We start from the raw sequence: 115343 nt of genomic DNA, 5'->3' as shown, positions 1-115343 counted from the left end.
CGCGTCCACCCGGCCCAGTGCCAGCGCGCACAGCTGCCCGAACTCCCCGGCGTTGGCGCTCACCCCGCGGTACAGGTCGCCGTTGAGGTAGAGCCCGGAGCCGACACCGGTACCGAGGTAGAGGTAGGCGAAGTCACGCGCCCGGCGGTCCCGGCCGATCCACCGCTCCCCCGCGGCCGCCGCCAGCGAGTCCTTCTCGATGATGACGGGGCACGGGAAGTGGTCCTTCAGGAGGTACAGCAGCGGCAGGTCGTCCCAGGCGGACAGCAGCGGCGGGGCGAGCACGGTGCCGGAGGCGATGTCCACGGGCCCCGGCACGGCCACACCGATGCCGAGGAAACCGTCCTCGCGGACCGTGCCGCGCGCCTTCTCCAGCGCCTCCCTGGCGAGGGCCACCGCCTGCCCGACGAACTCGCCGGGCTCGATACCGGCGCCCACCGGCCGGGTGCACGTGCAGATCAGGGAGCCGTCCAGGTCGATGACGACGGCCGTGAGCACCTCCGGGTCGATGTGCAGGCCGAGCGCGTGGGCCGCGCTGCCGCACAGCCGCACCGGGGTGCGGGGCTTGCCGGAGGTGGCGCGGCGCTGTGCGTCCGCCACGAGGATGCCCCGGTCCAGCAGCGAACGGGCGATCCTGGAGACGGACTGCTGGGTGAGCCCGGTGCGGTGCGCGATCTCGCCGCGGGTGATGCTGCCGGACAGCCGTACCGTCTCGATCACCACGCACTCGTTGAACGAGCCCAGGTCGATCTGGTTGACGCCGCTGAAGGACCCCTGGGGCCCGGCGTCCTGCCCGTCGCGGGCCGCCCGCAGGTGCTCGGCGACGTTCTCCCGCAGCCAGCACACCGGCGCGTACGGGCCCCCGGTGCGCACCGCGCCGTGCCGCTCCAGAGCACTGATCAGGTCGAGGTAGACCCGCCGGGAGGACTCGGGGTGGCTGGTGCTGTCCAGGGCGATCATGGCGTGCAGGAAGCCGCGCCAGGTGGAGCGGGCGGGCAGCTGGTGGAACGTCACCCGGCCCGCGGGACCGGAGGCGAGCGGGCGCGGGGCGAGCGGGTCGGCGGGCCCGGGCGGTGCAGCGGCGGGCCCGGACGGTGCAGCGGCGGGCCCGGACGGTTCCGCGGCGCACGCGTGCCGGGCCGCGGCGGACGCGGGCCGTGTCGCCTCCGCCTCCTGGCGCGGGCGGTCGCCGGGGTCCTGCGCGGTGTCCCAGAGGGTCACGGCGTGCAGGGCGATGTCGGGGTGGTGCTCGGCGGCCGCGGCCAGGTACCGGGTGAGCTCCGGCGCCCCGGCGGCCCCGGTGGCGGTGCGGGGCACGGCGGCGCCACGCACCGCGTCGAGGGCGCGGTCGAGACCGGCGAGCACGTCCTCGCCGATCACGGAGGCGGCCGGGCCGGGCCCGGGTGACCCGGGCCGGGTCCCGGTGAGCAGCACGGCCCGCTCCTGGTCGGCGTAGAGGCCCATCACCCAGACGTCGGCGCCGGGCAGCGGCGGCCTGGTCGGGACGTGGGGCGTGGGCGACTGGTCGGGGGCGAGCCGCCAGCGGCGCCGGATCGCGGCCACCGTCGCGTGCGAGAGGCCTACCTCGCGGGCGATGGCCCGGCTGGCCCCGCCGCCGCCGGGCGCGAGGAGGGTCCGGGTGACGACCTCGGCCTCGTCGACGGTCACGGGGCGCCCGGTGCGCGGCCGCTGCCGCAGCCCGGCGAGGCCCGCGCGCTGCCAGCGGTGCCGCCAGGTGCCGACGGTCTGCCGGGACACCCCGAGGCGGCGCGATATCTCGGCGTCCCGCAGCCCCTGGGCGGCGAGCAGGACGACCCGTGCCCGGGTGGTCATGGGGCCGTCCTGTTCCGCCCAGCGGCGGAGCTGGGCATGGGTCTCGGGCGGCAGGCCGCCGCCCGGCTGGGCGTCAGGCACCGTGCTCCTCCGGCAGGTCGGACGGGGCTGGGCCGCGCACCAGGCGCAGGGTGAGGACCTGGAACGGCCGCAGGGTGAGCCGCACCCCGCCGCCCTTGAGCGGGTGCTCGGCGCGCCGCTCCTCCAGCAGGTCGGTCTCGTGGCACGGGTGGCGGCGCAGCCGACGCCGAGCCGGACGGCGGCCCGGCCGCCGCGCGACTCGTAGAGGCGGACGACGACGTCGCCGCTGCGGTCGTCGGCGAGCTTGACCGTCTCGACGACGTCGGGGTTGTCGACGGTGACCAGCGGGGGCCCCGGCGGTTCGGCGGGGCCGGGGCGCAGCGGGTGGCACAGGGCGTAGCCGGCGTCGCGGGCGTCGCCGACGTCCGCGGCGGGCACCAGGGCGTGCCGGAAGAACTGGGGGCCGCGGTCGGCGTGCGGGTCGGGGCTGCCGGGGCCGCGCAGCAGCGCGGTGCGCAGCACGGTGGTGGTGCCGCCGTCCGCGCGGGTGTGCCGGCCGACGCCGTGGCCGTGCACGGTGTCGGTGGCGAGGGCCACGCCCCAGCCGTGTTCGCCGACGTGGATCCAGCGGTGCGCGACCGCCTCGTCCGGGGCCGGGTCCCCGTCGGCGTCGCTGTGCGTGGGGCGGGTGACGTGGCCGAACTGCACACCGGCGCGGCTGTGTTCGGCGTGCACGTCCAGCGGCCAGGCGCAGGTGAGGACGGTGTCCCGCTCGCGCCAGTCGACCTCGGTGCCCACGCTCAGGGCGCGGCTGCCCGCGGTGAGGGTGAGGTCCTGCACGACGGTGGACCGCCCGGTGCCGCGCCTCACCCGCACCGCCGCGAGCAGCGGGCCGTGGGCGCGGACGGTGACGTGGTCCGCCCGGTCCAGGTCGCGGCCGGTGCCGGTGCGGAGGTCCAGGTCGCGGGTGCCGGCGCGGCCGGGGCCCGCGCGGTGCAGCCGGAGGAGGTTGCCCGTGGCGCCGGGGGCGATGGCGTCGCGTCCGGTGGCGAGGTCGAGCAGGGAGCGCACCAGGCCGTCGGGGCCGATGTGCACCCGTATCAGGGCGTTGTCGAGCAGGTGGCCGCCGTCGGCGGTGGGGCGCACCGCGACGGGGGCGGTGTCCCCGAGGGGGATGCCGGCGGGGCCCGTGCCGAGCGCGGGCGCCTCGGCGAGGACGGCGACACGCCCGTCGGGCAGGAGCTGCGCGGTGTCCGGGACGGGCCCGGGGGCGCGGTCCAGCACGACGACCTCGCGGCGCGGGATGGGGGCGGGGTTGAGCACGGTGCCGCCGTCCGGCTCGCCCACGGCGCGCCTGACGAGCCGTTCGAGCCTGCGTTGCGCCAGGCGGTGCGCGGCCTCCGCGTCGGCGTGCGCCCAGGCGATGCCGGCGCCGGAGAGGATGTCGTCGCTCTGCTGGAGGAGCACCTGTTTCCAGAGCGCGTCGAGTTCGTCATAGGGGTAGCGGACGCCGGTGCGCACCGCGGCGGTGGCGGACCACAGCTCCGCCTCGTGCAGCAGGGCCTCGCTGAGCCGGTTGGCGCGCTTGGTGCGCGCCTGGCCGGTGTAGCCGCCGCGGTGCGGTGCCAGGTCGAGCGCGCCGCGCCGGACGGGGGCGTCGGGGTGTTCGTCCCGGGCGGCGCGGAAGAACGCCGCCGGATGCTGCATCGTCACCCGCGGGGCGCCGTCCAGGTCGGCGAGGCGGCGGGCGCGCTCCAGCAGGGCGCGGTCGGACCCGATGCCGGGGCGGCCGGCGGGCAGCAGGGAGCGGGTGACGGGGCGCCGGCCGGCGAGGGCGGCGAAGGCCGCGGCGGTGCCGGCGCCGGTGCCGGTACCGATCCCCGTGCCGGCGCCTGTGCTGGTCCAGGTGTCGGCGCTGGTCCAGGTGTCCGTGCCCTCGCCGGTCCAGGTGCCGGTACCCGTCCGGGTGCCGGTGAGCGCGCCGCCCTCCGGTGTGCCGGCTGCGAGGTAGGTGAAGAGGGTGGTCCCGTCGATGCCCTCCCAGCGGAAGGTGTGGTGCGGCGGGGCGTGCACACGGCCCGGCGCCGGGCGGCGGGACAGCAGCCAGTGGGCGCCGGCGAGGCGGGCGAGCTGCGGCAGGGCCGGGGAGGCGCCCATGGCCTCGGGCAGCCAGACGCCGTCGCTGTCGGTCCCCAGCTCGTCGCGGAGGAACCGGCGGCCGTGCACGAACTGCCGCACCAGCGACTCGCCCCCGGCCAGCTCGGTGTCGGCCGCCACCCACATACCGCCCACGGGCACCCAGGTGCCGTCCGCGACGGCCTTGCGGATGCGCTCGAAGACATGCGGCTGGTGCTCCTTCATCCAGGCGTGCCGCTGGGCCCCGGGGGCCGCCACGACCAGCTCCGGGTACTCCTCGGTGAGGGCGGCCAGGGTGCTGAGGGCGCAGGCCGTGGCGCGGACGGCCTCGTGCACCGGGCGCAGCGCCCGGCCGGCGGGCGCATGGCCGACCACGGCGAGGGTGGGTGCCGAGTCGTGGGCGCGGCGGGCCAGGGCGGGCGCGAGCAGCGCGTGTGCCGCCGCGGCGGTGCGGGCGACGGCGGCCGGGTCGACGGCGTCCACCGCGCTCTGCAGGGCGTGGCACAGCTCCTCCCGGCGGGGTTGGCCGGGGGGCAGGGCACGCAGCAGATCGAGCAGTGTCTCCATGTCGTGCAGCAGCCGCCACACGTCCTCGTCGCGTACCACGAGGTCGGCGGCGCGCAGCCGGTACAGCGGATCCTCCCCCGCGGTCACCGGGTTGCCGTACCCGAGGCCCGTGCCGGCGCCGGGGTCGATGGGCGGGTCGGCCGCGGCCTCGATCAGCAGCCGCACCTGCTCCCCGCCCCGGGCCCGGAGCCGGACCGGCACGGGGCCGGCTCCGGGATGCAGGCCCTGCAGGGGCGTGCCGTGCGCGTCGTGCACGAGACCGGCCGGTCCGCCGGGGCCGGCGGGCGCGCCTCCGAGGTCGACCAGGGCGTCCACGCGGCGGCCCGCCCAGCGCTCGGGCACGGTGGCCAGGACGCGGAACCAGGTGGTGGACCAGGGCCTGCCCCATGGGTCGCCGACCGCGAAGGGGGTGTACACGGCGCGCAGGGCGATGCCGACGGGGACCGGCTCCCCGGGGATGTGCCAGGCGCTGACGTCCATGGGCGTCCGCTGCGGATGGAGCGCGGGCCGCAGCCGTTCGGCGAGGAATGCGGTGACGCGTTCCTCGCCGGACCCTCTCCGGTCATGCATCGGAAAGCCCTCCCTGTCCAGCCGGTCACGGACATGTAAAACCAAGTGTGTTATCAAGTCAACGCCCTCGGCGCTCTCCTTCTTCTTGCTGGTTGCCAGCGGCATCCGATGAATCGTCACCCGAATTGAAGACCGCACTCTGCCGAATTCGTAAACTAATCGGGGTGACAATTCCGGGACAGCGGAAGGCGGCAGGAAGGCCCTCTCCTTCCTGCCGCCTCGATTCCCCTTGCGGGGGCTTTTCCGGCGCCGCGGCTACGGCGCCGCCGCGGCGTCAGGCACGGGTGCGGGGCGCTCACAGGTGCTGCCGACCGGCAGGGCGGTGCCCTGGTGCGCCGAGTCCAGCAGGGTGAGCATCACATCGAGCACGTGCCCGGCGAGTTCGGCGGAGGCGCGGTGCGGACGGCCCTCGGCGAGCGCGGCGGCCAGGTCGGCGAGTCCGGTGCCCCGGCCGCCACCCGGGTAGCCGGCCGAGACGGGCAGCGGCTGCCAGGCCCCGTCCCGGTGGATCTCCACGGGGCCGTCGAAGCGGTTGGGGTCGGGCACCGAGAGGGAGGCCTCGGTGCCGTGCACCTCGATCCGGGGCAGCCGTGCGGCACGGATGTCGAAGCTCATCACGAGGGTGGACAACACACCGCCCGCATGCTCCAGGACCCCGGTGACATGGGTGTCGACCTCGACGGGGAAGACCTCGCCGGCACGCGGGCCGCTGCCGATCACCCGCTGCGCGCGCGGCCGGGACGCGGCGCCGGTGACGCGGACCACCGGGCCGAGCAGGTGCACCAGCGCGGAGAGGTAGTAGGGCCCCATGTCCAGCAGCGGGCCGCCGCCGGGCCGGTAGTAGAACTCGGGGTCAGGGTGCCAGGCCTCGTGGCCGGGCGTCGTCATGAACGCGGTGGCGGCGACCGGGGTTCCGATGAGCCCGTCGTCGACGGCCTTGCGCGCGGTCTGGATGCCGGTGCCGAGGACGGTGTCCGGGGCGCAGCCGACCCGCAGCCCGCCGGCGCGCGCGGCGGCCAGCACGGACTCGGCCTCCTCGCGGTTCGCGGCCAGCGGCTTCTCGCCGTAGACGTGCTTGCCCGCGGAAAGCGCGACGAGGGCGACGCCGGCGTGCGCGGCGGGGACGGTCAGGTTGAGCACGGCGTCCACGTCGTCGCGGCCGGCGAGGTCGACGACGGAGCCGGCGACCGCGACCTCGCCGCCGGCCTTCAGGGCGGCCTGCTTGGCGCGGTCGAGGTCCAGGTCGGTGACGGCGGTCACGCGGACCTCGTCCAGCCGGGCCAGGGTGTCCAGGTAGGCGCCGCTGATCTTGCCCGCGCCGACCATGCCGATCCGCAGCGGCTTCACCGGCTCGCCCACAGCAGTCCCCTCTCGGTCAGTGCCCGTACCTCGGGCACGTCGAAGTCGTCCGGCTTGTGTCCGATGGTGCTGACGAAGACCCGGCCCGCGCCCCAGCTCCGGGTCCACACGGCCGGCATCACGGTGGCCCGCTCGCGCAGGTCGTCGGCCTCGAACGTGGTGGTGGCCAGCACGTCGACGAGCGGGTCGGTGGCCACCCAGTACTGCTCGGTGTGCACCCGGAAGTCGCGGAGGCCGGCGACGACGGGATGGTCGGGCCGCTCGGGGGCGATGTGCACCTCGTGGTCGAGGAACCCGGGCGGGTGCATGAGGAACTGCCCGCCGGTGAGCAGCTGGTACCGCAGGTCGCCGCGGAAGGCGTCGACGATGCCGCCGTGCCAGCCGGCCAGGCCGGTGCCCGCGCGGACCGCGGCGGCGAGGCCGGCGCTCTGTTCCGCGCTGATGGTGCCCATGGTCCAGCACTGCACGACGAGGTCGGTGGCGGCCAGCAGGTCCGCGTCCTCGTAGACGGCGAGCGAGTCGGAGACGTCGACGGTGAAGCCCTGGTCCTCGAGGAACGGCACGAAGAGGTCGGTGATCGTCACGGGCTGGTGGCCTTCCCAGCCACCGCGGACGACGAGTGCCCGTCGGGTGTCGGTCGTCACGGTCGTTGCACACTCCCATCGGTGTTGCGCAGCAGGGCCCAGCGGTCGTGTTCGAGCGGCTCGGGCACGGGGTGGCGGCGGGCGGCGGCCTCGTCGAAGTCGACGCCGTGGCCGGGGCTCTCGTGCGGGAGAAGGGTGCCGCCCCGGGGCACGATCGTGCCGGGGAAGACGTCGTGGACGGCAGGTCTGAAGGTCGCGGCCTCCTGGACGCCGAAGGCGTGGCTGCTGATGTCGAGCGCCAGGGTGGCGGCCTGGGCGACCGGGCTGACGTCAGCGGGCCCGTGCGGGGCCAGCCGGACGCCGCGCAGCTCGCAGACGGCGGCGATCTTGCGGGCCGGGGTGAGGCCGCCGAGGGTGGGGCGCGGATCCGGGCGAAGTCGATGGCGGGTCCTGCCAGCAGCGGCAGGAACTGCGCGGTGTCGTGGAAGAGCTCCCCCACCGCGAGCGGCACCGGGGAGACGGCGTGCAGCCGTGCGAAGTGCCCGGCGTCCTCGGGCGCGAGCAGGTCCTCCACAAAGTAGAGGCCCACGTCGGCGACCCGGCGCAGGAACTCGCGGGCCTGGCGGGGGTCGAGCCGCTCGTGCACGTCGTGCAGCAGCTCGACGTCGTCGCCGACCAGTTCGCGCACCCGTGCCAGCACCGCGGGGACGGTGCGCAGGTAGCCGGCGGAGTCCCAGGGCACCCTGCGGGCGCGGACGGCGGCCGGGTCCACGACGGCAGCACGGCTGCCGTAGGTGTCGGCGCCGGGCACCGCGGCCTGGACGCGGACGTGACCGAAGCCGCGCTCACGGGCCGCCGCGACCCCCTCGGCGATCTCCTGGGCGTCGGAGCCGTCCACATGGGTGTACGCGGCGGCTCCGGTGCGCACCCGGCCGCCGAACAGCGCGTACAGCGGCGCGCCGAGCCGCTTGGCCTTGAGGTCCCACAGGGCTACGTCGACCCCGCCGAGGGCGTTGCCGGTGACGGAGCCGCCGCGCCAGTAGGCGCTGTTGAGGAGGAGGCGGTGGATGTCCTCGATGTCGTCGGGGTCGCGGCCCCTGAGCATCGGGGCCACGTAGTCGTCGAGGACGGAGCGGACGGCGAGGGTGCGCTGCGGGTCGCTGGCGCAGCCGAGGCCGTAGAGGCCGGGATCGTTGGTCTCGATGCGGACGACGAGGTGGGGGCAGCCGTGCGGGGCTGTCAGGAAGGTGCGAACGGCCGTGATGCGGATCGTCGAGCCGCGCTCCTCGACCCAGGGGGCCGGGGCGAGGAGCTCGGTGCGGGCATCAGGCTGAGCCATGCGAACCCCCGCATGCAGTTATAAGAATGACGTCCTTCAATCCGAACGCAACCTCCCTATTTTGTCAACGCACCTGCCAAAAGACACCGGAATGACCGGAGCCCTCGACGGCGCGGCCCGGGGGCGGCCACGGCCCTTCTTCCGATGCCCCGCCACGCACCTGCTCAGTGCCGCCCGATGCGCTTGAGCAGCGCCCGCAGCGAGTGCGCCGCCTCGGTGACCGCGACCGCCACCTCCGCCACGCGTGCGTCGTCCATCCGGCTCCTGGGCGCGGAGCAGCTCAGCGCGTCGCCGCCGGACCGGGTCGTCCCGAGGGGCACGGCCACGCACCGGATGTCCACCGAGTTCTCGCCGTCGTCCAGGGCCCAGCCGCGCAGCCGGGCCTCCGCGAGCTGCCGGAGCAGTTCGTCGGGGTCGGTGACGGTGTCGGGGGTGAGCCGCTCCAGGGGCCAGCTCAGCCGGCGCTGCACCTCTGCGGCGTCGTACTGGGAGAGCACCGCCTTGCCGAGGGCGGTGGCGTGCGCGGGCAGCCGGCGGCCGACCGCCGAGTACATCCGCAGCGCGTGCCGCGACTCGCGCTTGGCCAGGTAGACCACGTCCGTGCCGTCCAGCCTGCCCAGGTGCACGGCCTCACCCGTCTCCTCGGCCAGCAGGTCGAGCACCGGTCCCGCGAGGCTCGCGACATCGTCCCCCTCCAGGTAGGCGGTGCCGGTGAGCAGGGCCTTCAGGCCGAGGCTGTACCGGGTGCCGGAGGGGTCGACGTCCACCCAGCGCCTCGCCTCCATGGTGCGCAGGATCGCGTGCAGGCTGCTCTTCGGCACGGACATCGCGCTCGCCATCTCGGCGAGCGACAGGCGGGCGCCGTCCTGCCCCAGCAGCTCGAGCACCTCGAGCACCCGGGCCGCCGACTTGACCTCGTCGGCCTTGCGCCCGCGCGCTTCCGCTGTCACCGCATCCACTGATCCTCCGCTCCCCGGACCGGCACCCGACGGACTGTGTACGCACCTGGTGCGCCGCGCCGCTCCGTCGCGGCGCGCATCTTGACGCTATATCACGGCCAGCCTAGGTTCAGTCACTCCAACGCCATTCGGTCTTCTGAACGGTTGATCCCTGAGGTAGGACCCATGCGTATACCTGTGTCCGGAAAGGCCCGTTGTGCGGCCGCCCTGCTGGCCGCGGCGCTCTCCCTGACGTCGCTCTCGGCGTGCGGGGGCTCGTCAGGCTCGGGCGACGCCAAGGCGCTTGAGATGTGGACGTTCAAGCAGTCCCATGTGGCGGCGCTGCGGAACGCCGCCGAGGAGTTCAGGAAGCAGACCGGCATCTCGGTCCACGTCGAGGCCTACACACCGGACGACGCGTACACCACCAAGGTGCAGAGCGCGGCCAAGACCCATGACCTGCCGGACGTGCTGGAGACCCACTCGGACGGCGAGGACATCTCGCTCGGCGCGGCCGGCATCGCCGCCGATCTCAAGGGGCAGGTCCCCGCCTCCTGGAACGACCGCTTCCAGAAGGCCGTACGGATCTCGGGCACCGTCACCGACCAGAGGGTCCGCGAGTCCAGACCGCAGGACTCCAAGATGCACGGCGTCCAGAAGGGCCAGCGCTTCAGCGTGCCGTTCACGGCGGGCACGTTCGGCATCGTCTACGCCAACAAGCGGATCCTGGCGGACGCCGGCATCACCAAGGCACCGGCGACCTGGGAGGAGTTCCTCGCCGACCTCGAGAAGACCCATGCGAAGGACCCCGCCGGGGGAGGGCGTCAGCCTGGGCCTGAAGGTGAAGGCGACCGGCCTCACCTGGGTCCTCCAGCCGCTCGCCTTCGCCCAGCTCGGCAAGGAGAGGTACGAGGCGCTGTTCGGCCGGGACGCCTCGGAGAACTTCGCCTCTCCCGACGGCACCAAGGTGCTGGCCATGTACGACGAGCTGACGCCGTACTGGATGCCGGGCACCCAGTCGCTCACCATCGACGAGGCCGACCAGGCCTTCGCCCAGGGCAGGTCCGCGTTCGACGTGGGCGGCACGTTCACCCTCGCCTTCCTCCAGCAGAACGGGATGAAGGCCGACGATGTGCTGGCCTTCGGGCTGCCCGCGCCCCGGGACGGCGCTGTTCCGCACCGGGCGCTCGGACCTCTGGCGCTGACCGGGCTCACCCTGACGTCCACCAGCGCCCAGCCGGAGAACGCCAGGAAGTGGATGGAGTTCCTGTCCGGCCGGAAGGTGGCCGCGCGGTTCGCCAGGGACTCCGCGGACCTGCCCGCGACCGAGCTGGGCGCCGAGGGCGTGAAGGTGCTCGGGCCCACGCTCGATGATCGACAGCTTCGGCGGCGCGCCCGGCGAGACCTACGACCCGAGCCTCAACGACTTCCGGCCGCCGGGCTACGACCAGGACCCGGTGGGTGAGGTGCTGGCCGACCTGACCCCGCTCAGGAAGTCGACGCCCGCGCAGACCGGGCAGGACATGCGCAAGCTGATCGACTCGTACTGGGCGGAGTCCGAGTGACCGCCGCGCCCCGGCCCGGCGCCCCGGGCCCGCCCACGGCCGGCTCCCCGGTCGCGGCCCGCCCTGGGCCGCCGGGCCCGCCCGGGCCGGGCGGCGGCCCGGCGGCGGACGGCGGTCCGGCGGCGGACGGCGGTCCGGCGGCGGACGGCGGTCCCGGTGCGCGCGGCAGCCGGCTGCGCGAGGCCCTGACCGGCTATGCCTTCGTCGCCCCGGCCGTGGTGCTGTTGCGTGCTGGGCCTGTACACGGTGGGCTACGGCTTCACGCTGAGCTTCGCGCGGTGGAACGGCTTCACCCCGCACTGGACCTGGGTCGGGCTCGGCAACTACGCCGACGTCCTCTGGCAGGACCCGCGCTACGCGCCCCGGGTGCGCCATGCCGCGCTCAACACACTCTGGGTGATGATCGGCGTGCCGCTGCTGACCGTCGTCGTGTCGTTCCCGCTGGCCGTGCTGCTGGACCAGGCCCGGCGGATGCAGGCCTTCCTCCGCTCGGTGTACTTCCTGCCGTATGTCACCAGCGGCATCGCGGTGTTCTTCGCCTGGACGTACATCCTCCGGCCGGACGGCGCCGTCAACGCCCTCCTCGGGCAGCTCGGCCTGGGCTCGCTCCGGCAGCCGCAGGGCTGGCTGGGCAACCCGGACACCGCGCTGCCCACCGTGATCGTGGTGACGGTGTGGGGCGCGGTGCCGGTGGCGATGCTGCTGTACCTCACCGGGTTGCAGGGCATCGACCGGAGCCTGCTGGAGGCGGCCCAGCTCGACGGCGCCGGCTGGTGGCGCTCGACGGCCTCCGTGGTGTGGCCGCTGGTCCGCCCCATCACGTCCATCGTGGTGCTGCTCAACCTCCGCGAGAGCCTCCAGGGCTTCCAGACGTTCCTGGTGATGACGGACGGCGGCCCCGGCGACCACACCAACGTGCTCGGCCTCGAGGCGTACCGGCTGGCGTTCCTGAAGGAGCTGGCGCCGACCCTGGGCCTGGCGAGCGCGCTCGGCTGGCTGATGTTCGCCGCCGCGCTGATCCTGGCACTGATCAATCTGCGAGCCCTGCGGAGCAAGACATGACGATGTTCTCCCCGGCCCCCGCCGCCGCGCGTGCCCGGTCCGCGGGCGGCGCGGACCGGACCCGCCGGCTGCTCGCGCGCCTCGTCGTGGGCGTACCGCTGGCCCTGTACGGGCTCATCAGCGTCTATCCGTTCCTCTGGATGGTGTCCGCCGCCTTCAAGGACCAGTACGAGGTGGTGCGCGGCGGGCACCTCGTCCCGCGGCACCCCACCTGGGACACCCTGGTCGGCACCTGGAACCGGCTGCACTTCTTCGACTACTTCCTCAACAGCGTCCAGGTGACGGTGTTCACCGCCGTACTCACCCTCGTCGTCTACGCGGCGGCGGGGTACGCGTTCGCGGTGCTGCGCTTCCCGGGGCGCACCGCGCTGTCCCGGCTGTTCGTGTCGCTGCTGTTCGTGCCCGGCATCATGGTGATGCTGCCGATCGTGCTGCTGGAGAACAAGATGGGCATCCTCGGGACCCACCTCGGGCTGGTGCTCTCGTTCGTCAACGGCACCGCGCCGCTGTCGGTGCTCCTGATGACCGGCGCTTTCACGGCCGTCCCCCAGGAGCTGCGGGACTCCGCCCGGGTGGACGGCGCCGGGGAGCTGCGCATCTTCACCCGGGTGTACCTGCCGCTGGCCCGGCCCGCGCTCATCACGGTGGCGCTGCTCACGGCCATCCCCACCTGGAACGAGTACCTGCTGACCCGGGTGTCGCTGAACGACCCGTCCACCTACACCCTGCCGCTCGGCCTGCAGACGCTGGCCGCGGAGAGCGTGCCGCACTACAACAATCTGATGGCGGGCGCGCTGATCGTGGTGATCCCGGTGATCCTGCTCTTCGTGAGCCTCCAGCGGTACTTCGTGGGGGGCCTGGTCGGGGCGGTGAAGGGCTGATGCGGATCCTGGTCACCGGCGCCGCGGGGCACATCGGAGGGCACGTCCTGGACGAGCTGCTGGCCGCGGGGCACTCCGTGATCGCAACTGACCGGGTGCCCCTGGACGACCCGCGCCCCGAGCGGGTGCACACCGGCGACCTCCAGGACCGGGCGCTGGTGCGCAAGGCGATGGACGGCGCCGAGGCCATGGTGCACCTCGGTGCCATCCCGCACCCGGACCCGGAGGACCCCAGCGCTCTGTTCGCCCACAACTGCCTCACCACGCATCGGGTGTTCGAGGAGGCGGGGCGGGCCGGGGTGCGGCGGGTGGCGGCGGCCTCCAGCCTGTCGGCGGTCGGCCTCGCCTGGTCGCCGGTGCCGGTCTCACCGCTGTACGTGCCGCTCGACGAGGAGCATCCGACGCTGGTGCGGGACTCCTACGGGCTGTCGAAGCTGGTCCTGGAGGAGGTGGCGCGCACCGCGCACCGGCAGTGGGGGACGGACATCGTGTGCATGCGTTTCCCGTTCACCGGCAGCGGTGAGCGGCTGGCGCGGCAGCTCGCCGCGGTGGCGGCCGACCCGGGCGCACACCGGCACGACCTGTGGGCGTGGCTGGACACCAGGGACGCGGCGGCCGCGCTGCGCCGGGCCGTGGAGGCGGATGTGCGTGGCTGCCATGTGGTCAACGTGGCCGCCCCCGACACCTCGTCACCGCGTACGTCGGCGGAGCTGATGGACACCTATCACCCGGGCGTGCCGGCCTTCCTGCCGCTCGCGGACCACACCTCGCTGTACGACACGAGCGCGTGCGCGCGGCTGCTGGGCTTCGTGCCCCGGCACACCTGGTGGCGGACGGCGGACCGGGGAGGCGCGGACGGCGCCCCCTGACAGCCTGCGAAGGCGGCCCACGGCGAGCCCGAGCGCGCCCAGCGTGTCGAAGCGGGCCCGGCGGGGTGAATCGGATTTCACCAGTGTAGGTGAAATCCGATTCACCTCATGCCGCCCACGTCACGGCCGGACGCCTCCGGGACGCCCCCTGGGGTCAGGCGGCCCCGCCGCCGGTGATGACGGCATCGATCCGGGCCAGCTCGTCCTGACCGAACTCCAGGGTGTTCACCGCGGCGACGCTGTCCTCCAGCTGGGCGACGCTGCTGGCTCCGATGACGGCGGACGTCACGTTGCGCAGCACCCATGCGAGGGCCAGCTGCGCCAGGGTCTGGCCGCGGCCCTCGGCGATCTCCTGGAGCGCCCTGAGCGTGCCGAGGAGTTCCTCGGTCAGCTTCTCCTCGGTGAGGAAGGGGCTGTCGCCGGCGGCCCGGGAACCGGCCGGAACGCCGTTCAGGTAGCGGTTGGTGAGCAGGCCCTGCTCCAGCGGCGAGTAGGCGATGGAGCCGACGCCCAGCTCGTCGAGCGTCTGCAGCAGCCCGTCCTCGACCCAGCGGTCGAGCATGGAGTAACGCGGCTGGTGGATCAGCAGCGGGGTGCCCAGCTCGCCGAGGATGCGGGCCGCCTCGCGGGTCTGCTCGGGCGAGTAGTTCGAGACGCCCACATACAGCGCCTTGCCCTGCTGCACCGCCGAGTGCAGCGCCCCCATGGTCTCCTCGAGCGGAGTGTCGGGGTCGAAGCGGTGCGAGTAGAACAGGTCGACGTACTCCAGGCCCATCCTCTCCAGGCTCTGGTCGAGCGATGCCAGCAGGGACTTCCTGGACCCCCACTCACCGTAGGGGCCCGGCCACATCAGATAGCCGGCCTTGGTGGAGATGAACAGCTCGTCGCGGTACCGCCCGAGGTCGCTGCCGAGGACCCGCCCGAGGACCTGCTCGGCGGCGCCGGGCGGCGGGCCGTAGTTGTTGGCGAGGTCGAAGTGGGTGATCCCGAGGTCGAACGCACGGCAGAGGATGTCCCGCTGGGTCTGCGCCGGGCGATCGGGACCGAAGTTGTGCCACAGGCCGAGCGACAGCGCCGGCAGCCGGACGCCGCTGCTCCCGCTGCGGCGGTAGGGCATGTCTGCGTAGCGGTCGGGGTGTGCGGTGTACACATGCACTCCTGCTGGGATGAACGAGCCGGGACGAACGGAACCGGCTGGATGAACCGACTGGACGAACGGGGCTGAACCGGGGCGGACCAGGGGACCCGGACGATCCTTCCCCCGATCCCCCCAGCGGTCCAACAGGAGAATCCGATGGGATTGAGCGGATACGCTGCTGAATCATGGAACTACGCCATCTTCAGCACTTCGTGGCCGTCGCCGAGGACCAGCACTTCACCCGGGCGGCGGAGCGCCTGATGGTCTCGCAGTCCGGACTCTCCGCGTCCATCCGGGCCCTGGAGCGGGAGCTGGGGGCGCCGCTGTTCGTACGCACCACCCGCCATGTGACGCTCACGGAGGCGGGCCGGGCGCTGCTCGGCGAGGCGGAGCGGGTGCTGGCCGGGGTCCGGGCGGCCCAGGAGGCGGTGGCGGCGGTCCAGGGCGTGCTGCGCGGGCGGCTGGCGCTCGGCACCGAGCAGTGCATCGCGGGGGTGCGCGTGCCCCGGCTGCTGGCGGCGTTCCGGGAGCGGCATCCCGAGGTGGAGATCCGGTTGCGGCAGGCCGGCTCGGGGCTGCTGGTCGAGGAGGTCGCCGCGGGCCGCCTCGACCTGGCCTTCGCGGTCACCTCCGGTGAGCTGACGGGGCCGGTGCGGGCGGTCCCGCTGACCAGGGAGCCGATGGTGCTGCTCTGCCACCCGGCGCACCGCCTGGCCGCCCACCGCACCGAGGTCGCCGACCTGGGCAAACTGGACCAGGAGGCGTTCGTGGACTTCCACCCGGACTGGGGGCCGCGCAGGACCACCGACGCCGCGTTCGCCGCGGCCCGGGTGCAGCGCACGGTGACACTGGAGGTCAACGACGTGCACGGCCTGCTGGAGCTCGTCCAGGAGGGCCTCGGCATCGCCGTGGTGCCCCGGCACTTCTCCCGCAAGCCGCAGGCGGCGGGGCTGGCCGCGGTACCCCTCGGCATGGCCGCCGGGATCCACTACGAGACGGTCGCCGTGCTCCCCCAGGAGGCCGCCACGAGCCCGGCGGCCCGGGTGCTGATGTCCCTCCTGGATCCCACGGCCTGACACAACCGCGCTGCGGCCGGGCGGCACGGGCCCGGCCGGCTCGGGCTGAGTGCCGATCCGGCCGGGAGAGAGCGGCCGGGCGGTGCCACCCCCTCTTCCACGCGCAACGAAAATGCATACATAGCGGACATATCCTTGGGTTTTGGATAGCGGATATTCCGAATGTCAGGGGTCCGTCATGGAGGGTCTTGTTGTCGCTATCGTCGTGGTGGTCTGCCTGGCGCTGATCTGCCTGGCCTCCTGCGCCCGGGTCGTCAAGCAGTACGAGCGCGGGGTGGTCTTCCGGCTCGGCCGGCTGCACGGCGACGTGCGGAGCCCGGGCCTGACCGTGCTCTTCCCGGCGCTCGACCGGCTGCACAAGGTGAACATGCAGATCGTCACGCTGCCGGTGCCCGCCCAGGAGGGCATCACCCGGGACAACGTCACCGTGCGGGTGGACGCGGTGGTCTACTTCAAGGTCGTCGACGCGGCCAATGCGCTGGTGCGCGTGGAGGACTACCGTTTCGCGGTCTCGCAGATGGCGCAGACGTCCCTGCGCTCGATCATCGGCAAGAGCGACCTGGACGACCTGCTCTCCAACCGCGAGAAGCTCAACCAGGGCCTGGAGCTGATGATCGACAGCCCGGCCGTCGGCTGGGGCGTGCAGGTCGACCGGGTGGAGATCAAGGACGTCTCGCTGCCGGAGACGATGAAGCGGTCGATGGCGCGGCAGGCGGAGGCGGACCGGGAGCGGCGGGCCCGGATCATCAACGCCGACGCCGAGCTGCAGGCCTCCAGGAAGCTGGCCGAGGCGGCCCGCGAGATGTCGCGGCAGCCCGCCGCGCTCCAGCTGAGGCTGCTGCAGACCATGGTGGCGGTCGCCGCGGAGAAGAACTCCACCCTGGTGCTGCCGTTCCCCGTGGAGCTGCTGCGGTTCCTGGACCGCGCCCAGCGTGAGCCCGTCGGGCCCGACGGCGACGAGGGGAGCCCGCTCCCCGGGCCCGACCGGGTCGGGGAGGGCGCCGTCCCGGGCCCCGAGGGCTTCCTCGATCTGGGCCCCGACCCGGCGGCGGCCGCGGGCGCGGCGACGGCCGACGAGGAGGCGGCCGGGTACGCGGCGGCCGGGACGGATCAGGCGGCGGACGGGACGGACACGGCGGCGGCCGGGACCGATACGGACGCGACGGACGAGGCGGCGGACGGCGGCCCGGCGGAGGGTAGCGGCCCGGCGGACCGCGACGGTCCGGCGGATCCGGGATCCCGGCCGGCGCCGCCCCCGCCCCCGCCTCCCGTCGACTAGGCACGCACGTCGCGGCACGGTGCGCGCACGTCACGGCACGGTGCACGTGCATCACGGCACGGTGCACGTGCGTCATGGCGCGGCGCACTCCGCCTCGGGGTGGGGTGCACTCGCCTCGGGGTGGGGTGCACCCGCGTCGGGGTGGGGTGCACCCGCGTCGGGGCGTGGGCAGCCGCACCTGCCCCTGGGGGCATACCCCCAGAAGAAGATGGAGGTCAGCCTCGTTACGCCGCACTCGCCGGCTCCCTAGCGTGAGAGCACATGAGCACGCACCGGCGTGCCGGGGAGTGGTGATGATCGAGGTCAGGAATCTCACGAAGAGGTACGGGTCCACCGTCGCCGTGGACGGGCTGGGCTTCGAGGTGCGGCCCGGCCGTGTGACCGGCTTCCTCGGGCCGAACGGCTCTGGCAAGTCCACCACCATGCGCATGATCATGGGGTTGGACGCGCCCGACACCGGCGAGGCCCGCATCGGCGGGCGCGCGTACCGCGACCTCGCGTGGCCGCTGCGCGAGGTGGGGGCGCTGCTGGAGGCCCGCACGTTCCATCCGGGCCGCAGCGCCCACCACCATCTGGCGGCGCTGGCCGCGGCCGGCGGCATACCGTCCCGCAGGGTCGACGAGGTGCTGCGGACGGTCGGGCTGAGCACGGTGGCGCGCCGGCGGGCCCGGACGTTCTCGCTCGGCATGGCCCAGCGGCTGGGCATCGCCGCGGCACTCCTCGGTGATCCGCCCGTGCTGCTGTTCGACGAGCCGGTGAACGGCCTCGACCCGGAGGGCGTGCGCTGGATCAGGAACCTGATGACGTCCCTGGCCGCCGAGGGCCGGGCCGTCCTGCTCTCCAGCCATCTGATCAGCGAGATGGCGCTCACCGCCGACCACTTGGTGGTGATCGGGCGGGGGCGGCTGCTCGCCGACACCTCGGTGCGGGAGCTGACGCGGGGCGGCGGCTCGCTGGAGGAGGCCTTTTTCCGGCTCACCGGCGACAGCGCCGAGTACCACGGCTCCGCGCCGGCCGCGGCCCCGGCGCCGGTTCCCGGCCTCCCGGGCCCGGCCCCGGCTTCCGGTGTCCCGGAATCGGCCCCGGTCGGCGTCCCCGACCCGGGCCCGGCTCCGGCGGACGGCACGCCCGCCCCGTGCTGGGCCGCGCTTCCGGCGAACGCCACGCCCGCGCCGCACCACCCCGCCCCTGCACGGGGCCGGCACCCGGATCAGAGCACGCCCCGCCGGGGCACCCCCCAGCACGAGGAGCAGCAGTCATGACCTCATCGGCGTCCCCCGCACCGGGGCCGACCTCCGTGACCGGCCCCTCCCCCGCGGTCCCTCCGCCGTCCGCCGCCCGCCCCGCCTGCGGGTACGGCCTGCGGCACGCGGCCCGGATGGAGTGGATCAAGCTGCGCACCCTGCGATCCACGCTCTGGGCGCTGCTGCTGACGGCCGTGGCCATGGTCGGCATCGGCGTGATCACCATGGCGAACACCCGGCCGCCCAGCCCGGACAAGGCCGCCGCCTTCGACCCCACCAACAACGTCATGGCCGGGGTGGCCGTCGGCCAGCTGGTGATCGGCGTCATAGGTGTACTGCTCGTCACGGGCGAGTACGCCTCCGGGTCCATCAGGTCCACGCTCGCGGCCGTCCCCCGGCGGCGGCTGGTCCTCACGGCGAAGGCCGGCGTGTTCGGGGCGCTGGCGCTCGGCGTCGGCGAGGCCGTCGCCCTCCTCACCTTCTTCGCCGGCCGGGCCGCACTCCACCCCGGCGTGCCGCGCCCGGCGCTGGACCAGCCCGGGGTGCTGCGGGCCGTGCTGCTCTCCGGCGCCTATCTCGCGCTGGTCGGACTCATGGGCGTCGGCATCGGCGCCGCCACCCGGCACACCGCGAGCGCCATCGGGGTACTGGTGGCCGTCATCTTCGTGCTCCCGGTGATCGTCGCGGGGCTGACCGGCGTCCGGATAGCGAAGTACTTCCCCACCATGATCGCGGGGAACTCCCTGGCGGTGTCCAGGCCGATGCCGGACATGCTCTCACCCTGGACCGGGTTCGCCGTGCTGTGCCTCTACGCGGCGCTGGTGCTGGGGATCGGTGGCTCGGTGCTGGCCCGGCGGGATGCCTGAGCGAGCCGCGGAACAGCACCCTGCGCCCATGACGGACCGGTACCCTGCGCCCATGCACGACTCCGGCGAGGCGCCCGCACCGGCGGCCGGGTCCCCCGCCCCCCGGACGGGACGGACACCCGCGACGGGACGGGGGCCGGGGCGGGACGGGGGCCCGGGGCGGCCCACGGGACCGGACCGAGCCGCCGCCCCGGACCCGGCCGCCGCCCTCAACCGAGCCGACGGCCCGGAGCGAGCCGGTGGCCCCGGCGGGGGCGAGGGCCCTGGGACCGGTGGACGCCCTGCCACCGCCGACCGCGTCTCCGGCCGGCTCCGCACGGTGCTGACCGCTCCGTGCACCGCGCGCGCATGGGCCGAGGCCGGGTACTGCCTGGCCGCCCTCCCGCTGGGCCTGACCGGGTTCGTGCTCGTCGTCGTGCTGCTCTGCCTGGGCTCGGGGCTGTTGATCTCGCTCATCGGCGGCATCCTGGGGGCGCTGTTCCTGGTGCTGGCGCTCGCCCTGGGGCGTGCGCTGGGCGGGGCGCACCGGGGCCTCGCACGGTGGCTGCTGGGCGAGCACATCCCCGCGCCCGCCGCACCGGCCCCGGCCCGGGGCCTCTTCGCGCGGCTCGACACCCGGCTGCGGGACGCCGCCTCCTGGCGGTGCGCAGGCTATGTGCTGGTGAAGCTGCCGGTGTCGGTGTTCGGCTGCTACGCCGTGCTGTGGTGGGTCACGGGACTGATCAACCTGAGCACGCCGCTGCGCTGGAGCCTGCTCGGGCAGTACCCCGCCCATGGCGGGGAGCGCGGGGCGCCGACGCTGACGCCGCTGCCGTTCGGCGGCTCACCCAGGTTCCACACGTTCTGGGGCACGGTGCTCGCCGCCGCCATCGGTCTCCTCACTCTGCTGGTCGCGCCCTGGCTGACCCGTGCGGTGGTGCATGTCGACCGCCGTCTGATGCGGGAGTTGCTCGGGCCCGGTGTGCTTGCCGCGCGGGTGCGGGACCTGGAGGAGACACGCGCGCTCGCCGTGGACGACGCGGCCGCGCTGCTGCGCCGGGTGGAGCGTGATCTGCACGACGGCGCACAGGTCAGGCTGGTGGCGCTGGCGATGAGCCTGGACATGATCAGAGAGGGCCTCGGCACGGAGGGGGAGGGCACCGAGCGGGACCGGCTGCGCCGTCTGGTCGAGACCGCCCACCACAACGCCACCGAGGCCATCGGCGAGCTGCGCGACCTGGCCCGTGGCATCCATCCGCCGGTACTCGACGACGGCCTGCCGGACGCGCTGGCCACCCTCGCGGCGCGCAGCACGGTGCCGGTGGAGCTGTCGGTGGACGTGCCGAGGCGGCCCACGGCCGCGATCGAGACCATCGCGTACTTCTGCGCGGCCGAGTTGCTGACGAACGTCATCAAGCACAGCGGTGCCCGGTGGGCCGCCGTCCGCGCCGCCGAGCGGGACGGCATGCTGCGCCTCACCGTCACCGACGACGGCCGCGGCGGCGCGGACGTCGGCCTGGGCAGCGGCCTCACCGGCCTCCAGCAGCGGGTGCGGCCGGTGGACGGCACCCTGCACATCGAGAGCCCGCCCGGCGGCCCCACGGTGGTCACCGTCGAGCTTCCACTGCGCGCATGAGAGCATGCCGGCCATGCGCGTGGTGATCGCCGAGGACGCGGCCGTGCTGCGGGAGCTGCTGGCCCAGATGCTGAGCGAGCGCGGCCACGAGGTGTGCGCCGTGGTGGGGGACGCCGACGCCCTGCGCACCGCGGTCGCCGAGCACCGTCCCGACGTCACCGTCGTCGACATCCGGATGCCGCCCACCCACACCGACGAGGGCCTGCGCGCCGCCATCGACCTCCGCAGGCTCCACCCGGGCACCGGTGTGCTGCTCTTCTCGCAGTACGTGGAGACCCGGTACGCGACGCGGCTGCTCGCGTCCGGCTCGGCGGGGGTGGGCTACCTGCTCAAGGACCGGGTCGCCAACGTCGCGGAGTTCGTGGACGCACTTATCCGGGTCGGCGGGGGCGGTACCGCGCTCGACCCCGAGGTGGTCACACAGCTCGCCGCGGGCCGGCACACCGACGAGCTGGCCGCGCTCACCCAGCGGGAGCGCGAGGTGCTGTCGTTGATGGCCGAGGGCCGCTCCAACACCGCGATCGCGGCCGCTCTGACGGTCTCGCCGGGCACCGTGGAGAAGCATGTGGCGGCGATCTTCGGCAAGCTCGGGCTGCCGCCCTCCGAGGACCACAACCGCCGGGTGCTCGCGGTCATCCGCCACCTGCAACGCTGAGGAGCCGGCGACCGGGTCCGGCCGGCGACCGGGCACGGACCCGCGGCGACCCGCGGCACTTCCCAGGGCTCCCGGAGCTTTCCCGGAGCCCCCCGGGCCCCGGGGGCCCCGGGGGCCGGGCGGGCGACATCGCCGCCCGCCGGTGTCGCCCGGCCCCGCTCAGTCCGCCGGCGGAGGCGGCGGTGCCGGGGCCCCGGGGGGCGGTGCCACCTTCACCCGTCCCACCGTGCCGGGCGCCGGGCGCGGCGCGGGCACCGCGGCCGCCGCGGGGGCGGCCGGCGGCAGCAGCGCGTCCCGGCGCGCGCCCGGGTCCCAGCCGGTGAGCACCGCCCTCTTCTGCACCACGATCGCGGCGGCCAGCACCACGGCACCGATCAGCAGCATCAACAGCGCGCCGCCCGTCCGCCCGGCCTTGGCGGCGTTGCCGACGACGGCGCCGAACCAGCCGAAGTCGGCGTCGCCGAACGTGGTGTTCTCCCTGCCGAAGGCGCCGAGCACCTTCAACAGCAGGGCGGGCAGGAAGGTGATCAGCACACCGTTGACGAAGGAGCCCACGACGGCGCCGCGGCGGCCGCCGGTCGCGTTGCCGTAGACGCCCGCGGCGCCCCCGGTGAAGAAGTGCGGCACGAGCCCGGGCAGCACGAGCGCGAGACCGAAGGCCGGATGGAAGATCCAGCCCAGCAGGCCCAGGCTGATCAGCCCGCCGGCGAAGCTGGCGACGAAGCCGATGAGCACGGCGTTCTGGGCGTACGGGAAGACGATGGGCGCGTCGAGCGCGGGGACCGCCCCCGGCACCAGCCGCTCCGCGATGCCCTGGAAGGCCGGCACCAGCTCGCCGAGGATGGTGCGCACCCCGAAGAGGATCACCGCGACCGCGACGCCGAACTCCAGCCCCTGCATGACGGCCTGCATCACATAGTTGCCGAGCCCGTGGGCCGCCGACCCGCCGCCGGCCGCGAATGCCCGATACGCCTCGCCCCTGCCCACCTTGCCCAGGAAGACCAGCGCCATGATCACGTACAACAGCACCATCGACAGGGCGGTGGCGACCATCGAGTCACGCAGGAAGCGCAGCCCCTCGGGGAGCTTCATGTCCTCGGTGCTGCGGCTGCGGCCGCCCACCAGCCGCCCGGTGGCCCCGGCGGCGATGTAGCCGGCACTGCCGAAGTGGCCGATGGCGATGGTGCCGTTGCCGGTCACCCGCTTGGTCCAGGGGTGCGCGAAGGCCGGCATCGCCACCAGCATGATGCCGAGCAGCACGCCCCCGACGACCACCACCAGCCAGGACGGCTGTCCCGCGCTGGCCAGCACCATCGTCAGCAGGGTCGCCATGAACAGCATGTGATGGCCCGTCAGGAAGACATAGCGCAGCGGGGTGAACCGGGCCAGCAGCAGGCTGACGGCGAAGCCGAGGATCATCAGCCAGGCCACCCGGGAGCCGTACTGCTGCTGAGCGATGCCCACGATGGCCTCGTTGGTGGGGATGACGCCGTGCGCACCGGTGGCGCCCTGGATCATCTCGCCCAGCGGCCCCAGTGAGCCGGTGACCAGGGTCGCCCCGGCGTTGATCAGCAGAAAGCCGAGGGTGGCCTTGATGGCGCCCCCGGCGACCTGCCCCACGGGCCGGCCCAGCGCCAGCAGGCCCGCAGCGGTGATCAGGCCCACCAGGTACGGGGGCTGGCTGAGGATCTCGTCGACGAGGAATGTGGCGGTGGTGACAAGCCAGGCCATGGCGGCTGGGCCCCCTCAGACGTCGTAGGTGTCCCGCAGGACGCGGTCGGCCTCGGTGGTGCTGGTGAAGTCCGTGACGACCTGCACGGGGACACCGACGTCGCCGAGAGTCCGCGCTATCTCCCCCGAGGTGAGGATCGCGACGGCCTCCGCGGCCTTGCCCCGGGCCGAGACGGTGTCGGTGGCCTCCACGGTGACGTACCGCGACCAGCCCCAGCGGTCGAGCACCCGCTCGACGGTGTTCTTGAGGAACAGGCTGGTGCCGAGGCCGTTGCCGCAGACGGTGAGGATCTTGTGCGGGGCCGCGCCGGCTTCCGCCCCGGCGGGCCGGGGCCCCTCGCTCGCGGCGCGGGCTGCCGCCGTGGCGGGCCGGACCGGTGCCGAGGCGCCGCTCGCCGCGCCGAGCACGGCCAGCAGTGCCTGAGGCGTCGTCACATCGTGGAGCGCCTGGGCGAGTCCGGGGTCGGCGAGCAGCCGGGCCAGGGCGGCCATCGCGGCGGTGTGCGCACCGGCGTCCTGAGCGGCGAGCGCCACCACGAGTTCCACCGGGTCGTTGCTCTCGTGGCCGAACTCGACGGGTTCGGCGAGCCGCAGCCAGGACATGCCTGTCCTCAGCACGGCGGGCGAGGGTCTGGCGTGGGCGAAGGCGAAGCCGGGCGCGACCACGATGTAGGGCCCGTTCTCCGTGACGTTGCGGATCATCTCGGCCGTGTACGCGTCGGTGCAGACGCCGGCCGCGACCATCAGGCCCCCGGCGGCGGTGATCGCCTCCCGCCAGTCGGCCACCCGGCCGTCCAGCCGGACGGCCTCGGCCGCAAGCAGCTCAGTCAGCTCAGCCATGCGGGGGATGATCGCACGACCGGGTGCCCGGGGCCCAGGTGAAGGTCCGTGCGATGTACCGCACAGGTCGAAGTCGGTTGCCCGGGCAGCGGCCGGGCATGATGGTGGGCCGACGGCGGTGGCACGGCGGACGACCGGAAGGGGTGTGCGGGTGAGTGACCTGTTGGGGGTGGCCGTGCTCGGCGCGGGCCACATGGGCGCGGACCATGTGCGGCGCGTCGACCAGGCGATCAGCGGGGCCCGGATCGTGGCGGTCGCCGATCCGGACACCGGGCGCGCCGAGGCGGCGACGGCGGGCATCGAGGGCGTGTCCCTGCACTCGGAACCGCTTGCGGCGCTCGCCGCGCCGGGCGTCGACGCGGTACTGATCGCCTCCCCGGCCCCGGACCACGAGGAGGCGCTGCTCGCCGCGTTCGGGCGCGGCCTGCCGGTGCTCTGTGAGAAGCCGATGACCCCCGACTCGGCGGGGGCGCTGCGGGTGATGGAGGCGGAGGGCAAGGCCGGCCGCCGGCTGGTGCAGGTCGGCTTCATGCGGCGCTACGACGCGGAGTACCTGCGTCTGAAGGACCTGCTCGACTCCGGGCGCCTGGGCCGGCCGCTGATGCTGCACTGCACGCACCGCAACGTGTCGTCACCGGCGGGCTTCACCAGCGCCATGATGATCAACAGCTCGGTCTCGCACGAGATCGACGCCGGCCGCTGGCTGCTGGCGCAGGAGATCACCGCGGTGTCCGTGCTGCGGCCGCGGCCTTCGGCGGGTGCTCCCGAGGGCCTGTTCGATCCGCAGCTGGTGCTCTTCGAGACGTCCGGCGGCGCGGTCATGGACGTGGAGATCTTCGTCAACTGCGGCTTCGGCTACCAGGTCCGCTGCGAGGCCGTCTGCGAGTCGGGCAGCGCCCGCATCGGCGAGGGCCACACCATGGTGGTGGAGACGGCCGGCAGCGCGCGCGAGGAGGTGCCGCAGGACTACCTGGTCCGCTTCGCCGACGCCTACGACCGCGAGGTGCAGGCGTGGGTGGACGCGACACGCCGGGGACTCGTGACCGGGCCCAGCGCCTGGGACGGCTATGCGTCGGCCGCGGTGGCGGAGGCCGGCGAACGCGCCCTGGCGACCGGTACGCGGGTCACCGTCGACCTGGCCGAGCGCCCGCCGCTGTACGGCTGACGCGTTCGGCACCGGGTGCGGGTGCCGTGGCACCCGCGAGGCCGTCCCGTCCCGTGCTCGGCGCGGGCTCCTCACCCCGGTCCCAGGAGTTCGGCGAGTCCGCGGTCCACCTCGGCGGCGACGTCCTCCCTGCCGGCGGGCACCGCCTCCTCGGTGCGCACCAGGAAGCGGCGCAGCGCCGCCTCGTCGAACTCCACGAGGGCGGTGCCGTCGGGCGCGTCGAACTCGATGACGGTGCGTTCCGGTCCACCGGGCCAGATGTGCACGTCTCCGCGTCCCGCCGGCTTCGACAGCCCCTGCTCCAGCAGGTCGCGGGCGAACGTCCAGGTGACCGGGGCCTCATCGAGGGTCGCCTCCGAGGGGAAGCCGAGGTGGACGGCGAGCGGGTCGGCGACCTCGTACCGCAGGGTCACGGGTACGGACCGCCGGCGCCGTGTGGCGATCAGGCGGGCGTCGGCGGACTGCTGCACGGTGCCGGGCATCTTCGGTCTCCCCTTCCGGTTTCCAGTACGTGCCCGTGCGGGTGCGTCTCTTCTTGGACACGGCGGCGAGGGCAGGTGTCACGCGCCGCGGGCGGGAAATTCCGCTACCGCGCCGGTCCCGGTGGTGGTCGCTCCTGCGATGGGGTCGTTCCCGGGGCCGTCTCTGCGACGTGGTCGTATCGGCGATGTGGTCGTGGGGAAGGTGGTCGTCCCTAGGGGTCGTTCCTGGGGGCGTCCCAGGGGGCCCAGGAGGTCGTCCCTGCGACAGGACCGTTTCCCCCTTGTCCGGGTGGACGTCTCGTTGCGTGGTCCACAGGCCAGAGAAGGACGGTGGCATATGCCAGAAGCACCATCTAGGCGGATTGTGCCAAATCCCTTACCGTGCGTCCCCGGCTGTGCGAAGGTCGTGTCCGGTCCTTCCCACACCGCTGGTGGGTGTCGGCCGCTGTCCATGGCCGGACGCCGACACCCGGATGGTCGCGGAGGAAGGGCGAGCCCGTGCCCGCCGTTCCGGCCGGGTGCCCGTCCCCCACCGGGGCGGCACCGTCCGGTGCGGGTACACCGCACGCGCCCGGTGCGCCCGGCGAGCGAGACCCGTGACTCGCTCGGGGCGCCCGGCCCGCGCGGTGTGCGTGCGCGGGCTCGCGAATGCGCCGCAGGGGGCCGCGCCACCGCCGCGGTCCGGCCTCCTGTGGCGGCGCCCGGCGTACGGCCCGGCTCCCCGCGGCCCACCCGCCCCCTGGCCGCACGCCGGGCTCCTCCCGCGCCACCACCGCGGGCACCGGCACGACGCCCCGCCCCACCGCTGGTCCGCGGTGGAACGGGGCGCCCCTGGTCTTCCTGCTGTATCCGTTCCGGCTCACACCCAGGCATCACCCGGGGGCACGCCCACCTTCTTCCCGGCCGACGGCCTGGGCATCTGCACCTCGATGTCGTTCCGCAGGTCGTCGATGCCGGGCCGGCCCGCGTACTGCCCGGTCAGCCGGTACATCTCGCGCAGCCGGTCCCAGGTGCGCTGGGAGGAGTTGGACCCCATCGACACCAGGGCGAGGCGTGCGTACGTCTCCGCCTGCTCGGGCTCGTCGGCGATGAAGGAGGCCGACGCGAGCGAGATGTAGTCGAAGATCTGCGAGCGCTCCCGCTCCTTCGTCCGCAGCTCCAGGGCCCGCCTGGCGTACCGCTGGGCCATGCCGGCCGCCGCCGGCTCGTGCTCGGCGAGGGTGCGGTAGGCGAGGGCCTGCATCCCGTGCAGGTCCGCCTCGTCGAACATCTGCATCCAGCTCGGCGGCGGCACGTCGCCCTTGTCGGAGACGAACAGCTCCTCCGCGCGGCCGAGGGTGCGGCGCATCGCCTGTCCCTGGCCCATGGACGCCTGCGCCCAGGCCTCGATCGTGTACAGCATGGCCTCGGTGCGCGGCAGGGTCTGCTCGCCGGAGCCGGACCTGGCGAGCTTCATCAGGTCGAGGGCGTCGTCGGGCTTGCCCAGGTGCACCATCTGGCGGGCGGCGCGGGAGAGCGCCTCACCGGCGCGCGGCCGGTCGCCGCTCTCCCGGGCCGCATGGGCGGCGATCACGAAGTACTTCTGGGCCGTGGGCTCCAGGCCGACGTCGTGCGACATCCAGCCCGCGAGCACGGCCAGGTTGGCGGCGACGCCCCACAGGCGGCGCTGCAGATGGTCGGGGTGACGGTAGGCGAGCATGCCACCCACCTCGTTGAGCTGGCCGACCACCGCCTTGCGTTGCAGCCCGCCGCCGCGGGCCGCGTCCCAGGCCCGGAACACCTCGACCGAGTGCTCAAGGGCCTCGATCTCCTGTGCGCCGACGGGGGCCGCCTCGTACCGGTCGAGTCCGGCCGGGTCGGCGTGCAGAGGTGAGTCGGGATCGGGGGGTCGGGGGGCGTCGGCCGCGAGGGCCGGGTCGGTGTTCAGCCAGTCGTGCATGGCGCTGCTGAGTGCGGATCCTGCGGCGAGCGCGGCGCCCGCGCCCACCAAGCCGCGTCGGTTGAGCATGAGGTCCATTCCCGTGAATTCGGTGAGGACCGCAGCCGTCCGCTCGGGCGCCCACGGCAGTCCGTCGGGATGCTCGTCACCCCCGTCGTCACGCCGCCTCGAGGCGCGCCCGTGCCGGACCAGACCGAGGTCCTCGATGGTCACGACACGGCCGAGTTGCTCGGTGAACAGCGCCGCCAGCACCTTCGGCACCGGATCGCGCGGGATCTCCCCCGTGTCGATCCAACGCCGTACCCGTGAGGTGTCGGTGGCGAGCTGGGGGTGGCCCATGGCGGCCGCCTTCCGGTTCACCAGCCTCGCGAGTTCACCCTTCGACCAGCCGGCCAGGCCGAACAGGTCCGATAGGCGGGTGTTGGGTTGTCCGCTCACGTCAAGCCCCCAGGTTCTCGGCTGAACCGACAGTAGCCCGCTGTCAGTTGCTGGGCGACTATTCGCCAGGGTTCGCCAGGGTCCGCCAGATGGTGTGCCAGTGGCCAGGGGGTGTCAGGTAGGAAAGCGCCGCCCCGGCCCGGCGGCGGGTCCCGCACTCCCCAGGGTGCGGAGGATGCCGCCGGGCCGGGCGGCGCAGGGACTCCGCAGGCACACGAAGGGATCGCTCTCGCCCATGTACGCAGCATCGTCCTCCGTGTCCGCCGCGGCCCGGTCGCTGCACCCGCTCCCGCACGCCTCCCGGGCCGGTCAGGCACCCGTGGCGACCGCCGGCGGCTCCCGTCCGGCCCCGCCGTACCCGGTGGCCGTCGACCGCCGGCCGCCCCGGGTACCGGGCTCCGCCGGCGCGCCGCTCAGCGGACGGCTCGACCTGTCGGGGCCGCAGGGCGCGCAGCTGCGTACGGCCATCGCGGCGGTGCACAGGATCTGTCCCGAGTTCAGCCCCGTGCAGTTGCTGCGCCGCAGCGGCCGTTCGGTGCTGCTGGTCGGCACCACCGGGCGCAGCACGGCCGTGGCCAAGTGTTTAGTGGACCACTCCCCCGCGTGGAAGGAGCGGTTCCAGCATGAAATAGCCGTCTACCGTTCCTTTGTCCGCAACCGTCCACCGGTCCGCGTCCCCCGGCTCATCGCCGCCGACCCCGCGGGCGGCGTTCTGGTGATCGAGCGGATGCCGGGGCGGGCCGCGGCGCTCCAGCGGCATCCGGTGCAGGCACCGCCGCGCGGCGATGTGCGGGCCGCGCTGGGCGCGATCTGCCGGCTGGGCCAGTGGCAGCCCCCGGAGGGCACCTTCGGCCGGCCACTGGAGTACGGCACCCGGATCTCCCGCTACCACGAGCTGGGCCTGCTGACCGACCGCGACCTGGGCGACCTGCGGAAGCTCCTGCACGGCATCGCGAAGTCGGCGGACCGCCGGCGCGGGGTACTGCAGTTCTGCCACGGCGACGCCCTGCTGTCGAACATGCTGCTCTCACCCGGAGGCCCGGTCCTGGTGGACTGGGACCAGGCGGGCTGGTACCTCCCCGGCTACGACCTGGCGACGCTGTGGACGGTACTCGGCGACGCGCCCCTGGCGCGGAAGCAGATCTCCCAGCTCGCCCAGGTCGGCGGGCCCGCGGCACGGGACGCCTTCCTGGTGAACCTGATGCTGGTGCTCACCCGGGAGATCCGCACGTACGAGACCGCCGTGCAGCGCTCGCTGCGCGAGCCCGTCGGGCCGCAGCCCGGCCCGGGCCAGCCCGCCGGCGTCCCGTCCTGCGAGGAGCAGCGGCTCCTGCTGCGGCGGCTGCACGACGACTGCCAGATGGCCCGCCGGGCGGTCCGGGCGGCGGTCGGCACCCGCTGAAGGACCGGGCACCCGCCGAGGACCGGGGCCGTCGACGCCACGCTGAGGCCGGGGCCCGCGGTGCGCCAGGGACGATGCGCACCGCGGGCCCTCCGCGTTCTGCGGGGTCTCTTTCCATCCCCGCGGGGCCACGCCCCTCATCGCACGCGCGCGACGGCTCACCACGCGCGTGTCCACGGCGGCTCACCGCGAGCGCGCCCGCAGCAGCAGCCGCAAGCACCCCGCCGCACCCCACCCCGAGCGCCCCCGCACCGAGGGACCGGACACGCCGGGGGCCGTCCGCACGCTCGCACCCGCCGGGTGTCCATTGGTCCACTCCTCTGACGCGCCGCAGGCGGCGTGCCAACCAGTCGTGATCGGGCGCGTTCACCGCCGCTGACGTGCGAAATCCCTTTGCAGGGGGCGTGATTGACGGATCGTCGTGAAGCCGGTACGACTGACCCACGCCCGGCCCCGGGCGCCGCACCGCGCCCATCGTCCCTGGAGGCTGCATTGCGCGGATCCGCCCCCGGCCGCACCCCGGCCATACCCAGACATCCGCTCCGCACGACGGGCGCGCTCGCGGCCGCGGCCCTGCTGCTGCCGCTGATCGGCGCGGCACCGTCCAGCGGCGCCGAGGTGCCCGCGACCGCCCGGCTGCAGAACTCGTTCGCCGCCGCTGCCGCCGCCTCGCATGTGCCGCAGAGCGTGCTGCTGGGCGTCTCCTACATCCAGTCCCGGTGGGACACGCACCAGGGCGCGCCGAGCGTGTCCGGCGGGTACGGGCCCATGCACCTGACGGACGCGCGCACGGCGCTCGCGACCGCGGGCCGGCGGCAGGTCCAGGCGGGCGAGGACCCCCGCGGCGACAGCGCCCGGCCCGCACCGCACCCCGGCGCCGCCCTCGGGGCCGCCCGGCCCGCGGCCACCGAACTGCCCGCCCGGCTGCACACCCTGACCACGGCGGCCTATCTCACCGGCATCCCCGCCACCCGGCTGCGCACCGACCCCGACGCCAACGTCCGCGGCGGCGCCGCCCTGCTGGCCGCGGCGCAGAAGAGGCTCGGCAGGCCGCTGAGCTCCGACCCCGCCGACTGGTACGACGCGGTGGCCCGGTTCTCCGGCGCCGACGACACCGCGACCGCGACCGCGTACGCCGACGACGTGTTCGCCGTCCTGCACGACGGCGCCCGGCGCACCACCGACGCGGGCCAGCGGGTGACCCTCACGGCCGACCCCGGCCTCGCCCCGGACCGGACCCGGGTGCGGCAGCTGGGCCTGCGCGACGCCTCCGCACAGGACACTCAGTGCCCGGCGTCGGTGTCCTGCGAGTGGGTGCCCGCCCCCTACCAGGAGTTCGGCGACGGCGACTACGGCAACCACGACGTGGCCGACCGGCCCAAGGACCAGAGCGTCGACAGCATCGTCATCCACGACACCGAGGAGTACTGGGACGACACACTGAAACTGGTGCAGGACCCCACCTACCTCGGCTGGCACTACACGGTCCGCTCGACGGACGGGCACATCGCACAGCACCTGAGAACCAAGGACGTCGGCTGGCACGCCGGGAACTGGTACGTCAACTCCCACTCCATCGGCATCGAGCACGAGGGCTTCCTGACCGACCCCGACGCCTGGTTCACCGAGGAGATGTATCGTTCCTCCGCGCGCCTGGTGGCCTATCTGGCCGGGAAGTACGGCATCCCGCTGGACCGGCAGCACATCCTCGGCCACGACAACGTCCCGGCCACCACCGGCGCCGGCATCCCGGCGATGCACACCGACCCGGGCCCGTACTGGGACTGGGCGCACTACTTCGCCCTGCTGGGCAAGCCCTTCCACCGGACGGCGGAGCCGGGCTCCCCGGTGGTCACGGTGCTGCCCGGCTATGCCGGCAACCAGCCCGCGTACACCGGCTGCACGGCCGCGGGCCGGCCCTGCGCGGCGCACGGCTCCAGCGAGCTGCGCCTGCGTACGGCACCGGCGGACGACGCCCCGCTGGTCAAGGACGTCGGGCTGCGCCCCGGCGGCCAGGACTCGACCATCGACGTGAACGACGTCGGCGCGCGTGCCTCCACCGGACAGCAGTACGCGGTGGCGGGCCGGCAGGGCGACTGGACGGCGATCTGGTTCCTCGGCCAGAAGGCCTGGTTCAGGAACCCCGCGAAGCACCCGACGGCCGTCGCCTCCTCGGGGCTCCTCGTCACCCCCAAGGCCGGCAGGAGCGGGGTGCCGGTGTACGGGCGGGCCTACCCGGAGGCGTCGGCCTATCCCTCGGACGTGCCGGTGCAGGCCCTCACGCCGATGCCGTACACGCTCCCGGCCGGGCAGAAGTACGTGGCGGGCCAGAAGGTGCGGGGCGAGTACTTCTACGCGGTGACGTTCGATCCCGCCGCGCACCGCGTGGTCACCGGCAGGGACACGTACTACGAGATCCAGTTCGGGCACCGCGTGGAGTACGTACGGGCGGCGGACGTGGACGTGGTGCCGGCCAGGTCCTGACGCGGGACCGGGGCCGGACCGGGCCCCGGCCTGTGGAGGAGGCAGGCCGGGGCCCGGCTCCCCGCTGGCGCCCCCGGCCCCGGCGCCCCGGAGGAGCGGCGGGGCCGTGCTGCCCCGGGGCACCTCCCACGCCTTGAGACAGGGACGGCCCCGCCGAGCTCAGAACGCGAGCATCTCCACGGCCCGCTCCGCGATCGCGTACACCGTCGCGTTGGTGTTGCCGGCCGGCAGGCTCGGCATGACGGACGCGTCGGCGATCCTCAGCCCCTGGACGCCGTGCACCCGCAGATCCGTGTCCACGACGCTCATGTCGTCCGTGCCCATCCGGCAGGTGCCCGCGGGGTGGCAGTAGGACGCCACGCCGTCGGCCAGGTAGGCGCGCAGCTCGGCGTCGCCGGTGACGCCAGGCCCCGGTGCCCGCTCCTCGGCACGCCAGGCGTCCAGGGCACCGGCACGGCCGATCTCCCGGGCCATCCGCAGCCCGGTGACCATGGTCCGGTAGTCCTCCTCGTCACCCAGGTAGTTCGGGTCAAGCCTGGGCGGCCCCGCCGGGTCGTGCGGGGACAGCCGCACGGTGCCACGGCTGCGCGGGCGCATCAGGCCCGCGCCGATGGTGTAGCCCGCGGCCGGTTCCCGCACGGCTTCCTCCGCGGGGCCGAGCGTGGTGCCCTCACCCTCGACCTCGGGAATGTGACCCGGCGCGTCGATGAAGAGCACCTGCACGTCGGGAGCGCCCACGGCGCCGTCGCTGCGCACCAGGCCGAAGGCCTCGCCGTGGTTGTGGCGCGCTTCCGGGATCCGCCGCCGAGCGTCGTAGACGACACTGCCCATGGGGTGGTCCTGCAGGTTCCTCCCCACCCCGGGAAGATCCAGCAGGGTGTCCACGCCACACTCCCGCAGGTGCGCGGCGGGTCCCACACCGGACAGCAGCAGCAGGTGGGACGTGCCGATCGCGCCCGCCGTCAGCACCACCTCACGCGAGCACCCGGCCACCAGGGACTCGTCGCCCCGGTGGTACACGACGCCCGTGCAGCGGTCACCGGCCATCCTCAGCCGGTCCACCATGGCCTCGCACACCACGGCGAGGTTGGGGCGGTCGAACGCCGGAGCGAGGTAGGCGTCGGCCGCGCTCTGCCGCCTGCCGCCGACGATGTTCAGGTCGGTGAAGCCGAAGCCCTCCGCCGTGCCGCTGCTGATGTCGGCCGCCCTGGGATGCCCCGTCTCGACCGCGGCCGCGACGCAGTCCGCGAACAGCGGATGCGCCGGGTCCGCGGGTCCGACGGCCAGCGGGCCCTCGTCGCCGCGCAGCGCCGGATCACGGCCCGTCGTGCTCTCCGAGCGCTTGAAGTACGGCAGCAGGCCGTCGAACCCCCAGCCGTTCGCGCCGGCTTCCACCCATGCGTCATAGCTCGAGTGGTGCCCGCGGGTGAAGATCATGCCGTTGATCCCGGAGGACCCGCCGAGTACCCGCCCCCGGGGCAACGGCGTCGAGATGCCGGTGGCCGACTGCACCACCGTCATATCGCCCCAGCTCGCCGACGTGGTCAGGAGTGCCGGCCACTGCGAGGGCACCGCCATTTCCGGCAGCGGTTCGGCGCTGCCCGCCTCCAGCAGCAGGACCCGGGTACCGGGGTCCTCCGTGAGCCGCGCGGCGATCACACACCCCGCGCTGCCGCCGCCCACCACGACGAAGTCGTAGTCGTTCGCGCCTGTCCTCGCCATTCGTGGTCACCCGATTCCGCACGGTGCGCCGGCGACCGGATTCACGCCTCGTTCGGCACGGCCGGGAGCCCCTGAACCCGCCGGCGTGGAGTTGTCTCCTGCCACCGTAGGCGGCGGCGCGGCACGGACCGTGCCGGAAGGGAAACCGGGCCCGGGAAACTGCACAGACGAAACTGCTCAGGTTCACCTGGACAGGCTTACCTGATGGTCTTAGGGTGAGGTCATGACCGAGATCACCGACGGTGTCTCCACCTCGGCCGTGCGCGCGGCGCGCGACGTGCGGGTGGTGTTCAGCCGGCTGCGGCGCAAGCTGCGTGAGGTCACGGGGAACCGCGACCTCACGCCGAGTCAGACGTCGGTGCTCAGCCGACTCAGGGACGGCGTCGACTCCGCCAGCGGCCTCGCCGCCGCCGAGGGGGTCCGCCCCCAGTCCATGGCCGCCACCCTCTCGGCCCTGGAGCGGCAGGACCTGATCCGGCGCAGCCCCGACCCCGAGGACGGCCGCCGCCAGCTCATCACGCTCACCGAGTCCGGCCGGGCTTGGGTGGAGGACAGCCGGCAGGCGCGCGTGGAGTGGCTGGCCCACGCGCTGCACGAGCAGTACTCGGAGAGCGAGCGGCAGACCGTGATCGAGGCGATGGCCCTCCTGGATCGGCTCACCCGCTCGTGAGGGCGGGACTCATACGCCTGGCCAGGTCGCTGCGCCGCTCCCCGGGTGCCGAGCACGCCTTCGACCGCCGGCTGATCGCGCCGATGATCCTGGGCTCGGTGCTCAACCCGGTGAACTCGTCGATGATCGCGGTGGCGCTGGTCCCGATCGGGACGGCGTTCGGCGCGCCGCCGTCACGCACCGCGTGGCTCGTCTCCGGCCTCTACCTGGCCACCTCCGTGGGCCAGCCGGTGGTCGGGCGGCTCGTGGACGCCTACGGCCCCCGTCCCCTCTACCTGATCGGGTCCGGGCTCACCGGGACGGCGGGGCTGCTGGGCACCCTGGCGCCGAACCTGAGCGTGCTGGTCCTCGCCCGGGTGGTGCTCGGGTTCGGGACGTGTGCGGGCTATCCGGCCGCCATGTACCTGATCCGCAGTGAGGCACGCCGCACCGGGCAGGACAGCCCGGGCGGCGTCCTGACCGCGCTCTCCGTGGCGAGCCAGACGGTGGCCGTGATCGGTCCCAGCCTCGGTGGGCTGCTCATCGGCGCGGGCGGCTGGCGCACCACGTTCCTGGTCAACGTGCCCCTGTCGCTGGCCTGCCTGGTGCTCGGCGCGAGGCGGCTGCCGAGGACGGCCGGCACGCTGCGCACGGCGGCCGGCCGGCCCCCGGGCGGCATGGACTTCGCGGGCATGGGGCTGTTCGCGGCGATGCTCACGACGCTGCTGCTGTTCCTGATGAGCCCCTCGGGCGGGCACTGGTACCTGCCGGTGCTGACCGCGGCGGCGGCCGCCGGGCTCGTGGTGTGCGAGCTGCGGGTGGCCCAGCCGTTCATCGATCTGCGGGTGCTCGCCGGCAACCCGCCCCTGCTGGCCACCTACGGCCGGACCCTGCTGTCGTACGTCGTCTCCTACTCCTTCCTGTACGGCTACACGCAGTGGCTGGAGGAGGGCAGAGGGCTGTCGGCGTCGGCGGCGGGGCTTGTGCTGCTGCCGATGTTCCTGATCGCGATCGTCATCTCCACCGCCACCGGCCGCCGTCCCGAGGTGCAGGCCAAGCTGGCGGTCGGCGGCGCCGGCCAGATCGCCGCCTGCACGCTGCTGCTGCTGGTGGGTTCCGGCAGTGCGGTCTGGCTGCTCGTGCTGGTCTCGGTGGTCGTGGGCGTGCCGCAGGGCCTCAACAACCTGGCCAATCAGAACGCCCTGTACCACCAGGCGGATCCGGCCCTCATGGGCTCCTCCGCGGGGCTGCTGCGTACCTTCACCTATCTGGGCGCCATCGTGGCCTCCGCCGCGAACGGTGCCTTCCTCAGCCACGGTGCCGACACCTCGGGCCTGCACGACCTGGCCCTCTTCGTGCTCTGCGCCGCCGTCGTCTTCCTCGCGGTCACCCTGGCGGACCGCTCCCTGCGCCGGATCGGACGGCGCAGGGCGGGTCCGCGGGGACGGCCGGAGGACGGCGACTCCCCGTCCGGCTCCGCCTCCCCGGGGCCGGAACACACACCGGAACAAGAACCAGATTCAGCAAAGGACTCCCCGATGGCTCTCTCCACGCTCGACGAGCGCACCGCCCTCGTCCTGATCGACCTGCAGAACGGCATAGTCGGCGCGCCCGTGACGCCCCACTCGGGGGCGGACGTGGTGGCCCGCTCGGTGGAACTGGCCGATGCCTTCCGGGCGCAGGGCGCGCCGGTCGTGCTCGTCCGGGTGACCCACGCCGCGGACGGCTCGGACGCCCTGCCGGGCCGCACCGAGCAGTCCCGTGGCGCCGGGGCTCCCCCGGCGGGCTGGGACGTCATCGTCGACGAGCTGGCGGGGCACGAGGGCGACATCCTGGTCACCAAGCGCAACTGGGGCGCCTTCTACGGCACCGACCTGGACCTGCAGCTGCGCCGCCGCGGTGTGACGCAGATCGTGCTGGCCGGCATCGCCACCAGCATCGGGGTGGAGTCTACCGCGCGCGCCGCGCACGAGCACGGCTACCACGTCACCCTCGCGACGGACGCGATGACCGACCTGAGCGAGGAGGCGCACCGCAACAGCATCGAGCGGATCTTCCCGCGCCTCGGGGAGCGGGGCACCACGGCAGAGATCCTCGATCTGCTGGCCAAGACCCGGGCCTGACGGCCCGGCAGATCCGGCGGGGCCGCGTGTCGGCCTGCGCGGATCCGGCGGGCGCCGCGTGTCGGGGCGAACCGCCGGGCTCGCCCCGGCCCGCCACCCCGCGGGGCTCACGTGCCGATTTGGCCCGCGTGCCGTGCCCGGCCCCCAGCCGGGTGCGCGGCCCCGCCGGTGTCGCGCGGGTTCGCACGGCGGACTCGGAGGCTCCCGGGGCGTCTCGCGGGCGGCCCCGCGGCGCGTCGGCCCGGCCCTCGCGGGGCCAGTTCAGCCCTGCTGGAACAGCTCCGCGGGCAGCGGCTTCAGCAGCGCGTAGAGGTCGTCGGTGATCGGCCGGTCCCAGGCGGCGATCGTCACCAGGATGCCGTCGCTGCGGTCGAACTGGACGCAGGAGATCCGGCTCTCGGACAGCTTGATGCGCCGCACCACCAGCAGATTGTCACCCTGCATCACGGGGACGTCCTCCGAGCCGACGACCGTGACCTCCTCCTCGTTCTCCAGCGCGAGCAGGAGCTGGCCGACCTCGAAGGGGATCTCGCCCTCGGCGACGTCACGCGCGGGCGAGCCCTCGGGGAGATTCCCGATGATCATCGCGGGGCCGCGGCCACCGAAGAGGTCGTAGCGCAGGAACACGCCCTGGCAGCTGCCGTCCGGAGCGGGCAGCAGTCCCGCGCCGAGATTGCCCGGCCAGTCCCCGGGGTCCATGGCCAGGACGTCGAAGTCCGGACCCGCGGGTGTGGCGGAGCTGCGGCGGCGGAGGAACGACATGCCGACATGGTACGTGGCCCGGGTCGGCCGTGGACGCGGCCGGTGCCGCTTACGCCGAGGGCTGACCCCTCCTCGTGCCCGGGCCCGGTGGGCGGCCGGCCGGCCACCGCCCGCTCGCCGGGGTGCCCGGGGCCGCTCGCCGACGCCGCCGGGTCAGCGCGAGTCCGCCCCGCCCCCGGGGGACGGGCCGCCGCCGCGTGCCGGGCCACTTCCGCCGCCCGTCGGGCCGGTGGTCCCATCCGGGCCGCTGCCGCCGGCCGTGCCGCCCCCGCCGGTGGCGCCGGCCGTGCCCGGGGCCGGCGGGGCGCCCGCGCCGCCCTGCCGCTGGAACATGCTGTACAGCATCAAGAACGACGGGAGCAGGAACACCGCTCCCACTCCGACCGCGATCAGTGTCGCCGTCAGAACCGCGCTGTGCGAGGCGGCGTCGGAGACCGTGGTGCCCGGCACGAGCATGTCGGGGTACTGGGCGGCGCCCCAGGCCCACAGGATGGCGGCGACCGCGAGCGCGGCGGCGCCGCGGGCCAGCAGGTGGTGCCGGGTGGCCAGCAGTCCGAGCCCGGTCAGGCCGGCCACGGCTCCGGCGATCACCAGGCCGAGGCCCCGGTGGGTGAGGCCGTGGAAGAGCTCGGGGGCGTCCGCGTGCAGCACCGCGATGCCGGCCAGCGCCACCGCGCCGCTGAGCAGTCCGGTGGCCATGGCCCGCCGCTCGAAGCCCCTGGCCAGGGCGGGCTCGCCGGCCCGGGCGGCGTCGGCGCACAGGTAGACCGCGGCGAGGTGGGCGCAGGTCAGCACGGCGAGCACCCCGCCCAGTGCGGAGGTGGGGTTGAGCCACCCGGTGACCAGGTCGCCGCGGGCGATGCCGGGCGGCACCCGTCCCGAGGCGACGCCGCCGGCCACCGTCCCGAGGAAGAACGGCGTGACCACCGACGACACCGCGAAGCAGCCGCCGAACAGCCGCTGCTGCCACAGCTCGGTGCTGGCCTTGCGGAACGCGAAGGCCGCGCCGCGCAGGATGATGCCGAGGGCGACGAGCGTGAGCGGCAGGTACAGCGAGGACAGCACGGCGGCGAACACCGGCGAGAAGTCGGACCAGAGCAGCACCAGGACGAAGATCAGCCAGACGTGGTTGGCCTCCCACACGGGACCGATGCTGTGCTCGATGAGCTTGCGCTGCGGCAGCCCCTTCCGGCTCCGGCCGGCGAGCAGGTCCCACAGGCCGGCGCCGAAGTCGGCGCCGCCGAACAGCGCGTAGCAGGTGAGTCCCGCCCACATGATGGCGAGCATCACATCGGCGAGCACGTGCGCCCCCCGGGCCGGTCCGCGGTCGGCCGGCGGCGGGCCGGGAGCCGGCGGTGCCGGGCGCGCCGCCGGCTCCCGGCGCCGGTGTCATGTGACGGGGTAACGCTCAACATCGCTCTCCTGGGGCGCGATCGGTACCGGTGTGGTCCTGACCATCCGCCGCAGCACGTACACGGTGGCGGCGGTCATCGCGGTGTACACGGTCAGCACCAGCCAGAGCCCGGTCTGCAGGGCGGGCGCGGGGTTGACGGCGTCCCGCACCCGCATCACGCCGTAGACGATCCAGGGCTGGCGGCCGAGTTCGGTGACGGTCCAGCCGCACTCCAGGGCGACCACGGAGAGCGGCCCGCAGAGGGCGGCGACCACCAGGAAGATCCGGTGGCCGCGCAGGTCCATCAGGGCGCGGCCGGTGCGCCGGGCGCGCCACCAGGCCAGCAGCAGGACGACGCCCATGGCGATGAGCAGCACGCCGATGCCCACCATCCCGTCGAAGGCGAGGTGCACGGCGGTCACCACCGGCCACTGGTCGCGCGGCACCTCGTTCAGGCCGCGGACGACGGTCTCGGGTGAGAAGCCGACCAGGAACGACAGGCCGCTGGGGATCTCGAGACCGTACTCCAGACGGTCGTTGCCGGGGGCCGCGCCGAGGAGGGTCAGCGGGATGTGCGAGCCGGTGCGGAACACGCCTTCGATGCCCGCCAGCTTGACGGGCTGGTAGTGGGCGAGGAAGCGGGCCACCCAGTCGCCGACGATCAGCTGGAACGGCGCGAGGAGGGCCCCGAAGGAGAACGGCAGCAGGAAGCCCACCCGGTGGTAGGTGTCGTTCCGGCCGCGCAGCAGGGCCACGGCGTAGACGGAGGCGGTGGCGAAGGACGCCACCATGAACGCGGCGAGGATCATGTGCACGCTCTGCGGCGGCGCGGCCGGGTTGATCATGGCGACCCAGGGGCTGACGTCCGCGAGGGTGCCGTCGGGGCGGAGGGTGATGCCACGCGGCTGGTTCATCCAGGCGTTCGCGCAGACCACGAAGAACGCGGAGAGCGTGCCGGAGATGACGATCGGCACCCCCGTCAGCAGGTGCTGCTTGGGCGGCAACCGGTCCCAGGCGTACAGGTAGATGCCGAGGAACACGGCCTCCAGGAAGAAGGCGAACCCCTCCAAGGCGAACGGCAGGCCGATGACCTGGCCGAACCGCCCCATCAGACCGGGCCACAGCAGCCCCATCTCAAAGCTGAGGATGGTGCCCGACACCGCGCCCACGGCGAACAGCACGCCCATGCCGCGCGCCCACCGGCGGGCCAGCAGCCGCAGCGCGGGGTCACCCGTGCGGATGCCGTACCATTCCGCCGCCAGGGTGAGCAGCGGCAGCCCCACGCCCAGGCACGCCACCACGATGTGCCAGGCGAGCGAGAACCCCATCTGGGCGCGCGCGGCGGCCAGGTCACCCTCGGAGAGCGCCAGCGTCCAGCCGGTCATCCTGCGCTCCCACGAGGTGGTGCGCACGGGGCACGGTGCGCGCTGCCGGACGGAATCATGACGGGGCTCCTGACCGCACAAGGGCGGACATGTCGGGTGTGTGGCGTGCAGTCAGCAGACGTACCACCTGGGGCCGGGCGCAAAACGGCGCGGGGTGGTGCGGACGCGCACATGGCGGAGCGTGCCGCCGGTCAGGAGCGGGCGGGGGTGGAGATGCGGGGGTGGAGATGGGAGTGGCGTGGTGCGTGCCGGAGCCGGGGGGTGGCGCGACGGGACGGTCGGGTCGCCGGGCTATGGACTCACCGGGCCGTCGCCGGGCTCACTCCGCCGGCTCTGCGCCCTCGGTGCCCGGGGGGACGACCGCGACGGGACTGGCGGCGTGCAGCAGGACGGCGTGCGTGACCGAGCCCAGCATCCGGGCCGGCCTGAGCAGCCGCCGGTGGTGGCGGCCGACCACGACGAGTTCGGCGTTCTGCGAGGCGGCGACGAGGTGCCCCGCGGCGTCGCCGGCCGCCACCCGCGTCTCGACGGTCAGCCCGGGGTGGGCCTGGCGGTAGGGGGCGAGGATCTCGTCGAGCTGGTCGGCGGTGGCCGCCTGCGCCGCCTCCTCGTCCTCGGCGGTGGGGGTGAAGTCCGCGGCGGCCGTCCAGGCGTAGGTCGGCCACGGGTAGGAGGAGACCACCTCCAGCCGGGCCGCGTGCCGGACGGCCTCGGAGCAGGCGAAGTCGAGGGTGTTGTCGTCGGCGGCCTCCACCGAGACGCCGACCACCACCCGGGGTCCGGGCGCCGCGGGCGCCGCGCCGTGCACCTCGCGGCCCGGCCGGGGCACCACCACGACCGGGCAGGCGGCGTCGCGGGCGGCAGCCATGCCGGTGGAGCCGAGCAGCAGGCTGGCGAAACCGCCCCGGCCGCGGGAGCCGAGCACCATGAGCTGTGCGCCGGCGCCCAGTTCGGGCAGTACCTGCGCCGGGTCGCCCTCCGGGCTCTGGCTGTCCAGCTCGGGCAGGCCCTCCCGGCCGGCGAACGACGTCAGGACGCGAGTGAGGACCCGGTCCTCCACGGGCTCCTCGGCGGGCTCGGGCGGCTCCGGTACGAGTGCCTGGAGCTGGGGCCACGCGGCGTACTGGCGCACATGGACGACGCGCAGGGGCGCGTCCCGCAGCTGCGCCTCCGCCAGTGCCCAGTCCAGTGCGCGCAGGCTGCCCTCCGAACCGTCGACGGCCACGACGACCGGCAGCGTGCTCATGGATCCTCGTCTCCGGTGCCGGTCTGTGCACGGGCAGCCGGGACCATCTCGTAAACATGCGGTCCAGGTCGTAGAGCCCCTGGACCGCTTCTGACCAAGTCAGGTCATATTAGATCATGTGAGATCGAACTCTCCCTCGCGGGCCCCGAGCACGAACGCCCCCCACTCGTCGGGGGTGAAGATCAGGGACGGGCTGTCCGGGCGGCCGCTGTTGCGCATCGCGATGAATCCTTCGACGAACGCGATCTGGACGTCCCCGAGTCCGCGGCTGCTCGACTGCCACTGCGCGTTGCTGAGGTCCAGGTCGGGTTTGTCCCAGCCCGCGAGCGAGCGCTGCTGGGTGGTGCCTTCGGCCACGTCCATTGCTCCTTCTGGGTTGTCCACCGGGCGCCAGCCTAGCGACCGGCTCCGGCGCCGCACAGGGGCCGTGAGGGGCCCGGGAACGAGCGCTCAGCGCGCCGGGGGCGCCCCGCGTCCGTGCCGGCCGGTGAGGGCGGCGAGCGCCGCGGCGAGCAGGAATCCGGCGGCTCCGACGACGGCCGAGGTGTGCAGCCCGGTGACCAGGCCGCCCGCGGAGAGACTGCCGAAGACGGCGACCCCGAGGGCGCTGCCGCTCTGCCGTGCGGTGTTGAAGACCGCCGACGCGGCCCCGGCGCGGTCCCCGGTCGCGGACTCCATGGCGGCGACGGTGGCGGCGGGCATGGTGAACGCGGTGCCGAAGCCGGCGGCGGCCATCGGCGCGACCAGGACGGCGTAGCCGGTGGCGGGCCCGGCGAGCAGCCAGCCCAGCAGGCCGAGCGCGCCCACGCCGAGCCCGGCGACCATGGGCAGCCGTGGCCCCGTGCGGGCCGTCACCCGGCCCGCGAGGCCGGAGCCGAGCGCCACCACCGCGACGGCGGGCAGCAGCGCACAGCCGGTGCGCAGCACGCCGTAGTGGTGCACCCGCTGGAAGTAGAGCGGGGCGAGGAAGAGCAGGCCGTAGAAGCCGAGGTTGAGCAGCGCCCCGATGGTCACGGCCGGGCCGAAGCCGGGGGCGCGCAGCAGGGAGAGCGGCAGCATCGGGGCGCGGGCGCGCCCTTCGAGCCGCAGGAACGCCAGCGCCCCGGCGAGGCAGAGCGCCACGCCGCCGAGCACGACGGGATGCGTCCAGCCCAGGTCGCCCGCCTCGACCAGCGCCGCCACCAGCGCGGCCAGCCCGAGCGCGAGCGCGCCCTGTGCGGGCAGGTCGAGGCCGCCGCGGGAACTGCCGGGGGCCGGTGGGACACGGCGCAGGGTCAGGAGGGCTCCCGCCGCTCCGACGGGCAGGTTGACCAGGAAGACCGCACGCCAGCCGAGTCCGCCGGCCAGCAGGCCGCCCAGCACCGGTCCCGCCCCGGCGGCCAGGCCGGAGACGGCGCCCCAGACGCCGAAGGCACGCGCCCGGGCCGCCCGGTCCGCGTACATGCCGCGCAGCAGCGCCAGGGACGCGGGCAGCAGCAGGGCGGCCCCGCAGCCCTGGACGAGGCGGGCGAGGACGAGCAACGGCGCGCTCCACGCGGCCGCACAGGCGGCCGAGGCCGGCGTGAAGACCGCGAGACCGGCGAGGAACGCCCGGCGGGCGCCGAACCGGTCCGCGAGGCCGCCGCTGAACGGGAGCAGGCCCGCGAAGAACAGCGTGTAGCCGTCGGCGACCCACTGGAGGGCCGTCACCGACGCCCTCAGGGTGTCGCCGATCACCGGCAGGACCACGGTGACCGCGGTGACGTCCAGAACGACCATGAAGTGCCCGAGGCAGACGGCCACGAGAGCCAGGCCCTGCCGCCTGCCACGGGCCCGCACGGAGAGGGGGGCGGGGGTGGTGGTCATGCGGCCCAGTGTCGAACCGAATCCCTTCGCCCCCGGCCGAACCGTTCCGCTCCCAAGGGGCGCGGCACCGCGCTGACCCCCACGACACAGCCGCAGCCGGTCACCGGTAACCGGTCACCGACCACCAGCCACCGGCCACCGGCCACCGGCCACCGGCCACCGGCCCGAGCCCCGCACGCCGAAGTCGCACACCCGGCCCACTCCCCCACCGCCCGCTCCCGGGCCCACCGAAACCCCAAAAAAAGGCGCGGGGAACTGCGCGGACCGCCACGACGCACCCGTAGTCGGCCACCGCCACCGCCCCAAGCCTCCCGGCGAAGACCGGCCGGTGGGCCCCGCACCCACGGCACGCGGCCCGCACCCACGGCACGCGGCCCGCACCCACAGCACGCGGCCCGCACCCACAGCACGCAGGCCCTGCACTCACGGCACGCGCGCACATACGGACAATGGGGGCCCGGCCCGCCGGGAACACTTCGGCCCGAGCCGAACCCTCCCCCGCTTACCCTCGACGCATGACCCCGAGCACCGAGACCGACATCGCCGAGGTGGCCGCCGCCATCGGCGACCCCGCCCGGGCCAGGATCCTGCTGGCGCTGGCGGGCGGCGGTGCCCTGCCGGCGAGCGCGCTCACCGCGGAGGCCGGTCTTGCGCCCTCCACCGTCAGCGGGCATCTGGGCCGGCTGCGCGAGGCGCGGCTGGTCACCGTCGAGCTGGACGGACGGCACCGTTACTACCGGCTCGCCACCCCGGAGGTCGCCGGGGCGCTGGAGCACCTGGCGCGCATCGCCCGCCCGGTGCCGCCGCGCACGCTGAGCGCCGACGGCCGTGCGCGGGCACTGCTGCGGGCCCGGCTCTGCTACGACCACCTGGCGGGACGGCTCGGCGTCGCGCTGATGGCCGCACTGCTGGAGGCCGGGATCCTCGCGGTGCACCGGCCGCCCGGCGGCGACGAGACCGCCGAGGTGTCCTACGCCGTGACCCCGAAGGGCCGCACCGCGCTCGAGGACTTCGGCGTGGACATGGCCGCCCTGCCCCGGCGGCGGTCCGCCGTGCGCTACTGCGTCGACTGGGCCGAGCGCCGCCACCACCTGGCGGGGCCGCTGGGCGGCCTGGTCGCCGCCCGGCTGTTCGAGCTCGGCTGGCTGCGGCGGGGCAGGTACCGGCGCGTCGTGCACCTCACCGAAGCGGGCCGCACAGGTCTCACCGGCACCTTCGGCATCGTGCTCGACGAGGTCGACGCCCGGCGGTGAGGCGCCCAGTTCCCGGCCCCGGGATGCCGCGGCCCTCCCCCGGGGAGCGTGTGCCGGTGCCGCGGGGGGCCAAGGCCGACCGTAGGCAGCCCGGCCGGCGGCCCGCACCCGGGGCACCGTGGACGCGGTGGATCCCGTCGGCTCCCTTGACGCACCCCGAAGCGCCCTGGATTACTGATCCCCGAGCGGCCCGGACCGAATGATCGGTCGACCGGACGCCTCGCCGACAAGGGGGAACGCCATGACGACGCACCCGGCGGGACCGAGCGCCACGGCAGGCCCGCGCGACGCGGGCGAGCGGCTCGACCCCGAGCAGCTCCGCGACGTCCAACTCCGCCGGCTGCGTGCGACGCTCCGGCACGTCTACGACCACGTCCCCTTCCACCGCGCCGCGTTCGACCGTGCGGGGCTGCGCCCCGAGGACTGCCGCTCGCTCGCCGACCTCGCCCGCTTCCCGTTCACCAGCAAGGCCGACCTGCGGGACACCTACCCGTTCGGGATGTTCGCGGTGCCCGAGGCGGAGGTGCGGCGGCTGCACGTGTCGAGCGGGACGACGGGCCGCCCCACCGTCGTCGGCTACACGGAGGGCGACCTGTCCCTCTGGGCCGACCTCGTGGCCCGGTCGATCCGGGCGGCCGGCGGGCGGCCCGGGCACAAGGTGCATGTGGCGTACGGCTACGGCCTGTTCACCGGCGGCCTCGGCGCGCACTACGGCGCCGAGCGGCTCGGCTGCACCGTGATCCCCGCGTCCGGGGGGATGACGGCGCGCCAGGTGCGGCTCATCCAGGACTTCCGTCCCGAGGTCATCATGGTGACGCCCTCGTACCTGCTGGCGCTGCTGGACGAGTTCGAGCGGCAGGGCGTCGACCCGCGCACCACCTCGCTCAAGGTGGGCATCCTCGGCGCCGAGCCGTGGAGCGAGGAGATGCGCCGGGAGATCGAGGAGCGCCTGGCGATCGACGCGGTCGACATCTACGGCCTGTCGGAGGTGATCGGCCCCGGCGTGGCACAGGAGTGCGTGGAGACCAAGGACGGGCTGCACATCTGGGAGGACCACTTCCTGCCGGAGATCGTGGATCCGGTCACCGGCGAGGTGCTGCCGGACGGCGAGCCGGGCGAGCTGGTGATCACCTCGCTCACCAAGGAGGCGATGCCCGTCGTGCGGTACCGCACGCGGGACCTCACCCGGCTGCTGCCGGGCACCGCCCGGGTCTTCAGGCGGATGGCGAGGGTCATGGGCCGCAGCGACGACATGGTGATCCTGCGCGGCGTCAACGTCTTCCCCACCCAGATCGAGGAGATCGTGCTGCGCACCCCAGCGGTCGCGCCGCACTTCCAGCTGCGGCTGACGCGCGAGGGGCGGTTGGACGCGCTGACGGTGCGCGCCGAGGCCCGTCCCGGTGCGACACCGCAGGCCCGCGAGGCGGCGGCCCGGGCGATCACCGCCGGCGTGAAGGACGGCATCGGGGTGACCGTGGCCGTCGAGATCGTGCCGCCCGAGTCGCTGGAACGCTCGGTCGGCAAGATCAAGCGGCTGGTGGACCTGCGGCCCCGTGGTGACGCGCCCGTGGCGGGCAACCCGACGGGCTGACACCGCCACCCGCCAGACTGAAGCGGCGGGCCGAGCGGAACGTGCCACGGGCCGCGGCGGCCTAGTACCCCAGTACCGCCATCGCCGCGTTGTGGCCGCCGATGCCGCTCACGCCGCCGCCGCGCACCGCGCCCGCGCCGCACAGCAGGATGTTCGGGTGGGCGGTCGCCACGCCCCAGCGGCCGGTGTCCTCGCCTGACCACGGGAAGGCCAGGTCGCCGTGGAAGATGTTCCCGCCGGGCAGCCGCAGGTCGCGTTCGAGGTCGAGCGGGGACTTCGCCTCGATGCACGGCCTGCCCTCGGCGTCCCTGGCCAGGCAGGACTCGACGGGCTCCGCGAGGTGTGCGTCGAGCTGCGCCAGCGTGGCGCGCAGCAACTCCTCGCGGACGGCGGTGTTGTCGTGCCGGAACAGCCGGGCGGGGGTGTGCAGCCCGAAGAGCGTGAGGGTGTGCCAGCCGCGCCGGGCGGGTTCCGGGCCGAGGATGCTCGGGTCGGTGAGCGAGTGGCAGTAGATCTCGGAGGGCGGGGCGGTGGGCACGGTGCCGGACGCCGCCTGGTCGTGCGCATGCGCCAGTGCCTCGTAGCCCTCGGCGATGTGGAAGGTGCCGGCGAAGGCGTCGCGGGGGTCGACGGCGCTGTCGCGCAGCCGCGGCAAGCGCTCCAGCAGCATGTTGACCTTGAGCTGGGCGCCCTCCGCGGGTGCCGGCGGGTCCTCGCCGAGAAGGGTGGCGAGCTCCTGCGGTGAGGCGCCCGACAGGACGTGGCGGGCGCCGACGGTGCCCTCACGCTCCCGGGTCCGGTAGGTCACCTCCGCAGCACGGTCGTCCGTGTCCACGCTGACGACCTCGTGCCCGGTGGCGATCTCCGCACCCGCGGCGCGCGCGGCGGCGGCCAGGGCGTCGGTGAGCGCGCCCATGCCGCCGACCGGGACGTCCCAGTCGCCGGTGCCGCCGCCGATGACGTGATAGAGGAAGCAGCGGTTCTGCCGCAGCGACGGGTCGTGGGCGCCGGCGAACGTGCCGATGAGCGCGTCGGTGAGAACGACACCGCGCACCAGGTCGTCCTGGAAGTACTCCTCGACGGCGGCCCCGATGGGCTCCTCGAAGAGCATCCGCCACGCCTCGTCGTCGCCGACGCGGCGGCGCAGCTCGTCCCGGGTCGGCAGGGGTTCGGTGAGCGTGGGGAAGACCCGCTCCGCGACCTGCCGGGTGCGGCCGTAGAACGCCTGCCAGGCCGCGTACTCGCGCTCCCCGCCGGTCAGCCGCGCGAACGACTCCCGGGTGCGCTCCCCGCTGCCCGGGCCGGCACCGACCAGCAGGCCCGTCGGGCGTCCGGCGCGCTCGGCGGGCGTGTACGAGGAGACGGTGCGCTTGGCCAGCCGGACGTCCAGGCCCAGGTCGGTCACGATCTTCTGCGGCAGCAGGCTGACCAGGTAGGAGTACCGCGACAGCCGTGCGTCGACCCCGGCGAACGGGCGGGTGGAGACGGCCGCGCCGCCCGCGCCGTCGAGCCGCTCCAGCACCAGGACCGTCCGTCCGGCGCGGGCCAGATAGGCGGCGGCCACCAGGGCGTTGTGTCCCCCGCCGATGATCACGGCATCGTAGGCATCGCGAGCAGGCATGGTCCTTGGTAACACGCGAAGATCGCGGGGGCCAGGGGCGGGGGCGCCATCCGGACGTGCCCGCGCGGGACACGGGACCGGGTCGCTCTGGTGCGAACGAAGAGGGGGCGCGGCAGACACCCCCGACCGGCAACCGCCCGCAGGGCGCGGGCGGATCTCGCCACACCGCCCGTGTCAGGGCGCGCGGCGCTGCCGCAGGGCGGCCACTCTGCGGTACAGGGCGACGGCCTCCGGGCCGCGTCCCAGCTGTTCCAGGCAGTGCGCCTCGTCGTTGTGGGCCGCGAGGGTGTCCGGATGGTCGGCGCCGAGCGACCTCGCGCGGGCCGCGGCCACCGCACGGTACTCGGGCAGGGCGTCGGGCCAGCGGCCGAGCCAGCCCAGGGCGACGGCGACCTCACGGCGGCTCACCAGGGTGTCGGGGTGGTCGGGGCCCAGCACCCTGGCCCGGAGCGCGGCCACGTCGCGCGCCTCCGCCAGGGCCTCCTCCCAGCGGCCGAGCCGCCCGAGGTTGACTCCGAGGCCGTGCCGGGCCCGCAGGGTCTCGGGGGCGTCCGGGCCGTCCACCCGGGCGCGGTCCTCGATCAGGCCCCGGTACAGCTCCAGCGCCTCGGCGCTGCGGCCGAGACGGCCGAGGCTGATCCCGATCTCGTAGCGGGCGGCGAACGTGTCCGGGTGGTCGGGACCGAGCACCCGGCTGCGCACCCCGGCGACCGCGCGGTAGACGTCCAGCGCCTCCGCCCAGCGCCCGAGCAGCCCCAGCACGTACGCGACCTCGTACTGGGTGACCAGCGTGTCGGGGTGCTGCGCGCCGAGCACCCGGGCCCGGGCCGCCGCCACCTCGGAGGCCATCCGGCAGGAGTCCTCCAGGCGGCCGAGCCTGCTGAGGTTGAAGGCGAGGTTGTGCCGGCAGCGGAGCGTGTCGGGGTGGTCGGCACCCATGGCGCGGGTGCGGGCTTCCAGGACCGCCGCGTAGACCTGGTGGGCCTCGGCGTGCCGGCCGAGCTGCCCCAGCTCGTACGCCGTCTCCTGGAGGGCCGCGAGGGTGTCGGGATGGTCGGCGCCGAGCACCCGGGCCCGGGCCGCGGCCACGTCCCCGTACTCGCCGAGGGCGGCCTCCGGCTGCCCGGTGCGGCTGAGGGTGAAGGCGACCTCGTAGCGGCTGGCGAGGGTGTCGGGGTGGTCGGGGCCGAGCGCCCGGGCACGCTCCGCGGCCACCACGCGGTGCACCTCCGCCGCCTCGGCCCAGCGGCCGAGCCGGCCCAGGCTCAGGCCCGCCTCGTGCCGGGAGGCCAGCACGGCGGCCGCGCCGGTGGGGTGCGCGGGGGTGGAGTGCCCTCCCGTGGGCCTCCGGGCGTGGTGCCCCGAGGTGGCCTGCCCTCGGGTGGGCTGCTCCGGAGCGGACTGCCCCCGGGTGGTGTGCGGCGACGGGTCTGCCGCGCCGGCCCCGGGCTTCGCGGGGCCGGACCCGGTGTCCGCCGGGCCGGGGCCCGGCACCGCGGGCCGGGAACCGGTCGTCTCTGGGCGGGACCCGGGCGTCGCGGGGCGGGACCCGGGCGTCGCGGGGCGGGACCCGGGCGTCGCGGGGCGCGGTCCGTAGGGCAGCCCGTGCGGGGCGGAGGGCATGGCATACGGCGCGGAGGGCACCGCGTGCGAGCCGGACGAGGGCGGGCGACGGCCCGGCGGCGGGGAGCCGGGGCCCGGGCCCGCCGCCGGGCGGGCCGGTCCCGTGCCGCCCGCGCCTGGGCGGGACCCGCGCGGGGCGGTGGTCCAGGGACCGGTGAGGCCCGCGGCGGTGTCGGGCGGGGTGGGGTGCAGGTCCAGGCCGCCGCTGGCCTTCGGCCCGGTGATCATGCCCTCGGTCCAGGGCGGCAGGAGCGGCTCGGGGCCCGACGGATAGGCGGCCCCGGCACCGGACGGGTGGGCGGCCCCGGCACCGGACGGGTGGGCGGCCCCGGCACCGGACGGGTGGGGGGTCCTGACGGCGTGCGGCGTGCCGGGGCCCGTGCGGGGGACGCCGGGCGGCACGGCACGGCCGGTGCCGCGGTCGCCGGGCCGGGCGCCCGGGTCCGCCGAGTCCCGCGGTGCCCGCGCCGCACCGGCCGCCGGGGCGGTGCGGCCCCGGCCCGCGTGGATGCGGGCGGCCAGGTCACGGGCGTCGTCCGGGCGGGTGTCGGGGTCCTTCTCGAGCAGGTCGAGGATGATCTGCTCCAGATAGCCCGGCAGGTCGGCGCGGTGCCTGCGGGGCGGCCGGGGTGCGGTGTCGCGGTGCCCGACGAGCACCGCCCAGGCGTCGTCCAGGTCGAACGGCGGTGCGCCGGTGGCGAGTTCGTACAGCACGCAGCCGAGCGAGTAGAGGTCGCTGCGGTGGTCCACATAGCCACCGCCGATCTGCTCGGGGGACATGTAGTGAGGGGTGCCCATGGCGATGCCGGTGCCGGTGAGCCGCTGGGTGAAGCCGATGTCGTGGCCGAGCCGGGCGATGCCGAAGTCGCAGATCTTCACCGTGCCGTCGGTGAGCCGCATGATGTTGGCCGGTTTCAGGTCCCGGTGCACGACGCCCTGTTCGTGGGTGTAGGCGAGCGCCGTGGCGACCTGGTCGGCGATCTCCTCGATCTCGGCGACCGGCAGCGGGCGGCGCGCGCAGTCCCCGGCGGCCAGCAGCTGGCTCAGGTTCCGGCCCTGGAGCAGCTCCATGACGAGGTACAGCACGCCGTCGTGCTCGCCGAAGTCGTGCACCACCGTGATGCCGCGGTGCTGCAACGACGCGGCCACCCGGGCCTCACGCCGGAACCGCTCCCGCATCACCCGGGTGAGGGACGCGTCCTGGTGGGGCGTCAGCGGTTTGAGGCACTTCACGGCGACCCGGCGGCCCAGCGACTCGTCACGGGCGCTCCACACCTCGCCCATGCCGCCCCGCCCGATCATGTCGAGCAGCCGGTAGCGGTCCTGGATGAGTCTGCTCTCCGCCATCTCGTGCTGTCGCCCCCGTCACCCGCCCGTGCCCTCCCCCGGCCCGTCCAGTATGGCGAGCCGGGCGCCGAGTTTGTACGGCGAGGGGCGGGCGGCGGGGCCGAGACGCGCCATGGCGCGCAGGATGTGCTTGGGCGGCAGCTGCCAGCGCAGCCTGCCGGGGATCAGGCGCAGCATCGCCCCGGTGGCGCGCAGCCGGCGGGTCACCACGGCGGGCTCCGGGGCGGGTGTGCCGTACAGCACGTGGGCGTACGGCGGAAGCGAGGCGTAGGCGAGCCGGGCCAGCGGGCGCCAGAGCAGGGCACGCACCGGGAGCAGCGGCAGGGGCACCGGCGGGCGGCGCAGGAAGTCGTCGACGTCCCGGGCCTCGGAGCCCGCGGCCAGTTCGGGCCGCGTCCGCTCGAAGTAGGCGGTGAGTCCGGCGCGGTCGGCGGGCACGTCCCGCGGGTCGAGTCCGACGAGCGGCGCCCCGGCCGCCGCCTGCTCGGCGATGTAGCGGTCGGCCTGCTCGTCGGTGAGGGGGAAGCCGGAGCGGCGTACGACGTGCAGGTAGGAGTCGATCTCGGCGCAGTGCACCCAGAGCAGCAGCGCGGGGTCGTCGACGCCGTAGACGGCTCCGGTACCGGGGTCGGTGGCCGTCAGCCGGGCGTGGATGCCACGCACGCGGGCGCCCGCCGCCCGGGCGTTCTCGGCACTGCCGTAGGTGGTGGCCGCGACGTAGCGTGCGGTGCGGACCAACCGGCCCCAGGCGTCCCGGCGGAAGTCCGAGTTCTGCATGACTCCCCGCACCGCGCGCGGGTGCAGTGCCTGGAGGTAGAGGGCGCGTACGCCGGCCACCCACATCATCGGGTCGGCGTGCATCTGCCAGGTCACGGAGGCCGGGCCGAAGAGCCCCGCGTCGCCGTCCCGCACGGCCCTGCACCCCCTGCGTCTGTCCCGGTCCGAAGGTTTTCCGACGGCCAGGTTATCCGCACGCGCCGCCCGGGCCGCGCACGCCTCCCCTCACGGCCCCGGTCCCGGGGCGGCACCGCTGCCGTGGCCGGACCCTCGGCCGGTGGCCGGGTGACCGCGCCCACACGGCGGGGCCTCCGAACGCCACCGGCCCGGAACGGGCGCGGCGGGCGGCGGGCGGCGGGCCTCAGCCCAGGATGGCCAGGAAATCCGTGCAGGCCCGCGCGCAGGCCCGGCACGCCGCCGCGCACTCCTCTGCGCCGGGGTGCGCATCGCACACATGGGCGCACTCGATGCACATCGCCCTGCACCACTCGACCTGGATCCGCATGCTGTACTCGTCCTGATGCGCCTGCTCCGACAGCATCGCGCAGGTCGCGTCGCACACCTCCGTGCACAGCACCGCCTGCCGGCGCATCTCGTGCCCCACGCCCGCGTCGCCGGGACCGGCGAAGCTCACCCGGCCCGCGCAGACCCGGGCGCAGTCGGCGCACGCCTGTGCACAGGCGAAACCCTCTTCCAGAAACGCGACGAGATCCTGCCGGTCCTCCGCGTGCCACGCCGTGGACGTCACCGTTCGGCTCTCCTCTCCGAGCTCTGCGCTCCGCTTGCGCCTCGCCCCTCGGGGCCCCCTCTCCCGGCCCTGCGGGTAGCCCCGGCCCCGGCGCACCAAACCCCTCCGCGGAGCACCCTTCCGGCCAGGTCCGGCCTCCCAGGCGGTCCGCTGACCTGAACTCGCCCCCGCTCCACAAAGTGGAGCAAGAAGGTCTGCGCAAACCGTGGACTGCCAAACACGCTTCTGCAATTCTTCAACAAATAGGCGCAAGAATGCGAGGTACCCGCGCCCCGGCCCACTCGGCAGCGGCACCCTCCGCGCCCGGGCCGCACCCGGGGCCCTCGGCGCGCCCGCACTCCCGCACGCGCTCCTCCCGCACACCCGTACTCGGTACCTCACACACCCGTACTCGGTACTCCGCACGCCCGTACTCGACGACAAGGCGCCCGGCCGCCGTGCGCGGCCCGCGCCGAGGACAGGGGAACAATGCCCAGACAACGCTGGAGACGACGGGCGCTGACCGGCGCCCTCGCCACCGCCCTGGCCCTGGTCGGCCTGCCGGCCGTGCCCGGCGTGGCGGACAGCGGCCGGCAGGCCGCCGTGAGCGGCACCCACAACCTCGCGCACGGCAAGCGGCTGACGGCCAGCAGCTCGGCCCGGGGCGCGACGGCGGCCCGGGCCGGCGACGGCAGCCGCGCCACCTACTGGGAGGGCGCGAAAGCTGATCTCCCGCAGTGGATCCAGACGGATCTCGGGGCGTCGGTGGGCGTCGACCGCGTGGTGCTCGGGATGCCGCCCGGCCGCCACACGGGGGCGCAGACCCTCACCCTCCAGGGCAGCACCGACGGCGAACACTTCACCGACCTGGTCGCCTCGCACCGCTACGCGTTCGGCGCCGCACAGCACCGGTCGGCGACGCTGTCGTTCGGCACCACCGTGACGCGCTACGTCCGCGTGGCGGTCGCCGCCGGTTCCGGCGGGACCGCCGCCCGGCTCGCCGAGCTGGAGGTCTACGGCCCGGCGCGGGGCGACACGACACCACCGACCACACCGCGCGCGCTGACCTTCAGCGAGCCCGAGACCGGGCAGGTCAAGCTCAACTGGCGGGCCGCGCACGACAACACCGAGGTCACCGGGTACGACGTCTACACCGGCGACGGCACCCTGCGCGCCAGCCTGCCCGCGAGCACCACCACCTACACGGACACCCCGCCCGCCGGCTCGGCCGCGGCCTACTTCGTGCGGGCCAGGGACGCCGCGGGCAACCAGTCCCCCGACAGCACGACGGTGACCCGCAAGGCGGTCCGGGGCGACAGCCGGGCGCCGACGGCCCCCGAACACCTGGCCCTCACCGAGCGCTGGGCCGGCACGATCCACCTGACCTGGGGCGGATCCCAGGACGACACCAAGGTCACCGGGTACGACGTGTACGCCGACGACGGCACCCTGCTGGGCAGCGTGGGCGGCGGCACCACCTCCTACACGGACACCCGGCCCGCCGGCACCAGCACCACGTACCAGGTGCGGGCCAGGGACGCCGCGGGCAACAGGTCGATCGGCAGCAACACCGTCACCCGTACGGGGCGCGCCGCACAGGACGCCGACCTCGCCGCCCACAAGCCGATCAGCGCCTCGTCGACGGTGTTCACCTACGTCGCCGAGAACGCCAACGACGGCAATGTGGGCACCTACTGGGAGGGCGGCGGAGGCAGCTACCCGAACACCCTCACCGTGAAACTCGGCGCCAACGCCGACGTCCACCAGGTGGTGGTCAAGCTCAATCCGGACCCGGTCTGGAGCAAGCGCACCCAGACCTTCGAGGTGCTGGGGCGCGAGCAGAAGGCCAGCGGTTTCAGCAGCCTGGTCGCGAGCCGCGGCTACGCCTTCGACCCGGCCACCGGGAACACCGTGACCATCCCGGTCTCGGCCCGCGTCGCGGACCTCCAGCTCAGGTTCACCGCCAACACCGGAGCGCCGGCCGGCCAGGTCGCCGAGCTCCAGGTGCTCGGCGTGCCGGCGCCCAACCCGGACCTGCAGGTCACCAAGGTGACGGCTGCCCCGTCGGCGCCGGTCGAGTCGGACCGGGTCAGCCTGACGGCGACCGTCGCCAACACCGGCACCGCGGCCTCGGACCCGGCCGACGTCACCTTCCAGCTCGGCTCCACCAAGGTGGGCACGGCCCAGGTCGGCGCCATCGCGGCCGGTGCCACGGCGACCGTGACGGCGGACACCGGGGCGCACGACGCGGGCTCGTACCAGGTGGGCGCGGCCGTCGATCCGGACAACAAGGTCATCGAGCAGAACGACGGCAACAACACCTACACCAGTCCGACGCCGCTGGTGGTCACACCCGTCTCCAGCTCCGACCTGCTCGCCGCCCCGGTGAGCTGGTCGCCGTCCGCCGCGTCCGGCGGGGACACGGTGACCTTCACCGTCGCCCTCAGGAACCAGGGCACGGTGGCCTCCGCGGGCGGCTCGCACGCCATCACACTCTCGGTGCTCGGCGCGAACGGCTCCACGGTGCAGACGCTCACCGGCTCCTACACCGGCAGCGTCGCGCCGGGCGCCACCACGGCACCGGTGCGGCTCGGCACCTGGACCGCGGCGAACGGCAAGTACACGGTGAAGACCGTGATCGCCGACGACGCCAACGAGGTGCCCGTCAAGCGCGCCAACAACACCACCTCGCAGCCGCTGTTCGTGGGACGGGGCGCCGACATGCCCTACGACACCTACGAGGCGGAGGACGGGGTGGTGGGCGGCGGTGCCAGGACCGTCGGACCGGGCCGCGCCGTGGGCGACCTCGCCGGTGAGGCGTCGGGCCGCCGGGCCGTCACCCTGGAGAGCACCGGCAGCTATGTCGAGTTCACCACGAAGGCCAGCACCAACACGCTCGTCACCCGCTTCTCCATCCCGGACTCCGCGGGCGGCGGCGGCACCAGCGCCACGCTGAACGTCTACGTCAACGGCGCCTTCCGCAAGGCGATCGACCTGACCTCGAAGTACGCGTGGCTGTACGGCGCCGAGACAGGACCCGGCAACTCACCCGGCGCGGGCTCGCCGCGGCACATCTACGACGAGGCCAACCTGATGCTCGGCGAGAGCGTGCCGGCCGGCAGCACCATCCGGCTGCAGAAGGACGCCGCCAACACCTCCAGGTACGCGATCGACTTCATCAGCCTGGAGCAGGTCTCGCCGATCGCCAACCCGGACCCGGCCCACTACGCCCAGCCGGCCGGCTTCACCCAGCAGGACGTGCAGAACGCCCTGGACAAGGTCCGCATGGACACCACGGGCACCCTCACCGGGGTGTACCTGCCGCCGGGCGACTACGAGACGTCGGGCAAGTTCCAGGTGTACGGCAAGGCCGTGAAGGTGGTCGGCGCCGGGCCCTGGTACACCCGCTTCCACGCCCCGTCGTCACAGGAGAACACGGACGTCGGCTTCCGCGCGGAGAGCTCCGCGAACGGCTCCACCTTCGCGAACTTCTCCTACTTCGGGAACTACACCTCACGGATCGACGGGCCCGGCAAGGTCTTCGACTTCTCCAACGTCACCGACATGACCATCGACAACATCTGGGACGAGCACACGGTGTGCCTCTACTGGGGCGCCAACACCGACCGGGTCACCATCAGGAACTCCCGGATCCACGACACCTTCGCCGACGGCGTCAACATGACCAACGGCAGCACCGACAACCACGTCGTCAACAACGAGGCGCGTGCCACCGGCGACGACAGCTTCGCCCTCTTCTCTGCCATCGACGCCGGCGGCGCAGACGAGAAGAACAACGTCTACGAGAACCTGACGGCCGTCCTGACCTGGCGCGCCGCCGGTGTCGCCGTGTACGGCGGCTACGACAACACCTTCCGCAACATCCACATCGCGGACACCCTGGTGTACTCGGGGGTCACCGTCAGCTCGCTCGACTTCGGGTATCCGATGAACGGCTTCGGCACCAGTCCCACCACCCTGGAGAACATCTCCGTCGTGCGCGCGGGAGGCCACTTCTGGGGGGCACAGACCTTCCCGGGGATCTGGCTCTTCTCGGCGTCGAAGGTGTTCCAGGGCATCAGGATCAACAACACCGACATCATCGACCCGACGTACAGCGGCATCATGTTCCAGACCAACTACGTGGGAGGCCAGCCGCAGTACCCCATCAAGGACACCGTCCTGACCGACATCACCATCACCGGCGCCCACAAGAGCGGCGACGCCTACGACGCCAAGTCGGGCTTCGGGCTCTGGGCCAACGAGATGCCCGAGCCGGGGCAGGGCCCGGCGGTCGGCGAGGTCACGTTCCACAACCTCACACTGTCCGACAACGCCCAGGACGTGAAGAACACCACGTCCACCTTCACCATCAACCGGCTGCCGTAGGGGCGAGCACGCCTCCGGCGGTCCCCGGCCGGCACCGCGCCGGCCGGGCACGCACGCACACCGCATGCGGTGGGGTCGCCGGCCCCACCGCATGTCCACGCCCCGCTAAGGTGGGGCGGCGCCGTGTGCCACGGGCGGCGCACGCACCGTGCAGGCAGTGCACCGGGCGACGGCTAAGGCACAGGGGGGCGGGCGCATGCAGTGGACACCCCGGCTGCCGGGGCGTACGGCCCGCAGGGCCGCGCTCCGCGCGGTGAGCTCCCTGGGCATCGCCGCCGTGGCCACCCGCGCGCTGGCCCCCGCCGGCTCCCGCAGGCCGCTGCGCGGCGCCACCGGGCAGGCGGCCTGTGCGGCCGCGCTGACCCTCGGCGCCCTGCTGGAGGCGCCCCGGTTCGGGCTGTTCGTGGGCCCGTTGACCGGTGCCCTGGCCGCCGCGCGGATCCGGGCCGGCGGGCACCGCAGGGGCGAGGTGGCGGCCGGCGTCGCCATAGGGGCGGGCGCGGCGGTGCTCACCTGCCGCTGGTGGCCGGTCAAGCCCGAGGCGGCCGCCGCGGCCGCACCGCCCCGCAGTCCGGCCCCCGCGCTCAAGGACGGCGAGGGGCTGCGCCTGGTGGTCAACCCCTCCTCGGGCATCTCCTTCGGCCAGGAGCCCGGCGGCATCGCCGACCAGCTCCGCGCCCTGCTGCCGGCCGCCGAGATCACCGTCCTCGACCAGGGTGACGACCTCGCCGCGGTGCTGGACGCCGCGGCGGCCCGCGCCGCCGGGGGCGGCGGCGCCCTCGGCGTCTGCGGCGGCGACGGCACCGTGAACGCCGCCGCCGGGGCCTGTGTGCGCCACGGTGTGCCGCTCGCGGTCTTCCCCGGTGGCACCTTCAACCACTTCGCGCTCGACCTGGGCAACCAGTCCCTCGCGGACGTGGCGCGGGCCGTCCGCGACGGGGACGCGGTGGTCGCGGATGTCGGCCGTGCCGCGGCACCGGGCGGCACGGACCAGCTCTTCGTCAACACCTTCAGCCTGGGCGTCTATTCAGAGCTGGTGCAGGCCAGGGAGCGCCTGGAGGAGCGCATCGGCAAATGGCCCGCGGTGGTGGCCGGCCTCGCCACGGTGCTGGCCACCGGGAGCCCGGTGCGCGTCGCCGTGGGCGGCCGGCCGCGCCGGCTGTGGCTGCTCTTCGTCGGCAACGGCATATACCACCCGGCCGGCTTCGCCCCCACCTACCGCACCCAGCTCGACGACGGCCTGCTCGACATCCGCGCGGTCGACGGCGGCACCCCGTTCGCCAGGACCAGGCTGCTGCTCGCGGTGCTCACCGGCACCCTGCACAGCACGCGGGTGCTGACCACCGCGCAGGTGCGCCGGGTCCGCCTGGAGGTACTGGAGGGCGACCCGCGGTTCGCCTACGACGGCGAGGTCACCCGCGCCTCGGACACCCATCTCGTGCTCGACAAGCTGCCGCGCGCCGTGACCGTCTACCGGCCCGCGGACCAGGACCGGTGGCTGCGCTGACAGCGCGGGGAGACGGCGCCCGGCCGGCGGGTACGGAGCCGGTCCCCGCGGGGGCCGGAGCGGAGCCGGCCCGCCGGCTACCCGGGGAGCCGGGGAACATTCCGGCGTGCGCCGCGGCATTTCGGGCAGGCGCAGCACTGAAGCGAATTCCCTGACGGGGTGAACGGATGTGATGGAAGCAGAGATGCGGGCAGGCGAGGGGCCCGGGCCGCCCGGCGAGCGGGGCCTGCGCCCGGCCACCATCGCCCAGGCACGCGACCTGGCCAGGCGACGGCTGAGGGGGTTCGACACCCGCTTGGTGGACGACTGCCTCCTGGTGGTCTCCGAACTGGTCACCAACGCGATCCGGCACGGCGGGGGGCTGGTGCGCTGCGACGTGACGGCCCGGCCGGGGCGGATCACCGTCAGTGTGCAGGACCGCAGCAGTGCGTTGCCGACCACCGCCCCGCCCACCGGGCACTGGCTGCCCGGCGGCTATGGGTGGCCGATGGTGTGCCGCCTGGCCAAGAAGGTCACCATCAGCCTGCTGGAGGGCGGCGGCAAGGCGATCCATGTGAACCTCGCCTGCTGACCGCCGCGGCCCCGGCGCATCGCCCGCCGGCCGCCGTGCTCCAGCGGGCCGCCGCCGACGGGCGCCTCAGCGCCCCCACGGGCGCGGGAACAGCGGGGTGCCTCCCACGCCTTTCCGGCAGTGGGTGCCTCCCACGCCTTTCCGGCAGTGGAAGACAGCCATGAGGAGACCGCCGGATCGCCACCGGCCGAGGAGGGCGGCCTCACCGTCTCCGCACCGCCGACCGGCACGACGGCCGCCCCTGAATGGCGGCCGTCCGATATCCGCGCTGGTCGGAGCCGTCTCGGCGCCGCATCCCCGACTTCCCGGAATTTCTGTGCATAACGGCCGGGGCAGAGCAGAATGGACACATGGCCGATTGGTCAGCACGCTCCTCTCCACAGAAGCCCGAGCCCCGGCGTCAGGTCCCGATCCTGGCGCTGAACCGCCTCGGCAGCTTTCACTGGGACCTGGACCGGCGCCGGCTGGACATGGACGCCACGGGCCTCGCCGTCTTCGGCCTCGGCGAGGAGGAGTACGACGGGCACCCGTCCACCCTCGCCGACCGTCTCCCGCCCGCCGACGCGCGCCGCGTCCGGGAGACGGTCAGCACGGCGTTCCGCAGCGGCGCCGAGACCTACGGCACCTACTTCCGGGTGCGCCGGCCCGCCCAGGGACCGCGCTGGGCGCACACGCACGGTTTCATCCACAGGGACGCGCAGGGCCGCGCCCGGTGGGTGCACGGCATCGTCCGGGACGCCACGGACGAACTCGGCGAGCCGGGCCGCCCGGAGGCGAGGCCCCGCCGGCACGGCGAGCAGCCGCTGGGCGGCATCGTGCAGGACGCCACCGCGGCGCTGGCCCGCGCCCGCACGGTACGCGACGTGATCCAGGTCCTCGAGGAGGCCTACGACGTCGAGCGGCTGGGCTCGGCCAGCATGGTGCTGGGGCTGCTCGACGGCGGGCGGGTGCGCATCGTCGCGGCCCAGCCGGCCAGCCGGCTGATGCCCGACACCGAGGTGACCCGGCTGGACGAGCCGTACCCCACCGATGACGCGGTGCGCACGCTCGGCCCGGTCTTCATCGAGTCGCCGGAGGAGTTCAAGCGGGCCTACCCGGAGCTGTGGGAGAGCTTCAGCGTCCACGGCCTGACCGCCGCCGCCTACCTCCCCCTGGTCGCCCAGGGGCGCCCCATCGGCGTCTTCGGGCTGCACTACCACGACAAGTACGCGTTCTCCCACGAGGAGCGGAACCTGCTCATCGCGCTGGCCGGCAACATCGCCCAGGGCCTGCAGCGTGCGATGTTCTTCGACCAGGCCAAGGACCTCGCCCAGAGCCTCCAGGAGGCGATGCTGCCGCACAGCATCCCCGCGGTGCCCGGCGCGGACGTCGTCGTCCGCTACCGCTCGGCCTCGCTCGCGCGGGAGATCGGCGGCGACTGGTACGACCTGATCCCGCTGCCGCAGGGCCGCTACGGTGCCGTCATCGGGGACGTGCAGGGCCATGACACCCAGGCGGCCGCCGTGATGGGCCAGCTCCGCATCGTGCTGCGCGCCTACGCCGCCGAGGGGCACACACCGGCCACGGTGATGGCGCGCGCCTCCGTCTTCCTCCACGAACTGGACACCGACCGCTTCGCGACCTGCGTCTACGCGGAGGCGGACCTGACGACCGGGCTGATCCAGCTGGTGCGGGCCGGGCACCTGGCGCCGCTGCTGCGCGAGGAGGACGGCACCTGCCGGCCGGTCGACGTGGCGGGCGGACTTCCGCTCGGCCACTCCGAGGAGTTCGGCAGGCCCGAGTACGAGGTGACGATGCTGGAGCTGGCGCCCGGCCAGACGCTGCTGCTCTTCACCGACGGCCTGGTGGAGCGGCCGGGCGCCGACGTGGAGGACGCCCTGTCCGTCCTCGCCGATCAGGTCGCCGCCGGCCCGCGGGAGCTGGACCGGCTGGCGGACCGGCTGACGTCCGTCGCCGACGAGCGGGAGGGCGAGGACGACATCGCGCTGCTCCTGCTGCGCCGGCACGCGCCGGGCAGTGACCACCTCGCGGCGCGGCTGCGCCGCGAGGTGGTCAGGGACGACCCCGACGCGCTGATCGCGGCCCGCCAGATGATCCGGGACGCCGGGCGCAGCATGGGCATCGACGAGCGCGGCGACGAGGTGGAACTGGTCGCGGACGAGCTGATCACGAACGTGCTCGTGCACACCGAGAGCTCGGCCACGGTGACCGTGCGGATGCAGGACGGCGACGAGCGGCGGCTGCGGGTGGAGGTGGAGGACTCCTCCAGCGCGCTGCCCCGCCGCCGGGAGGCGGGCGAGTCGGGCGTGTCGGGACGGGGACTGCTGCTGGTGGACCAGCTGGCGGACGGATGGGGGGTGGAGCCGCGGGGCGAGGGCAAGTGCGTCTGGTCGGAGTTCACGGTGCCGGACGGCGGGTGAGGCCCCGTCAGACACCGCCGAGGATGAGGCGGGTGCGGCCGTGACGCGTGACAGCGAATTCTTGATACTGATGATATTGCTCTTGAACGACCGGGCCGTCGGCCCGGCGCCGCCGGCGAACACCGCCGGTGTGCCGCGCTCCGCCCGACCGGGTGCACCTTGGAGGTACCGATGAAGATGCTGATCAATGTGGCGGAGACGGTGGTCGCCGACGGCCTGCGGGGCCTTGCGGCCGCCCACCCCGAGCTGGCGGTCGACGTGGACAACCGCGTGGTGGTCCGGCGGGACGCACCGGTCGAGGGCCGGGTGGGCCTGGTGTCCGGCGGCGGCTCGGGGCACGAGCCGATGCACGCCGGGTTCGTGGGCCCGGGCATGCTGTCGGCGGCCTGCCCCGGCGAGGTGTTCACCTCCCCTGTGCCGGACCAGATGGTGCGGGCCGCGGCCGCGGTGGACAGCGGCGCGGGCGTGCTGTTCATCGTGAAGAACTACACGGGCGACGTGCTCAACTTCGACATGGCCGCGGAGCTGGCCGAGGACGAGGGCATCCAGATCGCGAAGGTGCTCGTCAACGACGACGTGGCGGTCACGGACAGCCTCTACACCGCGGGGCGGCGCGGCACCGGCGGGACGCTGTTCGTGGAGAAGCTGGCGGGGGCGGCGGCCGAGGAGGGCCAGCCTCTGGAGCGGGTGCAGTCGATCGCCCGTCAGGTCAACGAGAACTCCCGCAGCTTCGGCGTCGCCCTGAGCGCCGTCACCACCCCGGCGAAGGGCAGCCCGACCTTCGACCTGCCCGCGGGTGAGCTGGAGCTGGGCATCGGCATCCACGGCGAGCCGGGGCGTGAGCGGCGCGCCATGATGACCTCCGGCGAGATCGCGGACTTCTCCGTCGACGCGATCCTGGAGGACCTGCAGCCGAGCAACCCGGTGCTGGTGCTGGTCAACGGCATGGGCGCCACTCCGCTGCTGGAGCTGTACGGGTTCAACGCAGAGGTGCAGCGGGTGCTGTCGGAGCGGCGGGTGGCGGTGGCCCGCACCCTCGTCGGCAACTATGTGACGTCGCTGGACATGGCCGGCGCCTCGGTGACCCTGTGCCAGGTGGACGAGGAACTGCTGCGGCTGTGGGACGCGCCGGTGAGCACGCCGGGGCTGCGCTGGGGCATGTGAGGGCCGCCGCGCCGGCCACGCCACCGTCCGGTGTGCCACCCCGCCCGAACCGACCTCGCAAGGAGATCCCGTGCTCGACGCAGAATTCTTCCGCCGCTGGATGACGCTGGCCGCCTCGTGGGTGGAGCGCGACGCCGACCGGCTCACCGCCCTCGACTCCCCCATCGGCGACGCGGACCACGGCAGCAACCTGCTCCGTGGTTTCACCGCGGTCATAGCGACGCTGGAGGAACAGCATCCTCCGACGCCCGGCGGTGTGCTCGCGCTGGCCGGGCGGCGACTGGTCTCCACGGTGGGCGGCGCCTCGGGGCCGCTGTACGGCACTCTGCTGCGGCGCACCGGCAAGGCGCTCGGCGACGCGCCCACGGTCGACCGCGACCAGCTCGCCGAGGCGCTGGGCGCCGGTGTGGACGCGGTGGCGGGTCTGGGCGGCGCCACGCCGGGCGACAAGACCATGCTGGACGCGCTGGTGCCGGCCGCCGGGGCGCTGCACACCTCGTTCGCGGCGGCCCGGGAGGCCGCCGAGCAGGGCGCGCTGGCGACGACGCCCATGCTGGCCCGCAAGGGCCGGGCCAGCTATGTGGGCGAGCGCAGCATCGGGCACCAGGACCCCGGGGCGACGTCCTCCGCGCTGCTGGTGGCCGCGCTCGCCGAGACGGCCCGGACGTCGGGCGAGGAGGACACCTCCGGTGAGTGAGGCGAACGACGCGACGGACGAGCGTCGGCCGGGCGGCAGACGGCGGCCCGCGGGCGACGGCGCCGGGCAGGTGGGCATCGTGCTGGTGTCGCACAGCGACGCGGTGGCCTCGGCCGTCGCCGAGATGGCGGCGGGCCTCGCCGGCGGCGGCGCCACGGCGCCGGTGGCCCCCGCGGGCGGCACGGAGGGCGGCGGCATGGGCACCAGCGCGGAGCTGATCGTGGCCGCGGCGGCCCGGGTCGACCAGGGCGCGGGCGTGGCCGTACTGGCGGACCTGGGCAGCGCGGTCCTCACCGTGAAGGCGCTGCTGGCGGAGGGCGAGGAACTGCCGGAGAACACCCGGCTGGTGGACGCGCCCTTCGTGGAGGGCGCGGTCGCGGCCGTCGTGACCGCGTCCGCGGGCGCGCCCCTGGACGCGGTCGCCGCGGCGGCCACGGAGGCGTACGACTACCGCAAGGTCTGAGCGGGCGTTCCGAAGGAGCGCCACCCTTCCGCTCTCTCCCCTCTCTCCCCCGGCCACCGGCCGGAGGCGGCGCGCCCGGAAGCCGGCCACCGCTGGCAAGGGCGCGCCCCGGGGAGGGGCTCCAGGGAACTGCGCCCAGCCCCTGCCGGCCGTCCCCCACCGCCGCAAGGGCACGGGGAGGGAAGCCCCCCGGGCGAAGAGACCGCGAGAGGCTGGGCCGGTGGCCCGCCGCAGGCACATTGTGGTCGCTCGCGCCCCTACCCGGGCGCTTCGCGCAACCGGTGGTACGCCGTCCGAGGCCACCGTCACCCCCACGGTGGCGGTCCGCATGCGCGTCGCGCGCGGGGCGCGTTGGCTCGACGTAGGCGCACGGTTCTCCCGACCTCGGCGGCGCATGGGCTACCGCCGACCGTGCAGCCGGAGGGCAATCCTATGCGTACTACTCAGATAGTCGTCCGATCCGGCCTGGCCGCGGCCGCTCTCGCCCTGCCGCTCACCCTGGCCGCGGAGACGGCGTCCGCGGTGGGGGTCAACGTCTCCGCCACGGGCTCCACCGTGCGGGTCGCCACCTCGGCCTGCCCGCGCGGCGGGAACGCCTCGCTGCTCTCCAGCGGCCAGGCCATCTTCGCCCAGGGCAGGCAGGCCACCCTGAGCACCGGGACCAGCCAGAGCGCGTCCTGGTCGAACGTCGCGTCCGGGTCGCACACGGTGATCGTGATGTGCAGCGACGGCACCACCGCGGGCACCGGCACGGTACACGTCGCCGCCGGTGCCACCACGTCCCCGGCCACCATCTCTCCCCCGCCCACCACCCGGCCGCCCACCACGGCGCCGCCGACCACGGTCGTGCCCACTGTCACCGCCACGGCCTCGCCGCCGCTCGGCGTGCAGGGCGGTGTGGGCGGCGGGTCCACGGACTACAGCACGCTCACGCTCGCCGTGGGCAGCACCCTGGTGGCCGCCGCGGTCGGCGGCGGGGCCTGGTACATGCGTCGCCGCCGCACGCAGAGGCGGGCCTGAACCGCCGGGACCGCCGCCCGTCCACCCGCTGTCGTCCGCCCGCACCCGCTCGGGCGGACGACGGCCGTGTGCGCCGGGGCGCGGTCACGCGCGCTCGGGCGCCCCCCGTGTGCCCGGAAACGCCCGGCATGGCTGGAATCGGGTCATTGGCAGAGCAGAGGTCGCGCATTACCGTCCCCCAGGACAGACAGGAGGGGGTTCATGCGACCGCTCAGCGTTCAGCTCTACTCCGTGCGGACCGAGCTCGCCGCCGACCACGACGGCACGCTGGCCCGCCTCGCCGGAATGGGCTTCGGCGCGGTGGAGCCGTTCGACGTACTCACCGACCCGCGAGGACTGCGCAGCCGGCTGGACGACCTCGGACTCGCCGTCTCCGGCGTGCACGTCCGCCCGCTGGTCGACCCGGGACACGACCCCGACCGCATCCTGGACGCCGTCGCCCTGCTCGGCGCCACCGACGCCATCGTCCCCGCGGGCATCCCCCGCGAGGACTTCACCGACCGCGACGGCCTGGCACGCGCCGCCGCCCTGCTCAACCGGCTGTCCGCCCGGGCCGCCGAGCGTGGCATCCGCCTCGGTTACCACAACCACTGGTGGGAGATCGAACCCAAGTTCGGCGAGCAGCACGCCATCGAAGTGCTGGCCGGCCTGCTGGACCCCGCCGTCTTCCTGGAGATCGACACCTACTGGGCCGCGGTGGGCGGCGCGGACGTGCCGGCCCTGCTGCGGCGGCTCGGTGAGCGGGTACGGGCCCTGCACGTCAAGGACGGCCCGGGCACCAAGGGGGATCCGAACGTGGCGGTGGGCGCCGGCGTCCTGCCGGTGCCCGAGATCCTCGCGGCCGCGCCGGACGCCTGGCGCATCGTCGAGTTCGACTCCTGCGCGGGCGACCTGTTCGCCGAACTGGCCGCCAGCCAGACCTATGTATCCGCCCTGGAGGCCGTATGAGCACGGGACCCGTCGGTGTCGCCATCGTCGGCGCGGGCGTCATCAGCAAGCAGTACCTGAGCACCCTGAGCGGCTTCCCCGACGTGCGGCTGCTGGCCGTCGCGGACCTGGACCCGTCGCGGGCCCTGGCGGCGGCCCGCGCCTATGACGTGCCCGTCTCGGGCGACCTGGCCACGGCGCTCGCGGTGCCCGAGGTCGAACTGGTCGTCAACCTGACGGTCCCGGCCGCACACGGCCAGGTGGCGACGGCGGCGCTCAGGGCGGGCAAGCACGTGTACGGGGAGAAGCCGATCACGCTCACCCCGAATGAGGCGGAGAAGCTGCTCGCCGAGGCGTCCGAGCGCGGCCTGCTGGTCGGCAACGCCCCGGACACGTTCCTCGGCGCTGGCCTGCAGTCCGCCCTCCGCGCGGTGCAGGCGGGCCACATAGGCACCCCCGTCGCCGCGTCCACGGTGGTCCAGAGCCTCGGCCCGGAGTCCTGGCACCCGGACCCCGCCTTCCTGTACCAGCAGGGTGCCGGACCGCTCTTCGACCTCGGCCCGTACTACCTGACGGCGCTGGTCGCGCTGTTCGGCGGGGTGACCAGGGTGGGGGCGACCGCGACCAGGGCCCGCCTGGAGCGCACGGTCGGCTCGGGGCCGAAGGCGGGGCAGACCTTCCCGGTGACGGTGCCCACGCACGTCTGCGCGCTGCTGGAGTTCGCCTCGGGGGCGACCTCCAACTCGACGTTCAGCTTCGACTCGGCCGTGCGCCGCATCCAGTTCGAGATCACCGGCACCGAGGGCACGCTCTCCGTGCCGGACCCCAACACGTTCGGCGGCCCGCTGCGGGTGCGTCCGAACGGCGCGGGCGACTGGACCGAGCTGCCGGTGACCGGGCGGACCGACGGGCGGGGGCTCGGGGTGCTCGACATGGCGCGGGCGATCCGCGGCACCGGGCAGCACCGGGCGTCCGGGACGCTTGCCCTGCACGTGCTGCAGACCATGACGGCGGTGGACGAGTCGGCGGCCCGGGGGGAGTTCACCACCCCGGCGGGCCGGATCGTGCCACCCGCCCCACTGCCCGCGGACTGGGACCCGACGGCCGCGACACTGGCGAAGGGAGCCCCCTGACCGGTGCGGTGGGCGGCGGGTCGTACCGGGACATACCCTCGGGATCATGACCGCCACGCCACGCCGCCACACCGTGGCCCTCAAACCCCGGCTCGCCGACGCCGAGGGCCATCCGGACCACGGCAACAGCCTGCGGACCGTGGTCGTGGAGGCGACCGGCGACCTGGGGGTGTCCGGCTTCCCGCGGTACGTCGGACCCGGCGTGCAGGTGGAGATCGACCCGCGCACCAGGACCGTCGAGAGGATCACGGTCGACGGCGACGAACTGCCCTACGGATGGATGGCCGAGGTGGTGGGCGAACCGGCGGACCGCTGAGGGCCGGGGCCCTTTCGTGCGCCGCGGGTCCAGAGGCCATCCGTGCGACGCGGGTCCGGGGACCCGCCTGTCGCACCCGGGCGGCCGTCGCACACCTTGGGACCCTCCCGCACCGGGGCGGCCGTGTCGCCACGCCGGGATGCCACGTCGTGACGGCCGGTCGCCGCAGCCGGCCCCGTGGTGCGGCCGCTCCGCGGCAGGGGTGACCAACCCGGGAAGAAGTTGTACTATGCAACTAGAGTGGGTGCGGGATGCACCGGGGCGCCGGTGGAGGGAGCGGTCATGACGTCAGGGGAGCGGGCCGAGGCGGAGGCCGCCGTCGAGACCATCCACCGGGAGCTGACGGCCTTCGCCCGGCGGGCCAGGGCCACGGCGGGGCGGATGCATCCGCAGCTCTCCTTCGTCGCGTACACCCTGCTGAGTCACCTGGAGGAGCGGGGCGGCTGCCGGGCCACCGACCTGGCCGCCCACTACGCCCTGGACAAGTCGACCGTCAGCAGGCAGGTGGCCGCGCTGGAGCGGGCCGGCCTGGTCCGGCGCGAGGTGGACCCGAGCGACCACCGCGGCCAGGTGCTCGGCCTCACCGAGGCCGGCAGGGCCGTCCTCACCGAGGTCACCGAGAGCCGCCGGGCCGCCTTCGACGCACGGCTGGCCGGCTGGCCGGATGCCGACCTCGTCCGCTTCGCGGCCTACCTGGAGCGGTACAACGCCCAGGGGCCACACCCTAAGACCCAGGAGAGCGGGGCCGCCGGGGAGCGGTGAGCCCGGTCGGTCGCCGCCGCATTCCATCGCCCGCCGCCGGACCGGCCGGCATCCCGCCCCCGCCGCGGGCGATGGGAACGGGATGCCGGCAGGCAGGCGGGATGCGGGCCGCTCAGACCGCTTCCGCGGTGCGCAGGCCGGGTACCGCCTCGGGGGCCAGGGCGTTGAGGAACATGGTGGTGCGGCGCCGCCGGAAGCCGAGGGACTCGTAGAGCCGGATGGCCGTGGTGTTGTGGGCGGCCGTGTGCAGGAACGGGGTCTCGCCCCGCGCCCCGATGCCCGCGGCCACCGCCCGGATCAGCCGGGTCGCCAGGCCCTGGCCGCGGTACTCCCGGTCGGTGCAGACCGCACTGACCTCCGTCCAGCCGGGCGGGCGCAGCCGCTCCCCCGCCATGGCGATCAGCCGTCCCTGCCTGCGGATGCCCAGGTAGGTGCCGAGCTCGATGGTGCGCGGCAGGAACGGGCCCGGCTCGGCGCGCGCCACCAGGTCCAGCATCTCCGGTACGTCGGCGGCCGTCAGCCGTACCGCCTCCGCGTCATGGGCCGCGTCGACGGCGTCGCCCACGAACTGGACACCGGGCACCCGGCTGGTCACCCGCCAGCCGGGCGGCGGTTCCGCCCGCACCCCGAGCAGCGGCACCTCGCTGCCCGGTCCCGCGAGCGCGGCGAGGTCGGCCCAGTCGCCGGGGCCCAGGTCGTCCGGCAGGGCGAGCCAGGGCGACACGTCCACCCGGTAGCGCAGCACCCGCCCTCTGCGCTCGGCGAGGTGGGCGTGCGCGCCGGTCAGCGCGCCGCGGGCCGGGTTGTCCAGCGGGTGCGGGGGGTGTCCGGCGGGGCGCGGGATGCGGTCGGCCGGGTGCGGGGCGGGCTCGGCGGTCACGCGCCCACCTCGATGACGACCTTGCCGCGGGCGTGCCCCTCCTCCACGGTGCGCAGCGCCTCGCCGGCCCGCTCCAGCGGGAAGGTGGCCGTGACATGGGTGCGCAGCGCGCCCTCGACCGCGAGCCCGGCCACCGCGTCCAGCACGGCGGAGGTGCGGGCGCGCGCCACCGGGGAGCCGCCGAGCCGGCCCACTCCCTCCCGGTCCCCCGCGCTGATCAGTTTCGTACGGTCGTCGAGCAGGCTTGCCGCCTCCTCCAGCACCTCGCCGCCGACCAGGTCGAAGACGGCGTCGACGCCGTCGGGGGCGACGGCCCGCAGCCGGTCGGCGAGGCCGGGTCCGGAGGGCACGTGCACGGCGCCGAGCGAGGTCACGAAGTCCTTCTTGCCGTCACCCGCGACCCCGACGACCCGCACGCCCTCCGCGCGGGCGATCTGCACGGCCGCGACGCCCACGCCGCCTCCGGCGCCGGTGACGAGGAGGGTGGCGCCGGCGGGCAGGCCCAGCTGGCGCACGCCGTCGTAGGCGGTGGCGGCGGCCACCGGCAGCGTCGCGGCGTCGACGAAGGAGAGTGCCTCCGGCTTGTGCGCGGCGATGCCCACCGGGAGGAGGGTCTGCTCCGCGTACCCGCCGGCGTCGGTGCTGCCGAACACCGCGTCGCCGACGGCGAAGCCCTCGACCCCGGGCCCGACCCGCTCGACGATCCCGGCGGCCTCGCTGCCGAACACGACGGGCAGCTCGGCCGGCGGCGCGCCGGGCCGGGCGTAGCCGTTGCGCAGCTTCCAGTCGACGGGGTTGACGCCGGCCGCGCGCACCGCGATGAGCAGTTGCCCGGGCCCGGGCTCCGGTGCCGGCCGGTCGATGAAGGCCTCCACCTCCGGGCCCCCGAACTCGGTGTACACATACGCCTTGCCCATGCGCTCTCTCCTTCTCCGCACCCTGACGGCGGTGCACCGGTCCGCGACCCGGCGCCAGCACCTGCAAGGTCCGGGCGGTGCTCCGCTATTCCCGGGCCGTGGAAGTGTTCATACCGTCGTCACACCCGCCGGACGACGACCGCCCCGTCGTGCCGGACGGCGGGGCGGTCCGATCGTGGTGCGCGGCCCTCGCGGGGCGGTGGCGGGCTGCATGCGATGCGGCCCGCCCCGCGCACCGGTGGGGCTACGGTCGGCGGTCAGGTGCGGGGTGGCTGCCGTAGGGCCTGGTGATGATCTCCATGCCGTGGCCGGCGGGGTCCATGAAGTACAGGCCGCGCCCGCCGTGGTGGTGGTTGATCTCCCCCGGCTGCTTGCGGCGCGGATCGGCGTAGTACGTGATGCCGCGCTCCCGGAGCCGCTTGAAGGCCGCGTCGAACTCGTCGTCGGAGACGAGGAACGCGTAGTGCTGCAGGGTGATGGCGTCCGGCGGGATGCTGGCGAAGTCAAGGGTGACGCCGTTGGCGGTGGCGACGGGGACGAACGGGCCCCACTCGGGGCCGACCTCCAGGCCCAGGATCGACGCGAGGAATTCCGCGGACTCCCGGTTGTCCCGGGCGTGAACGATGGTGTGGTTCAACTCGACTGGCACTGTGGAATGCCTCCGTAAGGCAATCTCACGGGCACCTCCATGCCTCACCCGGCCGGTGACCGACACGCGATGCCGTACCCGAGATCCTAGGACCCGCCGCCGGACGGGTCGAGACGGATACGGCCAACCCGGTCCCGCGTGGGGCCTGCCCGCGCGCCTCTCCTCCAGGGCTCTCGCGGCGCGCTCACCCACGCCTCCTCAGCCAGGCAGCTGATCCGATCGTATGAAGAACTCGGTGCGCCATGGCCCCTCCGCGTGACATCAGGAGCGTTCCATGACATTGAGGAGAAATGGGATCAGATAATCATATGAATACGCGCCGATGGTTCCTGGTCAGCGCTCTCGGAGTGGGGGCTGCGGCCGCGACCGGCTCGGCCGTCATGCTGACCGGCTCCTCGGACCACCCCGCTTCGGGCGCACACAAGGCCGCCTCCGGCACCGCGTCGGCCACCCCGAAGGCCACGCCCCGCAGGCGGCCGGCCAAGGCCGCATCGGCACGGCCGCGCCGCCCGTCGAGCGCCCCGCGCCCCGGTCCCGTGCCCGTCGGGGCGGCCCGGCGGCAGGTCTACCGGCTGCGCCCGATCGCCGGTGACTCCGCGCTGGGCGCCCCGGCCTTCCACCCGCAGGTGCGCACCCACGCGGAGCTGACGCTGCCCGGCAAGGCCCGCGCCGTCGCCCTGACCTTCGACGACGGCCCCGACCCGGACTTCACTCCGAAGGTGCTCGCGGTACTGCGCACCTACCGGGTGCAGGCGACGTTCTTCGTCGTCGGCGAGAACGCCGCGGCCTTCCCCCGGCTGCTGCACGACATCGCCGCGGGTGGTCACGTGGTCGCCAACCACAGTTACACGCACCCGCTGCTGACCGAGCTCTCGCCCGGCAAGGTCAGGGACGAGCTGGGCAGGACCAGCGACGTCATCGAGCGGGTGCTCGACGCGCCGCCGCGCTGGTGCCGGGCGCCCTACGGCGAGTGGGACGCGCGGTCCCTCCGGGTCTGCGCCAGGCTCGGCATGGAGCCGCTCGGCTGGTCCATCGACACCAACGACTGGGCACGTCCCGGCATCGCCAGCATCGAACGGGCCGTCACCCGCGCCATCGAGCCGGGCAGCATCATCCTCCAGCACGACGGCGGCGGCGACCGGTCCCAGACCGTACGGGCGGTCTCCGAGTACCTGCCCCGGCTGCTCGACAGGGGCTACGAGTTCGTCAGACCGCATGTGTGAGGCCGGAAACGGTGGTCAGCCGCGGTGCATGAGTGCCCCGGTCCGGTGTCCGTGACGGGTGCCCCGGTCCGGTGTCCGTGACGGGTGTCCCCCGGCCCGGAGGACCGCCGCGGGTGCCCGGGCTCGGTGTCCGCGGCGGCGGTCCGCGGCTGTCCATGATGCGGGCGGCCCTTTACCGGTCCGCGCCGCTCCGGATACGTTGCGCCCCATGCAGCGCTCCGCACTCCTCACGACGCGCGGTCACGTCGACCTGAAGCGCGTGTGCTCCGCTGTGTGTCGTAGTTCCTGAGGGTACGGCGGCCACGCCCCCGTACCGCATCGCGCCCCGCGCACCGCATCGCGCCCCCGCGCACCGCAGCCTGCCCCGCCTCCCGGGGCGGCACCGCACCGGCGACCGTGCCCGACGGCACAGCCGCGCCCACGGCCCGCCGGCCGCGGCGGTGCGGGGGATGCCGTCCCGGACGCGCCCGTCCCGGCCCACCGGGGCGCACGGGCGCCGCCGCCCGCAGCCGCACCTCAGGAAGGCCCCCGTGACCGGATCCCGGGCATCCGCAGACGCCCGCCCCGCACTCCGCCGCTCCGAACTGCCCGCGCGCACGGCCCGCCGCCCGCCGGGCACGCATGCGGTGCTGGGGGCGATACTCGACCACGGCCCGGTGGCGCGCAGCACCGTCGCCCGGCTGACGGGCCTCTCGCCGGCCTCCGTGACGGGGCACTGCGGGCACCTGCTGGAGCGTGGGCTGATCCGGGAGGGCACCCGGGCGACCGGTCCCCACGGGCTCGGCAGGCCGCACATCCCGCTGGAGATAGACACCCGGCGCCATCTGGTGGCCGGCGCCCATGTCGCCGTCCGGCACACGACGCTGTCGCTGATGGACCTGCGGGGCCGGATCGTGGCCGAGGACCGCGAGCCGCACCGGGACACGGAACCCGGTGCCGTGCTGCACCGGCTGGCCGCGCGGCTGCCCCGGCTGGTGGCCGCCCACGCCGCCGGCCGGACCGTGCTCGCCCTCGGGGTGGCCACCGGGCACCGGGTGGACCCGGCGGCCGGCGTGATCGTGGACCACCCGCAGCTCGGCTGGCGCGACGTGCCGGCGCGCGAGGTGCTGCACACCGCGACCGGCCTGCCGGTGCACGTGGACAGCCACGCCCGCGCGCTGGCCCGTGCCGAGCAGCTCATCGGCGAGCCGTCGACCCGTCAGAGCGCGGTGCTGCTCTTCGTGGGCACGGTGGTCGACGCCGCCTTCGCCACCGGCGGCAGTGTCCACCTCGGCCCGCGCTCCGGGGCGGGCGGCGTGGCGCACCTTCCCATCGGCGCTCCCCCGGCCCCGGCGGACTCCGACGCGCGGGCGCACTCCGGGGCGCCGACTCACTCCGGGGCGCCGACTCGCTCCGGGGCGTCGGCCGCCTCCGGAGCGGGCCTGGCGTGTTCCTGCGGGTCGGCGGAGTGCTTCCAGGCACAGGTGTCGGAACCCGTGATGGTGGCGCGCGCGGCCCGCCGCGGGCTGTCCGTGCCCGCCTTTCCCGACCTGCTCGCCCTGGCCCTGGACGGCGAGCCACGGGCACGTGCGCTCTTCAGGGACCGGGCGCGCCGGGTCGGCCGTGCGGCGGCGCTGCTGCTGGACGTGTTCGACCCCGCGGTGCTGGTGGTCGTGGAGCCGGGCACGGGCCGGCTGCCGGAGTGCATGGCGGAGCTGCGCGCCGAGGTGGCGGAGCGCTCCCGGCTGTGCGACGAACCCGAGCGTGCCGTCGTGCCGAGCAGCTTCACCGGTTCCGTGCTGGCGGTGGCGGGCGCGTCGGTGGCACTGGGCGCGCTGTACGCCGACCCGCTCGGCCCGTGGCCGACCCTGCGCCCCGCGGCAGCCGGTCGGCCCGACGCGGAATCGACTTAATTCAGGGATGCGCATTGTTGACCGACCGTCGCCGTGCACAGGAAAATGGATTCATGAGCACCCCGCAGCGGATTCTCCCGTACACGCCCCAGACGGCGCTGCACGGCCCCTTGGCTGCGCCTGCGCGGATGTGCGTCCGCCATTTCTGTTGTCGTCCCGGACAGGCGATCTGACGCCCCGTCGGGCTCTCCCCGGCCGCTGAGGCGAACGGTGTCCGCCGTGCCGCCGGAAATCCGGCGGCATGCCTGAGAAATCGTCTGCCGTGCCCACGCCGCACCGCTCTTCCCAGGGTGGTGCACGGGCCGGGCCGGCGTTGTCACGGTGATGCCCGGCGATTCCCGGCGGCTCCTCCGGGTCCGTGGGCGTGCAGTCACGGCGTTTCCCGGCACATGGGCGTGCCGTCACCGGGTTTTCCCGCACCCCTGCGCTGGCATTTCCGCATTCCTCGCGCCCGTTTCCGATGAACACCGCCGTGCCGTACGCCGGCGGCCGAGAATCACTGCCCTTTCCCTTCGTCATGCCCTTGTTCCCCGCCGTCCTGGAGAGTTCCTTGACCATTGCCGCCGTTTCGCCGGGGTCCCCGCCCGGTATCGCCCAGGGCCGTTTCAAAGAGGCGTTCCGCCGCCATCCCGCCGGGGTGGTCGTGGTCACGCTGGATGCCGGCCGGGGACCCGCCGGATTCACCGCCACCTCGCTCACCTCGCTCTCGCTCGCCCCGCCGCTGGTGTCCTTCGCGGTCTCGGAGACCGCGTCGTCGTGGCCGCATGTCGAGGCCGCCGGATGGGCCGTCGTGCACTTCCTCGGCGCCGAACAGGAGGTACTGGCACGCCGGTTCGCCACGAGCGGCATCGACCGGTTCGCCGCCCCGACGAGGTGGCGGCGCCTTCAGACCGGCGAACCGCTGCTCGACGGGGTGGCCGGATGGCTGCGGCTCGGCATCGAGCGATGCGTGCCGGCCGGTGACCACCGCATCGTCGTCTCCCGTGTGGTGGAGGCCTGGCTCGACACCGCCCGCGACCCCCTCCTCTTCCACGACGGCGCCTACCACTCGCTCCGCACCCGAACGGAAACCGGCAATGCCCATCCCCACCTCGCCTGACACGACCGCCCGCAGACGCTTCCTCGCGCTGGCCGGCGGTGTGTCCCTCGGCCTCGGCCTCACCGGCTGTGTCGCGGCCTCGAACGCCGCGACCCGGCCGGCGCCCACCGGCCCCCTGCCGACCCGGGCCCCGGCGCGCGGCACCAAGCTCTCGATCGCCATCCACACCGCCCAACTGCAACTCGCCGCGTCCGGGCTCGACCGGAGACTGGGATTCACCGTCTCCCAGTGGCCCAACCTGACCGCGGGCCCGGACATCATCCAGGGTTTCCGGGCGCACTCCATCGACCTGGCGTCCAATGCCGGCATCCCGCCCATCCAGGCCGCCGACATCGGAGTCCGCGCCAGGATCGTCGCCGTCCAGACCCGTGACGTCCCCGTCTACCGGTTCGCCACCGCACCCGGCTCGCGCATCACCCGCGCCGAGGACTTCCGCGGCAGGAAGATCGCGTTCTCGCAGGGGCAGGCGCAGGGCGTCGTCGTCCTGCGCGCGCTGAAGGAAGCGGGCCTGTCGTACGACGACGCGAAGCTCGTCCCGCTGCCCAGCACGCAGTTCCTGACGGCACTGCAGTCCGGGCAGGTGGACGTGGCACCGCTCAGCGAACCCGTCCTGACGAAATACCTCGACCAGTACGCGAAGGACGGCGCGCGGGCGCTGAAGACCGACGTGGTGGACCTGCTCACCGTGCTCTGGGCACCCGTGGAGGTGCTCGACGACCCCGGCAGGCTCGCCGCGGTACGGCAGTTCGTACCGCTATGGGCCCAGGGGCAGGTGTGGGCGTGGCGGCACACCAGCGCCTGGATCGACGCGTACTACGTCAGGGACCAGGGCGTCACCAGGGCGGACGGCGAACGCATCGTGGACTCCCTGGACAAACCGGTGTTCCCGGAGAGCTGGGACAGGGCCATCGCCTGGGAGCAGCAGACGGCGGACCTGATGGCCGCCGGCGGGTTCGTCAGGAAGCTGGATGTGGCCCCGCTCTTCGACCGGCGCTTCGAGGCCCTCGCGGCCCGGGCCGTGCCGGCCGCGTACCGGGAGGCGACATGAGTGGGACGCTGTCGGACGTCCGGGGCACGCAGACCGCCGCCGCACCGCCAAAGGCTCCACCGGACGCGGCGCCGGCCACCGCGAGCCGCCCGGGTGCCCGGCGGGTGCGCCGCCGGCTCGGGCCCGGCCGGCGGGTGCCGTTCGGCCGGCTGCTCGGGCCCGTGCTGCTGGTCGCCGCCTGGTGGGCGGCCTCGGCACTCGGGGTGCTCGACCCGCGGATCCTGTCGGGGCCGGGTACGGTGCTGGGCACCGCCCGTGACCTCGTCTCGGACGGCCGCCTCCAGGACAGCGCGCTGATCTCGCTGCAGCGGGCCGGTCTCGGTCTGCTGTTCGGTGTGGTCGGCGGGGTGGTGCTGGCGGTGGTGGCCGGGCTGAGCCGGCTCGGCGAGTATCTCGTCGACGGCCCCCTGCAGATCAAGCGGGCCATCCCCGCGCTGGCGATGCTGCCGTTGCTGATCCTCTGGCTCGGCATCGGCGAGCAGATGAAGGTCACCGTCATCGCCCTCGGGGTGGCGGTCAGTATGTACGTCAACACCTATGCCTCGCTGACCGGCATCGACAGCCGGCACGTGGAGCTGGCCGAGTCGCTGGAGCTCAGCAGGTGGCAGTTCCTGCGCACCGTCGTCGTGCCGGGGTCCCTGCCGGGGTTCTTCGTGGGGCTGCGGCTCGCGGTGACCTCGTCCTGGCTGGGCCTGATCGTGGTCGAGCAGATCAACGCCACCAGCGGCGTCGGCTACATGATGTTCCAGGCCCAGCAGTACGCCCAGACCGATGTGATCGTCGTCGGTCTTGTGGTCTACGGCGTCTTCGGGTTCCTCTCCGACGCCCTGGTCCGCGCGATCGAAGGAAGGGTGCTGTCATGGCGGCGCACACTCGCGAGCTGACCGGGCCCACGGCCCCCGGCACGGCCGAGACGGCCGGAACGACCGGCACGGCCGGCACGACCGAGACCGCCGAGACCGCCGAGACGACGAGCACGGCCGGGCGGCGGGACCGGGCCGCCGGCGGCCCCCGGGACCGCGAGCAGGCACCCGCGGTGCGGGCCACCCGGCTGGTGCGGCGGTTCGGCGGCCGAGCGGTGCTCAGGGAGCTCGACCTCACCCTGGCGCCCGGGGAGTTCATCGCCCTGCTGGGCCGCAGCGGCTCCGGCAAGTCGACCCTGCTGCGGGCCGTCGCCGGCCTGGACCACCGGGTGGCGGGCTCGGGCGAGCTGGTGGTGCCCGAGCGGATCTCGCTGTCGTTCCAGGACTCCCGGCTGCTGCCGTGGCTGCGGGTGCTCGACAACGTGATCCTCGGCGTACGCGGCCGGGGCGCCCGGGCACGGGGCAGCGAGGCGCTGGCGGAGGTGGGCCTCGGCGGCCGCGAGAAGGCCTGGCCACACGAGCTCTCCGGCGGTGAGCAGCAGCGCGCCGCGCTCGCCCGCGCCCTGGTGCGCGACCCCGAACTGCTGCTCGCCGACGAGCCGTTCGGCGCGCTGGACGCGCTCACCAGGATCAGGATGCACGGCCTGCTGCGCGAGCTGTACGAGCGGCACCGCCCCGCCGTGCTGCTGGTCACCCATGACGTCGACGAGGCGGTCGAGCTGGCCGACCGGGTGCTGGTCCTGGAGGACGGCCGGATCTCGGTGGACCTCACCGTCGAGCTGCCCGCGCCGCGCACCCGGCGTGATCCCCGGTTCCAGGAGTACCGCGAGGCGCTGCTCACCGCCCTGGGGGTGACCGCCGATCCCCCGCCGGCCGGCACTGACCCGCCGGTCACCAAGTCCACACCGGTCACCACTCACCCGCCGGCCACCGCCTCCACACCGGCCACCGCTCACCCGGCAGCCCCGGCATCCCCGCCGGCCGCCGAGTCCGTCGAGCCCGCCGACCGCCCCGTTCCCCGGCTTCGCAAGGAGAAGACCCCGCATGCCCCGCAGGACTGACCGCCCACCGTTGCACCTCAACGCGTTCCTGATGTCCGTGGGCCACCACGAGGCGGCCTGGCGGCTGCCCGAGAGCGACGCACAGCCCAGACCCGACATCGAGCACTACAAGCACCTGGCGCGCACCGCCGAGCGCGGCAAGCTGGACTCGCTGTTCCTCGCGGACAGCCCGGTCCTGCAGGGCGACCCCGGGCGCCGCCCCTCCAGCAGTCTCGAACCCACCCTGCTGCTCACCGCGCTGGCCGGCGCCACCAGCCGGATCGGCCTGATCGCCACCGCCTCCACCAGCTACAACGAGCCGTACAACCTGGCGCGCAGGTTCGCCTCGCTGGACCATGTCTCGGGCGGCCGGGCGGGCTGGAACATCGTCACCACCGCGGGTGCCGACGCGGCCCGCAACTTCGGCCTGGCCGACACCCCGCTGCACCGCGACCGCTACCGGCGCGCCGCCGAGTTCGTCGAGGTCTCCACCAAGCTCTGGGACAGCTGGGCGGACGACGCCGTGGTCGCCGACAAGGAACGCGGCGTGCACGCCAGGACGGAACGGGTGCGCCCGGTCGCGCACCGGGGCGAGTTCTTCCGGGTGGCGGGACCGCTGAACCTGCAGCGCGCTCCGCAGGGCTATCCGCTGCTGGTGCAGGCGGGGTCGAGCGAGGACGGCAAGGACTTCGCGGCACGCTACGCGGAGGCCGTGTTCACGGCGCAGCAGACGCTGGAGGAGGGCATCGCGTTCTACAAGGACGTGAAGCGGCGCGCCGAGCTGATCGGGCGGAACCCGGACGGCATCAGGATCCTGCCCGGCATCGTGCCGGTGCTCGGGGACACCGAGGCCGAGGCGCTCGAGCTGGACGCCGAGCTGGACCGGCTGATCGTGCCCGAGTACGCCAAGCGGCAGCTCGCCAGGACGCTCGGGCTGGAGCCGGACGCCCTCGCGCTCGACGCGGAGCTGCCCGACGGCCTGCCCGACGAGGACGAGATCGAGGGCGCGAAGAGCCGCTACACGCTGATCGTGGAGCTGGCCAGGCGGGAGCGGCTGACCGTGCGGCAGCTGATCGGCCGGCTCGGCGGCGGACGGGGCCACCGCACCTTCGCGGGAACGGCGCAGCAGGTCGCCGACACCATCGAGCACTGGTACGACAGCGGTGCCGCGGACGGCTTCAACATCATGCCGGCGGTGCTGCCGTCCGGCCTGGAGCGGTTCGTGGACCAGGTGGTGCCGATCCTGCAGGAGCGTGGGCTGTTCCGCACCGAGTACACCGGCAGCACGCTGCGCGAGCACTACGGCCTGCCGAGGCCCGCCAACCGCCTCTTCGAGACGGTCGACCGCGGCCCGGGGTTCACGGGCGTCGGGCTGGCGGCCGAGGCGGGCTGATCACGGGCGCCCGGAGGTGCGGCCGCCCGGCAGGGTGGCCACCACCACCGCGCAGCGCGGACTGCCGTCGGGCCTGAGGCCCAACTCCGGCAGGGCGCGCAGCCGGACGTCGAACCCGGCCTGCCGCAGTTCCCGGCAGACCCGCGCGGGTGGGAAGGTGCGGTAGTACATGACGAACGGGGGCCGCCACAGCGCGTTGCGGATCCGCATGGCCACGTCGAACGCCAGCAGCATCCAGTAGCCCCGGCTGCCGGGCCGCGCGGGCGCGACCACCGGGAAGACGAACCGCCCGCCGGGCCGCAGCACCCGCGTGACCTGGGCGAAGAGCCGGGGGCGTGCGGAGGGCAGGAAGTGGCCGAAGGCGCCGAAGCTCACCACCAGGTCGAAGACGGCGCCGAACGGCAGGGCCATGGCGTCGGCCCGCACCCAGTCGACGCGGGCTCCGGGCGGCGCCGCGGCCCGCACCGACCGGGTGACGGCCGGCGGCTGCACGGTCTGTACGGGGCCGGTGCTCGGGGCGGGGCCGGCGGCCGGTGCGGGCCAGGGCTGCGGGGCGGGGCCGCGCCGGGCGAGCGGCCAGGTGGCCCGGCCCCGGGCGAGCATGCCCGCGCTGATGTCGACGCCGGTGATGCTCCGCCGGCACACCTGGGCGAGCACGTCCATGCCGGCCCCGGTGCCGCAGCACAGGTCCAGGCCCCGGCCGAACGGGCCGAGTGGGCGCAGCGCACGGGCCACGGCGTCCAGGACGGCGTCCGGGGTGCGGAACGGCGTCAGGTCGAACTTCGGCGCGAGCAGGTCGTAGCCGCGCTCGACGGACGACAGCGCCTGGACGGCGAGCTCACGGACGGTGGGGCCCTCGGGTGCGAACATCGCTGCTCAGCATAGGCGGCCCCGCGGCCGGCCAGCCATGATGCACCCCGGAGCCCGGGCCAGGTGCCCCGGGCCCCTGCCCAGGATCCGGGCCGAAGCGCCCCGGGCCTTGTCCTCCTGCGTGTCCCGGGACCGCGCCGTGGCCCGGGGACACACCGGGCAGGGACACACCTCGCCGACCGGCTCGCCGCGCCGGTTCACACCGCGCTGCACCCGCCGTCCACGGGGACCACGGCGCCGGTCACGAACGACGACCGGTCGCTGCAGAGCCAAGCGACGGCCTGCGCGATCTCCTCCGGCTCGGCCAGCCGCTTCTGGATGGCGCGGGCCACGGCGTGCTGCTCCAGCTCCGGCATCGCCCGTATCGCCCCCTCCAGCAGCTCGGTGCGGGTGCTGCCCACCATCAGCACATTGACGCGGATGTTGCTGCCGCCGTACTCGGCGGCGGCGGCCTTGGTCAGGCCTGTCACCGCGTGCTTGGCGGCCACGTACGGGGCGCCGACGCCGGTGGCGAAGGAGCCGGCGGTGCTGCCGGTGTTCACGATCGACCCGCCGGAGGGCTGCTCCAGCATCACCCGCACCTGGTGGCGCAGGCAGTTCCAGACGCCGCGGACGTTGACGTCCATGGTCCGGTCGAACTCGGCGTCGTCCATCAGGTGGAGCGGGGTGCCGAGGGTGCCCCAGCCGGCGTTGTTGAACGCGGCGTCGAGCGACCCGAAGGTGTCCACGGCCGTCGAGACGGCCCGCTCGACGTCGGCCGGCGAGGTGACGTCGCCCTCGGCCACCACGGCCCGGCCGCCCCCGGCCGTGATGTCCGCGGCCACCCTGCGCAGCAGCTCGCCGCGTCTGGCCATCAGCACCACCGCCGCGCCCTCCGCCGCAAGCAGCCGCGCGGCCGCCGCACCGATCCCGCTGGACGCACCCGTGATCATGACCGTCTTCCCGCTGAGCATCGGCTTTCCCCTCGCTACGACCGAACGTCCGTCCGGCACCGGTTGCTTGAGAGGCACACCGTACGGCCCACCACGCCCCGCCCCCGGCGTGGGCGGCACTCGGTCGTGCGCGGCGGGGGCGGAGGAACCGGGGCCGTGTCCCGGGGAGGGGCGTGTCCCGGGCCGTGCCCCGGAAGAAGCGGCACTCGGACCGTGCCCCGGCAGGAGCGGGACTCAGGCCGTGCCCCGGAAGTGGCGGCACTCGGACCGTGCCCGGGAAGGGGCGCGGGGAACTGCGCGGGCACCCCCGCCGGCGGGAGGCCCGGCGGTGACCGCAAGGGGCTGGGCGGGCGGCGCCGGGCGGCCGGCCCGGTGGCGCCGCGCCGGGCACGGGGAGCCCGAGCCCACCGTCTCGACTGTGCTTGCGGTCCCCCGCGCCGCTCCCGGCGAGCCCCGCGCAGCGGCCGCTCAGAGGTACCGGCCGCGGTCCTCCCCGAACTCCAGCCGCTTGACGACGCTGGGCACGGCCAGCGCGGGCAGGATGCAGCGCCACATCTCGACGATGCGGTCGGGCAGGTCCTTGCGCCCGGTCTCCATGCTGGCGTGCATCTGGGCGCCGGTGCAGGCGTTGACCAGCAGGCGGGACCAGGCCTCTACGTCCACGCCGGCCCGCACCTCGCGCTTGCGCTGCGCCTCCTGGAAGCTCGGCAGCACCACGGCGGCCCACTGCTGGTGGGAGTTCTCCTCGGGCGAGATGAACTGCTCCTGGTCCGTCACCAGCCGCGCCCCGGCCAGCAGGACGGGGTTGTCGAGGAGCTGGTAGGCCCAGGTGAGGGTGATGTCGACGACCCGCTGGAGGCCTTGTGACGGGATCGGCGGCACCACCAGGTCGGGCTGGCTGCGCACGATCTCACGGGCCAGTTCCTCCTTGCTGCGGAAGTGGAAGTACATGGCGCCCAGGGTCACGCCCGCCCGGCTTGCGATCTTCGCGACGCTGGCCCCGGCGAATCCCGACTCGGCGAACACCTCGGCCGCCGAGCGCACAAGGGTCGCACGGGTGCGCACAGCCCGCCCCTGCTTCACCGCCCGTCCTGTCATGCCCCACCGATCCGATCTTGCTCGACAACGATTTCGGCACTCTCTATTTTTGTTAGCCCGGCAACTTGCTCCATCGACATCAAGACGTCATCGCTCACCGGCGCCCAGCCGCCGTCCGCTGCCCGCCCCCGTGATGTTCCAGGGAGAGATTTCGCATGGTCACGAGTACCACTGTTGCTCTCTCAACGGCCCCTTCAGAACCCGAGCACGCGCTGCACGAGTACGTGCGGAAGGTGGAGAGCGCGGAGATCCTCGTCCACGACTGGCACCAGGAGTCCCCGGAGACCCAGGTCGTCACGCTCCGTTGGCCGAGGACGCACGCCTTCTACACCCTGCGCAAGGACGTCACCAGCCCCCTGCTCTTCACGGAGAGCATCCGCCAGGCCCTGGCCCTCCTCTCCCACACGGTGCACCGCATACCACTGGAGCACCGGCTGGGCTGGGAGTACGCACGCTTCACCGTCGCACCCGCCGCCTTCTGGCGGGGCCCCACCCCCTCGCTGGTGGACCTCAGGGTCACCCACACCGCAGTCTCCCGCCGGCACCTCGGCTCCGTCCAGGTCACCGCCCTGATCGAGGCGACCGGTGACGGTGCGTACGTGGGCTCGGCCGAGATCCGGTATGTTACCCACCCGCCCGCGTTCTACCGCAGGCTCCGCGGGCGGTACGCGGACGCGGTGGAATCCTTCGCGCGGGCCCTGCCGCCCGCGCCCCCGCTCGCCGCCGCCCTGGTCGGCCGGGACCGTGCGCGTGACGTCGTCCTCTCCCCGGCGGAGACGCCGCACCGCTGGCGGCTGCGCACCGACACCACCCACGAGGTGCTCTTCGACCACTCGCACGACCACGTGCCCGGCATGGTGCTCCTGGAGGCCGCCGCGCAGGCCGCACAGGTCGAGGCCGGGCCGCGCCCGGTGCTGGCCGTGGGCTACGAGACCACCTTCCACCGCTATGTCGAGCTCGACCAGGAGTGCTGGATCACGGCAGAGCCCGCCCCCCCTGATCTGCTCGGCCGTTCTCGTCTCAAAGTCGACGGTATGCAGGGGGATCATGTGGTCTCCTCGACCCTTGTCGCAACCGAGCCGCTCGATCGGACGTCCCACGGAGATACGGCTTCCGACGCCTGAGGACATGCCTGGCGCCGCCCGCGGGTCCGCACCGGGCCTGACGGGCCGCTCGCCGGGGCCACGGGGGCGGTGGCACCCGGCCGGGGCAGGTCCGGCACCACCACGAACGCCCGGGGCGCCGGAGTGACGACCGGCGCCCCGCTCTCCTCCCGCCCGCCACGGGCCCCGCCGCCCACGCACGCTCCCCGCGGACCGCGCCGCCCACGCCCTCGCCACCTCGCCGCCCCGCCGCGCACCGCCCTTCGCCGCGCGCCGAGGCCCGCCGCCGTGCGCACCCGTCCGCCTCCGGCGCGCCCCATCCCCTTGGCCCACCTCCCTCACCCCCACCGCGTCCGCCCCACCCGTCCGCCCCGCCGTGCCCGCCGCCTCGTCCCCTCGGCCCCGCAGTCCCGCGCCTTGACAACTCCCGGTAATCCCAAGAGGCTTTGAGAGCGCTCTCTCGCCCGGATCGCCACCGCCGTCCAGGGTGCTCGACAGCGCACAGCAAGGCTGGACCAGGGCCACCACCCGGCCGTGGCCTGTGCGTCCGCGCCTGACCACACCCCCCACAGCCAGGGAGGAACGATGCCCCCCACAGCAACGCCCCCGCTGCATCGCCGGCGCTCGGCCTATCTGATCGGCGCCGTCGCCCTGCTGCTCACCACCACGTCCGTGATCATGAACACCTCGTCGCCCTCGGCCTTCGGCGCCCAGACCGACGCGCCGGCCGTCGCCGCGGGCGTGGCGCCGCCGGACGACTGGTGGGGCGACACGAGCAGCATTCCGCCCGCGAAGAACGTGCTCACGGTCAAGGTGCTCAACAAGACCAACGGCCAGTACCCGGACGACCAGGTCTACTGGACGTTCAACAACGAGACGCACTCGATCGCCGAGCAGCCGTACATCGACATGCCCGCCAACTCGGCCGGCCGGATGTACTTCCACCTCGGCTCGCCGGACAGCAAGTACCAGGACTTCATCGAGTTCACCGTCGGCGACGACGTCTTCAACGGCAACACCACCCGCGTCGACGCGTTCGGCCTGAAGCTGGCGATGCGTCTGCACGCCAAGGACGGCTACGACACGCAGGTCGGCGAGGACTACGAGACGTTCCAGGAGTCCAGGGACGCCACCTGGCAGAAGTTCGCGGACGCCATGCCGACCGAGTTCAAGTCGCTCACCGAGGTCGAGAAGCCGTACCGGATCCCGGCCCCGGGCAGCGTGCCGGACTTCCGCGAGGGCGGCCAGTACGCCACCTACATGAGCGACTACGCGAAGAAGGTCGGCGTGAACGCCCCCACCTCCGACATCTTCGGCTGCGCCGGCACGCTGGCGGGCGACCCTGGCATGTGCTCGGCGCTCAACCGCCATGTCGCCGAGATGCCCCAGGACGCCTGGTCGAAGCCGGAGAACTACTACAAGGACGCCCCGGCGAACTACTACGCCAAGTTCTGGCACGACCACGCCATCAACAACCTGGCCTACGGCTTCCCGTACGACGACTACGCGGGCCAGTCCTCGTTCATCTCGCACGGCGACCCGCAGTGGCTGGAGGTGGCCGTCGGCTGGTGAGCCGCGCAGTCCCGTGCGGCGCCGGGCACGGCGCCAAGCGAGCCCCCGGGGCGACCCGGGGGCTCCCGTGCGGGCGACGCCCGCCCGTCGGCTCAGCCGGGGACCACCAGCTCCACGGACTCTCCCGGTTCGACGACCACCGAGCGGTCCGGGAGTTCGATCTCGATGGGCGACCTGTCCGAGTCGGGCACCGCGAGGTGCAGCAGGCCGGGCCGCACGCCCAGTTGCACGCCGACATGGCCCTGGTAGTGCACGGAGAAGCTGTAGGAGGCGAGTTCGGGCATCGGCACCGGATCCAGGCAGAGCGCGCCGCCCCGGGTGGACATGCCGGTCAGGCCGCGCTGGACGAGGTCGAGCGTGCCGGCCATGGCGCCCAGGTGGACACCCTCGCCGGTGGTGCCACCCTGCAGGTCGGCGATGTCCCCCTTGATGGCCTCCTGGCAGAACCGCCACGCCTCGCTCCGCCTGACCCGGGCCAGCACCCAGCCGTGCACGAGGCCGCTGAGCGTGGAGCCGTGGCTGGTGCGGCGCAGGTAGTAGTCGACCGTGCGCTGCCACAGGTCGTCGTCGAAGCGGTAGCCGAGGCGGTCGAAGAGCGCGGCCAGCTCGGCGGGCGAGAAGAGGTAGCCGAGCATCAGCACGTCCGCCTGCTTGGACGCCTGGTAGCGATTGACGGTGTCGCCCTCGGCCTCCAGGATCCGGTCCAGGCGCCGGATGTTGCCGTAGGCCTTCGCATAGCCGTCCCAGTCCAGCTCCTTCAGGTCCCCGTAGCCCTCGAACTGGCTGATGACGCCGGAGTGGAAGGGCACGTACAGGCCGCGTGAGACGTCCTCCCAGTGGCTGATCTCGTCGTCCCGGAGTCCGGTGCGCTCGGCGAGGTCGCGGCGCCCCGGCTCGGGGAGGGTGCCGAGCAGGTCCAGGGTGCGGGCCAGCACCCAGGCGGCGGTGACGTTGGTGTACGCGTTGTCGTCGAGGCCGGGCCGCCGGGCGCCGGGGTAGGCGTCGTGGTACTCGTCGGGGCCGACCACGCCGCGGATGCGGTAGCGGCCGAGCGTCCGGTCGTACTCCGCGAGGCCCGCCCAGAACCGTGCGACGTGCAGCAGCATCTCGGCGCCCCTGGTGTGCAGGAACTCGACGTCGCCGCTCGCCTCGCAGTACTGCCAGACGTTGTAGGCGATGGCGGAGCCGACATGGCGCTGGAGATGGGAGTGGTCGGGCAGCCAGCGCCCCGACCGGGGGTTGAGGTGCAGCTCCTGGGTCTCCTCCCGGCCGTCGCTGCCGCTCTGCCACGGGTACATGGCGCCGGTCAGGTCCGAGTCCCGGGCCGAGTGGCGGGCCCGCTCCAGGCGGCGGTGCCGGTAGCCGAGCAGGGCCCGGGAGACCTCGGGGAAGTGCAGGTTTAAAAAGGGCAGGACGAACAGCTCGTCCCAGAAGATGTGGCCGCGGTAGGCCTCGCCGTGCAGCCCGCGGGCCGGCACGCCGGCGTCCTGCTCGGTGGTGTGCGGGGAGAGCGTCTGCAGCACGTGGAAGAGGTGCAGTCGCAGGATGTGGCCCGCCTCGCCGGCGACGACCAGCTCGGCGCGCCGCCACAGCTGCTGCCACGCGGTGCGGTGCGTGGCGAGCAGGTCGTCGAAGCCGGGCGCGCGGGCCACCCGGTAGGCGGCGGCGTCCAGCGGCTCGCTGATCGCCCGGTCCCGGGAGGTGTGCAGGGCCACCACCTTGTCCGCGGTGACCGTGCGGCCCTGCTCGGCGCCGAGCCGCCACACCTGCACGGCGCGTGCCGCCTCGTGTGCCGTCGTGGTGTCCGCACCGGTGCCGCCGCGCACCGAGGTGCGCGCCGCGAGGCCGATGCGCAGTCCGGACGTGCGGGTGCGGCAGGCCAGCCAGACGCAGTTCCAGGCGGCGGTGCCGGTGGTCACGTCGGTGAGGTGGTTGCCGTTCAGGTCGCGGTAGCGGGCCACGCCGGCGTTGGTGACCGTCCCGTCGAGGGCCGCCTCCAGTTCGATCCGGCCGGCGAAGTTCTCGGCGGTGACCTCGGTGCGCAGCGCGGCGAGGTAGGGGTCCGCCATGTGCACCAGGCGCAGCTGGCGTACCGTCACGCACCGGCCGCGCTCGTCCTCGTAGCGGGTGCGACGCTCCAGCACGCCGGTGTCCAGGTGGAGGACCTGGCGGTGGTCGCGCAGCGCCTGGGTGTCGGGGGTCAGCCAGGGTGCGGGGCCCCTGCGGTCGGTGCCGCCGCCGTCGTCCCCGTCGCCGCCCTCGATGATCCGCAGTCGCAGCGGCAGCCAGTCCGGCAGGTTGACCATGTCCTCGTTCTCGATCTGCCGGCCGTCCACGGTCGAGGCGAGGCGGTTGTAGAAGCCGGCGGCGTAGGTGCCCGGGTAGTGCACGTCGTCCGCGGGGCACTCGCTCGCCGCGCCACGGGTGGCGAAGCGGCCGTTGCCCAGGGTGCACAGCGACTCCCGCAGCCTCTCCTCGGCGGGATCGTAGCCCTCGTACTCCCAGGTCCAGTCGGTCGTCGTCGCGGCGGTCCGCTCCGTTGTGTCCGTCACGTGGGGGCTCCTTCGGTGCGCAGCTCGCCCAGGTCGCGTACCACCGGATCGGCGCCGTGACACCGCGACCGCTCCGCGGCGCGGGGATCCGTGCCCCGCGGCACGCCGTCGCCGGAGTGGAGCCCCACCCGGCGGCTCGCCGCCACCCCGGCCACGGCGTCCTCGGCGAGCACCGTGCCCTCGGGCGGCCGGCCCGGTCGGCGGGCGGCCTTCCGGCGGGGCGGGGGCCGGTCGGGGCGGGGCCGGCGGGAAGCGGGAGACGGGAGACGGGACGGTTCGGGGTTCAGGCGGGGGGTTCGGGGCGCAAGGGTCACTCGCGGTACGGGACGACGGCGACCGGGCAGTCGGCGTAGTGCAGCATCGTGTGCGCGACCCGGCCGATCCGGGCGCCCAGGTGGCCCGGCTCCCGCTGCGCGCCGGTGACCAGCAGGTCGGCGGCGTGGGAACTCTCCAGCAGCAGTTCGTGGGCGGGGCCCTCCGCGACGGTGCGGAGCACCTCGGCGCCGGGGTGCTCGCGCTGGGCGTCGCGCAGCGCCTCGTCGAGCAGCCGGGCGGCGCGCTGCCGCTGGCGGCGCGCGCGCTCCTTGGGCCAGCGCAGCCGGCCCGCCATCTGCGACGCGGGGCACCGCCAGGCGCGCAGCGCCTCCAGCTCACTGTGCCGCACCTCGGCCTCGCGGAGGGCGAACCGCACCGCGGCGGCGCAGCCGGCCGACTCTCCCACGCCGAGCACGACCCGGTGGCGGCCGCCCGCGCGGTTGGTCGCGTCGCCCCGCACCACGACGACGGGGCACGGCGCCTTGGCGGCCATGGCGAGGCTGACGGTGCCGAGCAGCACACCGGGCACCGCGCCCCGGCCGCGTTCGCCGGTGATCAGTGCGGTCGCGTTGCGCGCCTCGCGCAGCAGCGCCTCCTCGGTCTCCTCACAGAACACCTCCGTGAGGATCTTGACGTCCGGGTTGCGGCGGGCGGCACGCTCGGCGGCCCAGCCGACGATGCGGTCCGGGGACTCCTCGGCGGTGCGCTGGTCCAGTTCTCCGGGTCCTCCCGGTGTGGGGGACACGGCCGTGTCCCCGGGCGCGGTGGAGGCCGCGGTGTCCCCGAGTGGGGTGGAGGCGGCGGTGTCCGCCGGGAGGGTGGCCGCGGCCGTGTCTGCGGGGGCGGCCGCCCGGGCCGTGTCCTCGGATCCGCGCCGCCGGCGGGGCCGCCCGGCGAGGGCGGTGTCCTCCGGGTGCCGCCGGGTGCCGCCGCTCTCGTCGGCCCCGGAACCGGCGGGACCGGTGTCATCGGCGAGGCCGGTGTGCTCGTAGCGCTGCCAGAGGGAGGCGTGCACCAGACGCAGCGGCAGCCCGTGCCTGGCGGCCTCGTCCGTTGCCCAGTCGACCGCCCGCAGGCTGCACTCCGAGCCGTCGACGCCCACGACCAGCGGCAGTTCCATGATCCGCACCGCCTCTCACGCGCGTGCCCCGACACTGCCTCCCAGTCCATCGTGGCACCGGGGTGAGGCGCCGGCAGGAGGGCCGTCCGCCCCAGGGCCCGGGACGTTCGGCCCAGGGACGGGGCCGTGCGGCGGACGCACGCTCGTATCAGAACATGTGCCGCGCAACGGCCGCGCAGCCGCCCTTGGCCGCGAGGCGGGGGCGGCGTCGGCGCGGAGGCTCCGTGCGCCGGCGCAAAGCGGTCGGCGCCCGGGCACCGTTGCGGGGCATGTGCTCGTGTCGGATCAGGTACCGCGCCCGCGGCCGGGCGCCGTGGGCGCGGGACCGGGCGGGCCCGGCCGGGACGGCCCCGGCCCGGTGGGCGGGTGGGTCCGTGCGCCGGGAGCGCCGACCGTGGCAGCCCGGTTCCGGGAAGGAAGGCAGGGCCCGGCCATGACCGTCGCGACGACCATCACGATCCACGCGCTGGCGCCGGAGCACCGGGCGCGGCTGATGGAGCTGGCACGGGACGCGTCGTTCGCCGAAGGGGCGCGGATCTTCGAGGAGGGCCAGCACGCGGACCGGTTCTGGATCGTGCGGACCGGCACGGTCTCCCTGGACATGCGGGTGCCCGGCCGTCGTCCGCCGGTGGTCGACACCATCGGCCACAACGAGCTGATCGGCTGGTCCTGGCTCTTCGAGCCGTTCGTCTGGCAGATGGGTGCGGAGGCGTTGTCGCCGGTGCGCGCGCACGAGTTCGATGCGGCGGCGGTTCGGGACGTGTGCAGGGGAGATCCGCCGCTGGACGCGGCGGTCTCCAAGTGGGTGGGGCGGGTGATAGCCCATCGTCTCCAGACCGCTCGTAACCGGCTGCTCGATCTTTATGCGCCGTATGGCAGTGGGGCTTGGAGCTGAGGGTGTTTCTGCGCCGGTTCGGGGCGCGGGCCTCGTTGTGGAGGTCGGTGGCGTCGGTGGTGGCGGTGGCATCGCCGGCATCGGTGGTGTCGGTGGTGTCTGTGGCGCCTGTGGCGTCGGATTGGGCGTCGGCGGGTGGGCCGCGTGCGATGGAGAGTGCCCCTTGAGGTCGTGGCGACGCGCGGAGATCGTCGTGGCCGGTCGCGCAGTTCCCCGCACCGCTGCCGGGGCGCCACGCGCTAGCTGCATCTGCTGGGGGGTCAGCCCATTCGGTGGCGCCAGCGGGGTTCGACGTCCTCCCACTCCTTGTCCCAGTGGGCGGCGCGTGCGGCGTCCACGCGGAGGCGGACGCCGCGTCCGACCGCATACGTGGCGCCGCCGAAGAAGACCGCGGCCGAGCCGCCCAGCAGTACCGACTGGAGCGCGGACTCGCCGGGGCTGGCGGGCGCGCTGGTGAGCCGGCCCCGGTCGTCCGTCCAGATCTTGACCTTGTAGCCGGCCTGGTGTCCGGCGTCGACCATGGTGTGGCCGGTGTGCCGGGAACCGTCGGGTGCCGTCCAGTGCACCGGCGCCCGTACGCGGTTGTCGTTGTCGCCCGTCGCGCCGGGTGACGCCGGCGCGTCCTTGGAGAGTACGGCGGTCACGGAATGCCGCTCGGCGCGCTGCTGGGCCAGGGTCTCGTCGGTGGCGCGGGCCGCCAGCATGCCCACGAACGCACCGCCCACCGCGACGACGATCCACACGATCAGGATGATCCACGCCTCGAGGATGTCCTCGCGGCGCCGCAGCGGGTTTCTGCGCCAGCGCCACAGACGCGGCCTGCGGCGCAGCGCCTGCGGGCCGTCGGGCCCGGGTCCAGGTGGCGGCCTCGGCGGCGTGCCCCTGCGCATTGGACGCCTCCTCTTCACGCTCACCTTCGAAGGTGGCATCCGGCGGCCGCGGCACGGCAGGGGCCGCCCGGGGTGCTGGTGGGGCCCGGCGGACCGGGTGCGGGGGGCCGCCCGGCCCAAGACCGGCTCGGCGAAGGCCGGGCACGCTGATCCTGGTGGAATGTCCGCCGGCGTGGGAAGGCGCGGAGGGAACGTCATGAAAGCGCTCGTCTACCGCGGCCCCGGCCGCATGGCATGGCAGGGCGTCCCCGATCCCGGCGTGCGGGAGGCCGGCGACGCGGTCGTCCGGGTCGAGGCCACCAGCATCTGCGGCACCGACCTGGACATCGTCACGGGCGACGGGCCCGCGGTGCGGCCGGGCACGGTGCTCGGCCACGAGGCGGTCGGAGAGGTGGTCGAGACCGGCCCCGAGGTGCGCTCGGTGCAGCCCGGCGACCGGGTGCTGGTGTCGTGCATCTCGGCGTGCGGACGGTGCGGGCCCTGCCGGCTGGCCCGGTACGGGCAGTGCCGCGGCGGCGGAGGCTGGCTCCTCGGCCACCGGATCGACGGCACCCAGGCCGAGTACGTCAGGGTGCCCTGGGCCGACCTCTCCGTGCATCCGCTGCCGGGCACGCTGAGCAGCAGGGACGCGGTGCTGCTCGCGGACGTCCTCCCCACCGGGTACGAGGTCGGGGTGCTCAGGGGCGGCGTGCGCGCCGGGGACACCGTGGCCGTCGTCGGCGCCGGCCCGGTCGGTCTCGCCGCGGTCGCGACCGCACAGCTCGCATCGCCGGAGCGCACCATCGCCGTGGACCTCGACGGGGCCCGGCTCGACACCGCGAAGCGGCTCGGCGCGGACGCCGTGGTGAACGCCGCGGACGTCCCCGAGCAGTTGGTGTCCGACCTCACGGGGTCGCTGGGCGCCGACGTGGTGATCGAGGCGGTGGGCGTGCCGGAGACCTTCGAGCTGTGCACCCGGATGGTGGGCCCCGGGGGCCATGTGGCCAATGTGGGCGTACACGGCAAACCCGCGGCGCTCCATCTGGAAGAGCTCTGGGACCGGGACGTGACGATCACCACCGGGCTCGTCGACACGCACTCCCTGCCCACCCTGCTGCGCCTGATGGCGGCCGGCCGGCTGCCCACGGCCGAGCTGATCACCCATGACTTCCCGCTCGCCGCCATGGCGGAGGCCTACGACGTCTTCGCACGGTCGAGGGCCACCGCGGCGCTGAAAGTGGTCCTGGGCGAGGAGCCGCACGACGCACTCGCCACCACACCCCGGACCACCGCCCGCGCCTAGGTCCTGTCGTGCGCCCCGGCCACCCGGCCCGGCCGCGGCCGACTCCGCCAGGGCAGTCCCCCGCTGGGCCGTTCCCCGCCGACGGAGGCCCGATGGGCCCTGTGCCGGGCGCGGGGCGAGGTGGAGCGTGGACTGCGGGGATCAGGCGCCGGCCCGCGCCCGGCCGAGCCGAGCCACCCCGCGGGGAGCTCGAGAACCGCGGGTGACACGGATACGGCGGACGGGATGAGGCGGGTGCCGGAACGACGCGATGAGCCGATCTCTTCCGAGTGAGCCCTTGCATGAACGCCCAGGACGGCTTCCATGAACTCGGCAGGCAGGAGAGCCTGCGGCTGCTGAGCAGGGCACCCGTGGGCCGGGTGATCCACACCCGGCGGGCGCTGCCCGCGGTGCTGCCGGTCCGCTTCTGCCTGGACGCCGACTCCGCCGTCGTCCTGCGTGCCCCGGCCCACTCCGAGCTGGTGCGCGCGCTCGACGGCGTGGTGGTGGCGTTCGAGGTGGACGAGGTGGACGCCGGCGCTCGGGTCGGGTGGAGCGTCGTGGTGACCGGACGGGCCACGGTGGTGACGAGCCGGGCCGAGCACGAACGGCTGTCGCGCACCGGGCCGCGCTCCTGGACCGCGCCCGACGGGGACGCCGGCGGCGCCGATGACGTCTTCGTCCGCATCGAGCCCGAACTGGTCACGGGCCGCGAGCTCACCCACGGCGCGGGGGCGGGCCTCGCCCCGTGAGCGTCCCCGTGGCGGCCGGTCCATCGCCGTCCCTCACGGCTCGTGCACGACCCGCCACGGCGTCCGTGCATGACCGGCCTTGCCCGGCGTCCGGTGTGTTCGCCCGGGCCTGGCCCGGGTACTGGGGAGAAACCGACACTCCGCCGCCGGCGCGGGCACTCCGGCGCCGGCGGAGACCCGCGTTGGGAGCACCCATGGCGGACACCGACCCGGCCCGCTCCGGCCGCCCGATCACGGTCTTCCTGCTGGACGACCACGAGGTGGTGCGGCGCGGCGTGCACGACCTGCTGAGCGACGAGCCCGACATCGACGTGGTCGGCGAGGCGGCCACGGCCGCGCAGGCCCTGGTGCGGGTGCCCGCGCTGCGCCCGCAGGTCGCGGTGCTCGACGTGCGGCTGCCGGACGGCGACGGGGTGAACGTCTGCCGCGAGCTGCGCGCCCGGATGCCCCACCTCGCCTGCCTGATGCTGACCTCCTTCGACGACGAGGAGGCCCTGCTCGACTCGATCATGGCGGGCGCGTCCGGCTTCGTGCTGAAGCAGATCTGCGGCTCCGACCTGGTCTCCGCGGTGCGTCAGGTGGCAGCGGGGCAGTCGCTGCTCGACCCCAGCGCCACCGCGCGGCTGATGGCGCGGCTCCGCGGCGAGCAGGACCACGAGGAGGAGCAGGACGCCCTGCCCGGGCTGACCGAGCGGGAGCGGGAGATACTCGCGCTGATCGGTGAGGGGCTCACCAACCGGCAGATCGGACGGCGGCTCTACCTCGCCGAGAAGACCGTGAAGAACCACATCTCGCGGCTGCTGGCCAAGCTCGGGGTGGAGCGGCGCATCCAGGCCGCCGTCATCGCCACCCAGGAGCAGGACCGGCGGGAGCGCGACACCCACCGCCGGGAGCGGGAGGGGTACGGCAGCAGGGCGGGAGCGCACGGCCCCTGAGACGGCGGCGTCCTCGAGACGGCGGCGTCCTCGAGACGCCCGCGCACCTGGGACGGCCGGGTGCCTGAAGCGCCCGCGTACCCGGGAGGACCCGCTTCCCCGACCCGCCCGCTTCCTTGAGGCGGGCCGCCGAGCTGGGGCTCCCGCCGCCGCTGCGCCGCGGGCCCTCGTCGCCGTCACACCCAGTCGCGTTCCCCGGCTCGGTCACCGTCCCGGGCCGCTTTCCCGGCCGGGTCCCCCGGCCCGGTCACCGTCCCCGGTCGCATCCCGGGCCGTGTCCCCCGGGTCGTCGACGATGAACCGCCGACCGGTGAGGCGGTGCGGCGTCAGGACCACCCACATATGGCGGTCGCCGCCCGCCCAGGGCGTGCTGTAGGCCTCCCGGTCCAGCCTGCGGACCGTCTCGTCGTCGGTGACCGCCCGTGCAGAGCCGACCGCGAGCACGCTCCAGCCCCGGCTGAACGCGTCGTCGATGTGGTCCACCTCGAAGGCGGTGTCGCTGCCGGCCGCATGGGCGGGCGGTGCCTCCGGCGAGGTGCGGAACGCGAGGTCGTCCTCGATGACCTGGTAGTTGACGGGGAAGATCGCGGGACCGCGCTCGGTGGTCACGGCGACCCTGCCGACGCCGTGGGTGCCGAGCAGTTCGCGGCACTCCCCCGGGTCCAGGTTCGCCAGCCGGGCGTGCCGGGCGGCGCGGCCGAGGCCGGGGGGCAGCTCCGTGGTGCCGCCGGTCAGCTCCTCCACGGTGGTCTCCAGTGCGTCGGCGAGGCGGAGCAGGAATCCCGTGCTCGGCGCCGCGGTGTGCTCCTCCATGTACTGGATGTAGCCGGGTGCCGAGCCGGACCGCGCGGCCACCTCCTCGCGGCTGAGGCCCAGTTGCTCACGGCGGCCCGCGATGCGTCGGCCGATGTCCCCCTTCACGCGCTCCGCCTCGGGGGGCACGGATCCCGGCTGCGGTTGTTCGGGCATGGCGGCACCAATCCTTCGTCGACGGCTGGGGACGGCCCGGCGGGGCCGTCGGCTCCGCTCCCCTCTTCATGCCCGTCCGGTACCCGGGTGCTGTGGGGGCTCACCCGATCGGCGGCGTCGGCATGAGCCGCGCCTCCCGCCGTTACGCCCTGCCGGTGACGGCACTGCAGCCGGCGGCGCGCGTCTGCGCAGTTTCACGGCGGTGACACGGTATGCGTGAGGTGTGCTCATACGGCGCTCGCCGCCCTCCCGTGCGAGCCGGCCGTGCGGGACCCGCCGGGCCGTCACGCGGGCGCCGCCACCACCGTCCGGAGGAGACCGCCGATGGCCGACCTGGCCTATATCGCCCTGACCATCGCCTTCTTCGCGCTGATGGTGCTGGTCCTGAAGGGCGCGGAGCGGCGGTGAGCGCCTCCGACGCCGTGGGGCTGAGCTGTGCGGTGGTCCTCGTGGTCTACCTCGTGCTCGCCCTGGTGTTCCCGGAGCGCTTCTGATGACCGAGACCGGGGCGGGGCTGCTCACCATCGCCCTGCTGGTCGGGGCGCTCGCGGTGGTCCATGTGCCGCTCGGCGCGTACATGGCCCGGGTGTACCGCGGCGACCGGCACCTGGCGGTGGAGCGGCTGCTGTACCGCCTCGCGCGGGTCAACCCGGACGCCGACCAGCGCTGGACGGCGTACGCGCTGGCGCTGCTGGGGTTCTCCGCGGTGTCCGTGCTGTTCCTCTACGGCTTCCTGCGGTTGCAGGGCGACCTGCCGCTGGCGCTGGGGTTTCCCTCGGTGCACCCGGACGGGGCGTTCAACACGGCCGTGGCCTTCGTGACCAACACCAACTGGCAGTGGTACGCCGGGGAGGCGACGCTGGGCCATCTGGTGCAGATGGCGGGCCTCGCCGTGCAGAACTTCCTGTCCGCGGCGGTGGGCATGGCCGTGGCGGTGGCTCTGGTGCGGGGGTTCGCACGGTCGGAGACCGATCGGGTCGGCAACTTCTGGGTCGACCTGGTGCGCGGCACGGTGCGCATCCTGCTGCCCCTGGCGTTCCTGGCCGCGATCGTGCTGGTGGCGGCCGGAGCGGTGCAGAACTTCTCCTCCCCGGACCCGGTGCACTCGCTCGCCGGCGGCACCCAGTCGATCGTGGGCGGTCCCGTTGCCTCCCAGGAGGCGATCAAGGAGCTGGGCACCAACGGCGGCGGCTTCTACAACGCCAACTCATCGCACCCGTTCGAGAACCCGAACCCGTTCACCAACGTCTTCGAGGTGTTCCTGCTGCTGCTCATCCCCAGCGCGCTGCCGCGTACCTTCGGCCTGCTGGTCGGCAGTCCCCGCCAGGGCTGGGCGATCCTGGCGGCCATGGCGGTCATCTGGGCGGGCGGCCTGGCCGCGGTGACGGCGGCGGAGGCGCTGCACCCCGGCACCGTGCCGCAGGCGGTGGGTGCGTCGATGGAGGGCAAGGAGCAGCAGTTCGGGGTCTGGAACTCCGCCCTGTTCGCGAACGCGACGACCACGACGTCGACCGGGGCGGTGAACTCCTCCCACGACAGCTACACCGCGCTGGGCGGCGGCATGCTCCTGCTGAACATGCTGCTGGGAGAGGTGGCGCCCGGCGGCACCGGCTCGGGCCTGTACGGGATGCTGGTGGTGGCGGTGCTCACCGTCTTCCTCGCCGGGCTGATGGTCGGCCGGACCCCGGAGTACCTGGGCAAGAAGATCCGGCAGCGGGAGACCACCTTCGTCGCGCTGTACGTGCTCGCCATGCCGTTCGCCGTGCTGGTCGGCGCCGGTCTCGCGGTGGCCTTCCCCGGGCCGCGCTCGACCATCCTCAACCCACGGCCGCACGGCCTGTCCGAGGTGCTGTACGCCTACGCGTCCACGGCCAACAACAACGGCAGCGCCTTCGCGGGCCTCGGCACGGACACCGTCTTCTACAACACGACCCTGGCCCTGGCGATGCTCATCGGCCGCTTCCTGCCGATGGTGTTCATCCTCGCGCTGGCCGGCTCGCTGGCGCGGCAGCGGCCGGTGCCGGTCGGCGCGGGCACGCTGCCCACCCACCGTCCGCTCTTCGTGGGGATGCTGATCGGAGTGGCGATCCTGGTGGCCGCCCTGGCGTTCTTCCCGGGCCTCGCCCTGGGGCCGATCGCGGAGGGGCTGGCATGACCACGGCCACGCCACCGCTCGGCGAGGGGCCCCGCAGGGTGTCGGCGGGGGCGTTCAGGCCGCACCAGCTCGTGCGGTCCCTGCCGGACGCGGTCCGCAAGCTGGACATCCGCCATATGGTGCGCACCCCGGTGATGTTCGTGGTGTGGGTCGGCTCCGTGCTGGCCACCGTCTTCACGGCGACGACCGACGCCAGTGCGTTCGGCATCGCGACCACGGCGTGGCTGTGGGTCACGGTGGTCTTCGCCAACCTCGCGGAGGCGGTCGCCGAGGGCCGCGGCCGGGCGCAGGCGGCGGCCCTGCGGCAGGCCAAGCAGGAGACGACGGCCCGGCGGCTGCGCGAGGACGGCACCGAGGAGCAGGTGGCGGGCACCCGGCTGCGGATCGGCGACCTGGTGGTGGTCGAGGCCGGCCAGGTGATCCCCGGCGACGGCGAGGTGGTCGAGGGCATCGCGAGCGTGGACGAGTCCGCGATCACCGGCGAGTCGGCGCCCGTCATCCGCGAGTCGGGCGGCGACCGCTCGGCCGCCACCGGCGGCACCAAGGTGCTCTCCGACCGGATCGTGGTCCGGATCACGGTGCGGCCCGGCGAGAACTTCATCGACCGGATGATCTCGCTGGTGGAGGGGGCGATCCGGCAGAAGACGCCCAACGAGATCGCGCTGAACATCCTGCTGGCCGCCCTCACGATCGTCTTCCTCCTCGCGGTGGCGAGCCTCCAGCCGCTCGCGACGTTCTCCGGCGGACCGCAGTCGATCATCGTCCTGGTGGCCCTGCTGGTCTGCCTGATCCCCACGACCATCGGCGCCCTGCTGTCGGCGATCGGCATCGCGGGCATGGACCGGTTGATCCAGCACAACGTGGTGGCCATGTCGGGCCGCGCGGTGGAGGCGGCGGGGGACGTCAACACGCTCCTGCTCGACAAGACGGGCACCATCACGCTCGGCAACCGGGAGGCCACGGAGTTCGTGCCCGCCGAGGGCGTCACGGCCACCGAGCTGGCCGACGCGTCCCAGCTGGCCAGCCTCGCGGACGAGACCCCCGAGGGGCGCTCCATCGTGGTGCTGGCCAAGGAGCGGTACGGGCTGCGGGCGCGCGAGGAGGGCGTGATCCAGGGCGCCTCCTTCGTGCCGTTCTCGGCGCAGACCCGGATGTCCGGAGTGGACCTGGAAGGCGGCCGCATGGTCCGCAAGGGAGCCGCAGCCGCGGTGCTCAAGTGGGTGCGCGACCACGCGGGCCACCCCAGTGCGGAGATCAGGTCGGTGGTGGACGCCATCGGCGCCAGCGGCGGCACCCCGCTCGTCGTCGCCGAGCGCCCGCCGGACGGGCCGGCCCGGGTGCTGGGCGTCGTCCATCTCAAGGACATCGTCAAGGCCGGCATGCGCGAGCGCTTCGCCGAGCTGCGCCGGATGGGCATCCGCACGGTGATGATCACCGGCGACAACCCGCTCACCGCCCGCGCCATCGCGGACGAGGCCGGCGTGGACGACTTCCTCGCCGAGGCCACCCCCGAGGACAAGTTGGAGTTGATCACCCAGGAGCAGAGCGGCGGCCGGCTGGTCGCGATGACCGGGGACGGCACCAACGACGCGCCGGCGCTCGCCAAGGCGGACGTCGGCGTCGCCATGAACGCCGGCACCACGGCCGCCAAGGAGGCCGGCAACATGGTCGACCTCGACTCCAACCCCACCAAGCTGATCGAGATCGTCGAGATCGGCAAACAACTGCTCATCACCCGCGGCGCCCTGACCACGTTCTCCATCGCCAACGACGTCGCCAAGTACTTCGCGATCATCCCCGCGATGTTCGCGGCGGCCTACCCGCAGCTCGACGACCTGAACGTGATGCGCCTCGGCAGCCCCGAGTCGGCGATCCTGTCCGCCGTGATCTTCAACGCGCTGGTCATCGCCGCGCTGATCCCGCTCGCGCTGCGCGGCGTCCGCTACCGGCCGACCAGCGCGGCCCGGATGCTCCGCCGCAACCTCGTCCTCTACGGTCTCGGCGGCATCATCGCACCGTTCGCCGGCATCAAGGTCATCGACCTGATCGTCTCGCAGTTTCCCGGGCTGAGGTGACCGGCTCCCATGACCATCACCGTCCTCAGGCAGGCCGCGGCGGGGCTCCGGGTCCTGATCGTGCTCTCCCTGGTCACCGGCGCGCTCTACCCGGTCGTCGTCTGGGGCATCGCCCAGCTGGCCTTCGAGCACAAGGCGGACGGCTCCAAGGTCGCCCTCGCCGGACGCACCGTGGGCTCCTCACGGATCGGCCAGGGCTTCACCGGAGCCCGGTGGTTCCACTCCCGGCCGTCCGCGGCCGGGGCGCACGGTTACGACCCGCTCGCCTCCGGGGCGTCCAACCTGGGCCCGGAGAACCGCACCCTGCTGGCGCGGGTACGGCAGCGGCGGGCGGCGGTCGCGGCCCGGGACGGCATCAGTCCCGCCCGGGTGCCCGCCGACGCCCTGACGGCCTCCGGAAGCGGGCTCGACCCGTATGTCTCGCCCGGTTACGCCCGGCGGCAGACCGCCCGGGTGGCCCGCGTCCGCCGGCTGCCGGAGCGGCGCGTCGCGGCCCTCGTGAGCGACCATGTAGAGGGAAGACTGCTCGGATTCCTCGGCGCGCCGCGGGTCAACGTCCTGGAGCTGAACCTGGCACTGGAGAGGCTCACCCGGAGCGGGTGAGCCGCGAGCGCGTCCCGGAAGGAGGCACCGTGCCGCGTGGCAGGCTGCTGGTGTACCTCGGGGCCGCACCCGGGGTCGGCAAGACCTACGACATGCTCGGCGACGGCCAGCGCCGCGCCGAGCGGGGCACGGACGTCGTCATCGGGTTCATGGAGGACTACGGCCGGCCGCTGACCCGGAAGATGGCCGAGGGCCTGGAGGCGGTGCCGCGCACCACGCTGACGTACCGCGGCACGGTCTTCACCGAGATGGACCTCGACGCCGTCCTGGCCCGCGCCCCCGAGGTCGCCCTGGTCGACGAGCTGGCCCATACCAACGTCCCCGGCTGCCGGCACAAGAAGCGCTGGCAGGACATCGAGGAACTGCTGGCGGCGGGCATCGACGTGATCTCCACCGTCAACATCCAGCATCTGGAGTCCCTCAACGACGTGGTCCAGCAGATCACCGGCGTCCGGCAGCGCGAGACCGTCCCCGACGACGTCGTCCGGCGCGCCGACCAGATCGAGCTGGTCGACATGTCCGCGGAGGCCCTGCGCCGCCGGATGGCGCACGGCCACGTCTATCCTCCGGAGAAGATCGACGCCGCCCTCGGCAACTACTTCCGCACCGGCAACCTCACGGCGCTGCGGGAGATCGCCATGCTCTGGGCGGCCGACCGGGTGGAGGAGGCGCTGCTGCGGTACCGCAAGGACCACGGCATCCAGCACCCGTGGGGCACCCGCGAACGGGTACTGGTAGCGCTCTCCGGCGGCCCCGAGGGCGGCACGCTGGTGCGGCGCGCCAAGCGGACCGCGTCCCGGGGAGCGGGCGGTGAGTTCCTCGCCGTGCACATCCGGCGCAGCGACGGGCTCGCCACCGCCTCGCCCCGGCTCCTCGACGACCAGCGCGCCCTGGTGGACGAGCTCGGCGGCAGCTACCACACCGTGGAGAGCGACGACCCCGCGCGCGCCATCCTGGACTTCGCCCGCCAGGTCAACGCCACCCAGATCGTGATCGGCGCGACCCGGCGCAGCCGCCTGAAGGGGCTCTTCAGCCGGGGCATCGGCGAGTCCGTCATCGAGGGGTCCGGCGACGACATCGACGTACACGTCGTCACCCACGCGGAGGCCGCGCACGGCCGACTGCTGCACCGCGGGGGGCGCCCGGGCCGGCGTACCGGCGACGCGGCGTGAGCGGTGCGGAGCGCCCCGGAAGGGGCGCGGGGAACCGCGCGACCAGCCCCGACCGGCCGGTGGCCGGGAACGAGACCGCAAGGGGCTGAGCCCGGTGGCCCGCCGCGGGCACGTGGTGACCGGTCGCTCCCCACCGCCTCGACGGCGTCGGCGGTACCCCAACGCGGCGGAGCCGCATGCGGAACAGCCCCGCGCCCCTCCCGGGGCTTACGCTCCGGGAAGGGGCGCGGGGCCGGATCCCGCAGCCGTCAGCCCGCGGCGGGCTGGGGCAGCCCCGGGTACAGGGCACCCACACCGCCGGCCAGACCCGCCTGCACCCGCTTGCTCGCGTCGTCGGCGAGCACCTCGTACAGGCCGGCCTCGACCCCTTCCAGCGCCAGCCGGGCGATCTTCGCCGGGTCCAGCTTGGGCGCGTCGATGTGCGCCACCATGTCGGTCTCCATGTAGCCGACGTGCAGCGCGGTGACCTGGGTGCCCTGCTCCGCGAGGGCCTGGCGGGCGGCGTTGGTGACCGACCAAGCGGCGGCCTTGGCGGCGCAGTAGGCGGCGGACCCGGGCTGGGCGAACCAGGCGAGCACGGACAGCACGTTGAGGACCGCTCCCCCGCCGGCCCGGGCCAGCGCGGGCGCGAACGCCCTGGTCATGCCGAGCGAGCCCAGGACATGGGTCTCGAACTCGGTCCGGAAGTCGTCCAGGGGGCCGTCCAGGACGCCGGCGCCCAGCGACGTGCCCGCGTTGTTGATCAGCAGCGTGACGTCCTGGGCCTGCTCGGCCGCGGCGCGCACGGACGCGGGGTCCGTGACGTCCAGGGCCAGCGGGACCGCGCCGGGCACGGTGACCTTGCGGGGATCGCGGGAGGCCGCGTACACCTTGGCGGCCCCGGCGTCGAGGAGGGCCCGGACGAACTGCTCGCCGAGCCCGCGGTTGCCGCCGGTGACCAGGGCCACGGAACCGTTGATCTGCATGACAGGCCTTTCGTGGGAGAAGCACAGAGGCGGTCCGCCGCGGGCACACCACGACGGACCGAGGAGGGCCGACCAGGAGAAACCGATCGGTTTCCAGTGAGCGTAAACCAATCGGTTTCCACCTGCCAAGCCGGCCGGGTAACCTGGTCGCATGAGCTCCATCACGACCCCGAAGGCGTCACCGCGCGAGCGGCTGCTCGACGCGGCCGCCCGGCTCTTCTACGAGCAGGGCGTGGGCATCGGCGTCGAGGCGCTGTGCAAGGCCGCCGGAGTGTCGAAGCGGTCGATGTACCAGCTCTTCGAGACCAAGGACGAGGTGCTGGCGGCGGCGCTCGACCGGCAGGGGCCGGGCCTGGCGGCACGGCTGAGGCCACCGCCGGGCGCCCCCGACTCGCCGCGCGCGAGGGTGCTGTACGTGTTCGAGCGGCTGGAGGAGGCCGCGGCCGGGCCGGACTTCCTGGGCTGTCCGTACCTGGCCGTGCAGATGGAGCTGAAGCGCCCCGACCACCCGGCGAGCAGGGTCGCCGCGGACCACAAGCGGACGCTCGCCGGCTTCTTCCGCGCCGAGGCCGAGCGCGCCGGAGTGCCCGACCCGGAGTTGCTGGCCCGCCGGCTCATGGTGGTCTACGACGGGGCGAGCGCGCGGGCGGGGATCAAGGCGGACGCGCTGGACGAGGGGCTGGCGGTGAGCACCGCAGCGGCCGTTCTGGACGCCGCGGGGTTCCCGGCGTAGCCGCGCCGTTCCGGACATCCCCCGCTCGACCGCGCCGATCCGGACCTCCGCGAGTAGCCGCGCCCCTCCTGACGTAGGCGCCGCTTCCGGCGGACCGCACCGTTCCCGGCGGGACCGCGCCGTTCCCGGCGGGACCGCGCCGTTCCCGGCGTAACGGAGACCCCCGCGCGGCGGCCGGCCGGGCCGGGAGCGCGACCGCACGGAGCCCCGGCGGACCGGCGGACAGCCGCCCATGCGGCGGGGCCCGGGATTCAGGGCCGCGCCGCGGACGGATCCTGTCCGATCCGCTTCTCGAACCAGTGGTGGGCGTACGGCTCGTCGTTGAAGGCGGGGACCTCCTCGAAGCCGTACGAGTGGTAGAGGCGGACGGCGGCGGTGAGCGCCTTGTTGGTGTCCAGGCGGAGCACATCGCGGCCGTGCCGGGCGGCCGCGCCTCCAGCTCGGCCAGGAACCGGCGGGCGAGGCCGAGCCGCCGGGCGGCCGGCGCGACCCACATACGCTTGATCTCGGCCGGGGCACCGGGCGGCAGCTTCAGGCCGGCACAGCCGACCGGCTCGCCACGCAGCCGGGCGACCAGGAACAGGCCGCGCGGCGGGCGGAGTTCGCCCGGGTCGGGCAGCAGGCTCAGGGCCGGATCGAAGCCGCCGTCGAAGCACTCCTGGAGCTCGGCGGCGTAGGCCGTGAGACAGTGCCGTGCGTCGGGGTGGTCCGGGTCGACTCGGACCGCCGCGGGGACACCCGGGGGCGAAGGAGCGGGAGAGCGGGAGAGGTTTCCGCCGGCACGCCTCGGGCCGCGGCTCGGGCCCGGCGAGCCGACGGCACGGGCGACCAGGGGGCCTCAAAGCCGCGCGCTTCCCGCGGCGTTGCCGCGGCCCGGTCTCCTGGTCAGACGGCGGCCGGGAAAGCTATCCTGAGCCCCGATGCCGACCACCCGCCGTCCGCGACCCAAGGGAGCACGACTCCTCGGGGACCACCCGCGAAGAGGAGTGACAGGCGGCCGCCCGGCCCGGCCGGGAGACGGACCGGCGAGCGGCCGGAGCGCGCGGGGGCGCGCAGACGATGATGGGGTTCTCTGACGAATATGAACGACTCTCGCGAGGTCGCGGGTGCGATTCTGCCGGGCTACTCCGAACCCCTGTGGATCCAGGCGGTCAATCTGATCCACGGCGAGATCGAGAAGGGGAACCTCAAGCCGGGCGCGCGGCTCGCCCCCGAGCGTGAGCTCTGCGCCCAGCTCGGCATCAGCCGGGTCACGCTGCGCAAGGCGCTCGGCCACCTGGTGGAGCGCGGCGAGCTGAGCGCGTCGCACGGCCGCGGCTGGTACGTCGCCCGGACCGCGCCGAAGAAGGAGTGGCCCAACAGCCTGGAGTCGTTCAGCGAGACGGCCGCCAGGATGGGGCTGAAGCCGCACTCGCAGGTGCTGCGCGCGGAGACGGACCCGGCCAGCTTCGACGAGGCGGAGCAACTCGGGATCGCGCCCGGCACCCCGCTGTTCCGCCTGGAGCGGGTCCGCCTGCTCGACGAGGTGCCGATCGCGCTCGACCTGAGCCGGATCCCGCTGGCCCTCGCGCCGGGCCTCGCGGACGTCGACTTCCGCACCCGTTCGCTCTACTCGACGCTGGAGGAGGCGGGGGTGGAGCCGGTGCGTGCCGACAGCACCATCGAGGCGACCAAGGCCGACGAGCGGGCCGCCGAGCAACTCGGCATGGCGCCGGGCGACCCGCTGCTGGTGATGCACCAGGTCGCCCTGGGCGCCCAGCAGGAGCCGCTGTTCCTCTCGACGATCCGCTACGCGGGCGACCGCTACCGGCTGCGCACCTCGTTCGCCCGGTCGTACGACTGAGCGTGCCGCGGGCCACGCCGAGCCGCGCCCGCGGCACGATGCGGCTCAGGGCAGCACCACCGCCTTGACGAAGTCTGCGGCGCCCCGGTGCATCGCGGCGAACGCCTCGTCGACCTGCCCGAGGCCGAACCGGTGCGTGACCAGGGGTGCGTAGCTGAAGCGGCGCTGGGCGACGAGGTCGAGCACCTCCCGCATGGCCGCCATCAGCCGGGTGCGGTCGGGGCAGAAGCCGTTGACTATGGTGACAGCCTTGTACCAGAGGTCCATGTCCATCATGGCGTCCCCGGTGTGGTGGTAGCCCACCACGCAGAGCCTGCCGAACGGCCTGACGAGGCTGCCCGCCGTGGTCAGGCCCGCGGTCACGCCGGTGGCCTCCAGCACCACGTCCAGCCGGGCCTCGGTGCGCCGGCCGGTCCCCGTGCGGAACTCCTCGGGGAGTTCGTCCGGCGCGAAGACGAGGTCCGCACCGAGCCGGCGCGCCCGCTCGCGGCGCGCCGGGTCCGGGTCGACCCCCACCAGCAGGTCCGGCGCGTGCCGCCTGACGAGCTGCACCAGGCTAAGGCCCATGAAGCCGAGCCCCACGACCGCGACCCGGTCACCGGCCGCCACCCCGGTGCGGGACAGGGCCTCCTCCAGGTCGGCGATCGGCTCGCCGATCGCGTGGGCGGGCTCGATGCCGGCCGGCACGGGCAGGGTCGCATGGGCGTCCATGACGGCGAGCGTCGCGAACCCCTCGCCACCGAGGCCCGTCACCAGGTCACCGGGCCGCCAGCGGTCCGCGTCGCGGCCGGTGGCGACGACCCGGCCGACCATCTCGTGGCCCAGCCGCACCGGGGCCCCGGCCGGGTCATGGCCGAGCCAGGGCCCGAGGTCCGAGGTGCACACCCCGCTGGCCACCACCTCCACCAGCACCTGGTCGTCCCCCGGCACCGGGTCCGCCACCTCCACGACCTCCGAGGTGCGCGGCCCGACGACTTGACTGATCTTCATGCGAACTCCTGTCCGGACACGGGCGGCACCGCACAGGCGCCCACCGGGGGTGGCTGCCGCGGAACCGGGCGCACGGCGGGTCCAGGGCCTGCTTCCGGCGGACCCAGGGCCCCCTCCCCCTGTGGTCCTATGTGGTACACGGTGGAGTACCGCGCTGTCTACCTCATCCGGCCTCCCCCTCGGGGCATGTAAGGCATGAAGTGCGCACGTAACGCCTGAGCACCAGCAACATTGCACGACTGTTGCCCGCAGGCATCTAGACAGGACGGTCATTCGTCCTTACCTTGGCTCGCAACTGGTAGCAAGTGGTATCTGTTTGGCACAGCCATGGATGAGCCCGGTAAGGAGTCGCGGATATGGACCCACTCTCGGCGGGGGCCGGCGGCGCGGGCTCACGGAAGGCCGTGTGCGAGTGCGCTCGGCGCCCCGTGGCCCTCGGTTCACCGGGTGCGGACGGAACGGGCGCCGAGGGCACCGGACCGGGGGCGGACACCGGTGACATACGCGCTCACCAGGACTATCACGCCCTCCGGGCAAGGGACCAGAGCGCTTTCGTGAGCATCCGCACACCCCGCGTGTTCCGCATCCGCCGCGCCCTGGGGTCCGCCGGGCGGCCACCCGGCCGGGGCGTGTCACACGCGGGCCGCACCGAGGGGAGCTGAGCGATGCGTACCGTGCTCACGAAGCTCGGCTTCTATGTGCTGACCGCCTGGGCGGCGATCAGCCTCAACTTCCTGATTCCGCGCATCATGCCCGGCGATCCCGCCGACAACCTGATCAACCAGTTCCACGGCAAGCTGAGCCCCTCCGCCGTCCAGGCGCTCCGGGTGCTCTTCGGGCAGAAGGACGCGAGCCTGTGGCACCAGTACCTGAGCTACTGGCACAGCGTGTTCACCGGTGACTTCGGCATCTCGTACGCCTACTACCCGTCGAAGGTGAGCACGGTGCTCGGGCAGAGCATGTACTGGACGCTCATCCTCATCACCGCCTGCACGGTCCTCAGCTTCGTCATCGGCACCGGCCTCGGCATGCTCGCCGGCTGGAAGCGCGGCACCTGGCTGGACTCGCTGGTGCCGGTCACCACGTTCCTCTCGTCGATCCCGTACTTCTGGTTCGCCATCATCGTGGTGCTGGTCTTCGCGATCACCCTGAAGTGGTTCCCGCTGTCCGGCGGCTACGCGGTCACCGAGAGCATCGGGTTCACCGGCGGGTTCCTGTCCAGCGCGCTCTACTACGCGGTGCTGCCCGCGCTCACCATCGTCGTCGCGTCCGTCGGCGGCTGGCTGATCGGCATGCGCAACATGATGGTCACCACCCTGAGCGAGGACTACGTCCGGCTCGCCGAGGCCAAGGGGCTGTCCCGGCGGCGGGTGATGTACCACTACGCCGCCCGCAACGCGATGCTTCCGTCGCTCTCCGGGTTCGCGATGTCGCTCGGCTTCGTCGTCGGCGGCTCCATCGTGACCGAGGTCGTCTTCAACTACCCCGGCATCGGCACGGTGCTCTTCAAGGCCGCCCAGTCGGCGGACTACCCGCTGATGTCGGCCATCTTCCTGCTGATCACCGTCCTGGTGCTGGTCGCCAACCTGCTCGCGGACATCGCCTATGTGTTCCTCGACCCGAGGACGAGGGAGAGCTGACCCATGGCCGTACCTGCAGCCGCCGTCGCCGAGGCGGACGCGGCAACCACGTCCCCGGCCGGCCACGCGCGGCTCTGGCTGCGCCTGCTGCGCTCGCCGCTCACCTGCACCGGCCTGGTCATCACGGTGGTCTTCCTCGTGGTGGCGGTGATCGGCCCGTGGATCGCCCCGTACGACCCGTCGGCGGTCAGCCACGACGTGACGGCCGGGCCGTCCGCCGCTCATCTGCTGGGCACCACCCAGAACGGGCAGGACGTCCTCTCCCAGATGCTCTACGGCGCCCGTGCCTCGCTGCTCGTGGGCTTCGGCTCCGCCGTGGTGACGACACTGCTGTCGGTCCTCGTCGGGGTCACGGCGGGCTATGTCGGCGGCCTCGGGGACGAACTGCTGTCCCTGCTCGCCAATGTCTTCCTGGTGCTGCCCAGCCTACCGCTGACGATCATCCTCGCCGCGTACCTTCCGCACAGCGGCTCGCTCGGCATCATCCTCGTCATCTCGGTGACCGGCTGGGCGTGGGGCGCCCGGGTGCTGCGGGCCCAGACGCTGTCGCTGCGCAAGCGGGACTTCGTGGAGGCGGCGCGGGCGACCGGTGAGCGGACCTCCAGGATCATCCTCCGGGACATCCTGCCGAACCAGGTCGCGGTCATCGCCGCCTCGTTCCTCGGGACCGTCACCGCCGCGATCCTCACCCAGGCGAGCCTCGCGTTCCTCGGCCTCACCGATGTGACCCAGTGGTCGTGGGGCACCATCCTCTACTGGGCGCAGGTCAACAGCGCGCTGCTCACCGGGGCCTGGTGGTGGTTCGTGCCGGCCGGCCTCGCCATCGCACTGCTCGGCACCGCCCTGTCGCTGGTGAACTTCGGCATCGACGAGTTCATCAACCCCCGGCTGCGGCAGGCCGGCATCGGCACCAAGAAGGCCCAGCGGGCCCAGGCGGGCCGCCGCCGTACCCGGCGTCCCGGGCGCTCCGCCCGCGGCACCGCGCCGCGGCCCCCGGCGGTGCGCTTCACCCAGGACAGCACCGACGTGGTGCTCGACGTGCGGGACCTGCGGGTGGAGTACGCGGGCGAGGGCGGCCGGGTCCGGGCGGTCGACGACGTGTCGTTCACCCTGCGGCGTGGTGAGGTGCTGGGCATCGCGGGTGAGTCCGGCTCCGGCAAGTCCACCCTCGCGTACGCCATCACCCGGCTGCACCGGCCCCCGGCGGAGGTCTCCCGGGGCGAGATCCGCTACACCGCGCCCGGCGGCGAGAGCGTGGACGTGCTGTCGATGGCCGACGACGAGCTGCGGGAGTTCCGCTGGGAGGAGTTGTCGATCGTCTTCCAGTCGGCCATGCACGCACTCAACCCGATCATGCGGATCGGGGCGCAGATCGAGGACGTGCTCACCGCGCACCGTCCGCACATGACCGCCCAGCAGCGCGCGGCCCGGATCGTGGAGCTGCTCGGCGTCGTGGGCATCCCCGCCGACCGCGCGGACTCCTACCCGCACGAGCTGTCCGGCGGGATGCGGCAGCGGGCCATGATCGCGGTCGGGCTCGCCCTGGACCCCGAGATCATCGTCATGGACGAGCCGACGACCGCGCTCGACGTGGTCATCCAGCGGCAGATCATCGAGAAGATCATGGAGCTCAAGGACACACTGGGCTTCTCGGTCGTCTTCATCACCCACGACCTGTCCCTGCTGATCGAGCTCTCGGACACCATCGCGGTGATGTACGGCGGCAGGATCGTCGAGACGGCTCCGGCCGCCGACTTCTACCGGCGGCCCCGGCACCCCTACAGTCGCGGCCTGCTCGCGTCGTTCCCGACGCTGGGCGGCCCCAAGCGCGAGCTGACCGGCATCGTCGGGTCGCCGCCCGACCTGCGCCGGATGCCGTCCGGGTGTGCCTTCCACCCGCGCTGCCCGGTCGCGTTCGAGGCGTGCTCGACCCGGCAGCCCGTCCTGTACCGGATCGAGGAGCCGGACGGCGAAGCCGCCTCGGCGGCCTGCCTGCTGTACGCGGACGGCGACGGGCAGCACGCCCGCGGCGACGACACGGAGACCGAACTGGCGATGGGTGAGATGCAGTGAGCGCCGAGCAGACGACCGGCGGCGGTGCCCGCCCAGCGGGACCCGCACGTGCCGAGGACACCGCGCGTGCCGAGGACACCGCGCGTGCCGAGGACACCGCGCGTGCCGAGGGCTCGGCTCCCGGGGTGGGCACCGCGCCCGCGGCCGGCGCCGAGCGGCCCGCCGGTGAGCCGGTGCTGGAGGCCGTGGGCGTGACCAAGCGGTTCCCGGTGCGCAGTGCGCTGCAACGGCGCGGCGGCGGCCGGCGGGTGGTGCACGCCGTGGAGAACGTGTCGCTGAGCCTGTACGCGGGCCGGATCACCGCCCTCGTCGGCGAGTCGGGGTCCGGCAAGTCCACGCTGGCCCGGCTGCTGGCCCAGCTGCACCCGCTGACCGGCGGCGAGCTCAGGCTGCACGGGGAACCGGTGCGGCCGGCGCGCGGGCGTGCGTTCCGCGCGTACACCAGCGAGGTGCAGCTGATCCTCCAGGACCCCTTCGCGTCGTTCAATCCGGTGGCCACCATCGCGAGCACCCTGCGGCGGGCGGTCGCCCTGCACCACCCGGGCAGCGGCCGCAAGGAACAGGACGCCGTCATCGACGGGCTGCTCGAACAGATCAACCTCGTGCCGCCGCGCCAGTTCACGGAGAAGTACCCGCACGAGCTGTCCGGCGGGCAGTTGCAGCGCCTCTCGATCGCGCGGGCGCTCACGGCGAGCCCCGCGGTGTTCCTCGCGGACGAGCCGGTCTCCAGCCTGGACGTCTCCATCCGCCTGGGCATCCTCAACCTCCTTCGCCGCCTCACCGAGGAGCGCAACGCGGCGATGCTCTACGTCACCCACGACATCGCCTCCGCCCGCTACTTCGCCGCCGACACGGCGGTGATGTACGCCGGGGAGGTCGTCGAGTCGGGACCGTCCGAGGCGGTGACGCAGCGGGCGGCGCACCCGTACACCCAGCTGCTGATCTCCTCGGCGCCCGACCCGTCGCGCGCGGGAGCGCCACGGGTCAGGGACATCGGGCAGCCGCCGAGCCTCATCGACCCGCCCACGGGCTGCCGGTTCCACCCGCGCTGCCCCTTCGCCATGGACCGCTGCGCACGTGAGGCGCCGCCCGCGTTCGACCTGCCCGGCGGCCACACGGCCCGCTGCTGGCTGTACGCCGACGACCCCGAGGCCCGCGCGAAGCGGGCCGAGAACGCCACGGCGGTCGCCGGCCTCACCGCGGGCACCGCAGCGCCCGCCGAACCCGCCGGGCGGTGACCCGGCCCCAGAGCGCCGCCCCCCGTCCACACGCACAAGGAGCAGATGCACCGTGAGCACTCCACCACCCCCGGCCCGTGCGGCCGGCACCGTTCTCGGGAAGCCGACGAGACGCGGCGTCCTCGCGGGCGCCCTGGCGACCGCCGGCGGCGTCGCCCTGGCCGCCTGCTCGCCATCGGCGGGCGCCGGCTCGGGCGGCGGCAGCACCACCCTGGTCGTCGCCGGCCAGTCCGACAACCTCACCCAGGTCTTCAACCCGTTCCTACCGCACTCGGCGCAGGGTCTCACCTACACCAACCAGGGGTCGGGCGGGTTCATCTACGAGCCGCTGGTGCAGATCAACACGGTGGACATCGGCAAGGACATCCCCTGGCTCGCGAAGAAGTGGGCATGGTCGGCGGGGAACAAGAAGCTCACGCTGACGCTGCGGTCCCGTGTGACGTGGACGGACGGCAAGCCGTTCTCCGCCGACGACGTGGTGTTCACCTTCGAGCTGCTGAAGAAGCACCCGGCGCTCAACGTGAACGGGATCAAGTTCGACACCGTCGCGGCGAACGGGCCCACCGAGGTCGTCATGACCTTCGCCGAGCCGTCCGAGCAGTTCTTCACGAACATCGTCTCGGCGCCGATGCTGCCGCGGCACATCTGGTCGAAGGCCGGCGACCCGACGACGTACCCCGACAAGAACCCGGTCGGCACCGGGCCGTTCAAACTCGGCTCGTTCTCCGCGCAGAGCTACGTGCTGGAGCGCAACGAGCACTACTGGCAGCAGAAGCCCGCGCTCACCAGCATCCGCTTCGTGGCCTACAAGGACAACCAGAGCATGACCAACGCACTGGTCCAGGGCCAGGCGGACTGGGGCGGCACCTACATCGCCAACGCGGACAAGGTGTACCTGTCGCGCAGCAAGGACAACCACTACTGGGCGCCGCTGGCCGGCACGGACGGTCTCATCCCCAACCTGGAGCGGTGGCCCCTCAGCGACCTCGCGGTGCGCAGGGCCATCAGCCTCGGGGTGGACCGGCGGCAGGTCGCGGCGGCCACCCACGACGTGCCCGCCACCAGCGTCACGGGGCTGCCCATGCCCGCGTACAAGGACTCGATCGCACCGCAGTACCGGGGCGTCGACTTCGTCCAGGACAAGGCGAAGGCGGAGAAGACGCTGACCGACGCCGGCTACACCAAGGGGAGCGACGGCTACTACCACAAGGGCGGCAAACGGGTCGAGTTCTCGATCAGCTTCCCGTCCGCGTACACCGACATCGCCTCGCGCGTGCAGGTGCTCGTCTCCCAGCTCAAGGACATCGGCATCAAGCTGACCATCGACACCACGACGGTCAACGACATCAACGACCTCACCGCGAAGGGCGACTTCGACTCCACGATGGGCTACCCGGTGGGCCCGGCGCCGCGCGCCTTCAACTTCTACAACGACACCGGCAACCCGAACCTGTACTACCCGATCGGGAAGTCGACACCGACCTACCAGAACATCGAGCGGTTCCGCAACAAGGAGGCCGCTCAGCTGTTCAAGCAGTACCCGAACGCGGCCACGGACGCCGAGCGCCAGAAGATCGTCGACAAGATCGAGCGGATCTTCGTCGAGAACCTGCCGTGGATACCGATGTTCTACTGGAGCAGCCCCGGCAACTGGAGCACCGCCAAGGTCACTGGCTTCCCCTCGCCCGAGAACCCCTACTTCAGCCCGGTGCCCAACCCCGTCGTCGCGCTGCGGCTGAAGCCCGTATGAGCCCGACCGTCCGCCACCCCCGTCGTGGCCGCCACGGCCACCGGCCGGTCCCACGACCGGCCGGTGCCGGGTGCCGCAGCAAGGAGGAACGATGCCGGCCGACCTCGGCGTCATGATGTACACGGTGCTCGCCCAGGCCCGTGCCGACCTGGAGGGCACCCTGGAGCGGCTGGCCCGCCTGGGCTACGCGGGCATCGAGACCTACGGCCTGGTGGAGCACTTCGGGCCGGCCCGGGTGCGCCGCGCGATCGACGCCGCGGGACTCGTCCTCACCAGCGCCCACGCCCCGTTCCCCGCCGGGCCCCGCGCGGAGGCGATCCTCGACGAGAACGCGGAACTCGGCGCCGAGGTGCTGGTGTGGAGCATGGAGCGTGAGGAGTTCGACTCCCCGGACTCCGTGCGGCGCGGCGCGGCGCGGGTGAACGAGGCGGCGGAGCGTGCCGCCCGGCACGGCATGCGGATCGCCTACCACAACCACTTCGCGGAGTTCTCGCAGGTCTTCGGCGGCCGTCAGGCCTACGACCTGCTGCTGGAGGAGCTCGACGAGCGCGTCCTGGTCGAACTGGACGCGTACTGGGCCCTGATGGGTGGCGCCGACCCGGCCGAGGTGATCGCCCGCCTCGGTGACCGGGTGCGCCTCGTGCACGTCAAGGACGGCCCCGCGGTCAGCTACGAGGAGGACGTCATGGTGCCCATCGGCGAGGGCCGGATCGACTGGGCACGGGCACTCGGCGTGCCGTCCGGTATCCGGTGGCACATCGTCGAGCTGGAGCGGCTGCACGTCGACACGTTCGAGGCGCTGCGCCGCAGCCACGACCACCTGGTGGGCCGGGGCCTGACGCGCGGCGGCAACGGCGGCGGGCGCGCCGCGTGGAAGGAGCGGGCATGAAGGTGCTCTTCCTGGGCGGCGCCGGCATGATCGGCTCGGCGGCGGCCGCCGAGGCGGTACGGCGCGGCAACGAGGTCACGGTGGTCACCCGGGGCGAGCCGCGCCGGCCGCTCGCGCCCGGGGTCAGGCGGCTCGCCGCGGACGTCCGGGACACCGCGGCGCTGCGCGGGGCGCTGGGCGGCGAGGAGTTCGACGCCGTCGTCAACTGGGTGGGCTTCACGCCCGACGACGTGCGCGGCCACCCGGGGCTGTTCGCCGGCGCCACGGGACAGTACGTGTTCATCAGCACCTGCTCAGTCTTCGGGCGGCCGGTGCCGAGCCTGCCCATCACCGAGTCCAGCCCGCGCCGCCAGCCGGTCTTCGGCTACGCACGCGACAAGATCGCCTGCGAGGTGCTCCTGGAGGACTCCCACCGCACGGCGGACTTCCCGCTGACGATCGTGCGGCCCTTCCACACCTACGACCGCACGGTGATACCGAGCCTCGCGGGCTGGACCGCGATCGACCGGATGCGCAGGGGCCGTCCTGTGGTGGTGCACGGCGACGGGACCTCCCTGTGGTCGCTGATGCACTCCCGGGACTTCGCGTGCGCCTTCGTGCCGCTGCTCGGCAACGGCCACGCGGTGGGCGAGAGCGTCAACGTCGTCAGCGGGGACATCCTGACCTGGGACCAGATCCACCTGGCGCTGGCCGCCGCGGCGGGGGTGCGGCGCCCGGTGCTGCGGCACCGCTCCAGCGAGTCGATCGCGGAGGAGGTGCCCGGCTGGCGGGAGGTGCTCGAACACGACTTCCGGCACTCGATGCTCTTCGACACCGCCAAGCTGAGGGCACTCGTCCCCGGCTTCGCGCCCGAGGTGTCGTTCGCCGAGGGCGCCCGCGAGGTGCTCGCCCACTACGACGCGGACCCCGCGCTCCAGGTGGTCGACCAGGCACTCGACGGCGCGATGGACCGGCTGCTGGGCGAGGCATGACACCGGCTGACCGGAATCGGGCAGGACGGCGGGCCGGGCGGTGACAGAACACCGGACTGTACACCACGCTTACCTTTATAAGACCAAAGCAAAACCACTTGCTATCATGGAAGTCGACCGGGTCCGCAGCAGCGGCCGCGGGCGGCACGAGAAGGAAGAGAGACAGTGATCGGCGTCGGCCCCCTCGGCTCCGGGTTCATCGGCGGCACCTTCGCGGACGCGCTCCGGGTGGCCGGATGACCACCGGAGCGGACACCCCGCGGACCCTGCCCGCCGCTTACCCGGAGCCGCTGTGGGCGCAGGCCAGGGCGGCCCTGCGGGCGCGCATCGAGAGCGGTGAGGTGCGGCCGGGCGCACGGCTGCCGCCGGAGCGTGAACTGTGCCGGATGCTGGCCATCTCGCGGGTGACCCTGCGCAAGGCGCTGACGGCCCTCGTCGAGGAGGGCGCGCTGCGACCGGCGCACGGCCGGGGCTGGTACGTCACCGCGCCGGAGCGCGGCGACTGGCCCAACACCCTGGAGTCGTTCTCCGAGACGGCACAGCGGATGGGCCTCGTGGCCACGTCACGCGTGCTGCGCCGCGCGCTGGGCCCCTCCACCCTCGACGAGGCCGAGGCCTTCCAGATCGCCCCGGGCACCCCCGTCTACCGCCTGGACCGAGTGCGCATGCTCGACAACGTCCCCATCGCCGTGGACGAGTCGCTGGTGCCCGCCGGTGTCGCCGAGGGCTTCGACGACGTCGACTTCACCACCGGCTCCCTGTACGACGTCCTCACCGGCCGCGGCCACCGACTGGACCGGGCGGACAGCACGATCGAGGCCCGCGCAGCCGACGCGGACCTCGCCGCACACCTCGACATCGCCGCGGGCACCCCTGTTCTGGAGATGCGCCAGATCGTCCGCGATCCGGCGCAGCGCCCGCTGCTCTCCTCCACCATCCGCTACGCGGGCGACCGCTACCGGCTGCGCACCTCCTTCGCGCGAAGCGCGGGGGCATGAGCCGCAGCCCCGCCCCCGTCCGCCCGGCGCCGGCGGCGGGGCCGGCGACGAACGCCCCGGCCGCAGCCGTCCGGGGCACATCCCCCACCCCCGCCGTCCGGAGCACGTCCTCGGCCGCGGTCGTCCGGGGCACGCCCCGGGACACCGGCCGGGGCACCGCCCTTGCGGCCACGCCGGCCCGGTCCCTGCACGCCGGGACCTCCCCGGCCAGGCCGTACGGCGCCCTCACCCCGAACCAGATGCGGAGCCCCTGTGACCCCACGCGTCCACCCCGGCCACCGCGGCCGTCACGAAGGCAACGGCCAGGACGGCGACCGAAGGAACGGAGCACACATGAGCGACGGCTACATCGCCTACGCGGCGGCCCGCGCGACGCAGGCGGGTGAGCTCGCCACGGCGGTCACCCGGCTGACCGGGCAGGTGACCTCCCTCGCCGAGGAGGGCAGGCTGGCCGGGCCCGGTCCCGTCTTCGTCGGCATCGGCGCCAGTCTGGCCGCCGTCTGCGCCCCGGTCTGGCAGTTGCGCAGCCGGGGCGTGCACTCCTGGCGGCTGGGCGCCGGGGACCATCCGCTGCCGTTCCCGCGCAGCAGCCACCCCGTGTTCGGTGTCTCGCAGAGCGGGCGCAGCGCGGAGACGCTCGCGGTGCTGGAGTCGGTGCCCGCGGCGCAGCGGTACGCCGTCGTGAACGCGGTCCCCTCCCCCATCGCCGATGTCTCCCCGGTCGTCCTGGGCCTGGGCGGTATCCCGGACAGCTATGCGTCGACGATCGGCTACACCGCCACCGTCGTCGCGGCCGGGATGCTCGCCGACGCCTGGGACGGCGGCACGGTCCACCCCGGGTGGGCGGAGCTGGCGGAGGTGTTCGCGGCCGCCGAGCGGGACCTGACCGACCAGGTGCGCGCGCTCGCGCCGCTGTTCACGGCCACGGCCTCGGCGGACTTCGTGGGCAGCGGCCCCGCGGTCGGCTCGGCCGAGGAGAGCGCCCTGCTGTTCCGGGAGATCGCCCGGATCCAGTCGACGGGCATGAGCACCCGGCAGTACCTGCACGGCTCCATGGAGTCCGCCGGGGACAGTGCGCACGTCCTCTTCGGCGGGGCCCGGGAGGCCTCGATCGCCGAGACCCTGGCCCGCTCGGGGCACCCGGCCGTGCTCGTCACCGCTGAACCGGTCGCCGGGGCACCGCTGGTCCACCAGGTGCGGGTGCCCGCCCTGCCGGCTGCGCAGCGCGCCGTCGTGGAGGTCCTGGTCACCCAGATCCTGGTGGAGGCCGTCGCCGGACTACGGGGTGTCGAGATAGAGGAGTTCGTGTTCCACAACGCCGACATCAAGGTGGCGTCCGGGGGGCCGCGCCCATGAGGGTGGTGGTCGGCGCGGACGTGGGCGGCACCAAGGTGGACATCCTGGTGGCCACGCCGGACGGGGAGTTGCGCGCCGAGGTGCGCCGCCCCTCCGGCGGCTGGGAGGCGTCG

The 115343-nt window shown here is 74.1% G+C and carries 92 protein-coding genes and 6 pseudogenes (2 of these 98 only partly in view); 62 read left to right on the top strand and 36 right to left on the bottom strand.

Annotated features, from left to right (window positions below; translation table 11 throughout):
• From ACSMXW_RS35725 to ACSMXW_RS35700, 6 genes and pseudogenes are all read right to left on the bottom strand, one after another.
• Nucleotides 1-5127: the 5' portion of an ROK family protein gene (locus ACSMXW_RS35725; RefSeq protein ID WP_485802570.1), read on the bottom strand. The gene continues 450 nt to the left of window position 1, outside the view; the window shows 5127 of its 5577 coding nt (coding positions 1-5127); the start codon lies at nucleotides 5125-5127; its stop codon lies off the left edge, out of view.
• A 255-nt stretch (nucleotides 5128-5382) separates the two neighbouring features.
• Complete coding sequence (locus ACSMXW_RS35720; RefSeq protein WP_485808513.1) at nucleotides 5383-6486, bottom strand: Gfo/Idh/MocA family protein; 1104 nt, start codon at nucleotides 6484-6486, stop codon at nucleotides 5383-5385.
• Nucleotides 6471-7130 carry a ThuA domain-containing protein gene (locus ACSMXW_RS35715; RefSeq protein ID WP_485802568.1) on the bottom strand — a complete coding sequence of 220 codons (660 nt, stop codon included), beginning with the start codon at nucleotides 7128-7130 and terminating at the stop codon, nucleotides 6471-6473. The genes ACSMXW_RS35720 and ACSMXW_RS35715 overlap by 16 nt, the downstream gene beginning before the upstream one ends.
• Entirely contained in the window at nucleotides 7127-7438 is a 312-nt protein-coding gene (locus ACSMXW_RS35710; RefSeq protein WP_485808511.1) for an enolase C-terminal domain-like protein, read from the bottom strand. The genes ACSMXW_RS35715 and ACSMXW_RS35710 overlap by 4 nt, the downstream gene beginning before the upstream one ends.
• 113 nt (nucleotides 7439-7551) lie before the next feature.
• A pseudogene (locus tag ACSMXW_RS35705) lies at nucleotides 7552-8409 on the bottom strand (enolase C-terminal domain-like protein); the annotation flags it as partial.
• A gap of 164 nt (nucleotides 8410-8573) precedes the next feature.
• Nucleotides 8574-9359 carry an IclR family transcriptional regulator gene (locus tag ACSMXW_RS35700; RefSeq protein WP_485802566.1) on the bottom strand — a complete coding sequence of 262 codons (786 nt, stop codon included), beginning with the start codon at nucleotides 9357-9359 and terminating at the stop codon, nucleotides 8574-8576.
• 174 nt (nucleotides 9360-9533) lie between these two features.
• Between ACSMXW_RS35700 and ACSMXW_RS35695 the strand changes: the two are divergent.
• The 5 genes and pseudogenes from ACSMXW_RS35695 to ACSMXW_RS35675 form a co-directional block, all read left to right on the top strand.
• Nucleotides 9534-10136: pseudogene (locus ACSMXW_RS35695) on the top strand (ABC transporter substrate-binding protein); the annotation flags it as partial.
• 7 nt (nucleotides 10137-10143) lie between these two features.
• Nucleotides 10144-10812 (top strand): extracellular solute-binding protein, encoded by a 669-nt coding sequence (locus ACSMXW_RS35690; protein ID WP_485802565.1) that lies wholly within the window; start codon nucleotides 10144-10146, stop codon nucleotides 10810-10812.
• A gap of 328 nt (nucleotides 10813-11140) precedes the next feature.
• Complete coding sequence (locus tag ACSMXW_RS35685) at nucleotides 11141-11974, top strand: carbohydrate ABC transporter permease (RefSeq protein ID WP_485802563.1); 834 nt, start codon at nucleotides 11141-11143, stop codon at nucleotides 11972-11974.
• Entirely contained in the window at nucleotides 11971-12855 is an 885-nt protein-coding gene (locus ACSMXW_RS35680) for a carbohydrate ABC transporter permease (protein WP_485802562.1), read from the top strand. Before ACSMXW_RS35685 ends, ACSMXW_RS35680 begins: the two co-directional genes overlap by 4 nt.
• A complete protein-coding gene (locus tag ACSMXW_RS35675) occupies nucleotides 12855-13724 on the top strand; it encodes an NAD-dependent epimerase/dehydratase family protein (RefSeq protein WP_485802560.1) in 870 nt (289 codons plus the stop codon). The genes ACSMXW_RS35680 and ACSMXW_RS35675 overlap by 1 nt, the downstream gene beginning before the upstream one ends.
• A gap of 154 nt (nucleotides 13725-13878) precedes the next feature.
• Here ACSMXW_RS35675 and mgrA read toward each other — a convergent pair whose 3' ends face one another.
• The gene (gene mgrA, locus ACSMXW_RS35670; protein ID WP_485802558.1) at nucleotides 13879-14874 is read right to left on the bottom strand and encodes an L-glyceraldehyde 3-phosphate reductase; all 996 of its coding nucleotides are present in this window, start codon (nucleotides 14872-14874) and stop codon (nucleotides 13879-13881) included.
• A gap of 173 nt (nucleotides 14875-15047) precedes the next feature.
• Here mgrA and ACSMXW_RS35665 point away from each other — a divergent pair, with 173 nt between their 5' ends.
• From ACSMXW_RS35665 to ACSMXW_RS35640, 6 genes are all read left to right on the top strand, one after another.
• Nucleotides 15048-15938 carry a LysR family transcriptional regulator gene (locus ACSMXW_RS35665; protein ID WP_485802557.1) on the top strand — a complete coding sequence of 297 codons (891 nt, stop codon included), beginning with the start codon at nucleotides 15048-15050 and terminating at the stop codon, nucleotides 15936-15938.
• A gap of 178 nt (nucleotides 15939-16116) precedes the next feature.
• Nucleotides 16117-17217 (top strand): slipin family protein, encoded by a 1101-nt coding sequence (locus ACSMXW_RS35660; protein ID WP_485802555.1) that lies wholly within the window; start codon nucleotides 16117-16119, stop codon nucleotides 17215-17217.
• Nucleotides 17218-17510: 293 nt separating this feature from the next.
• Nucleotides 17511-18479, top strand: coding sequence for an ABC transporter ATP-binding protein (locus tag ACSMXW_RS35655; protein WP_485802553.1), 969 nt, complete (start codon nucleotides 17511-17513; stop codon nucleotides 18477-18479).
• Nucleotides 18476-19327, top strand: coding sequence for an ABC transporter permease (locus tag ACSMXW_RS35650; RefSeq protein ID WP_485802551.1), 852 nt, complete (start codon nucleotides 18476-18478; stop codon nucleotides 19325-19327). Before ACSMXW_RS35655 ends, ACSMXW_RS35650 begins: the two co-directional genes overlap by 4 nt.
• A gap of 319 nt (nucleotides 19328-19646) precedes the next feature.
• Nucleotides 19647-20942, top strand: a complete 1296-nt coding sequence (locus tag ACSMXW_RS35645) for a sensor histidine kinase (protein WP_485802549.1) — start codon at nucleotides 19647-19649, stop codon at nucleotides 20940-20942.
• Between the two features lie 13 nt (nucleotides 20943-20955).
• Nucleotides 20956-21597, top strand: coding sequence for a response regulator transcription factor (locus ACSMXW_RS35640; RefSeq protein ID WP_485802547.1), 642 nt, complete (start codon nucleotides 20956-20958; stop codon nucleotides 21595-21597).
• Between the two features lie 159 nt (nucleotides 21598-21756).
• On the opposite strand, the gene ulaA is transcribed toward ACSMXW_RS35640, so the two are convergent.
• Both ulaA and ACSMXW_RS35630 read right to left on the bottom strand, forming a co-directional pair.
• Nucleotides 21757-23328 carry a PTS ascorbate transporter subunit IIC gene (ulaA, locus tag ACSMXW_RS35635; RefSeq protein ID WP_485802545.1) on the bottom strand — a complete coding sequence of 524 codons (1572 nt, stop codon included), beginning with the start codon at nucleotides 23326-23328 and terminating at the stop codon, nucleotides 21757-21759.
• A gap of 15 nt (nucleotides 23329-23343) precedes the next feature.
• Nucleotides 23344-24168, bottom strand: coding sequence for a PTS sugar transporter subunit IIAB (locus ACSMXW_RS35630; protein ID WP_485802543.1), 825 nt, complete (start codon nucleotides 24166-24168; stop codon nucleotides 23344-23346).
• Between the two features lie 151 nt (nucleotides 24169-24319).
• Here ACSMXW_RS35630 and ACSMXW_RS35625 point away from each other — a divergent pair, with 151 nt between their 5' ends.
• The gene (locus tag ACSMXW_RS35625; protein WP_485802542.1) at nucleotides 24320-25333 is read left to right on the top strand and encodes a Gfo/Idh/MocA family protein; all 1014 of its coding nucleotides are present in this window, start codon (nucleotides 24320-24322) and stop codon (nucleotides 25331-25333) included.
• Nucleotides 25334-25404: 71 nt separating this feature from the next.
• Here the strand turns inward: ACSMXW_RS35625 and ACSMXW_RS35620 are convergent, their stop codons facing one another.
• Both ACSMXW_RS35620 and ACSMXW_RS35615 read right to left on the bottom strand, forming a co-directional pair.
• On the bottom strand, nucleotides 25405-25815 hold the full coding sequence (locus ACSMXW_RS35620) for an SsgA family sporulation/cell division regulator (RefSeq protein ID WP_485802541.1): 411 nt from the start codon (nucleotides 25813-25815) through the stop codon (nucleotides 25405-25407).
• Between the two features lie 859 nt (nucleotides 25816-26674).
• A complete protein-coding gene (locus ACSMXW_RS35615; RefSeq protein ID WP_485802539.1) occupies nucleotides 26675-28192 on the bottom strand; it encodes a DNA-binding protein NsdB in 1518 nt (505 codons plus the stop codon).
• A 235-nt stretch (nucleotides 28193-28427) separates the two neighbouring features.
• On the opposite strand from ACSMXW_RS35615, the gene ACSMXW_RS35610 reads away from it, so the two are divergent.
• Entirely contained in the window at nucleotides 28428-29594 is a 1167-nt protein-coding gene (locus tag ACSMXW_RS35610; protein WP_485802537.1) for an aminoglycoside phosphotransferase family protein, read from the top strand.
• A 492-nt stretch (nucleotides 29595-30086) separates the two neighbouring features.
• Complete coding sequence (locus ACSMXW_RS35605; RefSeq protein ID WP_485802535.1) at nucleotides 30087-32078, top strand: N-acetylmuramoyl-L-alanine amidase; 1992 nt, start codon at nucleotides 30087-30089, stop codon at nucleotides 32076-32078.
• A gap of 159 nt (nucleotides 32079-32237) precedes the next feature.
• Here ACSMXW_RS35605 and ACSMXW_RS35600 read toward each other — a convergent pair whose 3' ends face one another.
• A complete protein-coding gene (locus ACSMXW_RS35600) occupies nucleotides 32238-33800 on the bottom strand; it encodes a GMC family oxidoreductase (protein ID WP_485802533.1) in 1563 nt (520 codons plus the stop codon).
• A gap of 223 nt (nucleotides 33801-34023) precedes the next feature.
• Between ACSMXW_RS35600 and ACSMXW_RS35595 the strand changes: the two genes are divergently transcribed.
• From ACSMXW_RS35595 to ACSMXW_RS35585, 3 genes and pseudogenes are all read left to right on the top strand, one after another.
• Nucleotides 34024-34470 (top strand): MarR family winged helix-turn-helix transcriptional regulator, encoded by a 447-nt coding sequence (locus ACSMXW_RS35595; protein WP_485802531.1) that lies wholly within the window; start codon nucleotides 34024-34026, stop codon nucleotides 34468-34470.
• A gap of 83 nt (nucleotides 34471-34553) precedes the next feature.
• A pseudogene (locus tag ACSMXW_RS35590) lies at nucleotides 34554-35888 on the top strand (MFS transporter); the annotation flags it as partial.
• Nucleotides 35889-35987: 99 nt separating this feature from the next.
• Nucleotides 35988-36572 (top strand): hydrolase, encoded by a 585-nt coding sequence (locus tag ACSMXW_RS35585; protein ID WP_485808510.1) that lies wholly within the window; start codon nucleotides 35988-35990, stop codon nucleotides 36570-36572.
• Nucleotides 36573-36833: 261 nt separating this feature from the next.
• On the opposite strand, the gene ACSMXW_RS35580 is transcribed toward ACSMXW_RS35585, so the two are convergent.
• From ACSMXW_RS35580 to ACSMXW_RS35555, 6 genes are all read right to left on the bottom strand, one after another.
• Entirely contained in the window at nucleotides 36834-37334 is a 501-nt protein-coding gene (locus ACSMXW_RS35580) for a hypothetical protein (protein WP_485802529.1), read from the bottom strand.
• A 153-nt stretch (nucleotides 37335-37487) separates the two neighbouring features.
• Nucleotides 37488-38636 (bottom strand): cytochrome d ubiquinol oxidase subunit II, encoded by a 1149-nt coding sequence (locus tag ACSMXW_RS35575; RefSeq protein WP_485802528.1) that lies wholly within the window; start codon nucleotides 38634-38636, stop codon nucleotides 37488-37490.
• An 87-nt stretch (nucleotides 38637-38723) separates the two neighbouring features.
• The gene (locus tag ACSMXW_RS35570) at nucleotides 38724-40112 is read right to left on the bottom strand and encodes a cytochrome ubiquinol oxidase subunit I (RefSeq protein ID WP_485808509.1); all 1389 of its coding nucleotides are present in this window, start codon (nucleotides 40110-40112) and stop codon (nucleotides 38724-38726) included.
• 319 nt (nucleotides 40113-40431) lie between these two features.
• Nucleotides 40432-41358: a universal stress protein gene (locus ACSMXW_RS35565; RefSeq protein WP_485802526.1), complete on the bottom strand. Its 927-nt coding sequence runs from the start codon at nucleotides 41356-41358 to the stop codon at nucleotides 40432-40434.
• Nucleotides 41359-41472: 114 nt separating this feature from the next.
• Nucleotides 41473-41715 carry a DUF397 domain-containing protein gene (locus ACSMXW_RS35560; protein ID WP_485808507.1) on the bottom strand — a complete coding sequence of 81 codons (243 nt, stop codon included), beginning with the start codon at nucleotides 41713-41715 and terminating at the stop codon, nucleotides 41473-41475.
• 93 nt (nucleotides 41716-41808) lie between these two features.
• A complete protein-coding gene (locus tag ACSMXW_RS35555) occupies nucleotides 41809-43203 on the bottom strand; it encodes an MFS transporter (RefSeq protein ID WP_485802524.1) in 1395 nt (464 codons plus the stop codon).
• A gap of 515 nt (nucleotides 43204-43718) precedes the next feature.
• Here ACSMXW_RS35555 and ACSMXW_RS35550 point away from each other — a divergent pair.
• Nucleotides 43719-44456 carry an ArsR/SmtB family transcription factor gene (locus tag ACSMXW_RS35550; protein ID WP_485802522.1) on the top strand — a complete coding sequence of 246 codons (738 nt, stop codon included), beginning with the start codon at nucleotides 43719-43721 and terminating at the stop codon, nucleotides 44454-44456.
• A gap of 241 nt (nucleotides 44457-44697) precedes the next feature.
• A complete protein-coding gene (gene paaK, locus ACSMXW_RS35545; protein WP_485802521.1) occupies nucleotides 44698-46047 on the top strand; it encodes a phenylacetate--CoA ligase PaaK in 1350 nt (449 codons plus the stop codon).
• Nucleotides 46048-46108: 61 nt separating this feature from the next.
• Here paaK and ACSMXW_RS35540 read toward each other — a convergent pair whose 3' ends face one another.
• From ACSMXW_RS35540 to ACSMXW_RS35525, 4 genes are all read right to left on the bottom strand, one after another.
• A complete protein-coding gene (locus ACSMXW_RS35540) occupies nucleotides 46109-47668 on the bottom strand; it encodes a phytoene desaturase family protein (RefSeq protein ID WP_485802520.1) in 1560 nt (519 codons plus the stop codon).
• 174 nt (nucleotides 47669-47842) lie between these two features.
• Nucleotides 47843-50638 (bottom strand): serine/threonine-protein kinase, encoded by a 2796-nt coding sequence (locus ACSMXW_RS35535; RefSeq protein ID WP_485802519.1) that lies wholly within the window; start codon nucleotides 50636-50638, stop codon nucleotides 47843-47845.
• An 18-nt stretch (nucleotides 50639-50656) separates the two neighbouring features.
• Nucleotides 50657-51499 carry an oxygenase MpaB family protein gene (locus ACSMXW_RS35530; RefSeq protein ID WP_485808505.1) on the bottom strand — a complete coding sequence of 281 codons (843 nt, stop codon included), beginning with the start codon at nucleotides 51497-51499 and terminating at the stop codon, nucleotides 50657-50659.
• A gap of 277 nt (nucleotides 51500-51776) precedes the next feature.
• Nucleotides 51777-52163 (bottom strand): four-helix bundle copper-binding protein, encoded by a 387-nt coding sequence (locus ACSMXW_RS35525; protein WP_485802517.1) that lies wholly within the window; start codon nucleotides 52161-52163, stop codon nucleotides 51777-51779.
• A 468-nt stretch (nucleotides 52164-52631) separates the two neighbouring features.
• Between ACSMXW_RS35525 and ACSMXW_RS35520 the strand changes: the two genes are divergently transcribed.
• The 12 genes from ACSMXW_RS35520 to ACSMXW_RS35465 all read left to right on the top strand — a co-directional run bounded on the left by ACSMXW_RS35520 (nucleotide 52632) and on the right by ACSMXW_RS35465 (nucleotide 67511).
• Nucleotides 52632-56531 carry a discoidin domain-containing protein gene (locus tag ACSMXW_RS35520; RefSeq protein WP_485802516.1) on the top strand — a complete coding sequence of 1300 codons (3900 nt, stop codon included), beginning with the start codon at nucleotides 52632-52634 and terminating at the stop codon, nucleotides 56529-56531.
• Between the two features lie 196 nt (nucleotides 56532-56727).
• Entirely contained in the window at nucleotides 56728-58038 is a 1311-nt protein-coding gene (locus tag ACSMXW_RS35515; RefSeq protein WP_485802514.1) for a diacylglycerol/lipid kinase family protein, read from the top strand.
• 184 nt (nucleotides 58039-58222) lie between these two features.
• Nucleotides 58223-58609, top strand: a complete 387-nt coding sequence (locus ACSMXW_RS35510) for an ATP-binding protein (RefSeq protein WP_485802513.1) — start codon at nucleotides 58223-58225, stop codon at nucleotides 58607-58609.
• Nucleotides 58610-58959: 350 nt separating this feature from the next.
• Nucleotides 58960-61029: a SpoIIE family protein phosphatase gene (locus ACSMXW_RS35505; protein ID WP_485802512.1), complete on the top strand. Its 2070-nt coding sequence runs from the start codon at nucleotides 58960-58962 to the stop codon at nucleotides 61027-61029.
• A 171-nt stretch (nucleotides 61030-61200) separates the two neighbouring features.
• Nucleotides 61201-62193: a dihydroxyacetone kinase subunit DhaK gene (gene dhaK / locus ACSMXW_RS35500; protein WP_485802511.1), complete on the top strand. Its 993-nt coding sequence runs from the start codon at nucleotides 61201-61203 to the stop codon at nucleotides 62191-62193.
• Nucleotides 62194-62263: 70 nt separating this feature from the next.
• Entirely contained in the window at nucleotides 62264-62890 is a 627-nt protein-coding gene (gene dhaL, locus ACSMXW_RS35495) for a dihydroxyacetone kinase subunit DhaL (RefSeq protein WP_485802510.1), read from the top strand.
• 70 nt (nucleotides 62891-62960) lie between these two features.
• Nucleotides 62961-63353 (top strand): PTS sugar transporter subunit IIA domain-containing protein, encoded by a 393-nt coding sequence (locus ACSMXW_RS35490; protein WP_485808503.1) that lies wholly within the window; start codon nucleotides 62961-62963, stop codon nucleotides 63351-63353.
• A gap of 432 nt (nucleotides 63354-63785) precedes the next feature.
• Nucleotides 63786-64373 (top strand): hypothetical protein, encoded by a 588-nt coding sequence (locus ACSMXW_RS35485; RefSeq protein WP_485802508.1) that lies wholly within the window; start codon nucleotides 63786-63788, stop codon nucleotides 64371-64373.
• A gap of 201 nt (nucleotides 64374-64574) precedes the next feature.
• Complete coding sequence (locus tag ACSMXW_RS35480; protein WP_485802506.1) at nucleotides 64575-65321, top strand: sugar phosphate isomerase/epimerase family protein; 747 nt, start codon at nucleotides 64575-64577, stop codon at nucleotides 65319-65321.
• Nucleotides 65318-66433, top strand: a complete 1116-nt coding sequence (locus ACSMXW_RS35475; protein WP_485802504.1) for a Gfo/Idh/MocA family protein — start codon at nucleotides 65318-65320, stop codon at nucleotides 66431-66433. The genes ACSMXW_RS35480 and ACSMXW_RS35475 overlap by 4 nt, the downstream gene beginning before the upstream one ends.
• Nucleotides 66434-66479: 46 nt before the next feature.
• A complete protein-coding gene (locus tag ACSMXW_RS35470) occupies nucleotides 66480-66749 on the top strand; it encodes a hypothetical protein (RefSeq protein ID WP_485802502.1) in 270 nt (89 codons plus the stop codon).
• 282 nt (nucleotides 66750-67031) lie between these two features.
• Nucleotides 67032-67511: a MarR family winged helix-turn-helix transcriptional regulator gene (locus ACSMXW_RS35465; RefSeq protein ID WP_485802501.1), complete on the top strand. Its 480-nt coding sequence runs from the start codon at nucleotides 67032-67034 to the stop codon at nucleotides 67509-67511.
• A 112-nt stretch (nucleotides 67512-67623) separates the two neighbouring features.
• Here ACSMXW_RS35465 and ACSMXW_RS35460 read toward each other — a convergent pair whose 3' ends face one another.
• The 3 genes from ACSMXW_RS35460 to ACSMXW_RS35450 all read right to left on the bottom strand — a co-directional run bounded on the left by ACSMXW_RS35460 (nucleotide 67624) and on the right by ACSMXW_RS35450 (nucleotide 69957).
• Nucleotides 67624-68391 carry a GNAT family N-acetyltransferase gene (locus ACSMXW_RS35460; protein ID WP_485802499.1) on the bottom strand — a complete coding sequence of 256 codons (768 nt, stop codon included), beginning with the start codon at nucleotides 68389-68391 and terminating at the stop codon, nucleotides 67624-67626.
• Entirely contained in the window at nucleotides 68388-69308 is a 921-nt protein-coding gene (locus ACSMXW_RS35455) for an NADP-dependent oxidoreductase (RefSeq protein WP_485802497.1), read from the bottom strand. The genes ACSMXW_RS35460 and ACSMXW_RS35455 overlap by 4 nt, the downstream gene beginning before the upstream one ends.
• Nucleotides 69309-69552: 244 nt before the next feature.
• Nucleotides 69553-69957, bottom strand: coding sequence for a VOC family protein (locus ACSMXW_RS35450; RefSeq protein ID WP_485802495.1), 405 nt, complete (start codon nucleotides 69955-69957; stop codon nucleotides 69553-69555).
• 308 nt (nucleotides 69958-70265) lie between these two features.
• Between ACSMXW_RS35450 and ACSMXW_RS35445 the strand changes: the two genes are divergently transcribed.
• The 7 genes and pseudogenes from ACSMXW_RS35445 to ACSMXW_RS35415 all read left to right on the top strand — a co-directional run bounded on the left by ACSMXW_RS35445 (nucleotide 70266) and on the right by ACSMXW_RS35415 (nucleotide 78515).
• Nucleotides 70266-71180 carry a polysaccharide deacetylase family protein gene (locus tag ACSMXW_RS35445; RefSeq protein WP_485802494.1) on the top strand — a complete coding sequence of 305 codons (915 nt, stop codon included), beginning with the start codon at nucleotides 70266-70268 and terminating at the stop codon, nucleotides 71178-71180.
• Between the two features lie 530 nt (nucleotides 71181-71710).
• Nucleotides 71711-73072 carry an ROK family transcriptional regulator gene (locus ACSMXW_RS35440; protein ID WP_485802493.1) on the top strand — a complete coding sequence of 454 codons (1362 nt, stop codon included), beginning with the start codon at nucleotides 71711-71713 and terminating at the stop codon, nucleotides 73070-73072.
• 550 nt (nucleotides 73073-73622) lie between these two features.
• Complete coding sequence (locus tag ACSMXW_RS35435; protein WP_485802491.1) at nucleotides 73623-74171, top strand: flavin reductase family protein; 549 nt, start codon at nucleotides 73623-73625, stop codon at nucleotides 74169-74171.
• A complete protein-coding gene (locus ACSMXW_RS35430; protein ID WP_485802489.1) occupies nucleotides 74149-75219 on the top strand; it encodes an ABC transporter substrate-binding protein in 1071 nt (356 codons plus the stop codon). Before ACSMXW_RS35435 ends, ACSMXW_RS35430 begins: the two co-directional genes overlap by 23 nt.
• Nucleotides 75216-76103 carry an ABC transporter permease gene (locus ACSMXW_RS35425; RefSeq protein ID WP_485802487.1) on the top strand — a complete coding sequence of 296 codons (888 nt, stop codon included), beginning with the start codon at nucleotides 75216-75218 and terminating at the stop codon, nucleotides 76101-76103. Before ACSMXW_RS35430 ends, ACSMXW_RS35425 begins: the two co-directional genes overlap by 4 nt.
• Nucleotides 76079-76945: pseudogene (locus ACSMXW_RS35420) on the top strand (ABC transporter ATP-binding protein); the annotation flags it as partial. The gene ACSMXW_RS35425 and the pseudogene ACSMXW_RS35420, both read left to right, overlap by 25 nt.
• A 181-nt stretch (nucleotides 76946-77126) precedes the next feature.
• The gene (locus ACSMXW_RS35415) at nucleotides 77127-78515 is read left to right on the top strand and encodes an LLM class flavin-dependent oxidoreductase (protein WP_485802485.1); all 1389 of its coding nucleotides are present in this window, start codon (nucleotides 77127-77129) and stop codon (nucleotides 78513-78515) included.
• On the opposite strand, the gene ACSMXW_RS35410 is transcribed toward ACSMXW_RS35415, so the two are convergent.
• The 3 genes from ACSMXW_RS35410 to ACSMXW_RS35400 form a co-directional block, all read right to left on the bottom strand.
• Nucleotides 78516-79385: a class I SAM-dependent methyltransferase gene (locus ACSMXW_RS35410; protein WP_485802484.1), complete on the bottom strand. Its 870-nt coding sequence runs from the start codon at nucleotides 79383-79385 to the stop codon at nucleotides 78516-78518.
• A gap of 197 nt (nucleotides 79386-79582) precedes the next feature.
• Nucleotides 79583-80338, bottom strand: a complete 756-nt coding sequence (locus ACSMXW_RS35405) for an SDR family NAD(P)-dependent oxidoreductase (protein WP_485802482.1) — start codon at nucleotides 80336-80338, stop codon at nucleotides 79583-79585.
• 447 nt (nucleotides 80339-80785) lie between these two features.
• Nucleotides 80786-81415 (bottom strand): ScbR family autoregulator-binding transcription factor, encoded by a 630-nt coding sequence (locus tag ACSMXW_RS35400; RefSeq protein WP_485802480.1) that lies wholly within the window; start codon nucleotides 81413-81415, stop codon nucleotides 80786-80788.
• Between the two features lie 155 nt (nucleotides 81416-81570).
• On the opposite strand from ACSMXW_RS35400, the gene ACSMXW_RS35395 reads away from it, so the two are divergent.
• Nucleotides 81571-82539, top strand: coding sequence for a ScbA/BarX family gamma-butyrolactone biosynthesis protein (locus ACSMXW_RS35395; protein ID WP_485802478.1), 969 nt, complete (start codon nucleotides 81571-81573; stop codon nucleotides 82537-82539).
• A 564-nt stretch (nucleotides 82540-83103) separates the two neighbouring features.
• The gene (locus ACSMXW_RS35390; RefSeq protein ID WP_485802476.1) at nucleotides 83104-84090 is read left to right on the top strand and encodes a glycoside hydrolase family 64 protein; all 987 of its coding nucleotides are present in this window, start codon (nucleotides 83104-83106) and stop codon (nucleotides 84088-84090) included.
• A gap of 92 nt (nucleotides 84091-84182) precedes the next feature.
• Here the strand turns inward: ACSMXW_RS35390 and ACSMXW_RS35385 are convergent, their stop codons facing one another.
• The 3 genes from ACSMXW_RS35385 to ACSMXW_RS35375 form a co-directional block, all read right to left on the bottom strand.
• The gene (locus ACSMXW_RS35385) at nucleotides 84183-86642 is read right to left on the bottom strand and encodes a glycoside hydrolase family 65 protein (RefSeq protein WP_485802474.1); all 2460 of its coding nucleotides are present in this window, start codon (nucleotides 86640-86642) and stop codon (nucleotides 84183-84185) included.
• A complete protein-coding gene (locus ACSMXW_RS35380) occupies nucleotides 86639-86815 on the bottom strand; it encodes a hypothetical protein (RefSeq protein WP_485802473.1) in 177 nt (58 codons plus the stop codon). The genes ACSMXW_RS35385 and ACSMXW_RS35380 overlap by 4 nt, the downstream gene beginning before the upstream one ends.
• Nucleotides 86816-86952: 137 nt before the next feature.
• Nucleotides 86953-88077 carry a universal stress protein gene (locus tag ACSMXW_RS35375; protein ID WP_485802471.1) on the bottom strand — a complete coding sequence of 375 codons (1125 nt, stop codon included), beginning with the start codon at nucleotides 88075-88077 and terminating at the stop codon, nucleotides 86953-86955.
• A 433-nt stretch (nucleotides 88078-88510) separates the two neighbouring features.
• Here ACSMXW_RS35375 and ACSMXW_RS35370 point away from each other — a divergent pair, with 433 nt between their 5' ends.
• Nucleotides 88511-88972, top strand: coding sequence for a Crp/Fnr family transcriptional regulator (locus ACSMXW_RS35370; protein WP_485802470.1), 462 nt, complete (start codon nucleotides 88511-88513; stop codon nucleotides 88970-88972).
• Between the two features lie 260 nt (nucleotides 88973-89232).
• Here ACSMXW_RS35370 and ACSMXW_RS35365 read toward each other — a convergent pair whose 3' ends face one another.
• Complete coding sequence (locus tag ACSMXW_RS35365) at nucleotides 89233-89862, bottom strand: Rv1733c family protein (RefSeq protein ID WP_485802469.1); 630 nt, start codon at nucleotides 89860-89862, stop codon at nucleotides 89233-89235.
• A gap of 196 nt (nucleotides 89863-90058) precedes the next feature.
• Between ACSMXW_RS35365 and ACSMXW_RS35360 the strand changes: the two genes are divergently transcribed.
• The 3 genes from ACSMXW_RS35360 to ACSMXW_RS35350 all read left to right on the top strand — a co-directional run bounded on the left by ACSMXW_RS35360 (nucleotide 90059) and on the right by ACSMXW_RS35350 (nucleotide 92810).
• Complete coding sequence (locus tag ACSMXW_RS35360) at nucleotides 90059-91144, top strand: alcohol dehydrogenase catalytic domain-containing protein (RefSeq protein WP_485802468.1); 1086 nt, start codon at nucleotides 90059-90061, stop codon at nucleotides 91142-91144.
• A gap of 281 nt (nucleotides 91145-91425) precedes the next feature.
• Nucleotides 91426-91875, top strand: a complete 450-nt coding sequence (locus tag ACSMXW_RS35355; protein ID WP_485802466.1) for a pyridoxamine 5'-phosphate oxidase family protein — start codon at nucleotides 91426-91428, stop codon at nucleotides 91873-91875.
• Nucleotides 91876-92069: 194 nt separating this feature from the next.
• Nucleotides 92070-92810 (top strand): response regulator, encoded by a 741-nt coding sequence (locus tag ACSMXW_RS35350; protein WP_485802464.1) that lies wholly within the window; start codon nucleotides 92070-92072, stop codon nucleotides 92808-92810.
• Between the two features lie 204 nt (nucleotides 92811-93014).
• On the opposite strand, the gene ACSMXW_RS35345 is transcribed toward ACSMXW_RS35350, so the two are convergent.
• On the bottom strand, nucleotides 93015-93779 hold the full coding sequence (locus ACSMXW_RS35345) for a helix-turn-helix domain-containing protein (protein ID WP_485802463.1): 765 nt from the start codon (nucleotides 93777-93779) through the stop codon (nucleotides 93015-93017).
• A 216-nt stretch (nucleotides 93780-93995) separates the two neighbouring features.
• Between ACSMXW_RS35345 and ACSMXW_RS35340 the strand changes: the two genes are divergently transcribed.
• From ACSMXW_RS35340 to ACSMXW_RS35315, 6 genes are read left to right on the top strand one after another with little or no spacing between them, the layout of a single operon-like run.
• A complete protein-coding gene (locus tag ACSMXW_RS35340) occupies nucleotides 93996-94187 on the top strand; it encodes a hypothetical protein (RefSeq protein WP_485802461.1) in 192 nt (63 codons plus the stop codon).
• Nucleotides 94184-94273 carry a potassium-transporting ATPase subunit F gene (locus ACSMXW_RS35335; protein WP_485802459.1) on the top strand — a complete coding sequence of 30 codons (90 nt, stop codon included), beginning with the start codon at nucleotides 94184-94186 and terminating at the stop codon, nucleotides 94271-94273. The genes ACSMXW_RS35340 and ACSMXW_RS35335 overlap by 4 nt, the downstream gene beginning before the upstream one ends.
• A complete protein-coding gene (gene kdpA, locus ACSMXW_RS35330; RefSeq protein ID WP_485802457.1) occupies nucleotides 94273-95934 on the top strand; it encodes a potassium-transporting ATPase subunit KdpA in 1662 nt (553 codons plus the stop codon). Before ACSMXW_RS35335 ends, kdpA begins: the two co-directional genes overlap by 1 nt.
• Complete coding sequence (gene kdpB, locus ACSMXW_RS35325) at nucleotides 95931-98009, top strand: potassium-transporting ATPase subunit KdpB (RefSeq protein WP_485802455.1); 2079 nt, start codon at nucleotides 95931-95933, stop codon at nucleotides 98007-98009. The genes kdpA and kdpB overlap by 4 nt, the downstream gene beginning before the upstream one ends.
• A 9-nt stretch (nucleotides 98010-98018) precedes the next feature.
• Nucleotides 98019-98612, top strand: coding sequence for a potassium-transporting ATPase subunit KdpC (gene kdpC / locus ACSMXW_RS35320; protein ID WP_485802454.1), 594 nt, complete (start codon nucleotides 98019-98021; stop codon nucleotides 98610-98612).
• A 29-nt stretch (nucleotides 98613-98641) separates the two neighbouring features.
• The gene (locus tag ACSMXW_RS35315) at nucleotides 98642-99784 is read left to right on the top strand and encodes a universal stress protein (RefSeq protein WP_485802452.1); all 1143 of its coding nucleotides are present in this window, start codon (nucleotides 98642-98644) and stop codon (nucleotides 99782-99784) included.
• Nucleotides 99785-100032: 248 nt separating this feature from the next.
• On the opposite strand, the gene ACSMXW_RS35310 is transcribed toward ACSMXW_RS35315, so the two are convergent.
• A complete protein-coding gene (locus ACSMXW_RS35310; protein WP_485802450.1) occupies nucleotides 100033-100749 on the bottom strand; it encodes an SDR family oxidoreductase in 717 nt (238 codons plus the stop codon).
• Between the two features lie 151 nt (nucleotides 100750-100900).
• On the opposite strand from ACSMXW_RS35310, the gene ACSMXW_RS35305 reads away from it, so the two are divergent.
• Nucleotides 100901-101482 carry a TetR/AcrR family transcriptional regulator gene (locus ACSMXW_RS35305; protein ID WP_485802449.1) on the top strand — a complete coding sequence of 194 codons (582 nt, stop codon included), beginning with the start codon at nucleotides 100901-100903 and terminating at the stop codon, nucleotides 101480-101482.
• Between the two features lie 251 nt (nucleotides 101483-101733).
• On the opposite strand, the pseudogene ACSMXW_RS35300 reads toward ACSMXW_RS35305, so the two are convergent.
• Nucleotides 101734-102200, bottom strand: a pseudogene (locus ACSMXW_RS35300) (GNAT family N-acetyltransferase); the annotation flags it as partial.
• 363 nt (nucleotides 102201-102563) lie between these two features.
• Here ACSMXW_RS35300 and ACSMXW_RS35295 point away from each other — a divergent pair.
• Nucleotides 102564-103325, top strand: a complete 762-nt coding sequence (locus ACSMXW_RS35295) for a GntR family transcriptional regulator (RefSeq protein WP_485802448.1) — start codon at nucleotides 102564-102566, stop codon at nucleotides 103323-103325.
• A 45-nt stretch (nucleotides 103326-103370) separates the two neighbouring features.
• Here the strand turns inward: ACSMXW_RS35295 and ACSMXW_RS35290 are convergent, their stop codons facing one another.
• Nucleotides 103371-104315 carry a zinc-dependent alcohol dehydrogenase gene (locus tag ACSMXW_RS35290; protein WP_485802447.1) on the bottom strand — a complete coding sequence of 315 codons (945 nt, stop codon included), beginning with the start codon at nucleotides 104313-104315 and terminating at the stop codon, nucleotides 103371-103373.
• A 665-nt stretch (nucleotides 104316-104980) separates the two neighbouring features.
• Between ACSMXW_RS35290 and ACSMXW_RS35285 the strand changes: the two genes are divergently transcribed.
• The 10 genes and pseudogenes from ACSMXW_RS35285 to ACSMXW_RS35240 all read left to right on the top strand — a co-directional run.
• The gene (locus tag ACSMXW_RS35285; protein ID WP_485802445.1) at nucleotides 104981-105955 is read left to right on the top strand and encodes an ABC transporter permease; all 975 of its coding nucleotides are present in this window, start codon (nucleotides 104981-104983) and stop codon (nucleotides 105953-105955) included.
• 3 nt (nucleotides 105956-105958) lie between these two features.
• Nucleotides 105959-106948, top strand: a pseudogene (locus ACSMXW_RS35280) (ABC transporter permease); the annotation flags it as partial.
• 6 nt (nucleotides 106949-106954) lie between these two features.
• Nucleotides 106955-108028: an ABC transporter ATP-binding protein gene (locus ACSMXW_RS35275; protein ID WP_485808501.1), complete on the top strand. Its 1074-nt coding sequence runs from the start codon at nucleotides 106955-106957 to the stop codon at nucleotides 108026-108028.
• Nucleotides 108029-108153: 125 nt separating this feature from the next.
• On the top strand, nucleotides 108154-109266 hold the full coding sequence (locus ACSMXW_RS35270) for an ABC transporter ATP-binding protein (RefSeq protein ID WP_485808499.1): 1113 nt from the start codon (nucleotides 108154-108156) through the stop codon (nucleotides 109264-109266).
• Nucleotides 109267-109318: 52 nt separating this feature from the next.
• On the top strand, nucleotides 109319-111016 hold the full coding sequence (locus tag ACSMXW_RS35265) for an ABC transporter substrate-binding protein (RefSeq protein WP_485802443.1): 1698 nt from the start codon (nucleotides 109319-109321) through the stop codon (nucleotides 111014-111016).
• Nucleotides 111017-111107: 91 nt separating this feature from the next.
• On the top strand, nucleotides 111108-111905 hold the full coding sequence (locus ACSMXW_RS35260; RefSeq protein WP_485802442.1) for a sugar phosphate isomerase/epimerase family protein: 798 nt from the start codon (nucleotides 111108-111110) through the stop codon (nucleotides 111903-111905).
• Entirely contained in the window at nucleotides 111902-112876 is a 975-nt protein-coding gene (locus ACSMXW_RS35255) for an NAD-dependent epimerase/dehydratase family protein (RefSeq protein WP_485802440.1), read from the top strand. The genes ACSMXW_RS35260 and ACSMXW_RS35255 overlap by 4 nt, the downstream gene beginning before the upstream one ends.
• 236 nt (nucleotides 112877-113112) lie before the next feature.
• On the top strand, nucleotides 113113-113874 hold the full coding sequence (locus ACSMXW_RS35250) for a GntR family transcriptional regulator (protein ID WP_485802438.1): 762 nt from the start codon (nucleotides 113113-113115) through the stop codon (nucleotides 113872-113874).
• 333 nt (nucleotides 113875-114207) lie between these two features.
• A complete protein-coding gene (locus tag ACSMXW_RS35245; protein ID WP_485802436.1) occupies nucleotides 114208-115230 on the top strand; it encodes an SIS domain-containing protein in 1023 nt (340 codons plus the stop codon).
• Nucleotides 115227-115343: the 5' end (the start) of an N-acetylglucosamine kinase gene (locus ACSMXW_RS35240; RefSeq protein WP_485802435.1), read on the top strand. It continues 789 nt past the right edge of the window; 117 of the gene's 906 nt are visible here — the first part of the coding sequence; the start codon lies at nucleotides 115227-115229; its stop codon lies beyond the right edge, outside the window. The genes ACSMXW_RS35245 and ACSMXW_RS35240 overlap by 4 nt, the downstream gene beginning before the upstream one ends.

The sequence above is a fragment of the Streptomyces sp. DSM 116793 genome (assembly GCF_057320905.1).
The sequence above is the reverse complement of the archived record's forward strand: the minus strand, read 5'-3'. Positions and strand labels throughout refer to the sequence as shown.

Coding starts and splice junctions, on each gene's coding strand:
- ACSMXW_RS35690 (WP_485802565.1), top strand. CDS start 10,144: ATGCGAAGGACCCCGCCGGGGGAGGGCGTCAGCCTGGGCCTGAAGGTG.
- ACSMXW_RS35680 (WP_485802562.1), top strand. CDS start 11,971: ATGACGATGTTCTCCCCGGCCCCCGCCGCCGCGCGTGCCCGGTCCGCG.
- ACSMXW_RS35675 (WP_485802560.1), top strand. CDS start 12,855: ATGCGGATCCTGGTCACCGGCGCCGCGGGGCACATCGGAGGGCACGTC.
- ACSMXW_RS35665 (WP_485802557.1), top strand. CDS start 15,048: ATGGAACTACGCCATCTTCAGCACTTCGTGGCCGTCGCCGAGGACCAG.
- ACSMXW_RS35660 (WP_485802555.1), top strand. CDS start 16,117: ATGGAGGGTCTTGTTGTCGCTATCGTCGTGGTGGTCTGCCTGGCGCTG.
- ACSMXW_RS35655 (WP_485802553.1), top strand. CDS start 17,511: ATGATCGAGGTCAGGAATCTCACGAAGAGGTACGGGTCCACCGTCGCC.
- ACSMXW_RS35650 (WP_485802551.1), top strand. CDS start 18,476: ATGACCTCATCGGCGTCCCCCGCACCGGGGCCGACCTCCGTGACCGGC.
- ACSMXW_RS35640 (WP_485802547.1), top strand. CDS start 20,956: ATGCGCGTGGTGATCGCCGAGGACGCGGCCGTGCTGCGGGAGCTGCTG.
- ulaA (WP_485802545.1), bottom strand. CDS start 23,328: ATGGCCTGGCTTGTCACCACCGCCACATTCCTCGTCGACGAGATCCTC.
- ACSMXW_RS35630 (WP_485802543.1), bottom strand. CDS start 24,168: ATGGCTGAGCTGACTGAGCTGCTTGCGGCCGAGGCCGTCCGGCTGGAC.
- ACSMXW_RS35620 (WP_485802541.1), bottom strand. CDS start 25,815: ATGCCCGGCACCGTGCAGCAGTCCGCCGACGCCCGCCTGATCGCCACA.
- ACSMXW_RS35610 (WP_485802537.1), top strand. CDS start 28,428: ATGTACGCAGCATCGTCCTCCGTGTCCGCCGCGGCCCGGTCGCTGCAC.
- ACSMXW_RS35600 (WP_485802533.1), bottom strand. CDS start 33,800: ATGGCGAGGACAGGCGCGAACGACTACGACTTCGTCGTGGTGGGCGGC.
- ACSMXW_RS35595 (WP_485802531.1), top strand. CDS start 34,024: ATGACCGAGATCACCGACGGTGTCTCCACCTCGGCCGTGCGCGCGGCG.
- ACSMXW_RS35585 (WP_485808510.1), top strand. CDS start 35,988: ATGGCTCTCTCCACGCTCGACGAGCGCACCGCCCTCGTCCTGATCGAC.
- ACSMXW_RS35580 (WP_485802529.1), bottom strand. CDS start 37,334: ATGTCGTTCCTCCGCCGCCGCAGCTCCGCCACACCCGCGGGTCCGGAC.
- ACSMXW_RS35570 (WP_485808509.1), bottom strand. CDS start 40,112: ATGACCGGCTGGACGCTGGCGCTCTCCGAGGGTGACCTGGCCGCCGCG.
- ACSMXW_RS35565 (WP_485802526.1), bottom strand. CDS start 41,358: ATGAGCACGCTGCCGGTCGTCGTGGCCGTCGACGGTTCGGAGGGCAGC.
- ACSMXW_RS35555 (WP_485802524.1), bottom strand. CDS start 43,203: ATGACCACCACCCCCGCCCCCCTCTCCGTGCGGGCCCGTGGCAGGCGG.
- ACSMXW_RS35550 (WP_485802522.1), top strand. CDS start 43,719: ATGACCCCGAGCACCGAGACCGACATCGCCGAGGTGGCCGCCGCCATC.
- paaK (WP_485802521.1), top strand. CDS start 44,698: ATGACGACGCACCCGGCGGGACCGAGCGCCACGGCAGGCCCGCGCGAC.
- ACSMXW_RS35540 (WP_485802520.1), bottom strand. CDS start 47,668: ATGCCTGCTCGCGATGCCTACGATGCCGTGATCATCGGCGGGGGACAC.
- ACSMXW_RS35535 (WP_485802519.1), bottom strand. CDS start 50,638: ATGGCGGAGAGCAGACTCATCCAGGACCGCTACCGGCTGCTCGACATG.
- ACSMXW_RS35530 (WP_485808505.1), bottom strand. CDS start 51,499: ATGCACGCCGACCCGATGATGTGGGTGGCCGGCGTACGCGCCCTCTAC.
- ACSMXW_RS35520 (WP_485802516.1), top strand. CDS start 52,632: ATGCCCAGACAACGCTGGAGACGACGGGCGCTGACCGGCGCCCTCGCC.
- ACSMXW_RS35515 (WP_485802514.1), top strand. CDS start 56,728: ATGCAGTGGACACCCCGGCTGCCGGGGCGTACGGCCCGCAGGGCCGCG.
- ACSMXW_RS35510 (WP_485802513.1), top strand. CDS start 58,223: ATGCGGGCAGGCGAGGGGCCCGGGCCGCCCGGCGAGCGGGGCCTGCGC.
- ACSMXW_RS35505 (WP_485802512.1), top strand. CDS start 58,960: ATGGCCGATTGGTCAGCACGCTCCTCTCCACAGAAGCCCGAGCCCCGG.
- dhaK (WP_485802511.1), top strand. CDS start 61,201: ATGAAGATGCTGATCAATGTGGCGGAGACGGTGGTCGCCGACGGCCTG.
- ACSMXW_RS35485 (WP_485802508.1), top strand. CDS start 63,786: ATGCGTACTACTCAGATAGTCGTCCGATCCGGCCTGGCCGCGGCCGCT.
- ACSMXW_RS35480 (WP_485802506.1), top strand. CDS start 64,575: ATGCGACCGCTCAGCGTTCAGCTCTACTCCGTGCGGACCGAGCTCGCC.
- ACSMXW_RS35475 (WP_485802504.1), top strand. CDS start 65,318: ATGAGCACGGGACCCGTCGGTGTCGCCATCGTCGGCGCGGGCGTCATC.
- ACSMXW_RS35470 (WP_485802502.1), top strand. CDS start 66,480: ATGACCGCCACGCCACGCCGCCACACCGTGGCCCTCAAACCCCGGCTC.
- ACSMXW_RS35465 (WP_485802501.1), top strand. CDS start 67,032: ATGACGTCAGGGGAGCGGGCCGAGGCGGAGGCCGCCGTCGAGACCATC.
- ACSMXW_RS35455 (WP_485802497.1), bottom strand. CDS start 69,308: ATGGGCAAGGCGTATGTGTACACCGAGTTCGGGGGCCCGGAGGTGGAG.
- ACSMXW_RS35445 (WP_485802494.1), top strand. CDS start 70,266: ATGAATACGCGCCGATGGTTCCTGGTCAGCGCTCTCGGAGTGGGGGCT.
- ACSMXW_RS35430 (WP_485802489.1), top strand. CDS start 74,149: ATGCCCATCCCCACCTCGCCTGACACGACCGCCCGCAGACGCTTCCTC.
- ACSMXW_RS35425 (WP_485802487.1), top strand. CDS start 75,216: ATGAGTGGGACGCTGTCGGACGTCCGGGGCACGCAGACCGCCGCCGCA.
- ACSMXW_RS35415 (WP_485802485.1), top strand. CDS start 77,127: ATGCCCCGCAGGACTGACCGCCCACCGTTGCACCTCAACGCGTTCCTG.
- ACSMXW_RS35410 (WP_485802484.1), bottom strand. CDS start 79,385: ATGTTCGCACCCGAGGGCCCCACCGTCCGTGAGCTCGCCGTCCAGGCG.
- ACSMXW_RS35405 (WP_485802482.1), bottom strand. CDS start 80,338: ATGCTCAGCGGGAAGACGGTCATGATCACGGGTGCGTCCAGCGGGATC.
- ACSMXW_RS35400 (WP_485802480.1), bottom strand. CDS start 81,415: ATGACAGGACGGGCGGTGAAGCAGGGGCGGGCTGTGCGCACCCGTGCG.
- ACSMXW_RS35395 (WP_485802478.1), top strand. CDS start 81,571: ATGGTCACGAGTACCACTGTTGCTCTCTCAACGGCCCCTTCAGAACCC.
- ACSMXW_RS35390 (WP_485802476.1), top strand. CDS start 83,104: ATGCCCCCCACAGCAACGCCCCCGCTGCATCGCCGGCGCTCGGCCTAT.
- ACSMXW_RS35375 (WP_485802471.1), bottom strand. CDS start 88,077: ATGGAACTGCCGCTGGTCGTGGGCGTCGACGGCTCGGAGTGCAGCCTG.
- ACSMXW_RS35370 (WP_485802470.1), top strand. CDS start 88,511: ATGACCGTCGCGACGACCATCACGATCCACGCGCTGGCGCCGGAGCAC.
- ACSMXW_RS35365 (WP_485802469.1), bottom strand. CDS start 89,862: ATGCGCAGGGGCACGCCGCCGAGGCCGCCACCTGGACCCGGGCCCGAC.
- ACSMXW_RS35360 (WP_485802468.1), top strand. CDS start 90,059: ATGAAAGCGCTCGTCTACCGCGGCCCCGGCCGCATGGCATGGCAGGGC.
- ACSMXW_RS35355 (WP_485802466.1), top strand. CDS start 91,426: ATGAACGCCCAGGACGGCTTCCATGAACTCGGCAGGCAGGAGAGCCTG.
- ACSMXW_RS35350 (WP_485802464.1), top strand. CDS start 92,070: ATGGCGGACACCGACCCGGCCCGCTCCGGCCGCCCGATCACGGTCTTC.
- ACSMXW_RS35345 (WP_485802463.1), bottom strand. CDS start 93,779: ATGCCCGAACAACCGCAGCCGGGATCCGTGCCCCCCGAGGCGGAGCGC.
- kdpA (WP_485802457.1), top strand. CDS start 94,273: ATGACCGAGACCGGGGCGGGGCTGCTCACCATCGCCCTGCTGGTCGGG.
- kdpB (WP_485802455.1), top strand. CDS start 95,931: ATGACCACGGCCACGCCACCGCTCGGCGAGGGGCCCCGCAGGGTGTCG.
- kdpC (WP_485802454.1), top strand. CDS start 98,019: ATGACCATCACCGTCCTCAGGCAGGCCGCGGCGGGGCTCCGGGTCCTG.
- ACSMXW_RS35310 (WP_485802450.1), bottom strand. CDS start 100,749: ATGCAGATCAACGGTTCCGTGGCCCTGGTCACCGGCGGCAACCGCGGG.
- ACSMXW_RS35305 (WP_485802449.1), top strand. CDS start 100,901: ATGAGCTCCATCACGACCCCGAAGGCGTCACCGCGCGAGCGGCTGCTC.
- ACSMXW_RS35295 (WP_485802448.1), top strand. CDS start 102,564: ATGAACGACTCTCGCGAGGTCGCGGGTGCGATTCTGCCGGGCTACTCC.
- ACSMXW_RS35290 (WP_485802447.1), bottom strand. CDS start 104,315: ATGAAGATCAGTCAAGTCGTCGGGCCGCGCACCTCGGAGGTCGTGGAG.
- ACSMXW_RS35285 (WP_485802445.1), top strand. CDS start 104,981: ATGCGTACCGTGCTCACGAAGCTCGGCTTCTATGTGCTGACCGCCTGG.
- ACSMXW_RS35260 (WP_485802442.1), top strand. CDS start 111,108: ATGCCGGCCGACCTCGGCGTCATGATGTACACGGTGCTCGCCCAGGCC.
- ACSMXW_RS35255 (WP_485802440.1), top strand. CDS start 111,902: ATGAAGGTGCTCTTCCTGGGCGGCGCCGGCATGATCGGCTCGGCGGCG.
- ACSMXW_RS35250 (WP_485802438.1), top strand. CDS start 113,113: ATGACCACCGGAGCGGACACCCCGCGGACCCTGCCCGCCGCTTACCCG.
- ACSMXW_RS35245 (WP_485802436.1), top strand. CDS start 114,208: ATGAGCGACGGCTACATCGCCTACGCGGCGGCCCGCGCGACGCAGGCG.